The organism is Streptomyces sp. NPDC093544, assembly GCF_040683495.1.
Lineage (GTDB): Bacteria > Actinomycetota > Actinomycetes > Streptomycetales > Streptomycetaceae > Streptomyces.
This window is the reverse complement of record NZ_JBFBEA010000002.1, coordinates 56,335-171,677: the sequence shown is the minus strand read 5'-3', so window position 1 is coordinate 171,677 and position 115,343 is coordinate 56,335. Positions and strand designations below refer to the sequence as shown.

Below are 115,343 nucleotides of genomic sequence, written 5' to 3'. Positions count from 1 at the left end.
ACGGCGGCCCGGACGTGGGTCTGCTCGCCGCCGCCGGACGGATAAGGAAGCTGGTGACCGCGTTCGTGACCCTCGACTCGATCCTGCTCGAACCGCACTACCGCGCGGCGCGCGAGAGCGGGGCCTTCGAGCTGATGGAGGTCGACGAGTCGATGTTCATGTGGGGACTGCACGCCGCCGCGAACCGGCTGCCGTTCCTGCCTGTGCGCGCCGGGCTCGGCTCGGACGTGATGCGGGTCAACCCCGGGCTGCGGACGGTCACTTCGCCGTACGCCGACGACTTCACGGTGGGCGCCAAACCATCAGAGTTGCCGGGCGGGCCCTCGGGCATCCGCGAGGAGTTCGTCGCCATGCCCGCCCTCCGCCTGGACGCGGCGCTGGTCCATATGAACCGCGCGGATCGACTGGGCAACGGCCAGTATCTGGGCCCGGACCCGTATTTCGACGACCTGTTCTGCGAGGCGGCCGACGCGGCGTACGTCTCCTGCGAGCGCGTCGTCGACACGGCGGAGCTGACCAAGGAGGCCGCGCCGCAGACCCTGTTGCTCAAGCGGTCGAGCGTGACGGGCGTCGTCGAGGCGCCGAACGGCGCGCACTTCACGTCCTGCGCCCCGGACTACGGCCGCGACGAAGCCTTCCAGAAGCTGTACGCGACCACGCCGTACGCCGAGTTCGCCGAGCGGTTCCTCGACGGCGACGAGCACGCCTATCAGAGCGCCGTCCAGGCCTGGCAGAAGGAGCGGCACCAGTGAGCCCGACACCGGCCGAGTATTGCGTGATCGCCTGCGCCGAGGCCTGGCGGGACAACGGCGAGGTACTCGCCAGCCCGATGGGCCTGATCCCGTCCATCGGTGCCCGTCTCGCCAAGCGCACCTTCTCCCCCGACCTGCTGCTCACCGACGGCGAGGCGATGCTCGTCGCGCTCGACGGGACACCGGAGGGCTGGCTGCCGTACCGGCACCACCTGGCCATGGTGAGCGGCGGGCGCCGGCACGTGATGATGGGCGCGAGCCAGATCGACCGCTTCGGCAACCAGAACATCTCGTGCGTCGGCGACTGGGACAGGCCCAGGCGCCAACTGCTCGGCGTGCGCGGCGCACCGGTCAACACCCTGAACAATCCGACCAGTTACTGGATCCCGAAGCACTCCCCGCGGGTGTTCGTCGGCAAGGTCGACATGGTGTGCGGTGTGGGGTACGACCGTGCCGCCGCCGCGGGTCCGAGCGCCACCCGCTTTCACCGCATCCCGCGCGTGGTGACCGACCTCGGCGTCTTCGACTTCGCCACCCCCGACCACTCGATGCGCCTCGCCTCCCTGCACCCGGGGGTCACCGTGGAGCGGGTCAGGGAGGCGACGGGCTTCGAGCTGCACATCCCCGCCGAGGTGCCGTACACCCGCGAACCGACGTCGGCGGAGCTGGAGTTGATCCGCGAGGTCATCGACCCGAAGGGCACGCGGGACCGCGAGGTGCCCGGCGCGGCCGGCACCAGGGCCGGGGCCGCCGGGGCCAGGGCCGGGGGGCGCTGATGGACACGGCGCTCACCCGGCTCGTCGGAGTCCGCCACCCGATCGTGCAGACCGGCATGGGCTGGGTGGCGGGCCCCCGGCTGGTCTCCGCGACGGCGAACGCGGGCGCGCTGGGCATCCTGGCCTCCGCGACGATGACCCTCGACCAACTCCGCGACGCCATACGGGAGGTCAGGTCCCGCACGGGCGCAGCGTTCGGTGTGAATCTGCGGGCCGACGCCGGGGACGCGGGCGACCGGGTGCGGATCATCATCGACGAAGGCGTGCGCGTTGCCTCCTTCGCGCTCGCCCCTTCCCGCGAGCTGATCGCGGAGCTGAAGGACGCGGGCGTGGTCGTCATCCCCTCCGTCGGGGCGCGCCGGCACGCCGAGAAGGTGGCCGCCTGGGGCGCCGACGCCGTGATCGTGCAGGGCGGCGAGGGCGGCGGACACACCGGCGAGGTGGCGACGACGGTGCTGCTTCCGCAGGTGGTGGACGCGGTCGCCATCCCGGTCGTGGCGGCGGGCGGATTCCATGACGGGCGGGGGCTGGTGGCCGCACTGGCCTTCGGCGCGGCGGGCATCGCCATGGGCACGCGGTTCCTGCTGACCTCCGACTCGACGGTCCCCGACGCGGTGAAGGCGCGGTACCTGGCGGCGACGGTCAAGGACATCACGGTCACGACGGCCGTCGACGGCCTCCCGCACCGCATGCTGCGTACGGACCTCGTCGACTCCCTGGAGAACTCCGGCCGCACGAGGGCCCTGGCCCACGCCGTCCACCGGGCCGCCGCCTTCCGGAAGATATCCGGCCTCTCCTGGCCCGCCATGATCCGCGACGGCCTCGCGATGAAGCACGGCAGGAACCTGTCCTGGAGCCAGGTCCTGCTCGCGGCCAACACCCCGATGCTGCTCAAGTCCTCCATGGTGGACGGCCGCACGGACCTCGGGGTGATGGCCTCCGGCCAGGTCGCCGGGGTGATAGACGACCTGCCGTCGTGCGCGGAGCTGGTGGACCGGATCATGAGCGAGGCGGAGGAGACGTTGAAGTCCTTGGAGCTGCTCAGAGCCGCTCGATGATCGTCACGTTCGCCTGGCCGCCGCCCTCGCACATGGTCTGGAGTCCGAACCGGCCGCCGGTGCGCTCCAGTTCGTGCAGCAAGGTCGTCATCAGTTTTACGCCGGTGGCGCCCAGTGGGTGGCCGAGGGCGATCGCGCCGCCGTTGACGTTGACCTTCGCCGGGTCGGCGCCGGTCTCCTTGAGCCAGGCGAGGACGACCGGGGCGAAGGCCTCGTTGATCTCGACGAGGTCGATGTCGCCGATGGACATGCCGGCCTTCTTGAGGGCGTGGGCGGTGGCCGGGATGGGGGCCGTCAGCATCCGGATGGGGTCCTCGCCGCGTACGGAGAGGTGATGCACGCGGGCGCGAGGCGTCAGCCCGTGTTCCCGGACGGCCCGCTCGGAGGCGAGGAGCATGGCGGCGGCGCCGTCGGAGACCTGGGAGGAGCAGGCGGCGGTGACGGTACCGCCGTCGATGACGGACTTCAGCGCCGCCATCTTCTCCAGCGAGGTGTCCCGGCGCGGGCCCTCGTCGACCGTGACCTCGCCGTACGCCACGGTCTCGCGGGCGAAGCGGCCCTCGTCGATGGCGCGGACCGCCCGCTGGTGGGATCGGAGCGCGAACTCCTCCTGGTCGCGGCGGCTGATCCCCCACTTGGCGGCGATCAGCTCGGCGCCGTGGAACTGGTTGACGGGCCGGTCGCCGTAGCGCGCCCGCCAGCCCTCGCTGCCCGCGAAGGGGCCCTGGGTCAGGCCGAGCGGTTCAGCGGCCTGGCGGGAGGCGAAGGCGATGGGTATCTGGCTCATGTTCTGGACGCCGCCCGCGACCACCAGGTCCTGGGTGCCGGACAGGACGCCCTGGGCGGCGAAGTGCACGGCCTGCTGGGAGGACCCGCACTGCCGGTCGACGGTGACTCCCGGCACCTCCTCGGGCAGCCCGGCCGCCAGCCAGGCGGTGCGCGCGATGTCCCCGGCCTGCGGCCCGACCGTGTCGAGGCACCCGAAGACGACGTCCTCGACGGCTGCCGGGTCCACGCCCGACCGCTCGACCAAGGCGCCCAGGACATGCGCGCCGAGGTCGGCCGAGTGGACGCCGCTCAGGCCTCCCCTGCGCCGCCCGACAGGCGTACGGACCGCTTCGACGATGTAGGCCTCGGCCATGACAACTCCCTCAGGAACTGACGGACATGGGACTCGCGGACATGGGGCTGCCGGATATGGGGCGGGCGGACATGCGCTATTCGCGTACGGAGATCCCGTCGAGGACCATCGACAGGTACTGCCGGGCGATCTCCTCCGGGCTGTGGTGGCCGCCGGGCCGATACCAGGACGCGGCGACCCACACGGTGTCGCGCACGAACCGGTAGGTGAGCCGGATGTCGAGGTCGGCCCGGAAAACTTCGGCGGCGACACCACGCTCCAGCGTGCTCAGCCACGCCTTCTCGAAGTTGCGCTGCGACTCGGCGAGGAACGCGAACCGCTGCTGCGCGGCGAGGTGCCGGGACTCCTTCTGGTAGATCGCGACGGCGGCGCGGTGCCGGTCGATCTCCCGGAAGGACTCGGTGACCAGGGCCTCCAGGGTTTCCCGGGGGCCGAGTTCGGCGTCCAGGACGGTGTCGTACCCGTCCCAGAGCTCGTCGAGGAAGGTCCGCAGGATCTCCTCCAGCATCGATTCCTTGGAGTCGAAGTGGTAGTAGAGACTGCCCGCGAGCATTCCGGCCTGGTCCGCGATCTTGCGGACGGTGGTGGCGTTGTAGCCCTGCTCGGCGAAGACCTCGGCGGCCGTGTCGAGCAGTTCGCGGCGCCGCTCGGGCGAGGCGGTCACCTGGGGCTTCTTCTTGGTAGGCACGGGCCCATTGTGGTCCTGCCGGTCCTGCCGGTCCTGTGACCCTCGTATCCACGCATGCCTGCCGCCTCGCCCCTACGCGTGCTGGCTGCTGACGGAGACGACTTCCCCGGTCATGTACGAGGAGTAGCCGGACGCCAGGAACACGATCACGTTGGCCACCTCCCAGGGCTCGGCGTACCGCCCGTACGCCTCGCGTGCCGTCAGTTCGTCAAGCAGTTCCGGCGTGGTCACCTTCGCCAGGTGCGGGTGCATGGCGAGGCTCGGGGAGACGGCGTTGACCCGCACGCCGTACGAGGCGGCCTCGATCGCCGCGCACCGGGTGAGCGCCATGACCCCGGCCTTCGCGGCGGCGTAGTGGGCCTGCCCGGCCTGGGCGCGCCAGCCGACGACGGAGGCGTTGTTGACGACGACGCCGCCTCCACCCTGCGTCTTGAGTGACCGCAGGGCCGCGCGGGTGCACCGGAAGGTGCCGCCCAGGGTCACGTCGAGCACCCTCGACCACTGCTCGTCGGTCATGTCCACGAGGTCCGAAGTCCCGCCGAGACCGGCGTTGTTGACCACTATGTCCAGGCCGCCGTGCAGTTCCAGAGCATCGTCGAAGAGGGCTTGGACCTGGTCCTCGTCGGTGACATCGCAGGGCAGCGCGGCGACGCTCGCGGCGCCGAACTCCGCCGCCAGAGACTCGGTGCTCTCCTTGAGCCGCCGCGCGTGCGCGTCGCTGATCAGCACGCGGGCGCCCTCCTCCAGGAACCTGCGCGCCGTGGCCCCACCGATGCCGGCGCCGGCCGCCGCGGTGATGACGGCGGTACGCCCCTTCAGCAGCCCGTGCCCGGGTACGTACGCCGGGCTCTCGACGTCGCTCATAACCTCACGCTAACCTACCAAACACTTGTTAGGGAAGCCTGCCATCGAAGGGCTCCCCCGAAGGCTCCGCAGGCCCCTAAGGCTGCAAAAGCTCCTTCGAACTCCCCCCTCCCCCTCCTGAAGACCCCGAAGGGTGCCGCCCATGGATCTCGCCCACTCCCCCGCCGACGAGGCCTTCCGTGCCGAGGCCCGGGCCTGGCTGGCCGCCCACGTGCCGCCCGTCCCCCTCCCCTCCCTGGAGACCGAGGAGGGCTTCGCCGCCCACCGAGCGTGGGAGGCCGAACTCGCCGCGGACCGCTGGTCGGTGGTGTCGTGGCCGGCGGAGTACGGCGGCCGGGGCGTGGACATCGTGCGGTGGCTGGTCTTCGAGGAGGAGTACTACGCGGCGGGCGCGCCGGGCCGGGTCAGCCAGAACGGCATCAACCTGCTGGCCCCCACCCTCTTCGACCACGGGACGCAGGAGCAACGCGCGCGCGTACTGCCGTCGATGGCCACGGGCGAGACCATCTGGGCGCAGGCGTGGTCCGAGCCCGAGGCGGGTTCCGACCTGGCCTCGCTGACCTCCCGCGCGGTGCGCACGGAGGGGGGCTGGCTGCTGAGCGGGCAGAAGACGTGGTCGTCACGGGCCGCGTTCGCCGACCGCGCGTTCGGCCTCTTCCGCAGCGAGCCGGACGCTTCCCAGCGCTCGGCCTCACTCGCGCGGGCGGTGCCCCCATCGCCCCACCAGGGCCTCACCTACCTGATGTTCGACCTGCGCGCACCGGGCGTGACGGTCCGCCCGATCGGCCGCCTGGACGGCAAGCCAGCCTTCGCCGAGCTCTTCCTGGACTCCGTCTTCGTCCCCGACGCGGACGTGATCGGCGAGGTGGGCCAGGGCTGGCGGGTCGCCATGTCGACAGCGGGCAACGAACGCGGTCTGACGCTCCGCTCACCGGGCCGCTTCCTGGCCGCCGCCGACCGGCTGGCCGACCTGTGGCGCACCCACGGCGACCCCTCGGACACGGCTTTGCGCGACCGGGTGGCCGACGCGGTGATCGGCGCCCGTGCGTACCAGCTCTTCACCTACGCGGGCGCCTGCCGTTTCGCCGCCGGAGAGCCGATCGGCCCGGAGTCCAGCCTGAACAAGGTCTTCTGGTCCGAGTACGACATCACGCTGCACGAGACTGCACTCGATCTACTGGGCCCTGAGGGCGAGTTGGCGGACACCGACTGGTCCGAGGGCTATGTCTTCTCCCTCGCCGGACCCCTTTACGCCGGCACCAACGAGATCCAGCGCGACATCATCGCCGAGCGCCTCCTCGGCCTGCCGAAGGGCCGCCGCTGATGCGCTTCCTCCTCGACCCCGAGCAACGCGCCCTCGCCCACTCCCTGAACAGGCTGCTGACGGCGGCGGACACACCGGCCGTCATCCGTGCGTGGGCCAGGGGTGACCGCGCCCCCGGCCGCGCCCTGTGGTCCCGCCTCGCCGACGCGGGCGTCTGCGCACTGGCGATACCGGAGGAGTACGAGGGGGTGGGCCCCCTTCCCGTGGAACTTGCCGTCGCCTTCGTCGAATTGGGCCGCCACGGGGTACCAGGCCCGCTGGTGGAGACGGTGGCGGCGGCCGCGCTGCTCACCGAGCTCGGCGAGCCGGGGCACGGCAAGTCGGGGCTCGGCGAGTCAGACCCCGCCAAGCGCCTCCTGCCGGCACTCGCCTCGGGCGAGGCACTGGCGACCGTCGCCCTGCCGGGCGGTGGCCCGTTCGTACTGGACGCGGAAGCGGCGGACCTGCACCTTGCGGTACGGGACATCGGCACGCACCCGGAACTCCAGCTGACGACAGGGGCCACCGGCGCGCCCGGACAAGAGCAATCCACCCCGCGTCCCTCTCTGGACCCCGCCCGCCACCTCGCCCTCCCCCGCCCCGGCGGCGAACTCCTCGCCAGCGGTCCCCAGTTGACGCGCGCCGCCACCCAGGCCCTGATCTGGGCCCGGCTCGCCACGGCCGCCCAAGCACTCGGTGTCGGACTCGCCCTCCTCGACAGGACGGTGGCGTACGTCAAGCAGCGCACCCAGTTCGGCGTCCCCATCGGCTCGTTCCAAGCCGTCAAGCACCAGCTCGCGGACGCGAAGATCGCCCTGGAGTTCGCGCGGCCCCTGCTCTTCGGCGCGGCGCTGTCCATGGCACCGGCGGACGTCGCCGCGGCCAAGGTCACGGCCGGTGAGGCGGCGTACGCCACCGCCCGTACGGCGCTCCAGTTGCACGGCGCGATCGGCTACACCGCCGAGTACGACCTGTCCCTCTGGCTCACCAAGGCCCGCGCCCTGCGCACCGCTTGGGGCAGCCCGGCCGAGTGCAGAGCGGAAGTCCTCGGCGCCCTCAGTGGTGGTGATCCTCGCTCGTGAGCTCCCGGTACTCCTCCACCGTCGGCTTGGGGATCTGAGTGCCGGGCCCGTACATGGCCCGGGCGAGCCGCGCGCGCAGCCTGTGGGAGGGGCCGACGCGGCGGGTGACGCCGTTGGCGTCGACGAGCGGACCCACGTCGTACGGCGGCGCCTGCTCGTGCTGGGTGAGCGCGAACCGCTGTTCCTGCGTGAGCGGTTCGTGGACCTCGACGAACTCGCCGTGCGGCAGCCGCTTGACGAGGCCCGACTCGCGCCCGTGCAGCACCTTTTCGCGGTCCCGGCGCTGCAGCCCCAGGCAGATCCGCCGCGTGACGACGAAGGCGAGCACCGGCACGACGAAGAAGCCGATCCGCACGAACCACGTGATCGTGTTGATCGACAGATGCAGATGCATGGCCACGATGTCGTTGCCGCCGCCGATCAGCAGCACCCCGTACAGACTCAGCCAGGCCACGCCAAGACCCGTACGGGTGGGCACGTTGCGCGGCCGGTCCAGGACGTGGTGCTCGCGTTTGTCCCCGGTGATCCAGGTCTCGATGAACGGATAGACGACGATGGCCATCATGATCAGCGGGAAGAGCATGAAGGGGATGAAGACGCCCAACTGGAGTGTGTGGCCCCAGCCGTTGATCTCCCATCCCGGCATCACCCGGATCAGTCCCTCGGAGAAGCCGAGGTACCAGTCGGGCTGTGCGCCGGTCGTCACCAGGTCCGGGCGGTAGGGGCCGAACGCCCACACGGGGTTGATCGTCGCGATCGCGCCCATCATCGACAGCGCCCCGAAGACGAGGAAGAAGAAGCCGCCCGCCTTGGCCGTGTAGACCGGCATGAACGGCATACCGACGACGGACTTCTCGTCCCGTCCGGGCCCGGGGTACTGCGTGTGCTTGTGGTAGAAGACCAGGATCAGATGGACGACCACCAGGCCCAGCATGATCCCGGGCAGCAGGAGTACGTGGATCGGGAAGAACCGCGGAATGATGTCGTGGCCCGGGAACTCCCCTCCGAAGAGGAAGAAGGAAAGGTACGTCCCCAGCACCGGGACCGACAGGATGGCGCCCTGCGCGAAGCGGACGCCGGTGCCGGAGAGCAGGTCGTCGGGGAGCGAGTAGCCGGTCAGTCCGGTGATGAGACCGAGCATCAACAGGGTCCAGCCGAACACCCAGTTGACCTCGCGCGGCTTGCGGAACGCGCCGGTGAAGAACACCCGCATCATGTGCACGAGCATCCCGGCGACGAACACGAGCGCCGCCCAGTGGTGGATCTGCCGGATCAGCAGTCCGCCGCGTACGTCGAAGCTGATGTCGAGCGTGGACTCGTACGCCCGCGTCATGATGACGCCGTTGAGCGGTTCGTACGAGCCGTTGTAGACGACCTCGACGCCGCTCGGCTCGAAGAACAGCGTGAGGTAGACCCCGGTGAGGATCAGGATGAGGAAGCTGTAGAGGCAGATCTCGCCCAGCATGAACGACCAGTGCTCCGGAAAGACCTTGCGCAGATTGGGCTTGGCCTGCGCGTACAGCCCGAGCCGCCCATCGGCCCAGTCCGCGAGGCGCTCTCCCTTGCCGACCTCGGCGGGCCGTCCGGCCGGCGAGCTGCCGGCTGTCCGCCCGTTCTCCGAAGTCCCCGTATTCCGACCGGAGTTGATTTCTCGCGCGTCGCCCATATACCGCTCCTCGGCTCACCCCAGGGTGGCACGACGGCTCGGCGAAGCCAACGGGTCGTCACGAGTCGAAGACCGACTCCCCGGCGCCCGGCGCTACGCCGTAAGTCCGATCACGGCGGTAGGGCCCTCCGCGCGCAGCACCGCGCCTTCGCCGGTCAGCAGCGCGGCGTCGTACCGCCCGAGAGTCAGCCCGGCCACCTCGGTAGGGCCGTCGAGGGCGACGATCAGGGCGGGCGCGGCGGGGAGGGACAGCCGGCCGCGTACGACGGCGACCGTCGGGGGCCTACGGGCGGCGCTCCTGCGCCACATCACGTTGAGGTTCACGACCGGGCCGTCGAGCAGTCGGCAGTCGGTGGGGATGTCGCCGCGGAAGTCCTGCGGTACGTAAAGGGAGTTGACGAGCCGCCGCTCCCCGCCCACGGTCAGGTCCATGCCCGCGCCCTGGACGACGGTCAGGGTGCGGTCGACGTCGGGAAAGGGCGAGAACGGGCCGTCCGCGGCGACCTCGGCCAGGCTCACCCGCCACGCGAAGTCGCCCATGCCCGCGCCCTCCGGCGAGACGGCGATCTCCCGGGTCACCCCGCCCCCGTTCTTCCAGGGCACGGCGACCCGCTCTGCGGCGGGCAGCAGACGTGCGGTCACTGCACGATCCCCATCGCCCGCGCCGCCGCCAGCCACTGCGGGAACTCGCCGACGATCCGGTCGTACAACTCCGCGTCGGACACCTTCCGCGGATCCGAACCTGCGTGAAAGAAGCCAGCGTTGTCCACGGCCCGTTTCTGCGGCACCGCCAACTCGTCCAGCTTGCGCAGGAATTCGAACTGCCTGCTCCCCGGATCACCGAACCCTACGAACTGCCAGAACAGCGGAAGCTTCGCCGCCTTGCACAAGTACCGTTCCGCGGCGAGCTTGTTGATCGGTCCGCCGTCGGTCTGGAAGACGACGAGGGCGGGGTCCTTGGAGCCGCTGTCGAGGTAGTGGTCGATGACCGCGTCCATGGCCAGGTGGTAGCTGGTCCTGCCCATGTGCCCGAGCCCGGACACGATCTGCTCGATGCGCCCCCGGTGGTTGACGAGGGCGATGTCGGTGACCGCATCGACGTCGGTGGAGAAGAAGACGACAGGGACCGTTCCGTCGTCGTCCAGGTGCGCCGAGAGCCCCAGCACCCGGTCGGCGAGCGCCTGCACACTGCCGTCCTGGTAGTACGGCCTCATCGACCCCGAGTAGTCCACGACCATGTACACGGCGGCCCGTTGCCCGTTCAGCCCGTGCTTGGTGAGGGAGACACCGGCGCTCTTGTACAGACTGACCAGCGCGGGCGCGGCCTCCTCCACCCTGGTGAGGCTGATTCCGGCCATGCGGGGCTCCCATCGCGCGAGGGTTGCGGGAGGCCGAGATTACGTGACGGCAGGCACGGCAGCTCACTCCCCGGCACACACGGGCGTTCGCCGCCGGCCTTCTGTCCGCCGGCCTTCTGTCCAGCGGCCTCCTGTCCAGCGGTTCATACCGGACAGAGCCCCGCCGCTCCCTACGCTGGGCCCATGAAACGTGCAGGGTTCGTGCTGCTCGCGCTCTCCCCCTTCGTCGCCGCAGCGCTCTGCTTCTCGGCTCCCGGCCTCTCGGACCCGGGCGACGCCGCTCCCCCGCGGGCCGGCCGGTCGGACACGGACGGCGCCGGCCTCGACTCCCCCGACAAGAAGGAACTGGCCCAGAAGATCGTGGCGAGTGCCGAGAACTCCACACTGGACTGGCGCAGCGCGTACGCCTACGTCGAGGACATCGGCGACGGCCAGGGCTACACCGCGGGCATCATCGGCTTCTGCACCGGCACCCACGATCTGCTCGTCCTCGTCGAGCACTACACGAAGGACCACCCCGGCAACGGGCTCGCCCGCTACCTCCCCGCCCTGCGCGCGGTCGACGGCACGGACTCCCACAAGGGGCTGGACCCCGGCTTCCCGGCGGCCTGGAAGACGGAGTCCCGAGTTCCGGCCTTCCGCACGGCCCAGGACAGCGAACGGGACCGCATCTACTTCGACCCCGCAGTCCGGCTGGCCAAACTCGACGGCCTAGGCACGCTCGGCCAGTTCATCTACTACGACGCCATGGTCATGCACGGCCCCGGCACCGGTCCCACCGGCTTCTACGGCCTGCGCAACCGTGCCATGACCGAGGCCGACACCCCCGCGGAGGGCGGTTCGGAGAAGGCCTACCTCGACCTCTTCCTCGACATCCGCCGCACGGCCATGAAATCCAAGAACGCCCACCGCGACACCACCCGAATCGACACGGCCCAGCGCCGCTTCCTGAACGACGGAAACCTCGACCTGCACACACCGCTGGAGTGGCAGGTGTACGGGGAGACGTACCGAGTGCCCTAGGAGTGCCGCCCCCGGACGCACCACGGCGCCCACCACCGTCCGGTCGGGGACAAGGCAGGCGCCGCGTTCAGTTCCGTACGCCTTTGTACGGGACGTGTGTTGGGGTGGAGCTCAGACCATCAGTTCCGTACGCCTCTGTACGGGGACGTCTGTTGGGAGGGAACTCAGACCATCAGCGAGCGGTCCGTCGGGCGGATCGGGGCCGGGAGTTCGCTGACCCCCGTCAGGAAGCGGTCGACTCCGCGGGCGGCCGAGCGGCCCTCCGCGATCGCCCAGACGATGAGGGACTGGCCACGGCCCGCGTCACCGGCGACGTACACGCCGGGGACGTTCGTCGCGAAGTCGGCGTCGCGGGCGATGTTGCCGCGCGCGTCGAGCTCCAGGCCGAACTGGGAGACCAGGCCGTTCTCGACGTCCGTACCGGTGAAGCCCATCGCAAGGGTCACCAGCTGGGCGGGGATCTTGCGCTCCGTGCCCGGCTTCGGGGTCAGCTTGCCGTCGATGAACTCGACCTCTCCGAGGTGCAGCCACTGGACGTTGCCGTCCTCGTCGCCCTCGAAGTGGGTGGTGGAGACGGCGTAGACGCGCTCGCCGCCCTCCTCGTGCGCGGAGCTGACCTTGTAGAGCATCGGGAAGGTCGGCCAGGGCTGACCGGGGTGCCGCTCGTCGCCGGGCCGCGGCATGATCTCCAGCTGCGTGACCGAGGCCGCGCCCTGGCGGTGGGCGGTGCCCACGCAGTCCGCGCCCGTGTCGCCGCCGCCGATGACCACGACGTGCTTGCCCTCGGCCGTGATCGGGGGCGCCACAAAGTCGCCCTCCTGGACCTTGTTGGCGAGGGGCAGATACTCCATCGCCTGATGGACGCCCTTCAACTCCCGCCCGGGGACGGGGAGATCACGGGCGGTGGTGGCGCCGACGGCGATGACCACCGCGTCGTAGCGCTTGCGCAGCTTCGCCGCGTCGGTATCGCGGCCGATCTCCACACCCGTGCGGAACTTGGTGCCCTCCGCGCGCATCTGCTCGATACGCCGGTTGATGTGCCGCTTCTCCATCTTGAACTCGGGGATGCCGTACCGGAGAAGGCCGCCGACGCGGTCGGCGCGCTCGTACACGGCGACCGTGTGGCCCGCCCGCGTGAGCTGCTGGGCGGCGGCGAGACCGGCGGGGCCCGAGCCGATGACCGCGACCGTCTTGCCGGAGAGGCGCTCCGGGGCCTGGGGCGCGACGTCGCCGCTGTCCCACGCCTTGTCGATGATCGAGACCTCGACGTTCTTGATGGTCACGGCGGGCTGGTTGATGCCGAGCACACACGCCGACTCGCAGGGAGCGGGGCACAGGCGGCCGGTGAACTCCGGGAAGTTGTTCGTGGCGTGCAGGCGCTCGGAGGCGGCGGTCCAGTCCTCGCGGTAGGCGTAGTCGTTCCACTCGGGGATCAGGTTCCCCAGCGGACAGCCGCTGTGGCAGAACGGGATACCGCAGTCCATGCAGCGGCCGGCCTGCGTGGGGATGATCGGGAGCAGCGAGCCCGGGACGTAGACCTCGTTCCAGTCCCTGACGCGCTCGCCGACCGGACGGGTCCTGGCGACCTCGCGGCCGTGGTTCAAAAAGCCCTTGGGATCAGCCATTGGTCGCCGCCTCCATCATCTTCTCGGTGATCTCGGACTCGGGGAGTCCGGCTCGCTCGGCGGCGTCCTTGGCGGCGAGTACTGCCTTGTAAGTGCTGGGGATGATCTTGCTGAAGCGGTCGACCGACGCGGGCCACTCGGCGAGGAGCTTGCCCGCGACCGTCGAAGCCGTCTCCTCCGCGTGCCGGCGCACCACGTCGTGCAGCCATTGGGCGTCGGCGTCGTCGAGGGTCTCGACGGCCCCGGTGCTGCTGACGTTCACGTTGTCGGGGTTCAGGTCGAGGACGTACGCGATACCGCCGGACATGCCGGCCGCGAAGTTCCGTCCGGTCTCACCGAGCACGACCGCGTGCCCGCCGGTCATGTACTCGCAGCCGTGGTCGCCCACGCCCTCGGCCACGACCGTCGCGCCTGAGTTGCGGACGCAGAAGCGCTCGCCGGTGCGACCGCGCAGGAAGAGCTCGCCGCCCGTCGCGCCGTACGCGATGGTGTTGCCCGCGATCGTCGAGTACTCGGCGAGGTGGTCGGCGCCCCGGTCGGGGCGGACGATGACGCGTCCGCCGGAGAGGCCCTTGCCGACGTAGTCGTTGGCGTCGCCCTCCAGGCGCAGCGTGACGCCGCGCGGCAGGAAGGCGCCGAAGGACTGGCCCGCAGATCCGGTGAAGGTGATGTCGATGGTGTCGTCGGGAAGGCCCGCGCCGCCGAACTTCTTCGTCACCTCGTGGCCGAGCATGGTGCCGACCGTGCGATTGATGTTGCGGATGGCGACCTGGGCGCGGACCGGCTGGGCGTCGGTCGCGGAGTCCGCGGCCAGCGCGTCGGCGGCGAGCTTGATCAGCTCGTTGTCGAGCGCCTTCTCCAGGCCGTGGTCCTGCTGGATGACCTGGTGCAGCGGGGTGCCCTCGGGCAGCTCGGGCACGTAGAAGAGGGGGCTCAGGTCCAGGCCCTGCGCCTTCCAGTGGGTGATCGCCCGCTCCACGTCGAGGTTCTCGGCGTGGCCGACGGCCTCCTGGATGGTGCGGAAGCCCAGCTCGGCGAGGATCTCGCGGACCTCCTCGGCGATGAACCGGAAGAAGTTCACGATGTACTCGGCCTTGCCGGCGAAGCGCTCGCGGAGCACCGGGTTCTGCGTGGCGATGCCGACCGGGCAGGTGTCCAGGTGGCAGACGCGCATCATGACGCAGCCGGAGACGACGAGCGGCGCGGTCGCGAAACCGAACTCCTCGGCGCCGAGCAGCGCGGCGATGACGACGTCACGGCCGGTCTTCAGCTGCCCATCCGTCTGTACGACGATGCGGTCGCGCAGGCCGTTGAGCAGCAGGGTCTGCTGGGTCTCGGCGAGGCCCAGCTCCCAGGGACCGCCCGCGTGCTTCAGAGAAGTGAGGGGCGAGGCGCCCGTACCGCCGTCGTGGCCGGAGATGAGGACGACATCCGCGTGTGCCTTGGAGACACCCGCGGCGACCGTGCCGACGCCGACCTCGGAGACCAGCTTCACGTGGATGCGGGCCTGCGGGTTGGCGTTCTTGAGGTCGTGGATGAGCTGGGCCAGGTCCTCGATGGAGTAGATGTCGTGGTGCGGCGGCGGGGAGATGAGGCCCACGCCGGGGGTGCTGTGCCGGGTCTTGGCGACCCACGGGTACACCTTGTGGCCGGGCAGCTGGCCGCCCTCGCCGGGCTTGGCACCCTGCGCCATCTTGATCTGGATGTCGTCCGCGTTGACGAGGTATTCGCTCGTCACACCGAAGCGGCCGGACGCGACCTGCTTGATGCTGGAGCGGCGCGCCGGGTCGTACAGCCGGTCCGCGTCCTCGCCGCCCTCACCCGTGTTGGACTTGCCGCCCAGCTGGTTCATGGCGATGGCGAGGGTCTCGTGCGCCTCCTTGGAGATGGAGCCGTACGACATGGCGCCGGTGGAGAAGCGCTTGACGAGCTCCTCGACCGACTCGACCTCGTCGATGGAGATCGGCTCGCGGTCCGACTTGAAGCCGAAGAGTCCGCGGAGCGTCATCAGCCGCTCGGACTGCTCGTTCACGCGGTCCGTGTACTTCTTGAAGATGTCGTAGCGGGCGGTGCGCGTGGAGTGCTGGAGGCGGAAGACCGTCTCCGGGTCGAACAGGTGGGGCTCGCCCTCGCGGCGCCACTGGTACTCGCCGCCTATGTCGAGGGCGCGGTGCGCGGGCGCGATGCCGGAGGCCGGGTACGCCTTCGCGTGACGCGCCGCGACCTCCTTGGCGATGACGTCGAGACCGGCGCCGCCGATCTTCGTCGCCGTGCCGCTGAAGTATCTCTGGACGAAGGCCTGGTCCAGGCCGACGGCCTCGAAGACCTGGGCGCCGCGGTAGGAGGCGACGGTCGAGATGCCCATCTTGGACATGACCTTGAGGACGCCCTTGCCGAGCGCGTAGATCAGGTTGCGGATGGCCTGCTCGGCCTCGATGCCCCGGAGGAAGGTACCGGCACGGACGAGGTCCTCGACGGACTCCATCGCCAGGTACGGGTTGACGGCCGCGGCGCCGAAGCCGATGAGAAGGGCAACGTGGTGGACCTCGCGGACGTCGCCCGCCTCGACCAGCAGGCCCACCTGGGTGCGCTGCTTGGTGCGGATGAGGTGGTGGTGGACGGCCGCGGTGAGCAGCAGCGACGGGATCGGCGCGTGCTCGGCGTCGGAGTGCCGGTCCGAGAGGACGATCAGGCGGGCGCCGTTCTCGATGGCGGCGTCGGCCTCGACGCAGATCTCGTCGAGGCGGGCGGCGAGCGAGGCACCGCCGCCGCTGACGCGGTAGAGGCCGGACAGGGTCGCGGCCTTCATACCCGGCATGTCGCCGTCGGCGTTGATGTGGATGAGCTTGGCCAGCTCGTCGTTGTCGATCACCGGGAAGGGCAGCGTGACGCTGCGGCAGGACGCGGCGGTCGGCTCAAGGAGGTTGCTCGCGGGGCCGAGGGTGGAGCGCAGGGAGGTGACGAGCTCCTCGCGGATCGCGTCCAGCGGCGGGTTGGTGACCTGCGCGAACAGCTGCGTGAAGTAGTCGAACAGCAGCCGCGGGCGCTCGGACAGGGCGGCGATCGGCGAGTCCGTGCCCATGGAGCCGAGCGGCTCACCACCGGTGTTCGCCATCGGCGCGATGATGATGCGCAGCTCTTCCTCGGTGTAGCCGAAGGTCTGCTGGCGGCGGGTGACCGAGGCGTGGGTGTGCACGATGTGCTCGCGCTCGGGAAGGTCGGAGAGCTCGATCTCGCCGGCTTCCAGCCACTCCGCGTACGGCTTCTCGGCGATGAGACCGGCCTTGATCTCCTCGTCCTCGATGATGCGGTGCTCGGCGGTGTCGACGAGGAACATCTTGCCGGGCTGGAGGCGGCCCTTGCGGACGACCTTCGCGGGGTCGATGTCGAGGACGCCGACCTCGGAGCCGAGGACGACGAGGCCCTCGTCGGTGACCCAGTAGCGGCCGGGGCGCAGACCGTTGCGGTCCAGGACCGCGCCGACCTGGGTGCCGTCGGTGAAGGTGACGCAGGCCGGGCCGTCCCAGGGCTCCATCATCGTGGCGTGGAACTGGTAGAAGGCGCGGCGGGCCGGGTCCATGGAGGCGTGGTTCTCCCAGGCCTCCGGGATCATCATCAGCACGGAGTGCGGGAGGGACCGGCCGCCGAGGTGCAGGAGTTCGAGCACCTCGTCGAAGGAGGCGGAGTCGGACGCCTCGGGCGTACAGATCGGGAAGACGCGGTCGAGCTTGTCCTTGTCGCCGAAGAGGTCGGAGACGAGCTGGGACTCGCGGGCCGCCATCCAGTTGCGGTTGCCCTTGACCGTGTTGATCTCGCCGTTGTGCGCGACGAAGCGGTACGGGTGGGCGAGCGGCCAGCTCGGGAAGGTGTTCGTGGAGAACCGGGAGTGCACGAGCGCGATCGCGGAGGCGAAGCGGCGGTCGGACAGGTCCGGGAAGAAGGGCTCCAGCTGGCCGGTGGTCAGCATGCCCTTGTAGACGATGGTGCGGGCGGAGAGCGACGGGAAGTACACGTCGGCCTCGCGCTCGGCGCGCTTGCGCAGTACGAAGGCCTTGCGGTCGAGGTCAACGCCCGTTGAAGAGGCAGCGGATCCGCCGCCGGTCACGAAGACCTGCCGGAAGACGGGCATGGTCGAACGCGCGGTGGCGCCGAGCAGCTCGGGGGCGATCGGGACCTCGCGCCAGCCGAGGACGGTGAGGCCCTCGTCGGCGGCGATCGTCTCGATCCGTGAGACGGCGTCGGTGATGCCGTCCTCGGGCAGGAAGGCGATACCCACCGCGTACGCGCCGACCGCGGGCAGCTCGAACTCGGCCACCTCACGGAAGAAGGCGTCCGGCACCTGGGAGAGGATGCCCGCGCCGTCACCCGAGTCGGGTTCGGCGCCGGTGGCTCCTCGGTGCTCCAGGTTGCGCAGAACCGTGAGCGCCTGCTCGACCAGCGCGTGGCTCGCCTCACCGGTGAGGGTGGCCACGAAGCCGACGCCACAGGCGTCGTGCTCGTTGCGGGGGTCGTACATACCCTGCGCGGCAGGGCGAGCATCCATGAAGGACCACTTCTGGCCATTCGTGGAGTGCTGGGACGGCTGGCGCGGCGTACGCATCGGCTCTCCCGTCGTCGTCGTGGCATTTGCAGTGCCGAGGGACGACGTTGGCCCTCTGCTTTATGTGCGCAAAATTTCGTGCAGGTTACATGATGGGGCGGTTCTCGGGAACCGGATACTACGTTCCAACATGCGGACACCGGGGAGTCGCGGCGGGGGTACCGCGCGCGGCGGTGGAGTTTAAGGGGGTCTAACCGGACAGATCAGTGTCCGGCGACCCGGAGCGTGGCAGGCAACGTCACCCGCCACGGTGGTGCAGAGCAGGCTTCATTGCCCACAGCGCTTACGGCTCATGCCCAGTGGTTAAGCGTTCGAAACCGCCGGGTAACGACTAGTTATGCAGTCGGCTGCATAGGCGCCCAACTGGTCATCCTACGGCCGCACCGAACAAACCGCCCAGGGCGTACGTCACACCCGCCGCCGCACCACCGAGAGCGAGCTGCCGCAGCCCGCTGTACCACCAGGTTCGCGCGGTCACCCTGGCCACGACCGCGCCGCACCCGAAGAGCCCGATCAGCGCGAGCAGCAGCGCGGGCCACAGAGCGGTCGCACCGAGCAGGAACGGCAGTACGGGGAGCAGGGCACCCAGCGCGAAGGAGCCGAAGCTCGACACCGCGGCGACGGTCGGGGACGGCAGGTCACCCGGATCGATGCCCAGCTCTTCGCGGGCGTGTATCTCCAGGGCCTGCTCGGGGTCGCGGGACAACTGCCGGGCGACCTCGCGCGCCAGTGAGGCCTCGACACCGCGAGTCTCGTACAGCTCGGCGAGCTCCCGCTCCTCGTCCTTCGGGTGCTTCCTCAACTCCCGTCGCTCTACGTCGAGTTCGGCCTCGACCAGTTCGCGCTGCGAGGCGACGGAGGTGTACTCGCCGGCCGCCATGGAGAAGGCGCCGGCCGCGAGACCCGCGAGCCCGGTGATGACGATCGTCTGATGCGACACGGCTCCACCCGCGACGCCGGTCATGAGTGCCAGGTTGGAGACCAGACCGTCCATCGCGCCGAACACCGCGGGGCGCAGCCAGCCACCACTGACGTCCCGGTGGGTGTGGTTGTCGCGGTGCGCCTCGTGCAGCGTCGCTTCGGTGTCGATGATGGCCATGCGGGTCCCCCAGGGGTGCTCTTCTTGGACTGGTTCTACTTTTTGACAACCCCAAAAGTACGCCGATAATTTCGCGCCCGCCAGCAAGGAAAGGCTGCGCTTACCTGCACGTTTACGGTTCTTCGCTCATCCGTGCCAGGTGATGATCAGATGTCGACCGGGTGATGCTGAGGTGCGCGAGGCTCTGGTGAACCGCGGAGGTGGGACAGATCCGCAAAGGGTTCCGCGCAGGTCTCCCAGGCTTCCGCGCGTCGACTCGTCGCGAACGGCGGCGATGGAGCCCTGAGAGGAGAAGCACCGTATGGCTTCCATCGCCTGCATTCCCTCGGCCCCGGCCTCCGGAGACTCCGCCGGACTCCGCGAACGGGCGCGTGGCGCGCTGCTCGGCCTCGCCGTCGGAGACGCGCTCGGCGCACCCGCCGAGAACATGAAACCGTCCGAGATCCGCGCGAAGTGGGGCCGGATCACGGGGTACGTCGCCGAGCACCCGGCCGGGACCGACGACACCGAGTACGCGATCTTCTCCGGCCTGCTGCTGGCCCGGCACGGCTCGGCGCTCACCGTGTCCCACGTCGAGGCGGCCTGGCACCAGTGGATCGCGGACCGGGACGAGGGCCCGTTCCGGGGCGCCGGCTTCAGCGAACGCGGCACCCTGGAGAACCTCCGCCGCGGCCTCGCCGCACCGATCTCCGCCCAGCACCGGCACGCCTGGAGCGACGGGCTCGCGATGCGCGCCGCCCCCTTCGGCGTCTTCGCCGCGGGCCGCCCCGCCGAAGCGGCCCGCCTGGTGGCGATCGACGGATCGGTGAGCCACGAGGGGGAAGGCATCTACGGCGGCCAGGCGGTCGCCGCGGGCGTCGCGGCGGCCATGGCGGGCGCCCCGACCATCGCCGTCGTCGCCTCCGCCCTTGCCGTCATCCCGGACGACTCCTGGACCGCCCGCTCCCTGCGCCGCGCGGTCGCCGTCGCCCACCGCGGCGAACGCGCGGTCCGCTCGGCGGTCGTCATCGGCGGCTACCCGTGGACCGACCTCGCCCCCGAGGCCGTCGCCCTCGCCTTCGGCGCCTACGCGGCCGCCGACGGCGACTTCACCGAGTCCGTCCTCACCGCCGTGAACATGGGCCGCGACGCGGACACCACAGCCGCGGTCGCGGGCGCACTCGCCGGGGCGACCCGCGGCGCCTCATCGATCCCGGCCGCCTGGGCTGCGGCGATCGGCCCCGCCCTGGGCAGCTGCCTCCCCTCCATGGCCGGCCACCACGTGCTGGACGTGGCGGAACTGCTGACGCCGGGGGATGACCGGAAGTGGGGGGTAGGGGGACGCGTACGGGATGCGGGCGGGCTCGTACGGGGCTGGGACGGGCCTGTAGGGCCCGCGCGAGAGGGGTTCGAGCGCGTACGAGAGGGAGGCCGGCCCGTACCAGGGGCTGGGTCCGTACGAGACCGGCGCGAGCTCGCGCGGGACGCGGGCCCGGATGGCACGTGGCCGAGCCCGGACCCGGACGTGTTCGTCCTGGCCGCCGACGAGAACGAGGTGCAGCGGTGAGCCCCGGCCTGGTGGGAGACGAACCGGGCGAGGGCTCGGCCTCGTCGGCGGACTCGGCCCCCTCGGCGAACCCCGCCCTCACGGCGGACACCGCCACCTCCACAGATCCCACCCTCACGACAGATCCCACCCTCGCCGCGGATCCCGCCCACCCGGCAGAGACCATCCTCACCCTGGACAGCGCCCGCCCGGCGGTTTCCGCCTTCTCCACGTACACCGCCGGTCCGACGGGCTCGGCCCTCACGGCAAGTCCCGTCCCCGGCGCTGCGAAAGATGCCGCCCCCTCGGTGCGCCCCCGTCGCATCGAAGGTCTCCTCCTCGGCCTCGCCGCGGGCGACGCCGCGGGCTGGCCCGCCGCCCGGCATCGTGCCGCCCGGATGCCCGAGTGGACGCGGCGCCTGACGCGGGAGCTAGACACGTTCGCGGAGCAGAACGCGACGACGACGCTGCCCGTGCCGATCGCGCTGAACCAGCCACCGGAGCCCCTGCGGCTCGGCCCTTCGGACGACGCGGAGTGGGCGGCGTTCGCGGCGGAGGCCGTACTGCGGGCCGGGGACTCGATCGCGCTCGGAGACCTGAGCCGGGAGCGGCGTATGCGCGCGTCCATCGACCTGTCGTGGAACGCCATCGCCAGCGAGGTCGCCGCGGCGGCCGAACGCGCCCCCGAGGTCGAATCGGCCCTGCTCCCCCTCCGCGCCCGGATCTCGGTGCGGGCCGGACTCGGCAACCTCGCCGCCGGCCTGCGCCCGCCCGCCACCGGCCACGACAACCCCCACTACTTCGACGACGCGGCCTGCGTACGGGCCTGCGTGCTCGCCGTGGCCCACCCGGGCGACCCCCGACTCGCCGCGGAACTCGCCGAGTTCGACGCCCGCTACACCCAGGACGGCGACGGCGTGCACGGCGCCCGCGCGATGGCCGCCGCGATCTCGCTCGCCCTCGTCGGAGCCGACGTCGACGCCTGCGCGGACGCGGCCCTCGCCGAACTCCCCGAGTCGACGGAGATCGGCCGCAACGCCCGGCACGCGCTGCGGCTCGCCCGGGACAGCGAGGGCACGTTCGCCCTGGTCCCTCTACTGGAACATCAGATCGTCGACCACGTGTACAGCTACGGCATCGCGGCGGCGGAAACCGTCCCCGTCGCCCTGGCCCTCGCCACCGCCGCGCGCGGCCGGATCGCCGAGGCGGTGCCCGCCGCCGCGTGCCTGTCCCGTGTCGCCGACTCGGCCCCCGCCCTCGCGGGCGCGCTGACCGGCGCGCTCGCCGGCGGCGCCGCGATCCCGCCCTCCTGGCGCGACGCCTGCCGCACCCTCTCCGGCTGCGCCCTGCCCCGTCTGACCGGCACGGACCTCATCGGACTCGCCGATCTCCTCGAAGCGATGGAACTGGCGACGCCAGAGGGATGATTCGGGCATGACGCCCAAAGGAGCAGCAAGTCTGGAAGAGCGGATCACCGGAAGCCTCGTCGGGGCCGCCGTGGGCGACGCCCTCGGCGGCCCCGTCGAGGGCTACACCCCCGAGCAGATCGTGGAACGCCACGGCGGCCGGGTGCACGGCATCGTCGGCCCCTGGAACGGCGACGCCTGGCGCACCGCCCGCCCCATCGCCCCGTACCACAAGGGCGACGGGCACGTCACCGACGACACCTTGATGACCCACGCGCTGGTACGCGTGTACGCCACCGTCCGCGACCACCTCGACGCGTACGCCATCGCCGAGCACCTGGTCCCCGACCTCATGGGCAACCCGCGCTGGATCCCCGAGCTGGAGGCCGAGGCCCTTCCCCTCCAGCGGATCTTCCTCGCGGAGAAGTGGCTGGTGGCCCGCCTCCACTACGGTCACATCGACCCCCGGGAGGCGGGCACCGGCAACATCGTCAACTGCGGCGCCGCGATGTACATGGCCCCGGTCGGCCTGGTCAACGCCGCCAACCCGGCGGCGGCGTACGCCGAGGCACTCGACATCGCGGGCGCCCATCAGTCGTCGTACGGCCGTGAGGCCGCCGGCGTCTTCGCGGCGGCGGTGGCGGCGGCCTGCGTGCCCGGGGCCACCCCCGCCTCCGTGATCGACACCTGCCTGGCCCTGGCGAAGGACGGCACCCGCGCCGCCATCGAGGCGGTCTGCGAAGTCGCCGCCCGCCACACGAACTTCGAGTCGGCCCTTGGCCCGCTGCGCGAGGCGGTGACCCCGTACGACACGGTGGGCCCCGACTACCGGTCCCCCTCCCTCGGCGCCCGCCGCCCCTCCCGGCTGCACGCGATCGAGGAACTCCCCATCGCCCTCGGCATGTTGGTCATCTCCGGCGGCGACTACAGCCACGCGGTCCTCGGCTCCGTGAACTACGGCCGCGACTGCGACTCCATCGCCACCATGTCCGGCGCCCTCGCCGGCGCCCTCGGCTCGGAGATCCCCCGCGACTGGGCCAAGACGGTCGCGGAGTCGAGCCGCCTCGACCTCGACGCGCCCGCGAAGGCGCTCACGGAGGTCACCCAGGAGATCTTCGAACGGGACGTACAGCGCCGACGCACACACGAGACGGCGTACGCCGCACTGGCCGGCCCACGATGACCGACCTCCGCCTGACCTGGGTCCAGCCCGAAGACCTCCTCGGCCACGAACTCGCCCAGGCAACCCAGGACGGCCGAGACCCGTCGACCATCGCGGCACGCTGGCGAACGGCGGGGGGTGCGGAGACACCGTCTCGCGCGGGCGCGTCCCCAACCCCGGCGCCCCCGCACCTCCGGACACTGGCAGAAGACCTCCTGGACGAACTAGCAGACCTACCAAGCAAGTTGGCACACCAGGAACCCACAGTCCTGGACCAGATCAAGGCCCACTGCCCAAACTGGCCCTCGCGAACTGCGGACCCGCAGGCGCCGGGTGCCGCCCCAGCCAACCTCGCTGTGGGCATGCGTGCCGCCAGGGGCTGCAACCCACCCACGACGGCACCGCAGGAGCCGGATGCCGCCCCAGCCAACCTCGCTGTGGGCATGCGTGCCGCCAGGGGCGGCACGGGTGGGCACAGCGGCACCCTGCAAGCGCAGGCAAGCGCACCCACCCCAACCTCAGCCCCCACCCAGGCCCACCTGGAAGCCGCCTGGCTCGGAAGGGCGGTCGGCTGCCTGCTAGGCAAACCCGTAGAAAAGCTCCCCCTACATGGGATCAGAGATCTCGCCCGAGCCACAGGCAACTGGCCCCTCCACACCTGGTTCACCGCAAAAGGCGTCCCCGCGGAACTCACCCACACCTACCCGTGGAACAAGCGCTCCGCGCCAACCTCCCTCGCCGAGAACATCGACGGCATGCCGGAGGACGACGACCTCAACTACCCCCTCCTGAACACCCTGTTGCTCCAACGCCACGGCAGGGATTTCACCACCACCGACGTCGCCCGGCTCTGGCTGGACGAACTCCCCGCAGGCCGCACGTTCACCGCGGAACGCATCGCCTACCGCAACCTCCTCACCGGCATCGAACCCCCACAGACGGCCCACCACCGCAACCCGTTCCGCGAATGGATCGGCGCCCTGATCCGCGCGGACGTCCACGGCTGGACGAACCCGGGCGACCCGGCGGCCGCCGCGGAACAGGCCCACCGTGACGCCACCCTCACCCACACGGCGAACGGCGTCTACGCGGCGATGTTCACGGCGGCCACCATCGCCGAGGCGGCCACCGCAACCAGCGACATCCACACCTGCCTCCGTACCGGACTCACCGTCGTACCCCCCACCTCCCGCCTGGCGAAGGCGATCCGCCGGGCAATCCAACTCGCCGGAAAACACGACGACTTCGACGTGGTCGTGGACGAACTCCACACCGCCCACCGCGCCTACCACTGGGTCCACGCCATCCCCAACACCGCCTTGATCGCCGCCGCACTCACCCACGCGAACGGCGACTTCTCCGGCTCCATCTGCCGCGCGGTGTCGGGCGGCTGGGACACGGACTCGAACGGCGCGACGGCGGGCAGCATCGCGGGCCTGCTCGCGGGAGACCCCGCCGCCCTCCCCGACCGCTGGACCAGCCCCCTCAAGAACCGCCTGGCCACCTCGATCGCCGACTTCAACGGCACCGGCTTCGACACCCTCGCCCAGCTGACCCACCAGCTCACCCGCCGGGAGGCACCCCGCCCATGACCCATATCGCCGTACTCGGCAGCACGAACATGGACCTCGTCGCGTACGTCGCCAAGGCCCCGCAGCGCGGAGAGACCGTGACGGGCCGGGAGTTCCGTACGATCCCCGGCGGCAAGGGCGCCAACCAGGCGGTGGCCGCGGTGCGCGCGGGTGCCGACGTCTCGTTGATCGGCGCGGTGGGCGTGGACGCCTTCGGCAGCCAACTCCGTTCCACGCTGGAGCACTCGGGCGTGAACACCGATCATCTGCGCACCACCGAGGGCCCGTCCGGCACGGCGCACATCGTCGTCGACGACGAGGGCGGCAACGCGATCGTCGTCATCCCCGGGGCGAACGGCACCGTCACCGACCTCGCCCCCGGCGACGAGGGCCTCCTCGCCACCGCCGACGGGCTGCTGCTCCAGCTCGAAATCCCGCTGTCCGCCGTGCTCGCGGGCGCCGAAGCCGCGCGCAGCCACGGCGTACGGACCATCCTGACCCCGTCCCCCGTCCAGCCGCTGCCACCCGAACTCCTCGCCACCATCGACCTGTTGGTGCCCAACGAGCACGAGGCCGCCGCGCTCACCGGCGTCACCGACCCCCGCCGGGCAGCCGCCGCGCTGCTCGACCAGGTCCCGGAGGTCGTCATCACCCTGGGTTCGGCGGGCAGCCTGTACGCGGCCCGGGGCGCCGAACCGCTGACCGTGCACGCACCCCGGGTGACCGCCGTGGACACGACCGGTGCGGGCGACACCTTCGTCGGCACCCTCGCGGTGGCACTCGCCGAGGGCCGGGAGATGCCGGAGGCTCTGCGCTGGGCGTCGGCGGCCGCCGCGCTGTCGGTGCAGCGGATCGGGGCGACGTCGTCGATGCCCTACCGTGCCGAGATCGACACCCAGGCCTCGCACACCCTGCGGTCCACCTCATGAGCGCGCACCCGGGGCAGGCACCCCTCACCGGCCTGCGCGTCCTCGACCTCGCCACCCTCTTCGCCGGCCCGCTCGCCGCCACGATGCTCGGGGACTTCGGCGCGGAGGTCATCAAGATCGAGCATCCGGTCAAGCCCGACCCGTCCCGGGGCCACGGCCCGTCCAAGGACGGCGTCGGCCTCTGGTGGAAGCTCCTCGGCCGCAACAAACGCACGATCACCCTCGACCTGTCGAAGCCGGGCGGCCGCGAGACCCTCCTCCGCCTCGCCGCCACCGCCGATGTGATCATCGAGAACTTCCGTCCCGGCACGCTGGAGAAGTGGGAGCTCGGCTGGGAGGAACTCTCGGCCGCGAACCCCCGCCTCGTCCTCGCCCGGGTCACCGGCTTCGGCCAGTTCGGCCCGTACGCGCACCGCCCCGGCTTCGGCACCCTCGCGGAGGCGATGAGCGGCTTCGCGGCGATCACCGGCGAGCCGGACGCCCCGCCGACCCTGCCGCCCTTCGGCCTCGCCGACTCGATCGCGGGCCTCGCGACGGCGTACGCCGTGATGACCGCGCTGACGGCCCGCGAACGCACCGGCGAGGGCCAGGTCATCGACATGGCGATCATCGAACCGATCCTGACCGTCCTTGGCCCACAGCCGCTCTGGTACGACCAGTTGGGCCACGTCCAGCCCCGCACCGGCAACCGCTCCGCGAACAACGCGCCCCGCAACACCTACCGCACGGCGGACGGTTCCTGGGTCGCTGTCTCCACCTCCGCGCAGTCGATCGCGGAGCGCCTGATGCGGTTGGTCGGCCGCCCGGAGCTGATCGACGAGCCGTGGTTCGGCAGCGGCGCGGACCGCGCCCGCCACGCGGACGTCCTGGACGAGGCGGTCGGCGCGTGGATCGCCGACCGCACCCGCGCCGAAGTCCTGGAGGCCTTCGAGAAGGCCGAGGCGGCGGTGGCTCCCATCCAGGACGTACGGGACGTGATGACGGACCCCCAGTACCAGGCCCTGGACACCATCACCACCGTCGACGACCCCGAACTGGGCCCCCTCCGCATGCAGAACGTCCTCTTCCGCCTCTCCTCCACCCCCGGCGCGATCCACTGGGCGGGCCGCCCGCACGGCGCGGACACGGACACGGTCCTCACCGAACTCGGCCTGACGGACCGGGAGATCGACGCCCTGCGCTCGGAGGGCGCGCTATGACCGTGCACCCCCTTCCCCTCACTTGGCTGTACGTTCCCGGGGACCGCCCGGAGGTCGTCGCCAAGGCGCTGGTGTCTGGCTCGGACGTCGTGCTCGTCGACCTGGAGGACGCAGTCGCCCCGGACCGCAAGGAGTACGCCCGCGCGGCCACCGCGGAACTCCTCTCCGAGTTCCAGCCGGTCCCGGTCCACGTCCGCGTGAACGCCCTGGACAGCCCCCACGCGCAGGCCGACCTCAAGACCCTCTCCCCGCTGCCCGGCCTGTCAGGACTCCGGCTGCCCAAGGTGACCTCGCCCGCCGAGGTCGTCAGGGTCGCGGAGGACGCACCCTCCTGCGGCGGCGGCGCGATCCCGCTGTACGCCCTCCTGGAAACGGCTCTCGGCGTGGAACAGGCCTTCGCCATCGCCGCCTCCCACCACGCTCTGCGCGGCATCGCGCTCGGCGAGGCCGACCTACGGGCGGACCTGGGCGTACGGGGTGACGCGGGCCTGGACTGGTCCCGCGCCCGCGTGGTCGTGGCCGCCCGCGCCGCCGGCCTGACCCCGCCCGCCCAGTCCGTCTACCCCGACATCCGCGACCTCGAAGGCCTCGCCGCCTCCTGCGCCCACGGCCGCACCCTCGGCTTTCTCGGCCGCACGGCGATCCACCCCCGCCAGCTCCCGGTCATCGAGCGGGCCTACCTCCCGACCCCGGAGGAGATCGAAACCGCCGAGACCATCCTCAAGGCAGCCGCCACCGACCCCGGCGCCCAGGCCCTCCCCGACGGCAGCTTCATCGACCCGGCGGTGGTGGCAGGCGCCCACCGAACCCTCGCCCTGGCACGCCGCCAGGGCTGACGCCGTTCCGGCACCCCAAGATTCCTGCTCCGCCCGGTTCTCTGCTCCGCAGGAGAAGAGGTAGCCGCCGTCCGGGGCGGGTACCTCCTCTCCGCCGCGACGGCGAGCACCCCCACGGCGTGTTCCGGTGGTGCCAAGCCCGGCGGAACCCATCGCCCGCACGCGGAGAGGGCGCCGAATCCGATTCGGCGCCCTCTACGTCGCACAACAAACCGTCAGCTCTTCTTGGCCGACTCGGCCTCGTCAGCCGCGGACTCACGGGACTCCTCGGACTCCGGGGAGCCGTCGGCTTCCGCAACCTCGACGTCAGCCGACTCCCCATCCCCGTCCACAGGCTCGGGCCCGGCCTTCTCCAGGCCGACGGCGTCCCCGTCGGCCGTACCGGCATCGTCACCCTCGACCTCGCCGGGAGCGAGCGGCTCCACGATCTCCTCGCGCCCCGGCCGCAGCCGTGCCGAGAGCACGAGGTAGACCACCGCGAGGAGGAACACCACGATCGCGGTCCAGTTGTTGAGACGCATGCCCAAGATGTGGTGGGCCTCGTCCACCCGCAGGTACTCGATCCAGAAACGGCCGACGCAGTACGCGGCGGCGTACAGCGCGAACGCCCGCCCGTGCCCGAGCTTGAAGCGGCGGTCCGCCCAGATGACGAGGAAGCCGACGCCGACACACCACAGGGACTCGTACAGGAACGTCGGCTGGTACAGACCCGCCACCCGGCCGTCCGCCGAGGACGTGATCTTCAGCGCCCAGGGGAGGTCCGTCTCCTTGCCGTACAGCTCCTGGTTGAACCAGTTGCCCCAGCGGCCGATGGCCTGCGCGAAGGCGAGGCCGGGAGCGAGGGTGTCCGCCCAGGCGGGCAGCGGGATACCGCGTCGGCGACAGCCGATCCACGCACCCACCGCACCGAGTGCGACCGCGCCCCAGATACCGAGCCCGCCCTCCCAGATCTTGAAGGCGTCCACCCAGTCGCGGCCCTCGCTGAAGTACAGCTCGTAGTCCGTGATCACGTGGTAGAGCCGGCCGCCGACCAGGCCGAACGGCACGGCCCAGACCGCGATGTCGGCCACCGTGCCGGGCCGCCCACCGCGGGCGATCCAGCGCTTGTTGCCGAGCCAGACGGCTACGAAGACGCCGATGATGATGCAGAACGCGTAGCCGCGCAGCGGAATGGGGCCGAGATGCAGCACACCCTGCGACGGACTGGGAATGTAGGCAATTTCCATGGCAGGGTCGACGCTACCGTGCCGAACGCGGCCCACGGCAGGCAGCCCGGCAACGGCTCCATAACGGGCGGTGCCCCCGGCCTGCGAGAAACCGGGGGCGCTCGCGCCCGGAAAGGCATCAGCCCTTGTTCGCCGCCTCCACCATCTGCTTCAGCTTCGCCGGGGTCATCGACTGGTCCGCGTAGATGTTCGTGCCGCCCAGCAGCACCGTCGGCGTGCCGGTGAAACCGCTGGTCCCGAAGGCATCGTTCGACTTCACGACCCAGCTGTTGTGCGTGCCGTCGTCGACACACTTCTGGAACGCGGCCGTGTCCAGGCCGTCGACCTTGCCCGCCAGCTCGATGAGCTTGCTGTTGTCGGCGAAGGCGTCGTCGGTCTCCTCGGGCTGGTTCTCGTAGAGCACGTCGTGGTACGCGGTGAACTTTCCGGCGTCCTGGGCGCAGGCCGCGGCGTTGGCGGCCTTGCGGGAGCCGCTGCCTCCCATGTTCCCGTCGATGATGGTGACGAGGTGGTACTCGATCTTCAGCTGGCCGGCGTCGACCAGTTCATGGATGGTCGAGCGGTAGGCGGTCTCGAAGGACTTGCACGCCGGGCAGCGGAAGTCCTCCCACACGGTGAGCGTCGACTTGGCGCTGTCCTTGCCGACGGGGACCGCGAGGCCGTCCTTGCCGGTCGCGCCAGAGGGCGTCACGACCGGGCCGGAGGTGTCGCTCTTCTTGTCCTGGCCGGAGTTGGCGGCCACGACGCCCACCACCGCGGCCAGGCCAAGGACACAGACCACCGAAGCCCCGACGATCAGCGTCCGGCGACGCCTCTCCGCGGTCTTCTGCTTCTCTCGCTCTACCGCCAGCCGCTCGCGGGCATTGCGCTTTCCGTCACGGTTCTTCTCGCTCACATCCGGCAGAACGAACCGGGAAGGCGCAGCGCGCCTCCCCGGCCCCAGGTCCACCCGTTCGAGTGAGCGGATTGTCCGTTACCTACATTTATGCGCCATCTGTCACCGCGCTCCTCGCACACCCTTCGCAAGGTCGGCTGCGAGCGCGCGTACGGCCTCCAGGCCCGCCGCCTCATCCGGCGCGTCCAGCATCCGCTTCACGAACGCGGACCCGACGATCACACCGTCGGCGAAGCCGGCCACCTCGGCGGCCTGCGCGGCGTTGGAGACGCCGAGGCCGACACAGACGGGCAGTTCGGTGGTGGCCTTGGTGCGCCGCACCAGGTCCTGCGCCTGCGCGCCCACCGAAGCGCGGGTGCCCGTGACGCCCATCAGCGAGGCCGCGTACACGAAGCCGGAGCCCGCCGCGGTGATCTGGGCGAGCCGGGCGTCCTTGCTGCTGGGCGCGACGACGAAGACGGTCGCGAGCCCATGCTTCTCGGCGTGCTCCCTCCACAGCGCCGACTCCTGCACGGGCAGGTCCGGCAGGATGCACCCGGCGCCGCCCGCTTCGGCCAGTTCGGCGGTGAAGCGCTCGACGCCGTAGCGGTCGATCGGATTCCAGTACGTCATCACGAGCACCGGCTTTCCGGTGGCCTCCTGCGCCTCCTTGACCGTCCGCATCACATCGGCGATCTTGACTCCGCCGCGCAGGGCGATGTCGTCGGCGGTCTGGATGACGGGGCCGTCGAGGACGGGGTCGCTGTGCGGCAGACCGACCTCGACGATGTCGGCGCCCCCGTCGAAGACGGCCTTGATGGCGTCGATCCCGCCGTCGACGGTCGGGAACCCGGCCGGCAGGTACGCGATGAGAGCGGCCCGCCCTTCCGCCTTCGCGCCGGCGAGGGTGTCGCTCAACAGCTGAATGTTGCCGCTCACTTGGCGTCCCCCTCGATCTCGGCGGTGTCGGCCGCGTTGGCGGCGACCTCGGCGTCGGTGTCGTACAGGCCGAAGTAGCGGGCGGCCGTGTCCATGTCCTTGTCGCCGCGGCCGGACAGGTTGATGAGGATCAGCCCGTCCGGTCCCATCTCCTTGCCGACCTCCAGGGCTCCGGCCAGCGCGTGCGCGCTCTCGATCGCCGGGATGATGCCCTCGCTGCGGGAGAGCAGGCGCAGTGCCTGCATCGCCGCGTCGTCGGTGACCGCGCGGTACTCGCCGCGGCCGCTGTCCTTGAGGTAGGAGTGCTCGGGCCCGATGCCCGGGTAGTCGAGTCCGGCCGAGATGGAGTAGGGCTCGGTGATCTGCCCTTCCTCGTCCTGGAGGACGTAGGACCGCGAGCCGTGCAGGATGCCCGGCTCACCGGCGGTCAACGTGGCCGCGTGCTCCCCGGTCTCCACTCCGTGCCCGGCGGGCTCGCAGCCGATGAGGCGTACGCCGGCGTCGGGGATGAAGGCGTGGAAGAGCCCGATGGCGTTGGAGCCGCCGCCGACGCAGGCGACGGCGGCGTCGGGGAGCCGTCCGGCGCGCTCCAGGATCTGCCGCCGTGCCTCGACCCCGATGACCCGGTGGAAGTCGCGCACCATGGCGGGGAAGGGATGGGGTCCTGCGACGGTCCCGAAGAGGTAGTGGGTGTGATCGACGTTGGCCACCCAGTCGCGGAAGGCCTCGTTGATGGCGTCCTTGAGGGTGCGGCTGCCGGACTTCACGGCGATGACCTCGGCGCCCAGCATGCGCATCCGCGCGACGTTGAGGGCCTGCCGCTGGGTGTCGATCTCACCCATGTAGATGGTGCATTCGAGGCCGAAGAGAGCGCAGGCGGTGGCGGTGGCGACGCCGTGCTGGCCCGCCCCGGTCTCCGCGATGACGCGCGTCTTGCCCATCCTCCTGGTGAGCAGGGCCTGCCCGAGGACGTTGTTGATCTTGTGGGATCCGGTGTGGTTGAGGTCTTCCCGCTTGAGGAACACCCTTGCGCCACCGGCGTGTTCGGCGAACCGCGACACCTCGGTCAGCGCACTGGGGCGCCCGGTGTAGTGGACGAGCAGATCGTCGAGTTCACGCGCGAACTCGGGATCCGTCTTCGCCTTGTCGTACTCGACGGCGACCTCGTCCACGGCGGCGACCAGCGCCTCCGGGATGAACTTGCCGCCGTACGCGCCGAAGTACCCCTCGGCGCTGGGAACTTGACCCTCGGGGTCTGGAATGAAGAACTCACTGGGCATGCGGCTACCTCGCAGGGGCGTCGGCCCCGGTTACAGGTCGGACAGGGGTTCACGTTATCGATCACGTAGGCACGCACGCCTCCGGCAAGGGGCCCCACTGAGGAACGCCTTTCCCGGACCGGCCGATCCCGCCGGTGGCACCGCCTGCTTTCCCACCCACCCGGCCATACCCGGGATGGGTGCCCCAGCAGAAGAAATCACCCCAAGGGGGTTCTCTCCGCCGCGACGGCGAGAAGCCGGATGACGGTGATCGGCGGTGCAGAGCCGGCCCGGAACCACAGATGGGTAACGGCGAAGCCGGAGCCGGAGTGCCTCCCGCCGCAGGGGCAGAAGGCCCACTGGCGTGGACCGGCCGTGCCGGGTCCAGGTCAGCTCAGCTCAGCTCAGCTCAGCCGGAGGGTGGAACCGGGCACCAGGGACGGCGTCAGCGTGCGTGTGCGAGGCGCCATCGCATGCCGTTGACCTGGCCCGGCTCATCGCCGATGACATAGCGAACGCGGCGTCCGTGGACGCGGCGCGCGGGCGCCCGGCAGCCGCGCGGGCGGCAGCCTCGGGCGAGGCGGGCGTAGGCGTCCCGGGCCGCCGTGGCGACCGGGAGCGGCGCGGCGGACCGCACACAGGGGCGTACGGCATACGAGTCGCTGCGGCTCAGGAGCTGCACAGCGGCCCCCTGGCCGGGACGCCCGACGTACGAGTCACCCCGGTCCGGGAGCGGCGCAGCCGACCCCACGCGGGCCGAACCCCCGTCGGGGCGCAAGCCCGGACGGGAGGTGGCGTCGGCGTGGGGCGAGGCGGGCACCGGGGTGTCAGCCCCGTCCGTGGCGCAGGGCGGGGTGGGCGCCCGCCGCGACCAGGTCGGAGACGGCCGTCTTGGGGTCGCGGCCGGTGACGAGGGACTCGCCCACCAGGACCGCGTCGGCGCCGGCGTTGGCGTACGCGATGAGGTCGTGCGGTCCGCGGACGCCGGACTCGGCGATCTTGACGATGCCGGCCGGGATCTCGGGGGCGACGCGCTCGAAGGTGGAGCGGTCCACCTTGAGGTCCTTCAGATTGCGCGCGTTGACGCCGATGACCTTCGCGCCGGCCTCCACGGCCCGCTCGGCCTCGTCCTCGTCGTGCACCTCGACGAGCGGGGTGAGCCCGATGGACTCGGCGCGCTCGATGAGGGACTCCAGGGCGGGCTGGTCGAGGGCGGCCACGATCAGCAGCGCGAGGTCGGCGCCGTACGCGCGGGCCTCCCACAGCTGGTACGACGTGACGATGAAGTCCTTGCGCAGTACGGGGATGTCGACCTTGGCCCGGACGGCCTCCAGGTCGGCCAGCGAACCGCCGAAGCGGCGCTGCTCGGTGAGGACGGAGATGACGGCCGCGCCACCCGCCTCGTAGTCCGCGGCGAGCCCGGCCGGGTCGGCGATCGCGGCGAGCGCGCCCTTGGACGGGCTGGAGCGCTTGACCTCGCAGATGACCTTGACACCGTCACCGCGCAGGGCAGCCACGCCGTCCTTGGCCGCCGGAGCCTTCGCCGCGCGCTCCTTGAGCTCGTCGAGGCTGACGCGCGCCTGCCGCTCCGCGAGGTCGGCACGGACTCCGTCGATGATCTCGTCGAGCACACTCACGCGAGCGGCCCCCTTCCTGCGGTGAAGAGCTGAAGCGGTCGAGCGGCTGACCCGGGTTCACCGCCTCGGACGGTTCGGACCTGTCAGACCCCTCACTGCGATGATATCCGGAGGAGGGCGTAGACCTCGCATCCGGTTGACGCCGGTCCCACTACCTGGACCTTTGCCATTTGATCAAGGGTGCAGCCAGCCACCGAGGGGCAGGTTCCGGACAACCGTGAAGACCAGCAGCAATGTGCCGATGGTCCACAGGTGAAGTCGTCCCAGTTCGATCCGCGCCGGGCGCCCGCGCACCGAGCGAACCACCCAGACGGTCCACACCACCGCGAAGCCCACAAACGCCACGACGGCGAGCGCGTTGTCCGTGAGCGCCGCCGCGAAGTCCCCGTGCACGAACGCGTGCGCGCTGCGCAGACCGCCGCAGCCGGGGCAGTACACGCCCGTGAGCCGCAGCAGTGGGCAGACGGGGTAGTGCCCGGGCTGGTTGGGATCGACGGCCCCCACGTAGGCGAAGGCACCGACGACGGCCGCGAGCACCCCACCGGGTACGGCGAGCCGCCGCAGTACGGCGCCCGCTCCGGGCTCCGCGCCCTGGGTCACCCGCTGGGATTCGGCGTTCACCCCACGCATTCTGCCCCTCGCCCGCCCGGAACGCCCGTACGTGCGAGAGGCGGCCCCGGCAGCTGCGCCGGAACCGCCTCTCACCAGCTCTGCGGGGTGCTCAGCCCTCGGCGCCCACGGACTCACGGGCCGGGTGCGCGGGCTTGCTCTTCGCCTTGCCCAGGCCCGCCGCCTGCATCACCATGCCGACGACACCGCCAAGGGCGACGATGACCAGACCGGCCCAGAAGCCCAGCGGGTCGGCCAGCACCGTGAAGGCACCGGAGACGCAGAAACCGATGAAGACGATGATGGCACCGGTCCAGGCGGCCGGGGTGTGACCGTGGTTGCTGCCCGCCATGACTTGCTCCTCGTTACTGAGTATGTGCTGCGTACGTGTGGTGAGTCGGACGCTCCAGGGCCATTGTCCCGTACTCGCGGGCACGGCGTGAGCGGGGGGTCGGTCCTCGCGCGTCGGTTCCGCCAGGTCATGACGAAAGCCTGGGACGGAAGCCTCCCGAGAACCGGGACTCAGGTCCCTGCCGGGTCCGGCCCCGTCGGGTCCTCACCCCGGTCGAGCGCCTTCCAGATGTCCTCGGGGCGGTCCGGGTCGACCGGCTTGGCCTTGCGCGGCCGGGGTGTCCCGTCCCGCTCGTAGCGGCCCGACATCGCGGGCCACAGCCGCCCGTAGCGCAGCGCGAGGAGACCCGCGAGGAGGATGAGGGCGCCGCCCGCGGCGGCGACGTACGGCCAGGCGGTGTGGCTGAGCGCGGCCGCGGTGGCGGCGGTGTCGCCGGAGGCCGCCGCGGCCTTCTCGTCGAGGGCCGAGCTGTCGCCGGCGCCGAGCAGGGCCGCGGCGACGATGCCCGCACCAGCGAGCGCGAGCAGCGCGGAGACGAGGAAGCGTCCGGAGCGGCGGACCGCGAAGACGGCGACGAGCGCGGCGAGGCCCACTATCGCGAGCGCCGCGGGCACGCCCGTGACGTCGCTGCCCGAGGCGGTCAGCGGAAAGTCGCCGCCGGCCACCGAGGCGGTGCCCGAGGACCAGTTCTGCCGGGTCGACAGCAGTGCCACGGCCGCGCCGAGGGCGCCGCTGAGCAGAGCTACGGCGAGGCTACGGCGGCCGGAGGGGGCGGGTCCGGGGGCTTCGGATCGGGGGTGCGGAACAGCAGTCACGTACTCCACTATCGCCTGAACACCGGCCGAACGGTCACCCGGGGCTCACGTGAGACTCGTCCTATTGCCCCAGCCGGTTCGCCGTGTGCACCGCCCGGAGCACCGCCGCGGCCTTGTTGCGGCACTCGTTGTCCTCGGCCACAGGGTCGGAGTCGGCGACGACTCCGGCACCGGCCTGTACGTATGCGGTGCCGTCGCGCAGCAGCGCCGTACGGATGGCGATGGCGGTGTCGGAGTCGCCGGCGAAGTCGAGATAGCCGACGCAGCCGCCGTACAGCCCCCTTCTGGAGGGCTCCAGCTCGTCGATGATCTGCATCGCGCGCGGCTTGGGCGCGCCGGAGAGGGTGCCCGCGGGGAAGCAAGCGGTCAGGACGTCGAAGGCGGTGCGTCCTGCGGCGACCCGTCCGGTCACCGTGGAGACGATGTGCATCACGTGCGAGTACCGCTCGATGGACATGAAGTCGACGACCTCGACGGAGCCCGGTTCGCAGACCCGTCCCAGGTCGTTGCGCCCCAGGTCGACGAGCATGAGGTGCTCGGCGCGCTCCTTGGGGTCGGCGATCAGCTCGTCGGCGAGGGCCTGGTCCTCCTGGACGGTGGCGCCGCGCGGCCGGGTGCCCGCGATGGGGTGCACCATCGCGTGCCCGTCCTCGACCTTGACGAGGGCCTCGGGGGACGAGCCGACGACATCGAACCCGTCGAAGCGGAAGAGGTACATGTACGGGGAGGGATTGGTCGCGCGCAGGACTCGGTACACGTCCAACGCGCTTGCCGTGCACGGCGTTTCGAAGCGCTGGGAGGGTACGACCTGGAAGGCCTCCCCGGCCCGGATGCGCTCCTTGATGTCCTCGACGGCGTCCTGGTAGTCGGGGCCGCCCCAGAGCGCGGTGTACTCGGGGAGTTCGGAGGGCGGAAGCGCGGCGGGGGGCTGCGAGACCGCGCGGGAGAGGTCCGCCTGCATGGCGTCGAGGCGTGCGACGGCGTCCGCGTACGCCTCGTCGACGCCCGTGTCCAGGTCGTTGTGGTTGATCGCGTTGGCGATCAGCTGGACCGAGCCGTCCCAGTGGTCCAGGACAGCCAGGTCGCTGGTGAGCAGCATGGTCAGCTCGGGGAGCTTCAGGTCGTCGTGCTCGCCGGGGCCGATCTTCTCCAGGCGGCGCACGATGTCGTACCCCAGGTAGCCGACCATGCCGCCGGTGAACGGGGGCAGGCCCTCGCCGTGCGGCGTGTGCAGGGCCTCGATGGTGGCGCGCAGCGCGGCGAGCGGGTCGCCGTCGACGGGGACGCCGACGGGCGGGGTGCCGAGCCAGTGCGCCTGCCCGTCCCGCTCGGTGAGCGTGGCTTGGCTTCGGACGCCCACGAAGGAGTAACGGGACCAGGACCGGCCGTTCTCCGCGGACTCCAGGAGGAAGGTGCCGGGGCGCTCGGCGGCCAGCTTCCGGTAGAGCGCGACCGGTGTGTCACCGTCCGCGAGGAGCTTGCGGCTGACGGGGATCACACGGCGGTCTGTGGCCAGCTTGCGGAACGTCTCGAGGTCCATGGCGGCTGACCTTACTGATCCCGCGCCGGGACGCCGGAATCGGCGTTCCGGAGCAGTTCGTCGTGCGATACGTCGTGCGCTTCGCCGTGCGCTACGTCGTGCAGTACGTCGGCGTCGAAGCAGGTGCGGGCGCCCGTGTGACAGGCCGCGCCCACCTGGTCGACCTGCACGAGAACCGTGTCGGCGTCGCAGTCCAGGGCGACGGACTTCACGTGCTGGAAGTGGCCGGACGTGTCGCCCTTGACCCAGTACTCCTGGCGGCTGCGCGACCAGTACGTGCAGCGGCCCGTGGTGAGCGTGCGATGCAGCGCCTCGTCGTCCATCCAGCCGAGCATCAGCACCTCACCGGTGTCGTACTGCTGGGCGATGGCGGGGACGAGCCCGTCGGCGCCGCGCTTGAGGCGCGCGGCGATCTCGGGGTCCAGGCCGCTGGGCCTGCTGGGCGGAGGCGTGCTGGTCATAGGGACCATTGTGCCGCGCCGGTGGGACGCACCAGGCAGTTGTCCACAGGCCGGACCGGTCACCGCCCGACGGTTGTCCACAGGCCGGAGACCGGGCACGGACCGACAGTCGCCCATAGGGCCGGGCCCGCGGCCTCTACTGGCCGACATCCACTGGGCGGACCGCTGGGACGGTCGTAGGCTTGCCGGCATGTCGACCCATGCAAAGCGTGAACGACTTCTCCTCGCCGACCTGTTGGAAGCCGAGGGCCCGGACGCCCCCACCCTGTGCGAGGGCTGGAACACCCGAGATCTCGCCGCCCACGTGGTGATACGCGAGCGCCGCGCGGACGCCGCGGGCGGAACCTGGATCAAACAGCTCGCGCCACGTCTTGAGCGGGTGATGACGGAGTTCGCCGAGAAGCCGTACGAGGAGCTGATCCAGCTGATTCGCACGGGTCCGCCGCGCTTCTCCCCGTTCTCCCTCAAGCAGATCGACGAGGCCGCGAACACCATCGAGTTCTACGTCCACACCGAGGACGTACGCCGTGCCCAGCCCGACTGGACACCGCGGGCGCTGGACTCGGTCTTCCAGGACGCCCTGTGGTCCCGTCTGGAGCGCACGGCCCGCCTGACGGGCCGCGGGGCCCCGACCGGCCTGGTGCTGCGCCGGCCGGACGGCCAGACGGCGGTCGCGCACAAGGGCACGCCGGTCGTGACGGTGACCGGCGAGCCCTCGGAGCTGCTGATGTTCGTGTTCGGGCGGCAGCAGGTGGCCGATGTCGAGCTGGACGGCGACAAGGACGCGATCACGAAGCTGAACGAGGCGAAGCAACTCGGGCTCTGACCGCCACTGCGGGTCCGACGGCCGCTGCGCTTCCGACCCACCGCTACTTCGGAAGCTCGGCGCGGCGCAGCGGACCCACGCTCAGGGCGAGCACTCCGCCGAGGCCGCACACCACCGCGCTGGTGACGAAGACGGGCCCGGTGCCCCACCAGCCGATCGCGGCGGCGGTCAGCGGCATGCTGAGCGGGGCGAGGCCGAGGCTGACGATGCCGGAGACGGAGCTGACCCGTCCGAGGTAGGCGGGGTCCGCCTGGGTCTGAAGCAGCGCGCCGCACAGGGCGCCGCTGAGCCCCGCCAGCAGTCCGATGAGGAGGGCGATACCGACGGCGGCGGCGAGCGTGGGGACGTATGCGAGCGAACCGATCGCGACCGCACCCGCCAGGATCGCCAGCGCCGACACCCGCCCCGCGTGCGGCAGCCGGCCCCGCACGGTCAGCAGCATGCCGGCGGCCGCCGCGCCGGTCCCGAACCCGGCGAGCACCCAGCCCATCCCGGAGGCACCCCAGCCGCGCTGATCGGCCAGCAGGGTCAGGCCCACGTTGAGCGGGCCGACGAAGCCGAGGTCGCCGAGCGCGATGGCGACGATGAGCGGGGCGAGGACGGGGTGGCGCCGGATGTACCCCAGCCCGTCCCGGAGGTCGCGCCACGGGGTGCGCTGCGCGACCTTGTCGTCGGCGGGCAGGTCCTTCATCCGTACGGAGACCAGCAGCGGCACCGACACGGCGATCAGCATTCCCGCAAGGCCGAAGGCCGCCGCCGCGCCCCCGAGGGCCACGCAGAGGCCGCCGATGGGTGCGCCCACCACGTTGGCGAAGCGGATCGCGAGGCCCCGCATGCCCTGGACGCGGGCGAGCTGCCCGCGGCTGGTGACGCGGGCCGGAAGGGCGCCCACGGCGGGCATGAAGACCGCGTCGACAGCGCCGAAGACGATGGCGAGCAGGGCCAGCAGCCACAGCCCGGGGCTCGCCGCGAACAGCAGCGCGGCCACCGTGAGGACGGCCACGCAGCGCACGGCGTCACTGCCGATGACGACCTTCCGCGGCCCGAAGCGGTCGGCGACCACTCCCCCGCCCAGCATCAGCAGCGCCCGCGGCACGGCACTCACGGCCATCACGAGGCCGGCCTGCGAGGGCGTACCGGCCTGGACGGCCGCCCAGGACAACGCGATGTAGTAGACGTTGTCGCCGATCATCGACGAGGCGTAGGCGCCGAGCCAGCGCAGCACGTTGCCGTCGCGGTGGGCGGGTATTTCGGTGGCGGCCGGGGCCGAGGCCTGGGTCCGGGGTGCGGCGGTCATGGTCACGGAACGCGTCCTCTCAGGGGCGGAACGGGAAGCCGTACACGTGCAGCGCGACGTTCTCGCGCCCTTCGGTGTCACCGGCCGCTTCTTCGGCGCGGCCCTTGTCGTCGTACTTCCTGACGACCGTGAGCAACTCGTCCTTGAGCGCGTCGAGTTCGGCGGCCGTCAGCCGGAGCGTGCCTTCCGAGTCGGCGGCGGCGTCGTTCCACTCCGTGGGCCAGGTGGCGCGCTCGTCGAGGTAGCGCCGGTACTGGTCGCCGCGCTGCTCGTGGAAGAGCCGGGTGAACGCCAGGTGCGCGGCCTGCTTCTCGGGCGCGTCCCGGAAGTCCCCGCCTCGGACGCTCACGCCGTCCGAGGCGGGCTCCCACCAGCGCTCCCGGCCGTCCCCGCTGCGCGGCTCGGCCTCCTCGATGAGCCCGTGCTCGGCGAGCTTGCGCAGGTGGTAGCTGACCAGCGAGGGCGCCTCGTCGACCTGCTCGCCCAACTGGGACGCGGTCGCGGCGCCGGTCACGATCAACGCCCGGTACAGCTTCATCCGCAGCGGATGCCCCAGGGCCTTGAGCGTGCCCACATCCGTGATCCGGCGGTTCTCCTTGCTTGCCATGCCTCGACTCTAGATACGAAAGAAAAATTGCGCAACTAAAATTGCGCAACTTTCACTTCACATCTGCCGGGCGCCCGGACACAACTGAGCCCCGGCCACCAAGTGACCGGGGCTCAAGCAGTTGACCTCAGCGAACGGGATACCCCGCCCCCTTCAACGTCTCCTTCACCTCACCGATGCGCAGATCCCCGAAGTGGAAGACGGACGCGGCGAGCACCGCGTCGGCGCCCGCGGCGATGGCCGGCGGGAAGTGGGCGAGCCGGCCCGCGCCGCCGCTGGCGATCAGCGGAACGGTCACGTGCTTGCGTACGGCCTCGATCATCTCGATGTCGTAGCCGTCCTTCGTGCCGTCCGCGTCCATCGAGTTGAGCAGGATCTCCCCCGCGCCCAGCTCGGCGGCCCGGTGCGCCCACTCGACGGCGTCGATGCCGGTGCCCGTGCGCCCGCCGTGGGTGGTCACCTCGAAGGAGCCGCTCTCCGTGCGACGGGCGTCCACCGACAGCACAAGCACCTGCCGCCCGAACCGCTCCGCGATCTCACGGATGAGATCGGGCCGGGTGATCGCCGCCGTGTTGACCCCGACCTTGTCCGCCCCGGCCCGCAGCAGCTTGTCCACGTCCTCGGCGGTGCGGACACCGCCCCCCACGGTCAGCGGGATGAACACCTGCTCGGCAGTGCGGCGCACCACGTCGTACGTGGTCTCGCGGTTGCCGGAGGACGCCGTGATGTCCAGGAAGGTCAGCTCGTCGGCGCCCTCGGCGTCGTACACCTTGGCCATCTCGACGGGGTCGCCCGCGTCGCGCAGATTCTGGAAGTTGACGCCCTTGACGACCCGGCCGTTGTCGACGTCCAGGCAGGGGATGACTCGAACCGCCAGGGTCATGACGCCGACTCTCCCCGGAACGCCTCCACCTCGACCTCGACCACCAGACTCGGGTCCACGAAACCGGAGACGATGATCATCGAGGCGACGGGGCGTACGGCGTCGAACAGCTCCTTGTGGGCGCGGCCGATGTCCTCCACGTCCCGGGCGTGGGTGATGTACAGGCGCGTACGGACGACATCGTCGCGGCCGAGGCCGAGCTGCTCCAGCGCCGCGAACGCCACGTTGAAGGAGTTGACCGTCTGCTCGTACGGGCCGCCGGCTGCGATCTCCCCGTTGATCACGGAGGTGCACCCGGCGACCAGCACCAGGCCGTTCGGCAGCTCCACCGCGCGGGAGTACCCGAAGGCCTCCTCCCAGGGCGCGCCGGTCGAGATACGTCGTACGCCGCTCACAGGGCAGCCACCGCTTCCAGGGCCTCTTCCAGGGTGAACGCCTTCGCGTACAGGGCCTTCCCGACGATCGAGCCCTCGACCCCGAGGGGCACGAGCTCGGCGATGGCACGCAGGTCGTCCAGGGAGGAGACGCCGCCGGAGGCGACGACCGGGCGGTCGGTCGCCTCGCACACATTGCGCAGCAGTTCCAGGTTCGGGCCCTGCAGGGTGCCGTCCTTGGCGATGTCCGTCACCACATACCGTGCGCAGCCCTCGGAGTTGAGGCGCTCCAGGGTCGTGTAGAGGTCGCCGCCGTCGCGGGTCCAGCCGCGGCCGCGCAGCGTCGTGCCGCGTACGTCGAGACCGACCGCGATCTTGTCGCCGTGCTCGGCGATGACCTTGGCGACCCACTCGGGGGTCTCCAGGGCCGCGGTGCCGAGGTTGACGCGGGTGCAGCCGGTGGCGAGCGCGGCGGCCAGGGTGCCGTCGTCGCGGATGCCGCCGGACAGCTCCACCTTGATGTCCATGGCGCCGGTGACCTCGGCGATCAGCTTGCGGTTGTCGCCGGTGCCGAACGCGGCGTCCAGGTCGACGAGGTGCAGCCACTCGGCGCCCGACCGCTGCCAGGCAAGGGCGGCCTCCAGAGGAGAGCCGTACGAGGTCTCCGTACCGGACTCGCCGTGGACGAGGCGGACGGCCTGTCCGTCGCGGACGTCGACGGCGGGGAGGAGTTCGAGCTTGGCCATTGTCTACAGGGTTCCGATCCAGTTGGTGAGCAGCTGGGCTCCGGCGTCGCCGGACTTCTCGGGGTGGAACTGGGTGGCCCACAGGGCGCCGTTCTCGACGGCCGCCACGAAGGGCTTGCCGTGCGTGGACCAGGTCACCAGCGGCGGCCGTATCAGCGGGTTCCCGACCTCGAGAGACCAGTCGTGGACGGCGTAGGAGTGCACGAAGTAGAAGCGCGCGTCGGCGTCGAGCCCCCCGAAGAGCTGCGAGCCCGCCGGGGCTTCGACGGTGTTCCAGCCCATGTGGGGCACGATCTCGGCCTGGAGCGGTTCGACCGTGCCGGGCCACTCGTCGAGGCCCTCGGTCTCCACGTCGTGCTCGATGCCGCGCGCGAAGAGGATCTGCATGCCGACGCAGATGCCCATCACCGGGCGGCCACCGGCCAGGCGCCGGCCGACGATCCAGTCGCCGCGCGCCTCACGCAGGCCCTTCATGCAGGCGGCGAACGCGCCGACGCCCGGCACCAGCAGCCCGTCCGCGTTCATGGCCTTGTCGTAGTCACGCGTTATCTCGACCTCGGCACCCGCGCGCGCGAGAGCCCGCTCGGCGGACCGCACGTTCCCGAAGCCGTAGTCGAAGACGACGACCTTCTTGGAATTCTTCTTGGGCACGGTCAATTCCACACCGCCAATCGCATGACCCCCGCCACGAGGCACATCGCGGCGCCGATCGAGAGCAGCACGATGAGGCTCATCGGCATCTTCTGCTTGACGAAGGAGTAGACACCGCCGAGGAGGAAGAGCCCGACGACGATGAGGATGGTGTTGAGGCCTGTCATGGCTTTACAGCGCGCCCTTCGTGGACGGGAGGATGCCGGCGGCGCGCGGGTCGCGCTCGGAGGCGTACCGCAGCGCACGGGCCAGCGCCTTGAACTGGCACTCCACGATGTGGTGCGCGTTGCGCCCGTAGGGCACGTGCACGTGCAGCGCGATCTGGGCCTGCGCGACGAAGGACTCGAAGATGTGCCGGGTCATCGTCGTGTCGTACTCGCCGATCATCGGCGCCATCTTCTCGGGCTCGGTGTGCACGAGGTAGGGGCGGCCGGAGAGGTCGACGGTCACCTGGGCGAGCGACTCGTCCAGCGGGACCGTGCAGTTGCCGAAGCGGTAGATCCCCACCTTGTCGCCGAGCGCCTGCTTGAAGGCGGCGCCGAGCGCGAGGGCGCTGTCCTCGATGGTGTGGTGCGAGTCGATGTGCAGATCGCCCTCGGTCTTCACGGTCAGGTCGAACAGACCGTGCCGGCCCAGCTGGTCGAGCATGTGGTCGTAGAAGCCGACACCTGTCGACACATCGACCTTGCCGGACCCGTCGAGATCGATCTCGACGAGGACCGAGGTCTCCTTGGTCACCCGCTCAACTCTTCCGACGCGGCTCATGCGCTCTGCTCCTTCTTCAGTTCACGTACCGCGTCCAGGAACGCGTCGTTTTCGGCGGGAGTTCCGGCGGTGACCCGCAGCCATCCCGGGATGCCGTTGTCCCGGACCAGGACGCCCCGGTCGAGGATCTTCCGCCAGACCTCCTGGGCGTCGGCGAACCGCCCGAACTGCACGAAGTTGGCGTCCGACTCGGTCACGTCGTAGCCGATCGCGCGCAGTTCGGCAACCAGCCGGTCCCGCTCGGCCTTCAGCTGCTCGACGTATCCCAGCAGGGTGTCGGTGTGCTCCAGGGCGGCCAGCGCGGTCGCCTGCGTGACAGCCGACAGGTGGTACGGCAGCCGTACGAGCTGGACGGCGTCGACGACCGCCGGGTGTGCGGCGAGATAGCCGAGCCGCAGCCCGGCCGCACCGAACGCCTTCGACATCGTCCGCGAGACGACGAGATTCGGCCGACCTTCGAGCAGCGGCAGCAGCGAGTCGCCGTGGCTGAACTCGATGTACGCCTCGTCGACCACCACCATCGACGGCTTCGCCGCCTGCGCGGCCTCGTACAGCGCGAGAACCGTCTCGGGCGGCACCGCGTTGCCCGTGGGGTTGTTGGGGGTGGTGATGAAGACGACGTCCGGCCGGTTCTCGGCGACGGCCTGCTCGGCGGCGGCGAGATCGATCGTGAAGTCCTCGCTGCGCGGGCCGGAGATCCAGCCCGTTCCCGTGCCGCGCGCGATGAGCGCGTGCATCGAGTACGAGGGCTCGAAACCGATCGCGGTCCGGCCGGGTCCGCCGAAGGTCTGCAGCAGTTGCTGGATGACCTCGTTGGAACCGTTCGCCGCCCAGACGTTCTCGGTGGCGACCGGGTACTTACCGGTCTTCGTCAGGTACTTGGCCAGCTCGGTACGGAGCTCGACCGCGTCCCGGTCGGGGTAACGGTTGAGGTTCCGGGCCGCCTCGCGGACCCGCTCGGCGATCCGCTCGACGAGCGGTTCGGGCAGCGGGTACGGGTTCTCGTTGGTGTTGAGGCGTACGGGGACGTCGAGCTGGGGCGCGCCGTAGGGGGTCTTGCCGCGCAGCTCGTCGCGTACGGGGAGGTCGTCAATTCCAAAGGTCACTTGCCGGGCACCTTCCAACCACGCGTCCATTGTTCGGCTCCGCCAAAACGAGCCTTGATCGCCGCGCCGTGCGCGGGCAGGTCCTCCGCCTCCGCGAGCGTCACCACGTGATGGGCTACGTCGGCCAGCGCGTCCTTCGTGTAGTCCACGATGTGGATCCCGCGCAGGAAGGACTGGACGCTCAGCCCCGAGGAGTGGCAGGCGCAACCGCCGGTCGGCAGCACGTGGTTGGAGCCCGCGCAGTAGTCGCCCAGCGACACCGGCGCCCAGGGGCCGACGAAGATCGCGCCCGCGTTCTTCACCCGGTCCGCGACCGCGGCCGCGTCCGCCGTCTGGATCTCCAGGTGCTCGGCGCCGTACGCGTCGACGACCCGGAGGCCTTCGTCGATGCCGTCGACGAGGACGATCGCGGACTGCCGGCCGTTCAGGGCCGGGACGATCCGGTCCTCGATGTGCTTGGTGGCCGCGACCTGCGGCTCCAGCTCCTTCTCGACCGCGTCGGCCAGCGCCACGGAGTCCGTGACGAGGACGGCGGCGGCCAGCGGGTCGTGCTCGGCCTGGCTGATCAGGTCGGACGCGACGTGCACCGGGTCGGCGGTGTCGTCCGCGAGGACCGCGATCTCGGTGGGGCCGGCCTCCGAGTCGATGCCGATCTTTCCGGTGAAGAAGCGCTTGGCGGCGACGACCCAGATGTTGCCGGGGCCGGTGACCATGTTGGCGGGCGGGCAGGACTCGGTGCCGTACGCGAACATCGCGACGGCGGTGGCGCCACCGGCCGCGTACACCTCGTCGACGCCGAGCAGGGCGCACGCGGCGAGGATCGTCGGGTGCGGCAGTCCGTCGAACTCGGCCTGCGCCGGGGAGGCGAGCGCGATGGACTCGACGCCGGCCTCCTGCGCGGGCACCACGTTCATGATCACGGAGGAGGGGTAGACCGAGCGGCCGCCCGGCGCGTACAGGCCGACCCGCTCGACCGGCACCCACTTCTCGGTGACCGAGCCGCCAGGCACGACCTGGGTGGTGTGCGTCGTACGGCGCTGTTCGCGGTGGACGAGCCGGGCGCGCCGGATGGACTCCTCCAGGGCCGCGCGCACCGCCGGGTCGAGCTGTTCCAGCGCGTCGCTGAGCGCCTGGGCCGGGACCCGTACCTGCTTCAGGCGTACGCCGTCGAACTTCTCCGCGAAGTCGATCAGCGCCGCGTCTCCCCGATGATGCACGGCCTCGCAGATCGGACGCACCTTCTCCAGGGCGGCCGAGACGTCGAAGTCGGCTCGGGGCAGCAGGTCGCGCAGGGCGGAACCCTCGGGGAGGGCGTCGCCGCGCAGATCGATTCGGGAGATCACAGGCCCAATTCTCTCAGACGGCGATAAGGCGTCGGACGCCCGTATCAATGGCTGATACAAGCCGTGGAAGATCAGCTTCACCGTTAGCGTTCGAGGCGTCACCCAGCGGGCATTGAACGGTTGTCCGAAACCCGCGAGTAGCTGGGGAGGACGCGTGGAGCTGGGGAGGAAGGGAAAACCGTGAGCGAGGGTGCCGGCATCCGTGATGGGGACCTGCCGGACGAACTGACCGCCGCCGAGGCAGGAATGTGGCAGTCCTTCCGCAACGGCACCGTGTACGACCTGCGCGGCGGTGACACGATCGCCGACGACCCGCACGGCGGCCATCCCTGGGGTCCCGAGCGCAGTGTGCGGGCCCGGATCGTGGCCTGGCTGCTGCTCGACGGGCCGCCCGCACTCCAGGGCCGCGTCGCCTCCCTGAAACTGACCGGCGTACAGATCACCGACGTGCTCGATCTCGCGGGCGGCACCGTGGTGCCGTACGTCGAACTGAAGGGGTGCCGGTTCGAGAAGGAGATCCGGTTGCCGGAGGCCCGGTTCCAGACCGTACGGCTGGTGAACTGTTCGGTGCCGCGGCTGGAGGCCGTCCGCCTGCACACCGAGGGGGACCTGCATCTGCCCCGCTGCCGCTTCCACAACGGCGTACGCCTCACCGACGCGCACATCGGCACGGATCTGCTGCTCAACCAGGCCGTGGTCTACCGGGACCGGCGCGGGCGTTCGATCACCGGCGACGGCATGACCGTGGGACAGGACCTCCAGGCCGAGATGCTGGAGTCGCACGGCGAGCTGAGCCTGCGCGGCGCCACCGTCGGCGTCTCCCTCAGCCTGCGCGGCAGCAAGCTGACCAACCCGTACACGCGCCTCGCGCTGAACGCCCCACAGCTGACCGTCAACCGCACGCTCTACCTGACCCCGGCCGCCGTCGGCAATCCCATCCTGACCGGCGGAACCACCCCGGCGCGCGGCACGGTGGTGCAGCGGTTCGAGTGCCGGGGCGGGATCCGCCTGGACGACGGGCGGTTCGGGGACGCGCTGGACCTGGAGGGTGCCCGCTTCACCTTCGACGACGACCAGGAGCTGTCGCTGCGCCGGGTCCAGACACCCGAGCTGCGTTTCCTCGGGGAGAAGCCGGAGCGCGGCAAGGTGGTGCTGTCGGGCGCGAAGGTGGTCAACCTGGTCGACAGAGCGGCCAGTTGGCCGGGGCCCGGCGGCCTCCACATGGGCGGCTTCGGTTACGAGAACCTGGTGCCGCAGGGCGCGTTCCCGCTGACCCGGCGCCTGGAGTGGGTGGCCGCGGCGACCGCCGAGTACAACCCGGAGCCGTACGAGCGCCTGGCCACCGTGCTGCGCAACTCCGGCGAGGACGAGGACGCCCGCGAGGTGCTGCTCGCCAAGCAGCGCCGCCGCCGCGAGACGCTGCCGCTCGCCGCCAAGCTCTGGGGGTACGCGCAGGACTGGACGGTCGCCTACGGGTACCGGCCGGGGCGGGCCGCCCTGTGGATGGCGGTGCTGTGGGCGGCGACGTCGATCGCCTTCCGGCATGCCGACCATCCGCCGATCAAGAGCGGCGAACATCCGCCGTGGGACCCGGCACTGTTCGCCCTGGACCTGCTGCTTCCGGTGATCGACCTGGGCCAGGTGGGCTTTTGGCAGCTGCGCGGTGGCTGGCAGTGGCTGGCCGCGGTGGTGATCCTGCTCGGCTGGATCCTGGCGACGACGGTGGCGGCGGGGGCGACACGGCTGCTGCGGCGCGGCTGAGAGTGCGGCTCGGGTGGGGCTCGGGTGGGGCTCGGGTGGGGCTTGGGTGGGGCTTGGGTGGGGCTGTAGGTGCGGCTCAGGTGCCGCGACGCGCTCACCAGGGCTGACAGCTGACTGACAGTAGAACAACAGTCACCTTTTACTCCTCCTTTACCCTTATCCGTACAACCAATCAGCGGTTACGAAAGCTTCACCGCACCTCCCTGGTACAGCCCCCACCTGCAGCTTTCAATGGTCTCCACCATGGCATTGCTGCGCGCGTTCATCCGTACCGCCCGGATGGCCAGAAACACCTCGCGCCTCGCCGCCGGACTGCCGGCCGACGAGGAGGTACTGCTCGACGCCCCGGACGAGCGGCTCAGCCCCGCCCTCGTCGCGGCGGGCCGTGGCGAGTACGCCCCCGCGGCCAAGCTGCTCACGACCACGCGCGAGGCCGCCGAGTGGGAGAACCGCGACCGGTACGCGATGCGTCTCGCCACCTTCGCGCGCTCCCGCGACGAGTGGCTCCAGGAGTGGCAGGACGCCTCCCCGCACGACCCGGACGCCCTGCTGATCAAGGCCGAGCTGGCGGTGTCCCGGGGCTGGGAGTCCCCGGCCCGCGTCGAGCTGCTGCGCGAGGTCGGCCCGCTGATCGCCGCCGCCGCCGAGGGCGACCCGCGCGATCCGGTGCCCTGGCGGATCGCGCTCGACCAGGCACGCGGCACGAACGCCGGGCACACCGAGTTCGGGAAGCTGTGGGGCGAGGCCGTACGCCGCTCACCGCACCACTACGGCTGCCATGTGGCCGCCCTGCGGTATCTGTCGGCCGCCTGGTACGGCTCGCACCGCGAGTGCTTCGACTTCGCCGAGCGGGCCGCGCAGGACGCGCTGCCCGGCTCCCTGGTGCAGGCGCTGCCGGTGCGCGCCGCCTTCGCGTATCTGACCGAGGGCGGCGGTGCCGTGGTGCCGCGCGAGCGCCTCGACGCGGCGGCCGACCTCGCGATCGCGGTCTCGGCGACGTACACCGCCGGCGACGCCTGGCCCGCGGAGGTCCGCAACCTCCTCACGTACGTCCTGGTCAGGCTGGAGCGCTGGCAGGACGCCCTGGAACAGCTGCGTGCGATCGGCCCGTACGCGACCTCGTTCCCCTGGGACCGGGTCTCGGACGACCCCCTGGGCCAGTTCCTGGAGCTGCGCGACGGCGTCCGTCTGGAGGTCGCCGCGGGCATGCCCCTGCATCCACGGAGTGAGCAGTGCGGACGCGCCCACTCCGGAGACCATTAGGCTCTCCCGTCGTGACCACCGTCCGGCTCCCGCTCTTCCCCCTGAACTCGGTTCTGTTCCCGGGGCTCGTGCTTCCTCTGAACATCTTCGAGGAGCGCTACCGCGCCATGATGCGCAGCCTGCTGAAAACCCCCGAGGACGAACCGCGCCGGTTCGCCGTCATCGCCATCCGCGACGGCCACGAGGCCGCGCCCACCGCACCCGGCATGCCGGACCAGACCTCCCTGCCCCGGCGCGGGCCCGCCGCCGGCTTCGGCGACGACCCTGCCAAGGCCTTCCACGAGGTGGGCTGTGTCGCGGACGCGGCGACCATCCGGGAGCGCGCCGACGGCAGCTTCGAGGTGCTGGCGACGGGGACCACGCGCGTGCGGCTGCTCTCGGTCGACACCTCCGGCGAGTTCCTCACGGCCGAACTGGAGGAGCTGTCCGAGGACCCCGGCGAGGAGGCCGGCGCGCTCGCCGAAGGCGTCCTGCGGGCTTTCCGCCAGTACCAGAAGCGGCTGGCGGGGGCCCGGGAGCGCTCGCTGACCACCGGCGCCGATCTTCCGGACGAGCCGGCGGTCGTCTCCTACCTCGTCGCGGCCGCCGTGATGCTGGACATTCCGGCGAAACAGGAGCTGCTCCAGGCCCCGGACACGGCCGCCCGCCTGCGCGCGGAGCTGAAACTCCTGCGCGCGGAGACCGCGATCATCCGTAATCTGCCGTCGTTGCCGGCGGCGGACCTGACGCGCGGCCCGACGAGTCTCAACTGACGCATCTTTCGTATCCGAGAAGGCCGATGGCGAAGAAGTCGAAGAAGCAGCAGGCCGGGGGCACCCCGGCGACCGTGGCCCTGACGGCGGCAGGCGTCCCGTACACGGTGCACGCCTACGAGCACGACCCCGCGCACCCCTCGTACGGCGAGGAGGCCGCGGAGGCGATGGGCGTCTCGCCGGAGCGGGTCTTCAAGACGCTGGTGGCCGACGTGGACGGCGCGCTGGTCGTCGCGGTGGTCCCGGTCGCGGGCACCCTCGACCTGAAGGCCCTGGCGACGGCGGTGGGCGGCAAGCGCGCGACGATGGCGGACCCGGCGGCGGCCGAGCGCACCACGGGGTACGTCCGCGGTGGCATCTCCCCCCTCGGCCAGCGCAAGAAGCTCCCCACGGTCCTCGATGCCTCGGCCTCCGCCCACCCCACGATCTGCGTCTCGGCCGGCCGCCGCGGACTGGAGGTCGAACTCACCCCCGACGACCTCCTGACCCTCACAGAAGCGGTGTCCGCCCCCATCGGCCGTGCCTGACCCCTCGACGTACGCCCCGTCCTCGGTTAAGCACAAGAGGCATGTCGAAGAAGACCCGAAAACGCAAATGGCGCACCCGAAAGGCAAACCACGGCAGGCGCCCGGCGTGAGAACTTTCAGCCCGTCCGGCGTCTGAGGACGAGGCCGTCCAGGCCGATGCGGGGGCCTGGGGGCAGCAGCCCCCAGATACGGGACGGGAAGGGGCGGAGGAGGCGAAAAATCCCGAGGCCCGCCCCCCAGGACGACTAACCCGCCGGCGGCACAGGCGGCGCAGCCTCGTACGGGCTCAGAAACGGATCAGGATCCCGCGGCCCGAACAGCGCGGTCAGCCCGATATGGCAGACCAGCCCCGCCAGGGACCACGCGAGCAACGCCCCATGCGCCCCGAGCTTCAACGGCGCGGAGAACGTAACCCCCTTGCCCACTTCCTTGGCATGCGCGACCACATCCTGCGTGGGCCCGAGCCAGATCCCGATCCGCCACGCAAGCAGCGACCCGAGCACTCCCCCGACCGCGAGAGCGACCACCAGCGGAACACCCCCACGCCGCCGCACCAGGAACACGACCAGCGCACTCACCGCACCGAACGCGAGCGCCAGCAGAGTGAACGTTCCGTCGACCCCGATGGCCTGCTCCCCCTCGGAGTCCTTGAGGTACACCGTGGTGTCGTCCGCGATCAGCGGCACCGACGGCGCCAGCCACCACCACAGCACCCCGAGCAGCACCCCACCGAGCGCCACGGCCACCGCGATCACCGCGGCCTCACGCAGTTCGGTCTTCATCCCAGGGCCGTCGTCTTCATACCCGACGGCCCCCACCCCACCATTGGCGGGCGGAACCTGCCAGGCGTCGTGCGAGGGCTGATGATGCGGCGGCGGAGGCGGAGTCAGCGGAGCGGTCACACTGACATCGTGCCAGGCCCGTCTGTCAGGCGCGTCACCGGACGGCCGCCCGGCGGTACGCCCAGGTCGCGAGAGCCAGCGAAGCCACCCCGACACCCGCGCAGACGGCCAGGTCGCCGAGGACGAGAGCCCAGTCGGGATGCGCGTCGAAGGTCCGCGCGAGAGCGTCGACCCCGTACGTCGAGGGCAGCAGATCCCGCCCGTACTGCACGACCGTCGGCAACCGGTCCGCCGGCAGCACCCCAAGCAGCAGCGCCGCCGACATCCCCAACTGCCCAAGCAGCGTGGCGAGTTCGGGTCGCGGCGCGAGCAGTCCGAACGCCGCCCCGAGCCCGGCGAGCGCGGCGCCCGCGAGCGGGATCACCAGGACGAGCACCCACAGGTTGGCCATCGGCAGCCCGAAGAGCAGGCAGCCGCCGACGGCGGTGGCGATGGTCCCGGGCACGGTGAAGGAGGCATACGCGCCCGCGACGCCGAGCACGACGGCGGCCGGCGGCACGGGCAGCGTCGCGTAGTGGTCGAGCCCGCCGCTGGCACGCAGCTGCCCGAAGTACTGGGCCAGAAGGTTGAGGGCGACGAAGGCCACGACCAGCACCGCCGACCCGGCCACCACGGCCTGCGCCTCGCCGCCACCGTCCACCACGCCCCGCATCAGGACCATGATCCCGATGGACTGGAAGGTGGCCACGAACAGCAGCGGAATCCGCGCGACGCGCGCCCGGGACAGCTGCGCCCGGTACACGGCGGCCATGGACGGCCACAACCGTGCCCGCGGCCCCAGTGGTTCGGCGGTATCGGCGACGTCACCGGTCACGGACAGCGCACTGCCCGGCAGCACCTCAGCGGGTACGACACTCACGTCGAGCTGCTCCTCTTCACTCCGGCAGCAGTCCTTCTCTCGGGGCCCACGACAGTCCGTACGGATTCCACGCCCCGCACACTCAAGACACCCGCCCTCACGCCTTCACCAGCCCCTGTGTGGCGGCCCCACCCAGCGCAAGATACACATCCTCCAGGCTCGGGGTGGCCAGCGTGAAATCGTCCAGGGCGGCGAAGGCGGCGCCACCGGTGACCGTGGCGACGACCGCGCGGGCCTCCTCCGGGGCGAGCCGCAGGGTCCAGCGCCTCCCGGACTCGACGGCGCGCTCGCGCAGCGCGGCGACCTCGGGGACATGCAGCGGGGCGCGCTCGCGCCAGACGAGCTCGACGCGCACCTCGCCCGCGACCTTCTCCTTCAGCCCGGCCGGGGTGTCGCAGGCGATGACCCGGCCCCGGTCGAGGACGGCGACCCGGTCGAGGACCGTCTCGGCCTCGATGACGTTGTGGGTGACCAGCAGAACCGTCGTCTCGCGCTCGGCCCGGCGCCGGTCGACGGCCGCCCAGACGGCCCGGCGGGCCACGGGGTCCATGGCCGTGGTCGGCTCGTCGAGGACGAGCAGCGGCCGCTCTCCCACCAGGGCGGCGGCGACGCACGCGAGGCGCCGCTGACCGCCGGACAGCTTCTTCAGGGGGCGGGATGCGATCGAGGTGAGACCCAGCTCGTCGAGTACGGCGTCCCGCTCGGCCCGCGCCGCACGGAGTTCGAGCCCGCGCAGCCGGGCGGTCGTCTCGGCGGCGAGCGACACGGTCAGCTCGTCGAGGGCGGTGGACTCCTGACCGAGGTACGCGAGGATCCGCGCCGCCCGCTCGGGGTGGCGCACGATGTCGTGCCCGAGGATCTCCACGCTGCCGCTGTCGGGACGCAGCAGCCCGGTCAGCTGCCGTACGAGGGTCGACTTGCCGGCACCGTTCGGCCCGAGCAGCCCGAAGATCTCACCGCGCCGGATGTCCAGACGTACCCCGTCCGTGGCCCGCACCTCCGGCGTACCGGCGGTACCGCGTCGTCCGCGCGTGGCCGGGTAGGTCTTGGTGAGCCCGCGCACCGCGCACACGACATCACCCCTGTGCCCGTTCCGGACTGCCCCTGCCCTGCGCGTACTCACGAAGGACGAGACTACGGGGTCCGATGCCCCGATATGAGCCCGGGGCCTCGGCTCACCCCGCAGCGGGGCCGCTGCCGGTCCTCCGCCCGCCCCACGAAAGGCCTGTTCCGGGACCTCGGCCCCCCGCCGGCGGGGGCCCTCCCAGCCGTCGGCAAAAGCGGGCCCGCAGCCCTGCGCTCACTCCACCGCAGGCGCGTGTTCCGCCGCCGTACGCACATCGATCTCGCGCCAGAACCCCGCCCGGATCGCGTACCTGTCGTGCTCGTCGATCTGGTCGTCCTTGTGTGTGAGCAGCCCGAAGCGGGCGGCGTAGCGCAGCAGTTCGCCGTCCACCCGGTGCGGAACACGGGGGTACATCACGGACAGCTTCTGCAGATGGCTCTGGTCGGTGAGCCGCTCCATCCAGCGGCGTGCGAAGACCTGCCCCACCTCGTACGGATCGCCGCCGACCGTGGTGATGTCCTCCTCGCGGTCCGCCCAGCGCTGCTCGGCCGAGGTGAGCTGGGCGAGCGTGGGCAGCGAGGCGGACTCCGCGGACTCGGCGGTGCCCCCGGGGCGCTCGACCCAGCCCTTGTCGGAGGACCAGCGCAGGGTGGCGCTCGCGGGATGCTGGGCGGGCTGCGTGCCGGGCCCGCGCAGCGCGGCCAGGTCCTTCGGGGTGGGCACGCCCTTGGCCGCGGGCGCCCGCTCCTCGGTGCCGTTCGGGGACTCGGCCGCCGAGGCGTGCTCCGTCTCCGGCGCCGGTCGCTCGGCCGAGCCGCCGTGCGACTCGGGCAACGGGGCGGAGAGGATCGCGGCGATCTCGGGGCGCGGCACGGGGGGCGGCGCGCAGACCCCGCCGAGTTCCTTGGCGCGTACGGCCTTGGTGATCCAGGCCCGGTCGAGGACGCGGCGCTCGTCGGCCTCGGCCACCAGGTCCTCGGACTGGTTGTAGTCCCCGTCGGCCGCCTGCACGGCCCACAGGTGTACGGCGACACCGTGCTCCTTGGCGGCCATCATGCCCGGCAGCAGATCGCCGTCGCCGGTCACCAGGACCACATCCGAGCAGGCCCGGTTGCGGGCCAGCTCGGTCAGCTCGGCGTGCATGGCGGCGTCGACGCCCTTCTGGGCCCACCGCCCGTCGCTCCGGGTCAGGGCACCGAGCCGCACCGTGACCCGCGGCATCACCCGCAACCTGCGGTGCTCGGGCTGGGGTACACGGTCGGGGGCGCCGTCGAACCAGTAGATGCGCAGCAGCGGCCGCTCCGTGTCGGACTCGGCTCGCTCGCGCAGGCCCTGGATGAGGGCGGCGTGATCGACGGTGATCCGGGAGCGGGACGAGTCCCCGGCGAGAAGGCTGGCAGCAGCCCCGAGCAGATACCCGGCGTCCACCAGGACGATGCAGCGGTCCACGCGGTCCACCCTCTTTCCGGGAGGTTTGCTTTGGGCTTCCTTCGAGTCTGCCCGACCACGCGGAGGTTAACGGCCGGAACTCGATCTTCGGCGTGGCGTATCGGGATATCACGCTCCGACAGGGCTTATTACGCACGGTAATTCTCCGAAATGCGCCGCTTCTCAGCCTATGTGAGTCTGGTCCCGGCCCTGGCCCCTAGAACCCCCGCGGGAGGCAATCACCATGGCCAAGAACAAGAACCGCAAGCAGGGCGGCGAGCAGGACCGCTCCTCGCAGGCCGAGCGTGCGCAGGAGCAGGCCCAGCGGTCCTCGACGGAGGCACAGCAGTCGCCGATGCCGCAGGCCCCGGGCAGCCCCGCTGATGTCGCCCGTAAGCACCAGAAGCGTTTCGGCCACAACTAAGGCCTGGTGCAGGGCTGTTGAAGCCCTGCTGGGCCGTTGACGCCCAGGCACACCGCGAGGGGCGCATCCGGATCCGGATGCGCCCCTCGCGTATGTCGATCACCAGCCGGGTCAGCCGGCCAGGCAGGCCGGTCCGAGCAGCACCTTCAGGTCGCCGAAGAGCGCCGGGTCCGGCTTCACCCGGTGCCGGTCGAGCCGCAGCACCGTGGTCTTCAGCGGCCCCTGGAGCTTGATGCGGACCTCGCTCTCGCCCTTGTGGTGGCTGAGGATCTCACCGAGCCGGCTCACCATCGGCGGGGTGACCTTCACCGACGGGATGGTGAGGATCACCGGCGCGTTGGTGCCCGCGTTCGACAGGTCCGGGACCTGGAGTTCCATCGCGACGAGACGCGGCACGTCCTCGCGCTTGTCGAGGCGCCCCTTGACGAACACCACGGCGTCCTCGACGAGTTGGGTCGACACCAGCTGATAGGTGGCCGGGAAGAACATGCACTCGATGGAGCCCGCGAGGTCCTCCACCGTGGCGATCGCCCAGGCGTTGCCCTGCTTGGTCATCTTGCGCTGGAGGCCCGAGATGATGCCGCCGATGGTCACCACCGCGCCGTCCGAGTGCTCACCTCCGGTGAGCTGGGAGATACCCGCGTCGGCCTTGTCGGACAGCACGTGCTCCAGGCCGAAGAGCGGGTGGTCGGAGACGTAAAGACCGAGCATCTCCCGCTCCTGGGCGAGCAGATAGACCTTGTCCCACTCCTCGGTCGTGAACTCGACGTCCAGTCCGAAGCCGGGCTCGCTGGTGTCCTCGTCGCCGCCCCCGAAGAGGTCGAACTGTCCCTCGGCCTCCTTGCGCTTGACCGCCACCACATTGTCGATCATCGGCTCGAACTGCGCGGTGAGGCCCTTTCGGGTGTGCCCCATCGTGTCGAACGCGCCGGCCTTGATCAGCGATTCGGTGGTGCGCTTGTTGCAGGCGACCGCTTCGACCTTGTCGAGATAGTCCGGGAACGATCCGTACTTCCCCTTGGCCTTGCGGCTCCTGATGATCGACTCGACCACGTTCGTACCGACGTTACGGACGGCGGAGAGGCCGAAGAGGATCACGTCGTCGCCCTGTGCGGCGAAGTTCTGCTCCGACTCGTTCACGTTCGGCGGGAGCACCTTGATACCCATGCGCCGGCACTCGTTCAGATAGACCGCGGACTTGTCCTTGTCGTCCTTGACCGAGGTGAGCAGCCCCGCCATGTACTCGGCGGGGAAGTTCGCCTTCAGGTACGCGGTCCAGTACGAGACCAGGCCGTACGCCGCCGAGTGCGCCTTGTTGAACGCGTATCCGGCGAACGGGACCAGCACGTCCCACAGGCCCTGGATGGCCTCGTCGCTGTAGCCGTTCTTGCGGGCGCCGGCCTGGTAGATGCTGAAGTTCTTGGCCAGCTCGTCGGGCTTCTTCTTGCCCATCACGCGGCGCAGGATGTCGGCCTCGCCGAGCGAGTACCCGGCGATGATCTGGGCGGCCTTCTGCACCTGCTCCTGGTACACGATCAGGCCGTAGGTGACGGCCAGGACCTCTTCGAGGGGCTCTTCGAGCTCCTTGTGGATCGGGGTGATCTCCTGGAGCTTGTTCTTGCGCAGGGCGTAGTTCGTGTGCGAGTCCATACCCATCGGGCCGGGACGGTAGAGCGCCGAGACGGCGGAGATGTCTTCGAAGTTGTCGGGCTTCATCAGGCGCAGCAGCGAGCGCATGGGGCCGCCGTCGAACTGGAAGACGCCGAGGGTGTCGCCGCGCTGGAGCAGTTCGAAGGTCGTCGGATCGTCGAGCGGCAGGGCCAGCAGGTCCAGGTCGATGCCCTTGTTGGCCTTCACCATCTTGACGGCGTCGTCCATGATCGTGAGGTTGCGCAGGCCCAGGAAGTCCATCTTCAGCAGGCCCAGCGACTCGCACTGGGGGTAGTCCCACTGCGTGATGGTCACACCGTCGGTGTGCCGCACCCAGACCGGGGCGTGGTCGACGATGGGCTCACTGGACATGATCACGCCGGCCGCGTGCACGCCCATCTGCCGGACGAGGCCCTCGACGCCCTTGGCGGTGTCGATGACCTTCTTCACGTCCGGCTCGTTCTCGTACATCGCGCGGATCTCGCCGGCCTCGCCGTAGCGCGGGTGCGCGGGGTCGGTGATGCCGCTGAGGTCGATGCCCTTGCCGAGGACGTCGGCGGGCATCGCCTTGGTGAGCCGGTCGCCCATGGCGTACGGGTAACCCAGCACGCGCGCCGAGTCCTTGATGGCGTTCTTCGCCTTGATCTTTCCGTACGTGCCGATCATGGCGACCTTGTCGGCGCCGTACTTCTCGGTCACGTACCGGATCACCTCGACGCGCCTGCGCTCGTCGAAGTCGATGTCGACATCGGGCATGGAGACGCGCTCGGGGTTGAGGAACCGCTCGAAGATCAGACCGTGCGGGATCGGGTCGAGGTCGGTGATGCCCATGGCGTAGGCGACGATCGAACCGGCCGCCGAACCACGGCCCGGGCCCACCGCGATGCCCTGCTTCTTGGCCCACATGATGAAGTCGGCGACGACGAGGAAGTACCCCGGGAACCCCATCTGGATGATGACGTCCATCTCGTACTCGGCCTGCTTCTGCCGGTCGTCGGGGACACCGCCGGGGAAGCGCCGCTCCATGCCGAGGCGGACCTCTTCCTGGAACCAGGTGACCTCGGTGAAGCCCTCGGGGATGTCGAACTTCGGCATGAGGTTCCTGGCCTCGAACATGCCGCTGGTGTCGATCTGTTCGGCCACCAGGAGCGTGTTGGCGCAGCCTTCCTGCCAGGCGTCCGAGGAGTCGATGGCGTACATCTCGTCCGTGGACTTCAGGTGGTAGCCGGTGCCGTCGAAGCGGAAGCGGTCCGGGTCCGAGAGGTTCTTGCCGGTCTGGATGCACAGCAGCGCGTCGTGCGCGGTCGCCTCGTGCGCGTACGTGTAGTGCGAGTCGTTCGTCACCAGGGGCGGGATGCCGAGCTTCTTGCCGATCTCCAGGAGGCCGTCGCGGACCCGGCGCTCGATCTCGATGCCGTGGTCCATCAGCTCCAGGAAGTACCGGTCCTTGCCGAAGATGTCCTGGTACTCGGCGGCCGCCTTCAGTGCCTCGTCGTGCTGGCCCAGCCGCAGCCGGGTCTGCAGCTCACCGGAGGGGCAGCCGGTGGAGGCGATGAGGCCCTCCGACCACTTGGAGATGGTCTCCTTGTCCATGCGCGGCCACTTCTGCAACCAGCCCTCGGCATACGCGTCCGAGGAGAGCTTGAAGAGGTTGTGCAGGCCGGTGCTGTTCGCCGCCCAGATCGTCTTGTGCGTGTAACCACCCGAACCGGACACGTCGTCGCGCTTCTGGTGCGGCTGGCCCCACCGGATCTTGCGCTTGTTGCGCCGCGACTCGGGGGCGACGTACGCCTCGATCCCGATGATCGGTGTGACGCCGGCTTTCTTGGCCGTGTGGAAGAAGTCGTACGCCCCGTGCAGGTTGCCGTGGTCGGACATGGCGATGTGCGTCATGCCCATCTCATTGCAGACGTTGAACATGTCCTTCAGCCGCGCGGCACCGTCCAGCAGCGAGTACTGGGTGTGGACGTGCAGGTGCGTGAACGGCGGCTTTGACACGGCTTCGGCCTCCTGAGGAAACGCTGGGCGACAGGCTGCGGACAGTCTGGGCGGACAGCGTCGAAGTCTATGCCGGGGCACTGACATTTGAGATGAGTACTGCGGCGCGAAGCGCCACGATGAGGGGCGGTGGCCGGGTGACGGGTGGGCGGATCACACGTACCTTCATGCGGGTACTCGCGCACCGAGCGCGTACCTTCGTCGGGGAAATCCGGGCACTCCGGCCTTCCGTCGCACGTTGGAAGTGGACGGGACGCCAGTCCCCGCACCTGTCCCACACGTCATGCACCACCTGCACCAGGAGGCACCCAGCGATGTCGGTCCCGCAGCTCAGCGACGAGCAACGCGGCGAGCAGATCCTCGCCGTATTCGACACCGCCTTCGGCGAGCTCCTGGCCGCCGACCCGGCCGCGTTCCGCGTGAAGTTCCGCAAGATGGCGGCCTCCGCCTTCGCCTTCTACCGGGGCACGGCGGGCCTTTTCTACTACGACCTGGAGCAGGAGAAGCGGGGCGGCCCGTACCTGGACGAGCGCACCTCACGCGTGTGGATCCACGGCGACCTGCACGCCGAGAACTTCGGCACGTACATGGACGCCCAGGGCCGCCTGATCTTCAATGTGAACGACTTCGACGAGGCCTATGTCGGCCCGTTCACCTGGGACCTCAAGCGCTTCGCCGCATCCGTGGCACTGCTCGGCTACGCCAAGGCGCTCAGTGACGGGCAGATCACCGAGCTGGTGCACACCTACGCGTCCGCCTACCGCGAGCGGATCCACGCCCTCGCCACCGGCGCCAAGAGCGACGAGGTGCCGCCGTTCACGCTGGACACCGCCGAGGGCCCGCTCCTGGACGCGCTGCGCGACGCCCGCTCGCTGACCCGCTTCGGACTGCTCGACTCGATGACCGAGATCCGTGACTTCGAGCGCCGCTTCGCGCCCGGGGGCGGCTCCATCGAGCTGGACGCGGCGACCCGCTACAAGGTGCTGGCGGCCTTCGACGGCTACCTGGAGACGCTGCCGGAGTCCTCGCTGACCCGCCCGGACTCCTACCGGGTGAAGGACGTCGTCGGCCGCCGCGGCATCGGTATCGGCTCGGCGGGGCTGCCCTCGTACAACATCCTGCTGGAGGGCAACAGCGACGCCCTGGAGAACGATGTGGTGATCTACATCAAGCAGGCCCAGACCCCCGCCGTCTCCCGGCACATCACGGACTCCTCGATCCGCGAGTACTTCCAGCACGAGGGCCACCGCACCGTCATCTCGCAGCGCGCTCTCCAGGCGCACGCCGACCCGTGGCTGGGCTGGACCGAGCTGGGCGGCGCGGGCCAGCTGGTCGCCGAGGTGTCGCCGTACGCGGTGGACCTGGACTGGGGCGACATCGACGACCCGGAGGAGATCGCCTCGGTCGTCGCCGACCTCGGCCGGGCCACGGCCACGATGCACGCGGCGGCGGACGACGAGAGCGGCCACTCGGAGCTGGTGCCCTTCTCCACGGAGCGGGCCATCGACGCGGCGATCGCGGCCGACGAGCTCGCCTTCCCAGGCATCCTGGTGGACTTCGCCCACAGCTACGGCGCCCGCGCACGCGCCGACCACCAGATCTTCGTGGACCTGTTCCGTAACGGACGGATTCCAGGTCTGTAGCGGGGGACTAGGGGGTGTCGTTTGGATCACCTCGGATCAGGCCGCGGCGCATGGTGCGGTGCATCGCAAGGCGGAGCATGACCTGCGTACTGGACGTACTCGGGTGATGCGACAACGCGGCGAGGTGCCGTGCCAGGCGTCGCGGACCCGGGGTGATCCAAACGACACCCCCTAACTCACAGGGACCCTTTAGGGGTCCCCTACAGGAGCACGTGACACACTCTCCCCGCTATGGACATATCCGGGACCCAGCTCAGAGCCGTACGCGCGGCGCTGTTCACGGCCATGGTCGTGACGCTCAGCACCGCGTCGCACGTGCTGCTGTCCCGGGTCCCGCTGCCGATGGGGACGGTGGCCGCGATCGCCGCCGCCGTCTTCGTCCTCGCCTACGCCCTGGGGGGCCGCGAGCGCGGCTTCGGACGGATCGCGGCCTTGCTGATACCGCTGGAGCTGGCCGCCGACACCGTCTTCACCGCGGGCCAGCACGTCTGTTACGGCAGGGCGGGCGGCCCGGTCGCCGGCCCACTGCGCTCGGTCGGCCTCGACCTGCTGTGCGGCGGGGGCTCCGTCGGCTCCCCGCTGACCCGGGTGACCGGCACCGGCGGCGAGCGCGCCGCGGCCCTGCTCACCCACACCGACCCGACCGCCGCCTGGCTGCTGCTCGGCGCGCACGTCGGCGTCGGCCTCCTCGCCGCCGCCTGGCTGCGCCGCGGCGAGCGAGCCCTTGAGCAACTGCTGCGCGCGGCGGCCGCGTCCACCTTCCGGCCACTGCTGATCGCGGTCGCCGCGGTGACCGTACGACTGCTCGCCCCCGTACGCCGCTTGCCGCGCCCCACGCGCCGGACGGCCACCGCCCGCACGCGCCTGTTCGTGCACTCCCTGGGTCGGCGCGGACCGCCGAGCTCCGTCGCTTTCGCGTGAGCAAGCCCGTCTGAGCGGCAGAACCCGAGCACCAGCAGTCCCCCATACGTATCCCGCATACGGCATACCACGTGTGCGCGTCCCATCTGGAGATCACCGATATGAGCCAGCGGAACAGCAAGGCCGCGAAGACGGCGGCCCGTGAGCGCCTGCGCGTCGAGCGCGAGCGTCAGGCCAAGCGCGACAAGGTGAAGCGCCAGGTCATCGTCGCCTTCTCCATAGTCGCCGTCCTCGCGATAGCCGGCGGCATCAGCTACGCGGTCGTGCAGGGCAACAAGCCCGGCTACTGGGAGGCCGCGAAGGACGACAAGCTCGTCAAGCCGGCCAACACCACGGGCACGGACGGCACGACCGTGGTCGTCGGCAAGAGCACGGCCAAGAAGACCCTTCAGATGTACGAGGACCCGCGCTGCCCGATCTGCGCCCAGTTCGAGCAGACCGTCGGCGCGACCGTCGACAAGGGCATCGAGGACGGCGACTACAAGGTCCAGTACATCGGCGCCACGTTCCTCGACAACAGCCTGAGCGGTGAGGGCTCCAAGAACGCGCTCAGCGCCCTGGGCGCCGCGCTGAACGTCAGCCCCGATGCCTTCCTCCAGTACAAGACCGCGCTGTACTCGACGAAGTACCACCCCGAGGAGACCGACGACAAGTTCAAGAACGACTCGTACTTGATCGAGGTGGCGAACACCGTCTCCGCGCTGAAGAACAACACCAAGTTCCAGACGGCCGTCAAGGACGGCACCTACGACAAGTGGGCGCTGGAGATGTCGGCGAAGTTCGACGACAGCGGGGTGCAGGGCACGCCGACCCTGAAGATGGACGGTAAGACGCTCACCGGTTCCGACGGTCAGAACGCGCCGATGACGGTGGCCGACTTCACCACGGCGATCGACGCGGCGCTCAAGGCCTGACGAGTCCGGCAGGCTCGACACCCGGCAGGCCCAGGACCTGAACAGGTCCGGCCCTCCGATGACTTGACGGGTCCAGCAGTCGAAGAGCGGGCGAACTTTTCGGAGTTCGCCCGCTCTTTCCTGTACTGGTCGGTAACCTGACCGCTCGTGACCAGTCGCTTCAGATCATCCGACTCCTCGGGCGCCGCCGACTCCCGCGCCCCACGCCGCCGTACGGTCGTCAAGGCCGCGGCCGCCACCGCCGTCCTCAGCGGGCCGCTCGCGGCCGCTCTCCCGGCCCGCGCCGCCACCGAGGCCCCGGCCTTCCTGCACGGTGTCGCCTCCGGCGATCCGCTGCCCGACGGCATCCTGCTGTGGACCCGGGTGACGCCCACCGCCGAGGCGGTACCCGGCTCCGGGCTCGGCCCGGACACCGAGGTGAGCTGGACCGTCGCCGCGGACAAGGCGTTCGGCTCGATCGTCGCCAAGGGTTCCACCACTGTGTCGGCCGCCTCCGACCACACCGTGAAGGCGGACATCCGCGGCCTGCGGCCGGCCACCGACTACTGGTTCCGCTTCTCCGCCGGCGGCACCGACTCACCCGCCGCCCGCACCCGCACCGCCCCGGCGGCCGACGCCGCCGTGACCGGCCTGCGCTTCGGCGTGGTCTCCTGTGCCAACTGGGAGGCGGGCTACTTCTCCTCGTACCGCCATCTCGCGGCGCGCGGCGACCTGGACGCCTGGCTGCACCTCGGCGACTACATCTACGAGTACGCGACCGGCGAGTACGGCACCCGCGACACCGTCGTACGCCCGCACGCCCCCGCGGGCGAGATCACCACTCTCGCCGACTACCGCACCCGGCACGGGCGTTACAAGACCGACCCCGACCTCCAGGCCCTGCACGTGGCCGCCCCGGTCGTCGCCATCTGGGACGACCACGAGTTCGCCAACGACGCCTGGTCGGGCGGAGCCGAGAACCACACCGAGGGCGCGGAGGGCGCCTGGACGGCGCGTCAGGCCGCCGCGAAGCAGGCCTACTTCGAGTGGATGCCGGTCCGCCCGGCGATCGCGGGCACCACCTACCGCCGCCTCCGTTTCGGCAAGCTCGCCGACCTCTCCCTGCTGGACCTGCGCTCGTTCCGCTCCCAGCAGGCGGCCACCGGCAGCGGCTCGGTCGACGACCCGGACCGTACGCTCACGGGCCGGGCCCAGCTCGACTGGCTGAAGTCGGGACTCAAGGCCTCGGACACCACCTGGCGCCTGGTGGGCAACTCGGTGATGATCTCGCCGTTCGCCATCGGCTCGCTCGCCGCCGATCTCCTCAGGCCGCTCGCCGAGCTGCTCGGCCTCCCCAAGGAGGGCCTGGCCCTCAACACCGACCAGTGGGACGGCTACACGGACGACCGCCGCGAGATCCTGGCCCATCTGCGGTCCAACGCGATCCGCAACACGGTCTTCCTGACCGGCGACATCCACATGGCCTGGGCGAACGACGTGCCGGTCGACGCCGGTACGTACCCGCTGTCCGCCTCCGCCGCCACCGAGTTCGTCGTCACCTCGGTCACCTCCGACAACCTCGACGACATCGTCAAGGTCCCCGAGGGCTCTGTCTCGGCCATCGCCGCGCCGATCATCCGCGCCGCCAACCGGCACGTCCACTGGGTCGACACCGACCGCCACGGCTACGGCGTCCTGGACATCACCGCCGACCGCGCGCAGATGGACTACTACGTGCTCTCCGACCGCACGAAGGCGAACGCGACCTCGTCCTGGGCCCGTTCGTACCGCACGCGCAGCGGCACACAGAAGGTGGAGCGGACGTACGACCCGGTGTGAGGGTCCTGAAGAGCTGTCACAGACTGTCGAGGAAGCCGAGCGCCACCTTCCAGGTGGCCTCGGCGGCCTCCGCGTCGTAGTCGGGCAGGTCGGGGTCGGTGTACAGGTGCCCGGCACCCGCGTACCGATAGACCTCCACATCGGCCCCGGCTCTGCGCATCTGCAGATACCAGGAGCTCAGCCAGTCGTCCGTCTCGAACGCGTCGGGCTCGGCGACATGCAGCTGGACGGACAGCTCGTCCACCGACGCGCTCTCCGCGATGTCCGACGTGCCGTGCAGAAGCAGCAGTCCGCGCGCCTTCTCGTCGCCGAGCGCGAGGGTCTGCGCGACGGAGGCGCCGAGCGAGAATCCCGCGTACACCACACCGCGATCCGAGTAGGGCGCGGCGGCCAGGACGGCGCGTCTGAGCAGTTCGTCCTTGCCGATCCCGTCGTTGAAGGCCATGCCCTCCTCCACGGTCTCGAAGGTGCGCCCCTCGAAGAGGTCGGGAGTCCACACCTCGTGGCCCGCCGCCCGCAGCCGGTCCGCCGCGGCGTGCACCGCGGGCCGGAGCCCGTAGGTCGAGTGAAAGAGCATGATGTTCATGAGCACCATGGTGCCAGCCTGCACGGACAACGCCCGATCGGGTCAGGACCGACGACGCGGTACCCCGGACCCGGCAAAGAACACATGTTCATGAGCCCCCCGAGCCGGTTACGGTCTCAGGCATGGAGAACGTACTGCGCCCTCTGATCGTCCTCGGCGGCTCGGTCGTGCTCACGCTGCTCATCGGGTGGGCCGTGGACATCATGCTGCGACGGGCTGACGCCCGGCACAGCGAGACCGGGCTGTGGGGCCTGCTTCGCCGCGCCCGTATCCCCTTCCAGCTCGTGCTGTGCGTCGCGCTGCTGAGAGGCTCCTACGCCCAGGCCCAGATCGCCCGCGACAACTCGGCCGGCATCGGCCGGATCCTGTCGCTGATCCTCATCGGGTCCACCGCCTGGCTGATCGTGCGGATCGCCGCGGCGATCGTCGAGACCTCGTACTCGCGCTATGCGAACGCCCACCGCGACCCGGCGCGGGTCCGCCGGGTGCGGACGCAGGTGACCCTGATCCAGCGCGTGGTCTCCGCGATCGTGGGCGTGGTGGCGGTCGCCGCGATGCTGCTCACGTTCCCTGCGATGCGCGCGGCCGGTGCTTCCTTGCTGGCCTCGGCGGGCATCCTGGGCATCGTCGCCGGTGTCGCCGCCCAGTCGACACTCGCCAACATGTTCGCCGGTCTTCAGATCGCCTTCGGCGACATGGTGCGCCTCGGCGACACGGTCGTGGTGGACGGCGAGTGGGGCACGGTCGACGAGATCACCCTGACGTTCCTGACGGTACGGACCTGGGACGAACGCCGGATCACGATGCCGGTCTCGTACTTCGTCTCCAAGCCCTTCGAGAACTGGTCGCGCGGCAGCGCCCAGATGACCGGCATCATCTTCTTCCAGCTCGACCACTCCGCACCCGTGGAGGCGATGCGCGACCAACTGCGGGACATCCTGCGCGAGTGCCCGGCCTGGGACGGCCGCGACTACGGACTGGCCGTCACGGACTCGACGCCCAACACCATGGAGGTACGCGCCCTGGTCACCGCCAAGGACGCGGACGACATCTGGACGGTACGAGTCACGGTCCGCGAACAGATGATCCGCTGGCTGTCCGAGGAACACTCCTACGCGCTCCCCCGCGTCAACACGGCGGACGCGACGCTGCCCCCCGGCCACACCAACGGCGTGGCCCCGCGCCCGAATCGCGACCGAGCCACGGAGCCCCCGCGGACGGGCCCGGGCAGAGGCTGACTCCTGGGGTTCAATGCCCGCGCTCCGCACCCCCGTTGACCTGGACGACCTGCGCGGTGACATGTCCGGCGCCCGGCGACGCCAGCCAGTGCAGCGTCGCGGCGATGTCCCCGGGAGTACCCGCACGCCCCGTCGAGGTCTCCCCGACGATCCGCTCCCGCCGCGCCTGCTCGATCTCCCCGCCGAAGAACCCGGTGTCCTCGACATAGCCGGGCGCCACCACGTTCACGGTGATCCCGCGTGGCCCCGACTCCCGTGCCAGATCGAAGGCGTACGGGTGCAACGCGGCCTTCGACGCCGCGTACGCTCCGCTCCCGGAACCCCGGTAGGCGGCGATGGAACTGAGGAACAGCACCCGTCCGCCGGGCGAGGCCAGCCGCTCCCGCAGGGCCTCGGTGAGCAGCACCGCGGTCAGCGTGTTCAGCCGGAAATTGACGGTCCAGTTGTGCGCGACGGCTTCGAGCGGGTCTTCACTCTCGACCCCGGGTTCCAGACTCCCGTTGCCACCGGCACTGTGGATCAGTACGTCCACGGTGCCGAACTCGGCGGCCACGAACTCGGCGACGCCGCGCACTTCGCGCGGATCACCCAGGTCGGCCGCGAAGCTGAGCGCCCCCGGCACCCCGGCCTTCTCCAGCACCTCCGCCCGTCGCCCGAGCAACAGCACCCGGTCCCCGTCCGAGGCGAACGCCTGCGCGGCCGCGAGCCCAATTCCCGTACCGCCACCACTGATCACCACGTTGCGCGCCATGATCCGATCGTACGAACCGGCAGCCGCGGGCGGCGCGGATCCCCCACAGGAGACACGCACTTGTCATAGAGGCAGAAGCAGGCGGTGCGCGGGTGGGAGAGAACCCGCTCAAGCCCAACGCCGTGTCACCGCAGGCTCCGCACATCCAGATGCCGCAGCACCCGGTCCACGATCTCCGGGTCCGCCCCCGGCTCACTCCGCGCGGACAACACCTCGTGCCGAGCCGCACTCATCATCTCGCCCTGAATCCGGCGGAATCTCTTGACCCGCCGGACCCGCTGCTCATGCCCCTCCCGCCGCTCCCCCTCACTCAGGTCCGGGCTGATCCGCAGCCCGATGTCGAGCGCCCGCCGCCGCAACTGTTCGGACACCTCGTCCGGCAGCTCCTCCACCGCCTCGATCTCCCTCAGCCTCCCCCGCGCGGCCTTCGCCGCCCGCACCGCGAGCTCTCTCTCGAAGGCCTTCTCGGCCTTGGTGTCGGACTGCACGCCGAGCCTCTTGACGATCCAGGGCAGCGTCAGCCCCTGCAGTACGAGCGTCGCCATGATCACCCCGAAGGCGATGAACACGATCTCGTCCCGGTCGGGGAAATCCGACCCGTTGTCCGTCTTCAGCGGAATCGCCAGTGCGAGGGCCACGGAGGCAACCCCTCGCATCCCCGCCCACCACATCACGACGGTCTCCCGCCAAGAGATCGGGATGTCCTCGTCGTAGTCCCGCTTGGCGTGCAGTCTTCGCGTCAGCCAGGTCGCCGGCAACAGCCACGCGAGGCGTACGAACACGACGACGGCGACGATGGCCGCGGCCCACCCGAGCATCTCCCCCCACCGCCCGGACGCCGTCCTGATCGCGTTGTGCAGTTCGAGTCCGATCAGCCCGAACGCGACGCCGGTGACCAGGGTGTCCACCACATCCCAGAACGACTGCCCGGCGAGCCGGATCATGACGTCGTCGGCATCGGTGGCGTACTCCGCGAGGAACAGCGCCGTCACGAGCACCGCGAGCACTCCGGACCCGTGCAGCTCCTCGGCCAGCACGTAGGAGGCGAACGGCACGAGCAGGGTCAGACCGACGTGCAGCGTGGCGTCGTCGAGCAGGCCCATCAGCTTGTTCGTGCCCCAGCCGAGGGCAAACCCCACGGCGAGCGCGATGACGGCGGACAGCACGAAGTCGAGGCCGGCCCGCCAGGGCGAGAAGGTCCCGCTGACAGCCGCGGCGATCGCGACGTGGTACAGCACGATGGCCGTCACGTCGTTGAAGAGACCCTCGCCCTCCAGGGTCGACACCAGTCGTCGCGGCAGCCCGAGTTGTCCCGCGACGGCGGTCGCCGCGACCGGGTCGGGCGGCGCCACGAGGGCGCCGAGCGCGACGGCGGCGGCGATCGGCAGCCCGGGCACGATCGCGCTGGCGACCGTGGCCACCGCCGCGGTGGTGACGAACACCAGCGCCACGGCCAGCAGGAAGATCGGTCGTTTGTTGGCCGCGAACTGTCTCCATGACGTGCGCCGCACGGAGGCGTAGAGCAGTGGGGGCAGCAGCGCGGGCAGGATCAGGTCCGGCGGGATGTCCACATTGGGCACGAAGTCGAGCACGGCGAGGACGATCCCGAGAAGCGTCATCAGCACCGGCGCGGGCAGCCCCAGCCGGTCCCCCAGGGGGACGCTCAGCACGGCCCCGAGCAACAGCGCGAACAACAGGGCCAACTGATCCACGGTCAACGCTCCGGCGGGGTGGTCTGGGCGATCAGGGAAGATCCAGACCCCAAGCGTGCCACGCGCCTACGACAAACCGTCGGCGACAGCCTCTCGGCCTCGCCTCAGAGCGTTTTGCGCATCGCCCGGTGCGCGATCCCGGCGTCCGGGAACTCCGCACCGTACGCCACGTACCCGAGCCGCTCGTAGAAACCGAGGGCATGCGTCTGCGCGTGCAGATCCACCGCGGCCAGTCCACGCGCGCGTGCCGCGTCCTCGATGGCGCGTACGAGCGCGGCGCCGACGCCGAGCCCGCGCTTCTCCTGCGTCACGGCGAGCCGCCCGAGCGATCCGACCGTCAGGTCACCGTCGGTCTTCGCGGCGGCGGCTTCGCCGTACAGGATGCGTCCGGTACCGAGCGGCACCCCGTCCGCGCGAACGGCCAGCACATGCAGCGCCACGTCGTCGTACGCGTCGTACTCGATGTCCTCGGGCACACCCTGCTCGCCGACGAAGACCTCCTTGCGCACCGCGAAACACGCCTCGCGGTCAAGGGCGTCCTCGGCGACCCGCACCTCGTCGTAGGAGGCACTCACGCGTAGCTCTCCTCACGGACCTTGTCGAGCGCTTGCTGCAGGTCCTCGGGGTAGCCGCTCTCGAACTCCACCCACTGGCCGTCACCGGGGTGCTCGAAGCCGAGCCGCACCGCGTGCAGCCACTGCCGGGTGAGTCCGAGCCGCTTGGCGAGCGTCGGGTCCGCGCCGTACGTCAGGTCGCCGACGCAGGGGTGCCGGTGGGCGGCCATGTGGACGCGGATCTGATGCGTGCGCCCCGTCTCCAGCTTGATGTCGAGGAGGCTGGCGGAGCGGAACGCCTCGATGAGGTCGTAGTGCGTGACCGACGGCTTGCCCTCCGCTGTCACAGCCCACTTGTAGTCGTGGTTCGGGTGGCGCCCGATCGGGGCGTCGATCGTGCCGCTCATCGGGTCCGGATGGCCCTGGACCAGCGAGTGGTACCGCTTGTCGACGACGCGCTCCTTGAACTGGCGCTTCAGCGAGGTGTACGCGCGCTCCGACTTGGCCACGGCCATCAGGCCCGAGGTGCCGACGTCGAGCCGGTGCACGATGCCCTGGCGCTCGGCGGCACCGGAGGTCGAGATCCGGTAGCCCGCGGCGGCGAGGCCGCCGATGACGGTGGTCCCGGTCCACCCGGGGCTCGGGTGCGCGGCGACACCGACCGGCTTCATGATCACGACGATGTCGTCGTCGTCATGAATGATCTCCATGCCCTCGACCGGCTCGGCGACGATCTGCACGGGCGCGGGAGCCTGCGGCATCTCCACTTCCAGCCAGGCGCCACCGTGCACCCGCTCGGACTTGCCGACCACCGAGCCGTCGACCGTGACCTTCCCCGCCGCGGCCAGCTCGGCGGCCTTCGTGCGGGAGAAGCCGAACATGCGGGAGATGGCGGCGTCGACGCGCTCGCCCTCCAGGCCGTCGGGCACGGGCAGGTTGCGGATCTCGGGAACGGTGCTCACCCGTCGAGTATGCCGGACGGGTCCGACATCACCCGACCACAGCCCGAACATCAGTGCCCGTGAGCGGCTCCGTACGCCGACCGCGCGCTCAATCCTTGTGGACGGTCCCGTCCGGGTCGAGGCCACGGAAGGACAGCAGCACGATCAGGATGCCGCCGCAGACGATCGCCGAGTCGGCCAGGTTGAAGACCGCGAAGTGCTTGGGCGCGATGAAGTCGACGACCGCTCCCTCGAAGACGCCGGGCGAGCGGAAGATCCGGTCGGTCAGGTTCCCGAGCGCGCCGCCCAGCAGCAGGCCGAGCGCGATCGCCCAGGGCAGGCTGTACAGCTTGCGCGCGAGCCGGGCGATCACCACGATCACGGCCGCCGCGATCACCGTGAAAATGATGGTGAAGGCCTCACCTAGACCGAAGGCCGCGCCCGCGTTACGGATCGCCTCGAACTTCAGCCAGTCCCCGATGATCTCGATCGAGTCGTGGTGCTCCAGCTTCGCGACCACGATCATCTTGCTGACGAGGTCCAGGACGTACGCCAGGGCTGCGACCGTGAACAGGACGGCGATCTTCCGCTTGCCCTTCGGCCGCCCGGCCGGGACCCCGCTCTCGTCCGCATCGGACCCCTCGGCAGGTGCCCTGTTCCCGTCCACGCCGGACCGCTCGGCCGGGACCCCGGTCCCGTCCACGTCGGAGCGCCCGTCCGGGGCCGACTCGTCCGAGCCGGACCGGTCGCCCGACGCCGCGTTCTCGTCGGACTGCTCCGGCCCGGACCCCGCCGCACCTGGGATGTCCGGCGTACCGATGATGCGCTCCGCCTCTGCCACGTGAGTCCCTCAACCTAGGTTCCTGACTGAGGACGAGGGTACGACACACCCTCTGGCGCCCACGTGCTCAGGAGCCCTCCCGCGCCGATCAGTAGCGGCGCTCCTGCTTCTGCTTGCACTCGACACACAGGGTGGCGCGCGGGAAAGCCTGCATCCGTGCCTTGCCGATGGGGTTGCCACAGTTCTCGCAGAGTCCGTACGTACCCGCCTCGAGGCGCTCCAGGGCCCGCTCGGTCTGCTCCAGCATCTCGCGCGCGTTGGCGTTGAGCGCCATCTCGGACTCGCGCGTGATGTTCTTCGTGCCGGTGTCCGCCTGATCGTCGCCCGCGCCGTCCCCGGAGTCCCGCATCAGGCCCGCGAGCGCTTCCTCGGACGACGAGATCTCGGAGCTCAGCCGCAACGCCTCCGACTGGAGCTCCGCGCGTGCCTCCGCGACCTCTTCCGGGGTCCAGGGGTCCTCGCCGGGGCGCACCGCGAGTCCGCCGGGCTCCACCACCGCGGAGACCCGTGCCTTGGGGACCGCGCCGGGCTTCTTCGCCGCCGTGGCCGTTCCAGGAGTCTTCTTCGCAACCACCGTCGTGGCTCCCGTCGTCTTCGCGGCCTGGGCCGCGCCCTGGGCCGCGGACGCGACCGCCTTCTTCGCCGCACTGCTGCTGCTCTTCTTGGCCGCGCGCTTCGCACCGGCCCTCTTCGTCGTACCGCCCTTCGTAGACGTCGTACCGTCCTTCGCCGGCGCCGACTCCTCCGGAACGGCCTCCGCCACCGCGGCCTTCTTCCCGACGACCTTTTTGGCCGCCGTCTTTGTGGCCACCGCCTTCTTGGCGGTGGTCTTCTTGGCCGAAGCCTTCTTGACCGCCGTCCTCGAAGCAGCCGTCTTCGAAGCAGCCGTCTTCGAAACGGACCCCTTCGAAGCAGCCGTCTTCGCCTTCCCTGTTGCCGCTTCGGGCGCTTCGGGCGCTTCGGGCGCCTCGGATGCCCCGGACGCCCTGGCGGTCCTCTTGGAAGCGTTCTTCACCGGCTTGGCGGCGGCGGTCCCGCCCTCCGCCGGTGCTCCCTGCGCGCTCTTCTTCCCACTCACGTCCTTGGCCGCCGGACCCGTGGATCTGCCGGACGCCGACTGCTGTACGGCGGTCTTCTTCGCCACCATGGCCGCGGCCCCTTCACATATTGTGATATTGCTCGCGAATCGTGCTGGGACGATAAATCGACTTCCGGGCCACGGCAACGGGGCACACCAGCGATTCGCCCGCCCCGCGGGTCCCGCACGACAAGCCTGCAAGCGTTGTGCCCAGCTCCCCGCCCGGTAATCCGCCGAGTCCGGCGTCCCAGGATCCGGACGTCGGCACCTCGCCATTCGGGTCACTTCGCAGGCCACCGGGCCACCCCGGAAAACCGGTCGGGCACTGTCCTCGCGGCGCCGTACACTGGGCGGAGCGAGAAGCGTGGATGGGGACGAGTAGCGGCGTAAGCGGCCAGGAGCGACCCGGGGGCGGTGGAAGCCCGGGGGCGAGCGCGACGCGAAGATCACCCCGGAGCCGCCGGAAGAAAGCCTCAGCCCAGCCGCCAAGGCCAGTAGACCCGGTATCGCGACCCCAATGAGGGGGCTCATCGGTGCGCACAGGGCATCGGAGGGCCAAGGAGGGTGGTACCGCGGGAGCGCGCCGCACACGGCGTCCGCAGCGGCTGCTAGGCAGCCGCACAGGCTCTCGTCCCTCCGACGGAAGGCAGCAAGTCCGTTGGAGGAAGCTCGCTGATGACAGCGCCGACGTACCGCCAGGTGCCCGCCCAGGTCGACCTGCCCGCCCTTGAGCACGCCGTGCTCGACTTGTGGCGCGAGCAGAAGATCTTCGCCAAGACCCTGGACCAGTCCGAGGGCCGCCCCGAGTGGGTGTTCTACGAGGGCCCGCCCACGGCCAACGGCATGCCGGGCGCCCACCACATCGAGGCGCGCGTCTTCAAGGACGTCTTCCCGCGCTTCCGCACCATGCGCGGCTACCACGTGGGCCGCAAGGCCGGCTGGGACTGTCATGGGCTCCCGGTGGAGCTGGCGGTCGAGAAGGAGCTCGGCTTCACCGACAAGCAGGACATCGAGGCGTACGGCATCGCCGAGTTCAACGCCAAGTGCCGCGAGTCCGTGACCCGCCATACCGACGCCTTCTCCGAGCTCACGACCCGCATGGGGTACTGGACCGACCTCGACGACGCGTACCGCACGATGGACCCCGAGTACATCGAGTCGGTCTGGTGGTCGCTCAAGGAGATCTTCAACAAGGGCCTGCTGGTCCAGGACTACCGTGTCGCCCCCTGGTGCCCGCGCGACCAGACGGGCCTGTCCGACCACGAGCTGGCGCAGGGCTACGAGACCATCGTCGACCCCTCCGTGTACGTCCGTTTCCCGCTCACCTCCGGTCCGCTGGCCGGCCGCGCCGCGCTCCTGGTCTGGACGACGACCCCCTGGACGCTGGTCTCCAACACCGCGGTCGCCGCACACCCCGAGGTCACCTACGTCGTCGCGACCGACGGCGAGGAGCAGCTCGTCGTCGCCGAGCCGCTGCTCGCCAAGGCGCTCGGCGAGGGCTGGGAGACCACCGGCGAGACCTTCACCGGCGCCGAGATGGAGCGCTGGACGTATCAACGTCCGTTCGAGCTCGTCGAGTTCCCGGAGCCCGCCCACTACGTGGTGAACGCCGAGTACGTGACGACCGAGGACGGTACGGGTCTGGTCCACCAGTCCCCCGCTTTCGGTGAGGACGACCTCAAGGTCTGCCGCGCGTACGGGTTGCCGGTGGTGAACCCGGTCCGTCCGAACGGCACGTTCGCCGAGGATGTGCCGCTGGTAGGCGGTGTCTTCTTCAAGAAGGCGGACGAAAAGCTCACCGAGGACCTCAAGGACCGCGGGCTGCTCTTCAAGCACGTGCCGTACGAGCACAGTTACCCGCACTGCTGGCGCTGCCACACCGCGCTCCTCTACTACGCGCAGCCTTCCTGGTACATCCGCACCACGGCCGTCAAGGACCGCCTCCTCCAGGAGAACGAGAACACCAACTGGTTCCCGGACACCGTCAAGCACGGCCGGTACGGCGACTGGCTGAACAACAACATCGACTGGGCGCTGTCCCGCAGCCGCTACTGGGGCACCCCGCTGCCGATCTGGCGCTGCACGGAGGATCACCTCACGGTCGTGGGCTCCCGCGCGGAGCTGACCGAGCTGACCGGCACCGACCAGTCGGATCTCGACCCGCACCGCCCGTTCATCGACGCGGTCACGTTCCCGTGCCCCCAGTGCGCCGAGACCGCCACGCGCGTGCCGGAGGTCATCGACGCCTGGTACGACTCGGGTTCGATGCCGTTCGCGCAGTGGGGCTACCCGCACAAGAACAAGGAACTGTTCGAGTCCCGCTACCCGGCGCAGTTCATCTCCGAGGCCATCGACCAGACCCGCGGCTGGTTCTACACGCTGATGGCCGTCGGCACCCTGGTCTTCGACAAGTCGTCGTACGAGAACGTGGTCTGCCTGGGCCACATCCTCGCCGAGGACGGCCGCAAGATGTCCAAGCACCTGGGCAACACCCTGGACCCGATCCCGCTGATGGACCGGCACGGCGCGGACGCGGTGCGCTGGTTCATGGCGGCCGGTGGCTCCCCGTGGGCGGCACGCCGCGTGGGCCACGGCACCATCCAGGAGGTCGTCCGCAAGACGCTCCTCACGTACTGGAACACGGTCGCCTTCCAGGCCCTGTACGCACGGACGTCCGGCTGGGCACCCAGCGAGGCGGATCCGGCCCCGGCCGACCGCCCGGTCCTCGACCGCTGGCTCCTCTCCGAACTCCACGCGCTCACCGACCAGGTGACACAGGCCCTGGAGGCGTACGACACCCAGCGCGCCGGAAAGCTCCTGTCGGCGTTCGTCGACGACCTGTCCAACTGGTATGTACGCCGCTCCCGTCGCCGCTTCTGGCAGGGCGACAAGGCGGCGCTGCGCACCCTGCACGAGGTCATCGAGACGGTCACGCGCCTGATGGCCCCGCTGACCCCGTTCATCACCGAGCGGGTCTGGCAGGACCTGATGGTGCCGGTCACGCCGGGCGCCCCCGAGTCCGTACACCTGTCCTCCTGGCCGGAGGCGGACCTGTCCGTCATCGACCCGGAACTGTCCAGGCAGATGATGCTCGTACGCCGTCTCGTGGAGCTGGGCCGCGCCACGCGCGCGGAGTCGGGCGTCAAGACCCGTCAGCCGCTGTCCCGCGCGCTGGTCGCGGCGACGGGCTTCGAGACGCTGGACCACGAGCTGCACGCGCAGATCACCGAAGAGCTGAACGTGAGCTCGCTGGCCTCGCTGAGCGAAGTGGGCGGCTCACTGGTCGACACCACGGCCAAGGCGAACTTCCGCGCCCTGGGCAAGCGTTTCGGCAAGGGCGTCCAGGCGGTGGCGAAGGCCGTCGCGGAAGCCGATGCCGCCGCCCTCTCCCTCGCCCTGCGTGCGGGGACGGCCTCGGTCGAGGTCGACGGTGAGACGGTGACGCTGGCCCCGGATGAGGTGATCATCACAGAGACCCCACGCGAGGGCTGGTCGGTGGCGTCCGACTCCGGCGCGACCGTCGCCCTCGACCTGGAGATCACCGAGGAACTGCGCCAGGCGGGCCTCGCCCGTGACGCGATCCGGCTGATCCAGGAGGCCCGCAAGAACAGCGGCCTCGACGTGGCCGACCGCATCGCGCTCCGCTGGACCTCCACGGACCCGAAGGTCATCGCGGCGCTCGCCGAGCACTCCTCCCTCATCGCCGACGAAGTCCTCGCCACGGACTTCACCCAGGGCGAGGCGGACGACACCTACGGCACCCCGTTCACCGACGAGCCCCTGTCCCTGACGTTCCGCCTCCGCAAGGCGTAACACCGACCGCTGGACGGACTGAACCCCTTCAGCCCGTCCGGCGTCCGAGGCCGAGCCCAGGCCCTCCCAATCCCTCGGCCAGCCAGTTTCAGCCCGTCCGGCGTTTGAGGACGAGGCCGCTCAGGCCGAAAGCGGGGGTCTGGGGGCGGCGGCCCCCAGGAGCAAGGGACGGGTAGGGGCGGAGGGGGCGAACACCCCCCACGCCCACCCCCACAACGCGCACAAACAAGAAGGCCCGGGACCACCAGCATCATGGTGGTCCCGGGCCTTCGACATCACGCCCGCACAAAAGGGCGAGGCCCCCGAAACCGGGGGCCCCGCCCTGAACGCTGCCGACGCCTCCTAAGGCGTACCGCAGGCCGTCAGTTGTCGTCCTCGTCGATGAGGAACCCACGCATCGGCGAGGGAGCCTGCTGCATCGGCGACGGCCCCTGCGGCCGCACCGGCGCCATCGGCTGAGTCATCGCCGGCGTCATCTGCTGCTGCCCACCGTAGGACGGCGGAGCCGGAGCCGGACCGCCCATCTGTCCGTAGGACGGCGCACTCGCACCGGCCGGAGCCATGGAGGGCGCGGAAGGCGACGGCAGCGACGCAGCCGCCGGAGTCCGCGGCGGAGCCAGCGAGTCATCGGCCTGGGTCTCCAGCTGACGCAGCTGGGACTCGAGGTAGGACTTCAGCCGGGTCCGGTACTCACGCTCGAAGCCGCGCAGATCCTCGACCTTGCGCTCCAGCGTGGCACGGGCGGACTCCAGGGAGCCCATCGCGACGCGGTGCTTCTCCTGGGCGTCCCGCTCCAGCGCGTCGGCCTTGGCGCGCGCGTCGCGCTCCAGGCCCTCGGCACGGCTGCGGGCCTCGCCGACGATCTTGTTGGCTTCGGAACGGGCCTCGGCGATCGCCTGGTCGGCGGTCTGCTGGGCCAGCGAGAGCACACGAGCGGCGCTGTCGCCGCCGGGGCCCTGACCGGGCTGCCCCATCTGCGGACCGTGACCGCCCATGGGACCACCCATGGGTCCGCCCATCGGGCCACCCATCTGCTGCTGCATCTGCGGCTGCATCTGGCCGGGGTGCTGCTGCATCTGCTGACCGGGACCCTGACCCATCGGGCCCTGTCCCATCTGGCCTTGTCCCATCGGCCCCTGGCCCATGGGTCCCTGACCCATCGGGCCCTGTCCCATCGGACCCTGACCCTGCGGACCACCCTGGCCACTGGGCCCGGCGGGCAGCTGCGGCGCACCGCTGGGCAGCTGGGGCGGGCCGCCCATGGGGCCACCCATCTGCTGCTGCGGCGGGCCCGATATGCCGGCGGGCACGGGGCCACCCGGACCGCGCATGCCCTGCGGCGGACCCTGCTGCTGGTCCTGCTGTTCGGGCGGCTTACGCATGCCCTGCTGCTGGTTCTGCGCAGCCGCGCGCGTGGCCGCCGCCAACTTGGCGCGCAGGTCCTCGTTCTCGCGGAGCAAGCGGGTCAGTTCGGCTTCGACCTCATCGAGGAAGGCATCGACCTCGTCCTCGTCATAGCCTTCTCGGAGGCGGACGGTCGTGAACTGCTTGTTCCGCACGTCCTCGGGGGTCAACGGCATCTCTTCACCTCAACGTAGTCGTCGGCATTCGGCAAGACCGTATCGTTCACAGCCGGCTCACGACGGAGATCAGGATGTAGACGATGATCATCAGTACGAAGAAGGACAGGTCGAGCGCCACGCCCCCGAGACGCAGCGGCGGAATGAACCGCCGCAGAAGCTTGAGCGGTGGATCAGTGACAGTGTAGGTGGCCTCCAGAACGACCACCATCGCCTTGCCGGGCTGCCATGAGCGGGCGAACTGGAAGACGTAGTCCATGACCAACCGGAAGATCAGCACGATGAGGAAACACATCAGCGCGATGTAGAGAACCTGCCCGACCACGCTCATGATCCGTGCTTCCCTCTCCCCTGTTTCCGTACGTTTCCGTACCTTGACTCCGGTCCTGCGTCTCAGCTCTGGTTGAAGAACCCGCCCTCTGCGATACGGGCCTTGTCCTCCGCCGTGACATCGACGTTAGCAGGCGACAACAGGAACACCTTCTGCGTCACCCGCTCGATGCTGCCGTGGAGACCAAACACCAAACCGGCCGCAAAGTCGACAAGTCGCTTCGCATCTGTGTCATCCATCTCAGTCAGATTCATGATCACCGGGGTGCCCTCACGGAAGTGTTCCCCGATGGTACGGGCCTCGTTGTAGGTCCGGGGGTGCAATGTGGTGATCCGGTAAGGCTCCCGCTCGGACACGACCTTGGGCATGATCACCGGGGCGTTCTTCTCCATGCTTTGACGTTCTTGTGTGATGGATGCCACGGGGGCGATTCGTGCAGGACGCCCGGATTCCGCGGTCAGCGAAGAGGAATGCGGCACCGACTCGCGCTGCGCGGGAGGATGTACCACTCGTACCGATTCGTCCCGTTGGGACTGATGCGCCTGGTGTGACTGGTGCGGCGGCTCATGCCGCCGACGGTCCCGCTCGGGCTCCGGGTCAAGCTCGGGCTCGAAGTCGTCATCGGGGTCGAAGCCCCTGCCGTCGTACCCATCGTCCTCCACGAGGCCGAGGTAGACCGCCATCTTGCGCATCGCGCCGGCCATGCTCTGAGTCCTCCGCTCTGTGGTGGATCGGCTGACGAGTTGCCAAGTGCCCGCGATCCACGAGGTCGTTATGCCCGCCCATCGGCGGTAATGACCATATTTTCTGCTGTGGTCCGACTTCTTGGCGACGTTACCCGAGCCTGGGTCGGACTCCGAGTACCGCAGTACCGACGCGTACATGTGTCGCTCCGGCCGCCACGGCTTGTTCGAGGTCCGTACTCATACCTGCCGAGACCATGTTCGCAGCCGGATGGGTGCGGCGCATAGCAGTCGACAAATCCATCAGCCGCTCGAACGCCGCCTGTTGGCGTCCGGCATAGGGTCCGGTGAGCGGCGCGACGGTCATCAGCCCGTCGAGACGGAGCCCCGGAGCCCCGGCGACCAGGTCGCCCAACTCCCCGATTCCGCCGACCCCCACGCCTCCCCGCTCCCCCCGGCCGCTCTCCTCCGCGTCCAGCGCGACCTGGATGAGACACCCCACCTCGCGCTCCGTCCGCACCGCCTCCTTCGACAGCGCGGTGACGAGTTTGGAGCGATCGACGGACTGCACGAGATCCGCGTAACCGAGCACGGAACGCACCTTGTTGGTCTGCAACTGACCGACAAAATGCCAGGAGAGAGGCAGGTCGGAACATTCCGCCGCCTTGGGTGCCGCGTCCTGATCCCGGTTCTCGGCCACATGACGCACACCGAGTTCGGACAGGATCCGCACATCACTGGCGGGGTAGGTCTTGGTGACCACGATCAGGGTCACTTCTTCACGCTTGCGCCCGGCGACCGCGCACGCCGCCGCGATGCGATTCTCCACTTTCGCCAGATTTCCGGCGAGTTGATCCTTGCGGTCCGTCATGTCCTATCAGTCCAGCCAGACATAACCGGCGAGCCGCCCGGTGGTGCGGTCGCGACGGTAGGAGAAGTGGTCCGCCGACTCGAGCGTGCACACCGGCGACTGCTCCCGGTCACGTACGCCGAGCCGTTCGAGCTGCGCGTGCACCCCCGCGACCACGTCGACCGACGGGGTACCCCAACTCGTCTCGGCGTACGCCGCGGATTCGACGGCGGCGACTTCGGCGCGCATCGCTTCCGGTACTTCATAGCAACGGCCGCAGACGGCGGGCCCGGTGCGCGCGACGATGCGCGCAGGGTCGGCGCCCAGCGACTCCATGGCGTCGATGGCCTCGGGCACGATCCCGGCGACCATGCCGGGCCGCCCCGCGTGCGCCGCGGCGACCACTCCGGCGACTGGGTCGGCCAGCAGGACCGGGACACAGTCGGCGGTGAGCACGGCGAGGGCGAGACCTCGGGTCGCGGTCACCAGACCGTCGACCGGCGGGGTGAGCCGACTGGTCCACGGCCCGTCGACCTCGGCGACGAGGTTGCCGTGCACCTGGTTCATCCAGACCACCCTGGCCGGGTCAAGACCCAGCGATTTGGCGGCCAGTTCACGATTGGTCCCTACGGCGTCGGGGTCGTCGCCGACCGCTCCGCCGAGGTTGAGCTCCTCGTACGGAACGGCGCTCACCCCGCCCCACCTGTCGGTGAAGGCGAAGTGCGCGCCGCTCACTGTGCTCGTTCCGGAGCGCTGTCCTATCACTTCAGGAAGTCCGGCACGTCCAGCTCTTCGGCCGCGCTGTCCGAGTACGAACGGGACGGCGGGACCGGCGGCGAGACCGGGATCTCGTTCACCGGCTCCGGCGCGGGCGCCGACGTCTCCTTCGGCGTGACGCTGCCGAGCGAGCCGAAGGACGGACGGCTGTCGGAGGACCGCACCGGAGTGGGCTCCTCGCGCTTGGCCGAGGACGAGCCGAGGATGTTGTCCCGCTTCGTCGGCGGCTGACCGCCGTCGAAGCCGGCGGCGATGACGGTGACCCGCACCTCGTCGCCGAGCGCGTCGTCGATGACCGCGCCGAAGATGATGTTGGCCTCGGGGTGCGCGGCCTCGCTCACCAGCTGGGCCGCCTCGTTGATCTCGAAGAGACCGAGGTCTGAGCCGCCGGAGATGGAGAGCAGCACGCCGCGGGCGCCGTCGATGGAGGCTTCCAGGAGCGGCGAGGAGATCGCCATCTCGGCAGCCGCCACCGCGCGGTCGTCGCCGCGGGCCGAGCCGATCCCCATGAGGGCCGAACCGGCCTCGGACATCACGGACTTGACGTCGGCGAAGTCGAGGTTGATCAGACCGGGCGTGGTGATGAGATCGGTGATGCCCTGAACACCCGACAACAGGACCTGGTCCGCCGACTTGAAGGCGTCGAGGACGGAGACCTGGCGGTCCGAGATGGACAGCAGCCGGTCGTTCGGGATGACGATGAGGGTGTCGACCTCTTCACGGAGTTCGGCGATGCCGTCCTCCGCCTGGTTGGCCCGGCGCCGACCCTCGAAGGTGAACGGGCGCGTGACCACGCCGATGGTGAGGGCGCCGAGCGAGCGGGCGATGTTGGCGACGACGGGTGCGCCGCCGGTGCCGGTGCCGCCGCCTTCGCCGGCTGTCACGAAGACCATGTCGGCCCCCTTGAGGACCTCCTCGATCTCCTCGCGGTGGTCCTCGGCCGCCTTGCGGCCGACGGCCGGGTTGGCTCCGGCGCCGAGTCCGCGGGTGAGTTCCCGGCCGACGTCGAGCTTGACGTCGGCGTCGCTCATCAACAGAGCTTGCGCGTCGGTGTTGATGGCGATGAACTCGACGCCCTTGAGACCGACCTCGATCATCCGGTTGATGGCATTGACACCACCGCCGCCGACACCGATGACTTTGATGACTGCGAGGTAGTTCTGCGGTGCTGCCACGTCGAAGGCCTCTCGCCTCGAGTTACGTGTCGTCGCCTCGCATGTTCGCGATCCGACGACTGATGCCGAATGGGACGGTCCGAACGCCGACCCGAACCCTAACGTTGAAGTTTAGGGTTACCAGTGTGTCTGTTCCTTGGACTCTTCCGAACAGGACACTAAGTCGACAAGTGGCGCACGTTCAACGAACACGCCGAACCTCCCGTTTTTCTTTTCACCCTATGTGATCAGCCGTAGCAGTGCCCAACCAGGGTGCTGGCCTGCGCAGATGTGCGTCAACTCCCTGATGACGCAGGGGCGGTGGGAACACTTACGTCGAAGTGCCGCGCCTCGGGAGCGGCTTTCATGAGAGCGGTGAGCGTACGGGCCTTCGCCACGCCCTTCTCGCCACTCCCCCACTCGACGGTCCGGCCGCCCTTCAACTCCAGCGAGATGGAGTCGTACGAGCCAACCTTGACGACTTGGGTGTCGCGGGCGACGGCGGCCGGAATGTCACCGGCGACCGTCACCGCCTCGCGCACCAGCCGGTCGGCCCCGAAGCGACGCAGGCCCACCGACTGAGAGACCGTCAATTCCAGTACGGGCACGCTCTTCGGAGCATCCGAAACCGTCGCGAAACGCACACCCTTGGCGTCCACTTCGACGAACTTTCCGCCCTTTTCTTCAATCAGGACCGGAGTGCGCTCGGTCACTTTCAGTCCGATTCCATGCGGCCAGGAACGGACGACATCAACCGAGTCAATTCGGGGCAATTTCCGCCGGAGTCGTTCCTCAATGGCGTCGGTGTCGATGGAAATCAGCGGCGATCCGACCGGAACATCGGCCGCTTCTCGCACCTGCTGATCCGTCAGTACCCGCATCCCGGAGGCCGATACACGCTCCACGCGCAGCCACTTCGAGCCGTAGAGAACCCACACGGAAGCGGCGCCGAGCAACACCGCGGCGAGCAAAAGGATGATGAGCGTACGGGGCCGGGCCGGCCGCCTGATACGGGGCCGCCGGGGCGGGCCGGACTCCACCTTCTGCCGTTCGCCGCGCTCGGCGGTCGTCGGTCCGGCCACGCGCACTCCCTTTCCCTGGCTCGGTCCGCCTCCGGGGCGCCCAAGTCGGTGTCGAGAGCCCGACCGTGCTCAGCCCTTCGGGCCTCCGCGCGCTCGACCTCTCGACACCGACGCGCCCCTTCGGCTCACTCGCCGAGCGTTACTGGCGGCGGTGCGAGGCGATCGCCTCGTACACCATGCCGACGAGCAGGTCGTCGGCGTCCCGACGGCCGAACTCACTGGCGGCGCGGGACATCTCGTACAACCGGTGCGGGTCGCCGAGCACGGGCAGGACGTTGCCCTGGATCCACTCGGGCGTCAGGTCCGCGTCGTCGACAAGCAGGCCGCCGCCGGCCTTGACCACCGGCTGGGCGTTCAGCCGCTGTTCGCCGTTGCCGATGGGCAGCGGGACGTAGGCGGCGGGGAGCCCGACGGCGGAGAGTTCGGCGACGGTCATCGCGCCCGCGCGGCAGAGCATCATGTCGGCCGCGGCGTACGCGAGGTCCATCCGGTCCACGTACGGTACCGGGATGTACGGGGGCATTCCCGGCATCTGGTGGACCTGCGGCAGTTCGTTCTTCGGGCCGACCGCGTGCAGGATCTGGATACCGGCCTGCTGGAGGTAAGGGGCGACCCGCTCGATGACCTCGTTGAGGTGGCGGGCGCCCTGCGAGCCGCCCGAGACCAGCAGGGTCGGCAGCGCGGGGTCGAGGCCGAAGGCGGCGCGGGCCTCGGGGCGTACGGCGGCCCGGTCGAGGGTGGCGATGGCGCGGCGCAGCGGGATGCCGATGTAGCGGGCGCCGCGGAGCTTGCTGTCCGGGGTGGAGACGGCGACCTGGGCGGCGTAGCGCGAACCGATCTTGTTGGCCAGGCCGGGCCGGGCGTTGGCCTCGTGGACGATGATCGGCACGCCGAGGCGCTTGGCGGCGAGATAGCCGGGCAGGGCGACATACCCGCCGAAGCCGACGACCGCGTCCGCCTTGGTGCGCTCCATGATCTGCTCGGCCGCCTTGATGGTGCCGCGCAGCCGCCCGGGGACGGTGATGAGCTCGGGGGTGGGCTTGCGCGGCAGCGGGACTGCGGGGATCAGCGCGAGATCGTAACCCCGCTCGGGTACGAGTCGGGTCTCAAGGCCGCGCTCCGTGCCCAGTGCCGTGATGCCCACGGTCGGGTCCTGCCTGCGCAGGGCGTCCGCGAGGGCCAGCGCGGGCTCGATGTGGCCGGCGGTCCCCCCGCCGGCGAGTACGACATGCACCGAAATTCACCGCTCTCCGGACGAACGCGCCGCCGAGGCACGCCGTCGCATTGTGTTCCATCTCCGAGGCCCCGCGGCCCCCGCGGAGCCTCTCACCGCAGCCCGCCTTCTGCCAAAGCGGGGTTGCCGCATCGCGAGCGCCCCCCGCGCGGCGGGATCGTCGCGCGCGAAGGCGATCAGCAGTCCGATGGCGAACATGGTCGGCAGCAGCGCGGAACCCCCGTAGGAGAACAGCGGGAGCGGGACACCGGCGATCGGCAGCAGACCGAGCACCGCACCGACGTTGATCACGGCCTGGGCCGTGATCCAGGTGGTCACGCCTCCCGCGGCATACCTCACGAAGGGGTCCTCCGTGCGTCCGGCCACGCGGATACCCGCATAGCCTAGAGCCGCGAAGAGGGCGAGCACCGACAGCGTCCCCGCGAGGCCCAGTTCCTCCCCGGTGATCGCGAAGATGAAGTCCGTGTGCGCTTCGGGCAGTTGGCCCCATTTTTCCACACTGGCGCCGAGACCGGACCCGAAGAGGCCGCCGGAGGCGAGCGCGTAGATACCGTGCACCGCCTGCCAGCACTGGTCGTTCGGGCCCGGGTCGGTGGCACCGATGCAGGCGAGGCGGGCCATCCGGTTCGGGCTGGTCTTGATGAGGATGAAGCCGAGCGTCAGGGCGATGGACAGCACACCCCCGAAGAGCCGGGTGGGCGCCCCGGCCAGCCACAACAGCCCGAAGAGGATGGCCGTGAGGATGATCGCCGTCCCCATGTCGCCGCCGAGCATGATCAGCCCGAGCAGCATGAAGGCCACCGGAACCAGCGGCACCAGCATGTGCTTCCACTGCGCCAGCAGCCGCTTGTCCTGTTTACGGGCGAGCAGATCGGCGCCCCACAGCACGAGCGCGAGCTTGCCGAACTCGCTCGGCTGGAGCTGGAAGGGTCCGCCGACGGAGATCCAGTTCTGGTTGCCGTTGACCGCCACTCCTATCCCCGGCACCTGCACCAGGATCATCAGGAAGACGGAGCCGGCCAGTATCGGATACGCCAGCGCCCGGTGCAGCCGCACCGGCATCCGTGAGGCGACGAACATCAGCACGCCCCCGATACAGGCGGCCAGGAACTGCTTGCGGAAGAAGTACGACCCCGGCAGCGACAGCTGCAACGCCGTGATCTGCGAGGCCGAGTAGACCATCACCAGACCGAGCACGGTGATCAGCAGGCTGCCGCCGAGGATCAGGTAGTACGCGGTCAGCGGCCGGTCCCAGGCTTTGCGGACGCGTACGTAGAAGGTGTGCAGGGGGTTGTCGCGCGGGGGGCGGGCGGCGGTGGGCCGCTTCGAGGCCCGCTGGACCGGCGGCCGGCCGGTGCGGCTGCTGGGCATCACCGGCTCCCGTCGTCGCTGTGGGTGGGCGTCCCGCCGGGGATCTCCCCAGGCTTTTGGGACACGAGGGGAGGGAAGGGCTGGAACAGCGCCGTGCCACCGGCGGAAAGCCGCCGACGGAGCACCGACCACGATGGCGTCACGCGTCGCTCCCAAGGGTCCCGGGCGCCCGGGACAGCGGCTTCAGACCCGCCGTCAGGCGCTGGCGGCGCCGAGTTCGCGAACCGCTTCCGCGAAAGCGTCACCGCGCTTGTTGTAGTTGGCGAACATATCCATGGAGGCGCAAGCCGGCGCCAGCAGCACCGTGTCGCCCGCCTGAGCGAGCCCCCGCGCCTCCTGAACCGCCGCGAGCATCGCCCCAGTGTCGGTCCGGTCGAGGTCGACGACCGGTACTTGCGGCGCGTGTCGCGCGAGCGCTTCCCGGATGAGGGCCCGGTCGGCGCCGATCAGCACGGCACCGCGGAGTCGCTTTGCCGACTTGGCCACCAGTTCGTCGAAGGTCGCGCCCTTGGCGAGCCCGCCCGCGATCCACACGATCGACTCGTAGGCGGCCAAGGAGGCTTCCGCCGCATGGGTGTTGGTGGCCTTGGAGTCGTCGATGTACGCGACCCCGTCCACATCGGCGACGTGCGCGATACGGTGGGCGTCCGGCCGGAAGGCCCGCAGACCGTCCCGTACGGCCGCGGCGGGCACCCCGAAGGCGCGGGCCAGGGCCGCCGCCGCGAGCGCGTTGGCGATGTTGTGCGGGGCGGGCGGATTGACGTCCGACACCTCCGCCAGCTCCTGGGCGTTCTTCTGCCGGTTGTCGACAAAGGCACGGTCGACCAGGATGCCGTCCACGACACCGAGTTGGGAGGGCCCGGGCGCGGCGAGAGTGAAGCCGATCGCCCGGCAGCCCTCCTCGACGTCCGCCTCGCGCACCAGTTCCTCGGTGGCCTTGTCGGCCACGTTGTAGACGCAGGCGACCCGATTACCCTCGTAGATACGGCCCTTGTCGGCGGCGTACGCCTCCATGGAGCCGTGCCAGTCGAGGTGGTCGGGCGCCAGGTTCAGTACGGCGGCGGAGTGGGCGCGCAGCGAGGGCGCCCAGTGCAGCTGGTAGCTCGACAGTTCCACGGCCAGGACGTCGTACGTCTCCTCGCCGAGGACCGCGTCGAGGAGCGAGACCCCGATGTTGCCGACGGCCGCCGTACGCAGTCCTGCCGCCGCCAGGATCGAGGCGAGCATCTGGACGGTGGTGGTCTTGCCGTTGGTGCCGGTGACGGCGAGCCAGGGAGCCGCATCGGGGCCCCTGAGCCGCCAGGCAAGCTCCACGTCGCCCCAGACCGGGACGCCGGCCTCGGCGGCCGCGGCGAACAGCGGCTTGTCCGGCTTCCAGCCGGGCGCCGTGACGATGAGGTCGGTGCCCTCCGGCAGGGTGGCGCCGTCACCGAGGCGCACGGTGATGCCGAGCGCCTCCAGGTCCGCGGCCTGGTCCCGGGAGCGGTCGTCGTCGCCGTCGTTGACGACCGTGACGACCGCGCCGAGACCATGGAGCGCCTTGGCCGCCGGGATCCCGGAGACACCGAGGCCGGCGACGGTGACGTTCCTGCCCTGCCAGTTGGTCACTTCTGGGCTGCCCATCCTGCGTAGAAGACGCCGAGACCGACGATCACGCACATGCCCTGGATGATCCAGAAGCGGACCACGACAAGGACTTCGGACCACCCTTTGAGTTCGAAGTGGTGTTGGAGTGGCGCCATTCGGAAGACTCGCTTGCCGGTCATCTTGAAGGAGCCGACCTGGATGACCACCGACATGGTGATGAGGACGAAGAGGCCGCCGAGCAGGGCGACCAGAAGCTCCGTGCGGGAGCAGATCGCGAGACCGGCGAGCGCGCCGCCGAGGGCCAGCGAGCCAGTGTCGCCCATGAAGATCTTGGCCGGCGAGGTGTTCCACCACAGGAAGCCGAAGCAGGAGCCCATGAGGGCCGAGGCGACCACCGCGAGGTCCAGTGGATCTCGTACCACGTAGCAGGCGGCCGGGTTGGTGAGGGTCTGCGCGTTGGCGCAGGACTCCTGGAACTGCCAGACACCGATGAAGGTGTAGGCGCCGAACACCATCGTCGCGGCGCCGGTGGCGAGGCCGTCCAGACCGTCCGTCAGGTTCACGCCGTTCGACATCGCCAGGATCATGAACAGCGCCCAGACCACGAACAGCACCGGGCCGATGGACCAGCCGAAGTCCTGGACGAAGGAGAGCTTCGTGGAGGCCGGGGTGTTGCCGAGGTTGTCGGCGAACTGAAGGGCCAGTACCGCGAAGGCGATACCGACGGTCAGCTGTCCGGCCATCTTCGCCTTGGCCCGAAGACCGAGCGAACGCCGCTTGACGATCTTGATGTAGTCGTCCAGGAAGCCGACCAGACCCATGCCCGACATCAGGCCGAGCACCAGCAGACCCGAGAACGTCGGCGGTTTGCCGGTGATCACCTTGGACAGGAAGTACGCGATGATCGTCGCCAGGATGAAGGCGATACCACCCATGGTCGGCGTACCGCGCTTGGCATGGTGCTCGCGCGGGCCGTCGTCGCGGATGTACTGGCCGTAGCCCTTCCTGGCCAGCAGCTTGATCAGCAGCGGTGTGCCGATCAGCGTCAGGAAGAGACCGATGACGCCCGAGAACAGGATCTGATTCATCATCAGGCGACAACCTCGCCCTCAACGCCGCCGTCGAGCAGCGCGAGCGCCACCCGTTCGAGCCCGACCGACCGGGACGCCTTCACGAGCACGACGTCCCCCGGGCGCAGTTCACTGCGCAACAGGTCGACAGCCGCCTGTGCGTCGGACACGTGCACCGACTCCTCACCCCACGAACCCTCGTTATATGCGCCCAGTTGGAGCCAGGACGCTTCCCTGCCCCCGACCGCGACGAGCTTGCTGACGTTGAGTCGGACGGCGAGCCGCCCGATCGCGTCGTGCTCGGCGAGCGCCTCGTCCCCGAGCTCGGCCATCTGACCGAGCACCGCCCACGTACGACGCCCTCTGCCCATGGCCACGAGCGCGCGCAGGGCGGCTCGCATGGACTCGGGGTTCGCGTTGTAGGCGTCGTTGACGACCGTCACGCCGTCCGGGCGCTCGGTGACCTCCATCCGCCAGCGGGAGAGGGTGCCCGCCTCGGAGAGCGCACCTGCGATCTCGTCTGCGGACAAGCCCAGCTCATGGGCGACGGCGGCCGCGGCGAGCGCGTTCGACACGTGGTGCTCACCGTACAGGCGCATGGTCACGTCACTGCACCCGGAGGGTGTGTGAAGGCTGAAGGAAGGCTGTCCGCTCTCCGTGAGACGGACGTTCTCGGCGCGTACGTCCGCTTCGTCGGACTCTCCGAAGAGGATCACGCGTGCCTTCGTACGCGAAGCCATGGCGCGTACGAGGGGATCGTCGGCGTTGAGGATCGCCGCGCCGTCCTCCGGAAGGCCCTCGACCAACTCGCCCTTCGCCTGCGCGATCTGCTCACGGCCGCCGAACTCGCCGATGTGGGCGGTGCCGACGTTGAGGACGAGGCCGATCTTCGGCGGGGTGAGGTTCGTCAGGTACCGGATGTGGCCGATGCCGCGGGCGCCCATCTCCAGGACCAGGAACCTGGTCTCCTCGGTGGCGCTGAGCGCGGTGAGCGGCAGCCCGATCTCGTTGTTGAACGAGCCCGGCGTGAAGACCGTCGGCGCCTTGCTGCGCAGTACCTGCGCGATGAGGTCCTTGGTGCTGGTCTTGCCGGCCGAACCGGTCAGCGCCACGAGGGTCGCGCCGAGCCGTTCGACGACATGGCGCGCGAGGGCACCAAGGGCCGCCTGTACGTCCGCCACGACGATCGCGGGGACGCCGACGGGCCGGGAGGCCAGCACGGCCACCGCGCCCGCGTCGACGACCGCCTGGGCGAAGTCGTGGCCGTCCACGCGTTCGCCCACGAAGGCGGCGAACAGGCTGCCGTCCTTCACCTGGCGGGAGTCGATGACGACGGGTCCGGTGACCTGTACCGCCGGATCCGGTATGTCGTACGTCTGCCCGCCGACGACTGCTGAGATCTCGGCGAGAGAGAGGGCGATCACAAGTTCATCCCTGGGTCTTCTGGATAGCTTCGCGAAGCACCTGGCGGTCGTCGAAGGGACGCACCACCCCGGCGATGTCCTGGCCCTGCTCGTGGCCCTTGCCCGCGACCAGCACGGTGTCGCCCGGCTGCGCGCGGGCGACAGCGGCTGCGATGGCCGCGGCCCGGTCCTCGAAGACCTGGACCTCGCCGCGCTCGTACGCCGGCACCTCGGCGGCCCCCGCGACCATCGTGGCGAGGATCGCGAGAGGGTCCTCGGAGCGGGGGTTGTCGGAGGTCAGTACGGCGGTGTCGGCGAGCCGGGCGACGGCGGCGCCCATGGGCTTGCGCTTGGTCTTGTCGCGGTCGCCGCCACAGCCGAGCACCACGTGCAGGTGACCGGTCGTCACCTTACGCAGCGCGCGCAGGACCGATTCGACGGCGTCCGTCTTGTGCGCGTAGTCGACCACCGCCAGATAGGGCTGGCCCGCGTCCACCCGCTCCAGGCGGCCCGGGACTCCCGGAACGGCCGCGATGCCGTCGGCGGCGGTCTGCGGGTCGAGCCCGGCCGCGGCGAGGGCGACGAGCGCGGCGAGCGTGTTCGCGACGTTGAAGGTGCCCGCGAGCGGCGACCTGGCGTTGATCCGCTCGCCCTTGGGGCCGACGGCGGTGAACGTCGAGTCCATGGGGCCGATTTCGACGTCCTGGGCGCGCCAGTCGGCATCGGGGTGGCCCTCGGAGGAGAAGGTGACGACCGGGACGGTGGCCTCCTTGGCCAGCCTGCGCCCGTACTCGTCATCGAGATTGACCACGCCCAGCCTGCTGCGTTCCGGTGTGAACAGCTGCGCCTTGGCCTGGAAGTAGTCCTCCATGCCGGAGTGGAACTCCATGTGTTCCCGGCTGAGGTTGTTGAAGACGGCGATGTCGAAGACGCAGGCGTCGACCCGGCCGAGGACCAGCGCGTGGCTGGAAATCTCCATGGCGACCGCCTCTACCCCGCGTTCACGCATCACCGCGAACAGCGCCTGGAGATCGGTCGCTTCGGGCGTCGTGCGCTCCGACTTGATGCGCTCGTCGCCGATCCGCATCTCGACGGTGCCGATCAGACCGGTGGTGTGGACCGTCCGCAGACCGCCTTCGACGAGATACGCCGTGGTGGTCTTGCCGGAGGTGCCGGTGATGCCGATCTGGAGCAGGTCGGGCCCGGGGTGACCGTAGATCGTGGCCGCCAGCTCCCCCATCTGCCCGCGCGGGTCATCGACAACGAGGACGGGCAGGCCGGTGGCCGCGGCCCGTTCGGCGCCCGTCGGGTCGGTCAGCACGGCGACGGCACCGAGGCCGGCCGCCTGCGTCACGAAGTCGGCGCCGTGCAGGCGGGCGCCCGGCAGCGCGGCGTACAGGTCGCCGCGGCGCACGGCGCGGGAGTCGTGGGTGATGCCCGTGACCTCCACGGCAGCGCCCTGTTGCGTCTGGGCACCCAGCTGATCGGCAAGTTCCGCCAGGGGTGTGGCGGGGTTCTGAACCGGTCGTGGCGGCCCCGGATATGTCACAGGAACGCCCTTCTGGGTGGTTTGGGACTGATCAGCGTCTGGCACGGCGGTGAGCGTACCGGGCGCACCCCCGCCGGAGCGAAGTGAGGGCGTGGACGGGCCGCGCGGCGGGGTGTGCGGCACGGCGTGGTTCCCGGGATCGGGGGTGAGCGTTGTCACGAGCGGTTCCTGGCTGTTTCCGTGCTGATCAGGGCGTGAAGGTCACGGGGAGATTCGCGGCCTTGGCCCCGGTGGGCGGTACCTGAAGCGTCTTCAGGGCGAACTCCATGACCTCCTTGTAGATGGGCCCGCAGATCTGGCCGCCGAAGTAGCTGCCCTTGGTGGCGTTCTGGATCGCGCAGTACACAGTGATACGCGGGTTGTCGGCGGGCGCGAACCCGGCGAACGACGAGGTGTACCCGTTGTACTTGCCGGTGGCCGGATCCACGCGGTTGGCCGTACCCGTCTTGCCCGCTACCCGGTAGCCGGGAATGCGCGCCTTGGTGCCGGTGCCCTGCTCGTCGTCCACGACGGACTCCAGCATCTGGGCGAGGGTCTTCGCCGTCTTCTCGCTGACGACCCTGGTCTTCTTGGGCTCGACGGCGGGCGTGAAGCGGCCGTCGGCCCCCTTCGTACCGCGCACGAGCGTCGGTTCGACGCGTACGCCGCCGTTGGCGATCGTCGAGTAGACGGAGGCCGCCTGCAGTGCGCTGAGCGACACGCCCTGGCCGAAAGGAATCGTGTACTGCTGCGAGGTCGACCAGTCCTCGGGGGGCGCGAGGATGCCCTTCGTCTCGCCGGGGAAGCCCAGTCCGGTGGAGCCGCCGATGCCGAACTTGCGCAGATACGAGTAGAGGACCTGGTTGGCCTCCTTCTGCGTCTTGCCGAGCTGGCCGGCCGCCAGGATGGTGCCGATGTTGCTGGACTTGGCGAGCACGCCGTTGAGCGTCAGGTTCCAGGTCGGGTGGTCGATGTCGTCCTGGAAGAGCCGGTCCCCGCGCTGCAGCCGGTTGGGCACGACCACATGCGTCTGGGGCGTGGCCACGTTCTCCTCCAGCACGGCGGCCATCGACATGACCTTGGCGGTGGAACCGGGCTCGTACGCGTCCTGGACGGCCGCGTTGCCCAGCGCCGCCGAGTCGGCCTGGGAGAGGTCGTTCGGGTCGAAGCCCGGCGAGTTGGCCATGGCGAGGATCTCGCCGGTCTGCGTGTCCTGCACTATCACGTACCCGCTGTCCGCCTTGGACTCCTTCACCTGCTCGGTGATGGCGTTCTGCGCGGCCCACTGAATGTCACGGTCGATGGTCAGCTCGAAGTCGGAGCCCGCCACGGCGGGCGTCTCGGTGGAGCCGGCGGTGGGGACTTGGAGGCCGCCGGACTGCGCGTACCGGATCTCGCCGTCCTTGCCCGCCAGTTCCTTGTTCAGCTCCTGTTCGAGCCCGCCGCCGCCCTTGCCGTCTGCGTTGACCCAGCCCAGTATCCCGGCGGCGAGATCTCCGTTCGGGTAAACGCGCTTGCTGGCGGGGACCGCGACGATGCCCCCGAGGACGTTGACCGTGCTCGGGTCGGTCTCGGCCTTGGCCGCGAGCGTGTTCCTCAGGTCCTTGATCTGCGTCCAGACCTGAGGGGTCTGGCGGTTCGCGAGCAGGGTGTAGCGCGTGTTCTTCGTCTTCAGCTTCTTGGTGACCGTCTCCGCGTTCTGGCCGAGGATCGGAGCGAGCAGCGCGGCGGCCTGCTCGGGCGCGTCCGCCGTCTTCGTGGCCTCCTGCGTGAACAACGTGGGGTCGGCCGTGATGTCGTACGCGTCCACGCTGGTCGCCAGCTCGACGCCGTTGCGGTCCGTGATCCCCCCGCGCTCGGCGGCCAGCGTGCGCCCGACGTACCGGTTCTGCTCGGCCTTCGCGACATACGTACTCGCGTCCACGGCCTGCACCTGGAGCAGCCGTACGACAAAGGCGATCATCACCAGCGTCAGCGCGAGGCTGACCATACGGAGCCGGGGGCGTGGGCTGCCGAGCCGGATGACACGGGGGCCCGTGGGCCGCTGCGCGCTCGGGCGGCGCGCGGGGCTGGCGCCGGGTCCCGGACGCCGCTGGCCTCCGGGACGTACGGGCCTGGCGGGGCCGGGCACTCGGCGGCGCGGCGGTTCCCTGTCGGACACTTCCGTCACCTGCCGGGTGTTGTGGGGGGCTGCGCGGACGGGGTGGCAATCGACGGCTGCGCCGAGGCGGCGGCCGTGGGCGGCGTCGGGTTGGGGGGCTCGGTCGGAGTCTCGGGCACGGTCGGAGTCGGCGTCGGACTCGGCGCGGGGGCGAGGACCTCGGGCGGGCGCACCACCGGATTGCGTGCCGAGGACTGCTCGGCCGCTCCGGGGACGCCCTTGACGGTGCCGTCCGGGTCGAGGAACGCCGGGTCGCCGCCGGGGACCATGCCCAGTTCACGGGCTCGGCGCTGGAGGGCGTCGGGGGCGGCGTAGGCGTCCACGTCCCGCTGGAGCGCCTGCTCCTCGTCGGTGAGGCTCTTGGTGTCCTTCTGCAGGTCGTCGAGCTGGAACGAGCCCGCGCTGAGCGCGGAGTTCAGCACGAGGAGGCCGATGAGACCGCCGCCGAGCAGCAGCACGACCAGCAGGACGAAGGGGGTACGGGCGGCTGTCCCGGCACCGGCCGGGAGAAGCCGGGCGAGCCGAGCCGCTCGCCCTCTCAGTTCGGGCTTCCTACTCACACACCCTCCCTGTGGGTTCGGTTCTCCCACTCACAGCCGCTCCGTGAGTTCGAATCTCCAACCCGTGCCACCTCGCGAGTCGGAATCCCCAACTCACTCCGCTCCGTGGGTTCGGACGTCCTGCCCGGACGCCGACCAGGCGTCCGGATCCCCAACCCACTCGGTCCCGTGAGTTTGGATGCCGCACCGAGACGCGGACCGCGAGTTGGGACATTCCACTCCCACGACCCCGCGAGTTCAGGTTTCCGACTCACTCGTTCTCCCTCTCCGAGCGCCTCACTCGGCTTCCTCACGGATGCGCTGCGCCCCCCGCAGCCGGGCGGGAGCAGCTCGCCGGTTCTCGGCGACCTCTTCCTCGGTGGGAAGTTCGGCACCGCGGGTGAGCAGCTTGAGCCGGGGCTGGTAGCGCTCGGGCACGACCGGCAGGCCGGGCGGCGCCGTGTTGGCGGCGCCGGCCGCGAACACCTGCTTGACCAGCCGGTCTTCCAGCGAGTGGTACGACAGGACGGCGATCCGGCCGCCGACCGCGAGTGTCTTCACAGCCGCGGGAATCGCCCTCTCCAGGACGCTGAGTTCGCCGTTGACCTCGATGCGCAGCGCCTGGAAGGTGCGCTTGGCGGGGTTGCCGCCGGTGCGCTTGGCCGCCTGGGGAAGCGAGTCGCGGATCAGTTCGACGAGCCGCGCGCTGTTGCTGAAGGGGTCCTTCGCGCGTTCACGGACGACCGCCGACACGATCCGCTTGGCCTGCTTCTCCTCGCCGTACGCCCGCAGGATCCGCACCAGTTCGCCCGGCGGGTAGGTGTTGAGCACCTCGGCCGCGCTCATGCCGGTCGTCTGGTCCATGCGCATGTCGAGCGGAGCGTCCTGCGCGTACGCGAACCCGCGGTCCGCCTCGTCGAGTTGCATGGAGGAGACGCCGAGGTCGAACAGGATGCCCTGGACGCGCGGGATGCCCAGGCGGTCGAGTACCTCGGGGAGTTCGTCGTAGACGGCGTGCACGAGGGTCGCACGGTCACCGAAGGGGGCGAGCCGCTCCCCGGAGAGGCGCAGCGCCTCCTTGTCGCGGTCCAGGGCCACGAGCCGGGCTTCGGGGAACTGCGTGAGGAGCGCTTCGCTGTGTCCGCCGAGCCCCAGGGTGCAGTCGACGACGACGGCTCCGGGCCCGTTGAGGGCCGGGGCCAGCATGTCCAGGCACCGCTGGAGCATCACCGGGACGTGGCGACTCTGACTCAAGGGGCCCTCTCAGATCCGGCAAGGCCGTACGCACCGCCGGGTCCCCGCCCGCTCGAGAAGGGGAGGCCCGCTGGCGCCGGGAGAGTGGCGTCAGCCGACCGGGAGCGGGAGGAGGCCGAGCCGTACGTACGCACCGCGCACGTGGGGAAACGCCGGAAAATCGCCGGGTCTCCAGGGAAAACAGTCCAGCAGGGAGAGCCTCGCCTCCCGCTTCGCGTCACTTTAGTCCACGGTGTCTCGCGGTCAATCAACCGGCATGCGCGTCGTGAGTCCCGCTCCCGATGAAGCCGTAAATCGGAAAGAACAACCCATACGGGCGAGCCGACACCGCCCGTGTGGGTTACCTCACAACAAGCCACGATGACGTTCTTTGTCCCTCTCACGGCAGGACCGCTTCAAATGTGCCCAGTACCGTCATAGGTATGACGACCTCCGCATCCGTTCCCACCGAGCCCGAAGGCGCCATATCCAGCGACGGCACCACCGTGACCGACCGCCTCGTCGACGCGAACCAGCGGTACGCCGCCGCCTTCGCCGATCCGGGGATGGACGCCCGTCCCGTCCTGCGTGTCGCCGTGGTCGCCTGCATGGACGCCCGGCTCGACCTGCACGCCGCGCTCGGTCTCGAGCTGGGCGACTGCCACACCATCCGTAACGCGGGCGGAGTCGTCACCGACGATGTGATCCGCTCCCTCACGATCAGCCAGCGGGCACTCGGGACGCGCAGCGTCGTCCTCATCCACCACACCGGCTGCGGCCTGGAGTCGCTCACCGAGGACTTCCGGCACGATCTGGAGATGGAGGTCGGCCAGCGCCCCGCCTGGGCGGTGGAGGCCTTCCGGGACGTCGAACAGGACGTGCGGCAGTCGATGCAGCGTGTGCGCACCTCGCCGTTCCTGCTGCACACCGACGACGTGCGCGGCTTCGTCTTCGATGTCACGACGGGTCTGCTGCGCGAGATCGACCCGGCCTGACATCTTCACCGGGCCCCCGCGACGGCGGTCCGAACCCTTGTGGGACTCTCTCTTCACCAAAAAATCATGAGCGCCCGATGCCCAAAAGACCGCAAGACAGACATATAGCGGCCAGTTATCCACAGGCGGATGACACGAACCGGTAACGGCAACAAGAATGCGGGTGTGGCGTCACGCGGAACTGTTCCCGCGTGGTGTCCGTGTTTCGAGGTGGGCCGGTCCGCACAGGGCGTCGGCCCGCGAAAGGGCCGAGGAGGGCCGGGTGACGACCTATGACGATCGAGCGAGCCTTACAGATCTGACCGCCACTGTGGAGCGTGTCCGCAGTTCGGTGGAAGGAGTGATCGAAGGCAAGCCTGAGGTCGTACGGCTTTCGCTGACCGTGCTGCTCGCCGAGGGCCATCTTCTGATCGAGGATGTTCCGGGCGTCGGCAAGACCATGCTCGCCAAGGCGCTGGCGCGGTCCATCGACTGCTCGGTGCGGCGTATCCAGTTCACGCCCGACCTGCTGCCCTCGGACATCACGGGTGTGTCCATCTGGGACCAGCAGCGCAGGGACTTCGAGTTCAAACCGGGCGCGATCTTCGCGCAGATCGTGATCGGCGACGAGATCAACCGCGCCTCGCCCAAGACACAGTCCGCGCTCTTGGAGTCGATGGAGGAGCGCCAGGTCACCATCGACGGGACAACGTACGAACTGCCCGCCCCCTTCATGGTGGTGGCCACGCAGAACCCGGTCGAGATGGAGGGCACCTACCCGCTGCCGGAGGCCCAGCGCGACCGCTTCATGGCCCGTGTCTCCATCGGCTATCCCAGCGCGGAGGCCGAGTTGCAGATGCTGGACACCCACGGCGGCGTGAGCCCGCTGGACGACCTCCAGCCGGTGGCGCACGCGCACGAGATCGTGAAGCTGATCGACGCGGTCCGCACGGTCCACGTCGCCGACGCTGTCCGGCGTTACGCGGTGGAGCTGGTCGGGGCCACGCGCACGCACCCCGACCTCAGACTCGGCGCCTCGCCGCGTGCCACGCTGCATCTGCTGCGCGCGGCGAAGGCGTCCGCCGCACTGAGCGGCCGGGACTACGCGCTGCCGGACGACGTCCAGGCACTCGCCGTGGCGGTCCTGGCCCATCGTCTGCTGCCCACGGCACAGGCACAGTTGAACCGGCGTACGGCCGAGCAGGTCGTCGAGGAGATCCTGCAGCGCATCCCCGTTCCGGCCGCGCCCCAGCAGCAGGCCGGCTTCACGGTGGGCCGCGGTGCGACCGCCTACGGCCAACAGCCGCCGCGGAGGCTTGGATGACGCAAGGAGGGACGGGGTACGCCGCCGAGGAGGACAAGGGCGGGCTGCGCACAGCGCTGGCCGGGCTCACCACGCGGGGGCGCTCCTTCCTGGCCGCCGGAATCGCGGCCGCGATCTGCGCGTACGTCCTGGGGCAGAGCGATCTGCTCCGGGTCGGCCTGCTCCTTGCGGTCCTCCCGCTGGTGTGTGCGACCGTGCTGTACCGCACCCGTTACCGGGTCTCGGGAAGCCGCAGACTCGCCCCCGCGCGCGTGCCCGCCGGTTCCGAGGCCCGGGTCCATCTGCGGATGGACAACGTCTCGCGGCTGCCCACCGGACTGCTGATGCTCCAGGACCGGGTGCCGTACGTGCTCGGTCCGCGGCCCCGGTTCGTCCTGGACCGGGTGGAGGCGGGCGGCCGCCGCGAGGTGTCCTACCGGGTGCGCTCGGACCTGCGCGGCCGCTATCCGCTGGGCCCGCTGCAACTGCGGCTGACCGACCCCTTCGGGATGTGTGAGCTGACGCGTTCCTTCTCGACGTACGACACCCTGACCGTCATCCCGCGCGTGGAGCCGCTGCCGCCGGTGCGGCTGACCGGCGAGGCGAAGGGGTACGGCGACGGGCGGCAGCGCTCGCTGGCACTGGCGGGTGAGGACGACATCATCCCGCGCGGCTACCGCTACGGCGACGACCTGCGCCGGGTGCACTGGCGCCTGACCGCGCGCTACGGCGAGTTGATGGTCCGCCGCGAGGAGCAGCCGCAGCGCTCCCGCTGCACTGTGCTGCTCGACACCCGGGGCATCGCCTACGAAGGCGCGGGCCCTGACTCGGCCTTCGAGTGGGCGGTCTCGGGCTCGGCGTCGTCGCTGGTGCACATGCTCGAACGGGGCTTTTCGGTACGGCTGTTGACCGACACCGGCAGTTCGGTGCCCGGCGAGGGCGCCGACGGTTTCGCGGGCGCCAGCCAGGAGTCGGCGGACGCCGCCGGGATGATGATGGACACACTCGCCGTGGTCGACCACTCGGACGGCACGGGTCTTTCCCGTGCGTACGACGTGCTGCGCGGCGGGAACGAAGGGCTGCTGATCGCCTTCCTCGGCGATCTGGACGAGGAGCAGGCCACGGTGCTCGCCAAGATGCGTCAGCGCAGCGGCGGGGCCGTCGCTTTTCTGCTGGACAGCGAGGCATGGATGCGGGAACCGACCGATGTCCCCGGGCCGTTGGACAAGAGCGAGGATCAACTGCGCATGCTGCGCGAGGCGGGCTGGACGGCTGTGAGGGTGCCGCGGGGGGCGGGGATCGCCGACCTGTGGCGTGAGGCGGACCGGCAGCGCACGGGCGTCGCGTCGACGGGAAGTACGGCAGGGGGTGGTGTTGCGTGAGCGGGCGTGCGCGTCTGGCGCTGTGCGCGGCGGCGGCCACTCTCATGGCCGCGTCTGCCCTGCTGCCGCTGGTCGACCCGGTGACCTGGCTCTTCCAGGCGGCGTTTTTGCTGGCCGTGCAGTCCGGTGCGGGCGCGTTGACCCGGCGGGTTCCGCTGGCCAGGCCGCTGACCGTGGCGGTGCAGGCGCTGGTGACGCTGATGTTGCTGACGCTGGTCTTCGCCCGAGAGCAGGCCTTCCTCGGGATCATCCCGGGACCCGAGGCGTTCAACCAGTTCGGGGTGCTGCTGCAGGCGGGCACGGACGATGTCGGACGGTTCGCGATTCCCGCGCCGCTGTCCGACGGCATCCGGCTGATGCTGGTCGGCGGTGTCCTGGTGATCGGGCTGGCGGTGGACGCGCTCGCGGTCACGTTCCGCAGTGCGGCTCCCGCCGGACTCCCGCTGCTCGCGCTGTACTCGGTCGCCGCGGGGCTGTCCGGCGGCAGTGCCGCGTGGCTGTGGTTCCTGCTCGCGGCCGTCGGCTATCTGATGCTGCTGCTGGCCGAGGGCCGCGACCGGCTCTCGCAGTGGGGCCGCGTCTTCGGCGGGGCGTCCCACGCACCGGGCCCCGAATCCTCGGACGGCGCCGTCGCACCCGTCCGCACCGGGCGGCGCATCGGTGCGGTCGCGCTGGGCGTCGCCCTGGTGGTGCCGCTCGCCCTGCCCTCGCTCGACGGCGGCCTGCTGGACGGTGCTGGGGCGGGCGTCGGCTCGGGCTCCGGTGGCGGCGGCACGATCTCCGCGGTCAACCCGCTGGTCTCGCTCCGCGACAGTCTGAACGTGGACGAGGACCGCGAGGTCATGTCGTACCGCACCAACACCGACGCCACCCAGGACATGTATCTGCGGATCGTCTCCCTGGACGACTTCGACGGGACGGCCTGGAAGCCGTCTCAGCGGCACATCATCGATGTGCCGGACACGTTCCCGGCGCCGATCGGCCTCGCGGGCGACGTCAAGCGGAGCTCGATCCAGACCCGTGTCTCGGCAGCCGACTGGTACGCCCAGGACTGGCTCCCGATGCCCTACCCGGCCAGCCAGGTGGACATCCAGGGCAGTTGGCGGTACGAGCCGGTGGGGCGCACGCTCGTCGGGGACCACGGCCAGAACACGCGAGGCGTGCAGTACGAGGTCACGAGCCTGCTCGTGCAGCCGACGGCGGAGCAGCTCGCGAGCGCGCCTGAGCCGGATCCGGCGCTGAAGCGCGAGTTCACCGAGGTGCCGGATTCGCTGCCCTCGGTGGTGGCGGACACCGCGCGCGAGGTCACCGCGGGCTCGGCCAACCACTACGAGCAGGCGGTCAAGCTCCAGGACTACTTCGCCGTGAGCGGCGGATTCACGTACGACACCGAGGTACAGGTCGGCAGCGGCTCCGCCGCGATCGCGCGCTTCCTGAAGGACAAGGAGGGCTTCTGCGTCCACTTCTCCTTCGCGATGGCCGCGATGGCCCGCACGTTGGGGATACCGGCTCGCGTCGCGGTGGGCTTCACGCCCGGTTCCGCACAGCCCGACGGTTCGATGACGGTGGGGCTGCGGGACGCGCACGCCTGGCCCGAGCTGTACTTCGAAGGGGTGGGCTGGACGCGCTTCGAGCCGACGCCGAACCGGGGCTCGGTACCGGAGTACACCCAGCCGGAGACGTCCGGCACCGATGTGCCGGCCGCGCCGCAGCCGACGACTTCGGCGTCCACGGCACCCGCCGCCTCGGCATCGGCCAGCGACAGCTGCACGACGCAGGAGAGGAAGCTCCAGGCGTGCGCGAGCGAGTCCGCGCTGGCGGCGGTGGGCTCCGATGACGACGGCATGCCGTGGCTCCAGATCCTGGGGCTGGCCCTGGCCGGGCTCCTGGTGCTGGGGGTCCCCTTGCTGCCGATGCTGTGGCGCATGCGGATACGGGCCCTGCGGCTCGGCGGGCACGGACGCACCGAGGCGGATGTGGCGGTGTACACGCTGAGTGCCTGGCTGGAAGTGACCGATACGGCGTGGGACTACGGGATCGAGCCGGACGACTCGCAGACGCCCCGCAAGGCGGCCGCGCGGATTGTTCGTCTCGGGCTCCTCGAACCAACGGCGGCGGACGCGGTGCACCGGCTGGCGGCGGCCGTGGAGCAGGTGCTCTACGCCCCGCATCCCGTTCCGACGGCGGGCCTCGCCGAGGACGCCCGTCAGATCGCGGACGCCTTCCGCACCTCGGCGAGCCGCCCTGCCCGTCTCCGCGCACTTCTCGCCCCTCGCTCGGCCATCCGGGTGGCCTGGGCGGCGTCGGCCCGCTGGGTGGCCCTGTCCGCCCGCCTCGCGGCCCGGCGAGAGACCCTGCTGCGGCGCCCTTCGGGCCAGAACGGCTGACCCGTGCACGGTGTGCGGCCCCTGCCCTGACTCGGGGCGGGGGCCGCACTGCTTTGGGTACGTGCCAGGCCGTGCGACCCACCGCCGAGGAGCTCGGCCCGGTGCCGGGAATCCCGTCGGAACGGCACCAGGTGCTGCCAGAGCCGCATCGGGTTTCAGGGCGTGCGTGAGGGGGTGTCCACCTGACTGGGTGGACACCCCCTCACGGAATGTCTGTAGCTGCCGCGCTCTGAGGGCTAGTGGCCCTGTTCGTCGCGGCGGCGCTGCCAACGTTGTTCGATACGGTCCATCAGGGAGCGGCGCTGTCGGCCTTGCCCGCGTGCGGCCGGCGCGCCGCCTGGCGCGGTCGGCTGTTCACCTGGCTTGGGGGCTTTGCGCCAACCGGTGACGGCGAGCACCGCGCAGCCCAGCATGACGAGAAAACCCACCACGCTCAGCCAGATCTGCACCGTGACCATTCCGGCCATGAGGAGCGCGATACCCACCAGGAAGCCCGCGACCGCCTGGTACACCCGTCGCCGGGTGTACGTACGCAGCCCGCTTCCCTCAAGCGCTGTCGCGAACTTGGGATCTTCGGCGTACAGCGCTCGCTCCATCTGCTCGAGCATTCGCTGCTCGTGCTCCGAGAGCGGCACGGAGTCCTCCTCATCGTGCAGTCGCCGGGGCGACCGGGGGTCCCCTTCAGGATAGGCAGGGAATCGCCCCCGTGAAACCCGCCCCTCTACGCCAATTCGCTGACCGGAAGCCGCCATGACACCCGGATCCACTGAGGCGTACATTCCCCAGCAACCGGCCTGTCATGCCGAACGGTCTCCCTCGATCATACGGCGCCGAGCGCCCGATCGGGGGGCCTGTGGCGTACTCCATCTGCAGTCAAGCCCCTGATCAGCGGTGCGCCACAGCAGTCGACTCAACCCTCACCGGCCGACGGTGTCTCACCGAGCACATGAAGCTGCGTCGCCACCGAGTGGAACGCGGCGAGTTCGGCCGCTGCCGCCTCCAGTTTCAGCAGTGCTTCCAGGGCCCCGGGCTCGGTGTCCACGAGGACGCCGGGGACCAGGTCGGCGAAGACCCGCACGCCGTGTACGGCGGCGACATTCAGGCCCGCGCCCTCGACGAGCCCGGTGAGCTGTTCGGCGGTGAAACGGTGGGGTACGGGATCACCCTCCCCCCAGCGTCCGTCCGGGTCATGGAGCGCCTGCCTGGCCTCCGTGAAGTGCCCGGCGAGGGCGCGTGCCAGCACGGCTCCGCCCAGGCCGGCGGCGAGGAGGCTGAGGACGCCTTCGGGACGCAGCGCGTCCACCACGTTGCGGACGCCCTGGGCCGGGTCGTCCACGTACTCCAGGACCCCGTGGCACAGCACCGCGTCGTAGCCGCCACGCTCGACGACGTCGAAGAGGCCGTGCGCGTCGCCCTGGACGCCGTGCACCCGGTCGGCGACCGAGGCCTCGGCGGCCCGGCGCTCCAGCGCGAACAGCGCGTTCGGGCTGGGGTCGACGACGGTGACGCGGTGGCCGAGGCGGGCCACGGGTACCGCGAAGTTGCCGCTGCCGCCCCCGGTGTCGAGGACGTCCAGGGACTCCCGCCCGTTGGCTTTGACCCGGCGGTCCAGGGCGTCCTTGAGTACCTCCCAGACCACGGCGGTACGGAGGGAGGCGCGGGGGCGCATCGGGTCCGACACGGCAGTTGACTCCTCGGCGCGGCACCGCCTCTTGCACGGCGGAGCGATCGGGGGGCCTTCCGGTGCCCTTTTCGGGCCGGAAGGCTTCAGGCACTTCCACCCTAGTGGGCGGCGAAGCGATCATTGCCGACCGGCTCCGGAGTCACGAACCCCGTTCGGCAGACCGTGCGGCTCGCCGAGGGAAGAGGGGGTCCGCGACCTACGTGCCGGTCAGCCCGCGTCCGGGACTTGGCGGTCTCCGTCCTGCCGGGGCTGGGGCAGCACGGGCTGCAGCACCAGCATCCGCTCGACGAGGCGCAGGAACATCGCCGCGTCGCGTATCAGGTCGTCGGCGTCGCGGCTGCCTGCCGCGCCCTGTATGCCCGCCTCGGCGCGGGCACGGCGGGTCGCTCCGGAGGCGAACAGCGCGCTCCACTCGGCGAGTTCGGGCGCGATTTCGGGGAGCACTTCCCAGGCGCTCCGGATGCGTGCCCTGCGTCGGGGGGTGGGTTCGGGGCGTCCTCGCGCGGCGAGGACGGCGGCGGCGGTGCGCAGGGCGGCCAAGTGCGCCGTCGCGTAGCGCTCGTTGGGTGTTTCGAGGGCGGTCGCCTCGTCGAGTCCGGCGTGGGCCTGTGCGAGCAGTTCGAGGGCGGCGGGTGGGGCCGTGGTCCGGCGGAGCACGGGGTGCACGTCGCTCGCCGGGCCGGTCAGTGAGGGGGCAGGGCCGGGGGCGCGGCGCCAATGGGAGGCGGCTGCGGATGAGTTGGCCATGACGAACCTCCTGTCGTCTGTGTGACGGCTCTGTGGCCGTATGTGTCCATCGTGAGGTATGCCACTGACAATCCGGCCTGACCTGCACTTTTGCTTCGATCGACAGTTCGAGATAGTTTTTGCACTGACCAGTCAGTTCAAAAGTCGGCGTGCCGGTCGACTCGAAGAGGGGGAGCTGTGGGCGAGCACCGCGGAGTCGCCGTCAGTGCCGAGGGGTTCGGGCTCAAGGGGCCGCGAGGCTGGGCGTTCCGGGATGTGGGGATCAGGGCCGAACCCGGTTCGCTGATCGCGGTCGTGGGGCCGTCCGGTTCCGGCCGGACCTGCCTGCTGCTGGCGCTCGCCGGGCGGATGAAACCCAGCGAGGGGCAGGCCACGGTCGGTTCCTTCCGGCTGCCCAAGCAGATGTCCGCGGTACGCCGGATCAGTGCGCCGGCCCATGTCCCGGGCGTCACCGACCTGGACCCGGCGCTGACCGTGGGGGAGCACCTGCTGGAACGGGCGCTGCTGCAGCGGCGGTTCGGAGGCTCGCTGCGGGGGCTGTTGCGACCGCGTGCCGAGCGGGTGAACGAGGCGAAGCTGCGGATCGACACCGCTCTGGCCGCCGCCGGGCTCGACCGGGAGGCGCTGCCCAAGGGTTCCCGGACGTCCGTACGCGATCTGGAGCGTCTGGAGGCGCTGCGGCTGTCCGTCGCGCTGGCCCTCATCGGCCGCCCGCGCCTGCTCGCCGTCGACGACCTCGACCTCAAGCTGTCGGATGCCGAACGGGCCGATGCCTGGGCTCTGTTGAGGTCGCTCGCCGAGTCCGGGACCACGGTCGTCGCGGTGTGCCACGAGGCTCCGGAGAACGCCGTCATCGTGTCCACCAGGCCCAAGGACGGGCCGGAATCGGCGGACGAGCAGCAGCACCGGCACAACCACGAGAACACCGAGACGACCGAGGCCACCGAGGCCACCGAGGCCACCGAGGCCACCGAGGCCACCGAGAACGACAACAAGGAGACGGCCGATGCGCTCGCCGAAACTGGCCTCGCTTGAGCTCAGGCGCTTCGGCAGGGGCAAGCTCCCGCGCGCCGCGCTGGTCGCGCTCCTGCTGCTGCCCCTGCTCTACGGCGCCCTCTACTTGTGGTCGTTCTGGGACCCGTACGGCCGTCTCGACCGCATCCCGGTGGCACTCGTCAACGACGACAAGGGGGCGACCGCCGCGGGCAAGAAACTGACGGCGGGCGACGACATCACCAAGGGGCTGCGCGACAGCGACACCTTCGAGTGGCACGAGGTGAGCGCGGACGAGGCCGGCGCGGGCATCGAGGACGGCACGTACTACCTGTCGCTGACGATGCCGAGCGACTTCAGCGAGCGGATCGCCTCCAGCTCCGGGGAGTCGCCGGAGACGGGCGCGCTCCAGGTGCGTACGAACGACGCGAACAACTACATCGTCGGGCAGATCTCCCGGACGGTGTTCAGCGAGGTGCGCACGGCCGCGTCCACGAAGGCCTCCCGGTCGTTCCTCGACAAGATCTTCATCTCGTTCTCGGACATCCACGGGGAGACCGTTAAGGCCGCCAAGGGGGCCGACAAGCTGGAGAGCGGGATCGGCACGGCGGAGAAGGGGGCCGAGGACCTCGCGGACGGCCTGAAGGACGCCAAGGCGGGCAGCGGGAAGCTCTCCTCGGGCCTGAAGAAGCTCAACACGGGCGCGGGCGACCTGGAAGAGGGCTCGCGGCAGGTCGCGGACGGTACGCAGACCCTGGCCGACAAGGTCAACGGGGTCGCGGACGAGGTGGGCCCCTTCCTGAAGGACAACGAGAAGTCGATCGGTGACACGGCCCAGCTGGTCGCCGACGCCGCCTCGGGGATCCGCTCCGACCTCGGCACCCTGGTGAAGGCGGCCCCGGCCGCCGCCAAGGGCGCCCGCACGGCCTCCACCACCCTGGACACGGTCTACAAGGCCCGCTGCGAGACCCTGCCGGTCCCCGACGCCGCGTGCCCCGACCTGAAGAAGGCCAAGCAGGCGGCCGCGGAGGTGGCCACGGTCGCCGACGACGTCAACACGCTGATCGAGGACCAGGACGGCGATCTAGACACGCTCGACAAGAACCTGGCCACGCTCCAGAAGCAGGCCCAGGCACTCGCCGACCGCTCGCCGAACCTCTCCGAGGACCTCACCGACGCCGTCTCCAAGGTCAACGAGCTGAACAAGGGCGCAGGGAAGGTCGCCGACGGAGCGAAGACGCTGCACTCGGGGCTCGGCACGACCAAGACCGGTGCGGCGGACCTCGACACGGGCGTCGGGAAGCTGAAGACGGGCGCGAGCGACCTCGACGCCGGCCTGTACAAGCTCGCCGACGGCTCCGGGACGCTCGCCGACGGACTGCACGACGGCGCAGGCCAGATCCCCGACTACGACGAACAGGACCGTGACCAGCGGACCGAGGTCATGTCGGACCCGGTGCGACTCGCCTCGCAGGACCTCCACAAGGCGCCCAACTACGGCACCGGCTTCGCCCCGTACTTCATCCCGCTGTCCCTGTGGGTGGGCGCGATGGTGGCGTACATGCTGATCCAGCCGCTCAACCGGCGCGCGCTCGCGGCGGGCGCCTCGGCCTGGCGCATCGCGCTGGCGGGCTGGCTACCGGTGGCCGCCATAGGTGTGCTGCAGACGGCGGCCCTGATGTCCGTGCTGCACTGGGCGATCGGCCTGGAAATGGCGCACGCGGCCGGGACGGTGGGCTTCCTGTTCCTGGTGACGGCATGCTTCGCCGCGATCGTGCAGTGGCTGAACGCACGCTTCGGAGCGGCGGGCCGGATCCTCGTCCTCGCCTTCCTGATGCTCCAGTTGACGTCGGCTGGCGGCACCTACCCCGTCCAGACCAGTCCGGGCTTCTTCAACGCGATCCACCCCTTCTTGCCGATGAGTTACGTGGTCGAGGCCCTCAGGAGGCTCATTACGGGAGGTGGCCTCGGGCCGGTCTGGCAGGCGTGCGCGGTCCTCGCCGCCTTCACCCTGGGCGCCCTGGCTCTCACCGCCCTGTCCGCACACCGTAAGCAGGTCTGGACCCTCGACCGGCTGCACCCGGAGCTGAGCCTGTGACCGCGCGCGTGAGCGTTCCTGTGACAATCAGGACCATGGAAAGCAGCAACACCACGGCAGCCGGTGGCAGCCGCCGCGAGGCGACCCGCCAGAAGCTCTACGAGGCGGCCGTCACCCTCATCGCCGAGCAGGGCTTCTCCGCCACCACGGTGGACGAGATCGCCGAGCGCGCCGGGGTCGCGAAGGGCACGGTCTACTACAACTTCGCGAGCAAGTCCGTCCTCTTCGAAGAGCTGCTCCGGCACGGCGTCGGCCTCCTCACCGCCTCTCTTCGGGAGGCGGCCGAGAAGACCGCCAGGGACGGCGGCAGCAAGGTCGACGCACTGGACGCGATGATCCGGGCAGGGCTCGTCTTCATCGACCGCTATCCGGCCTTCACCCAGCTCTACGTGGCCGAGCTGTGGCGCACCAACCGCGCCTGGCAGTCCACGCTTCTGGTGGTCCGGCAGGAGGCGGTCGCGGTCGTCGAGGGGGTCCTGCGGGACGGCGTGGCGAACGGCGAGCTCAGCGACGAGATCGACATCCCGCTGACGGCCGCCGCGCTGGTCGGCATGGTCCTGGTGGCCGCCCTGGACTGGCAGGCCTTCCAGCCCGAGCGCTCCCTGGACGACGTCCACTCGGCTCTCTCCCGGCTGCTCCAGGGCCGGGTGAGCGGCAACCGCTGACACCCACCGCATACCGGGCACGCACGAAAGCGCCGGTCCGATGTGGCCGCGTCCCCCGCGGGCCACTCGAACCGGCGCTTCGCCGTACTCCCCACTCCCCCGTACTCCCCCGTTGGACCCCGTCCGGTCATCTCCGGGTCCCCCGTTGCCTCACTCCCGCCGACGAATCGGCGGAAGGAGCGGCCAAGGGCGCGAGAACCGTTCCGCCGCCCCGTGTCGGCGGTACCGGAGCCGCGCCCCCTTCCGTGCCTCCACTCTGTCGTTCACGCAGGTCGGGCCCATCCGCGCGCGTACTCATCTCACCCACTAGGTACGAGTACTCAGCTCTCCGCTCTCAAGCCCAGGACGCACCGTCGCCGACTGGTTACGATCGCCTCCGTGTCCGTACTCCCCCTGGTCTTCACCAGCGGCTGGGCCAGCGGCATCAACGCGTACGCGGTGGTGCTGCTCCTCGGCGTCTTCGGCGCGACCGGCCTGAGCGACGACGTCCCGGAGTCACTTCAGCGCCCTGAGATCCTCGTCACAGCCGGCGTTCTTTTCCTCTGTGAGGCGGTCGCCGACAAGATCCCGTACGTGGACTCGGTGTGGGACTCCGTGCACACGGTGATCCGGCCCGTGTCGGGTGCCGTGGTCGGGGCGCTGCTCGCCGGGCAGACCGGTTCGCTTCCCGATCTGGCGGCGGGTGCGATCGGCGGTTCGACCGCACTGGCGAGCCACACCGTCAAGGCCGGGACACGGATGGCGATCAACACCTCGCCGGAGCCGTTCAGCAACTTCCTCATGAGCACCGCCGAGGACCTCGGGGTCGCGGGGATCCTCACCTTCGCGATGTTCCACCCCGAGGCCGCCGCGATCATCGCGGGCGTCCTGCTGCTCGCCGGTCTTGTGGTGCTCTTCTTCCTGGTCTCGCGGATCAGACGGTTCCGGCGCCGTAGGGCCCAGCGCCGGGAGGAGAAACGGCTGGCGGCGCGGGTGGGGCGAGCGCCCGACTGACCGCCGGGCGGGATTGTCGGTGGCGGCCGATAAAGTCCCTCGCATGGCACGAATTGCGGTGATGGGCGCCGGGATGGGCGCGATGGCGGCCGCCGCCCGGCTGGCCGTCGCGGGCCACCGGGTGGTGGTGTACGAGCGCACGGCGACGTACGGCGGTGCGCTGCGCCGTGTCGAGCGCGACGGCTTCGCGTTCGACACGGGCCCGGGCCTGCTGCCACTGCCGGCGGTCTATCGCGACCTGTTCCTCAAGACGGGCAAGGAGCCGCTGGAGGCGTGCGTCAAGCTGGTCCAGGTGGACCCGTCGTCACGCCATGTCTTCGCGGACGGCACGGACGTCTCCTTGCCGAACGCGTCCCGCGCGGGTGTCGTCACCGCACTGACCGAGGCGCTCGGCGCGGGCGCGGGCGACCGGTGGGGCGACTTCCTGGTGCGGGCCCGCGAGGCCTGGGACCGCACGCGCAGGCCGCTCCTGGAGGAGCCCTTGTGGCCCAACTGGCCGGTGCTCGCGGAGCGCGAGCCCTATCCGGCGGTGCCGCACAAGCGGCTGCTGCGCACCCGGCGGGCCGCCACCCTCGCCGAGGTCGGCGCCTGGGAGCTGGGCGACCCGCGCCTGACTGCCCTCCTGGAGAGCCACGCCCTCGCGTACGGGCTGGACCCGCGCGTCGCCCCGGCGAGCGCCGCCGTGCTGCCGTACGTGGAGCACGCCTTCGGTACCTGGTATGTGCGCGGCGGGATAAGGGAGTTGGCGCGCGCCGTGTACGAGCGGTGCCTCGCCCGGAAGGTCGAGTTCGTCTTCGGCGCCGAGGTCACAGGGGTCGTGGAGAAGGACGGCCGGGCCGCGGGGGTCGAGCTGCGGGACGGAACCGTCGTCGAGGCGGACACGGTCGTCGGCAGTGGGCCCTGGCGGCTGAGCGGCCTGAGCCGTACCGAGCTGTACGTGGGGGACGACGTGGTGCCGAAGCCGGAGACCCTCGTCGCCGGCAAGGTCGTGGTCTGTCTCGCGCTGCGCGGTGCGCGAGAGGCGGGCGCCGCGCACCGCACGGTCGTCCACACCACCGACCGGGAGGCGGAGCTCGACCTCTTCGGACCTGGTACACCGCCCGAGCGGCCGACCGTGTGGGTCGAGCGGCCGGACGACCCACGCCTGCGCCCCGATGAGGCGCACGAGTCCGTGGTGCTCACGTCGACGGTGCCGTCCCAGACCCACCACGACTGGACGGCAGACGGGGCCGCGGACGCCTTCGCGGACCGGATGGCCGCCGCCGCAGAGCGGGCCGTTCCGGGGCTGCGTGAGCGGGTGTTGTGGCGCGAGGTGCGCACGCCCGTGCACACCGAGGAGGAGACGGGGGCCCAGGGCGGCGGCATACCCGCGCCCTCGCTGTCGGGCGCGGCAGGAACTCTGCTGCATCCCGCGAACAGCACTCGCCTGCCCGGCCTGTTCGCGGTCGGCGGCTGGGCCCACCCCGGCGGCGGCCTGCCGCACGCGGGCATGTCGGGCGCGCTGGTGGCCGGACTGATCGTGGAAGGGCCGGAGTTCCGGGGCTCGCGGTGATCCTGGTGCGCTGAAGGGGAAGAGGGCCGCACCAAGTCCGGTGCGGGCCGCCCTCAGTAGCGGTACTGCTGCTCGTCGTACCCGGTGCCGTTCCCGTTCCCGTTGCCGTTCCCGTTCCCGTTCTCCTGGTACGGGTACGGCTGCTCCGGCGGGAGTTCGCCGCCGTACTCGTCGGTGCGCTGCTGCGGCACCCAGACGCCACCGGGCGGAGTGCCGTCGCCGTAGGTACCGGCGGCGTACTGGTCCTGGCCGTAACCCTGCTGCGGGTACTGCTGCTGCTCGCCGCCGCCATAGGTGGTGTTGTCGTACGAGGCACCGCTGTAGGTCTGCGTACCGATGTACGGGTCGGAGTAGGCGGCGTACTGCTGCTGGCCGTTGTTGTCGTAGCCGTACTGCTGCTGGTCGTACCCGGAGTAGCCGTCGTATGCATAGGCCTGCTGGTCCTGGCCCTGGGCCGCGGAGTCGTAGGACTGGTCGGCCGCTGCCGCGTATGCGGTGGCGTCGTAGACGCCGTAGGAGCCGGTGTCGTCGGGCAGGGGCTGCGGCTCGTACACGGCGGTGCTCTCGGCGGCGCCGGGTTCACCCGAACCCGGCGGCATGAAGCGGTCGGACTGCGCGGGCGAGAAGACGTTGTCCTCGCCTGCGAACTCGTCGTGCTGCTCAAATGCCGTGGGGTCGGCCGCTTCGAGGCCGGAGACCTCCAGCGACGGGTCCTGGTGCTCCGGCTCGCCGCGGCGACGCTTGCTCTTGCCCTTGGCCTTGTCGGCGCCCTGGCGGTTGCCGACGGCCCAGCCCTCCGCGAACCCGCGGCGGAACGACAGCGTGACGTACGTCTGGCCGACCGCGAACGCCGCCGCGCCCAGGCCGATGACCACCACGGAGGGGATCAGCACACCGAGGACCACGCCGAGGAAGCCCCCGAAGGCGAGCAGCCGGTAGCGCAGCCGCGCTTTGTACTGCAGTAGGACCTCGCCGAGCAGCCAGAGCGCGACGACGCCGAAAGCGATATAGAGGACCGTCCAGCCCATGTACGCCCCTCTCCCAGTGGCCGCTACGCAGTGTGTCGTACGCGGGTGCGACCGGTCTAGGCCTGCTGCGGGTGGTGCAGACCCAGATTGTCGTAAATTTCCAGCGTTGCCGTGGAGTTGTTGAGGGTGATGAAGTGCAGTCCGGGGACTCCCTCGGCCAGCAGTCTCGCGCAGAACTCCGTCGCGAACTCGATGCCAATGGAGCGTACAGCCGCCGCGTCGTCTTTGGCTGTGAGGATCCGCTCTTTCAGAACGTCCGGGAACGAGGCATTGCTGAGCTTCGGAAGCCTCTCCAGCATCTTCACACTCGTCACCGGCATGACCTCAGGAATCACCGGAGTCGCACAGCCAGCCGCGGCGACCCGGTCGCGCAGGGTGAGATACGACTCAGGGTGGAAGAACATCTGGGTGATCGCGTAGTCGGCGCCGGCCCGGCACTTGTCGACGAAGCGCGCGACGTCCTGGTCCCAGGCCTCGGAGCGCGGGTGCATCTCGGGGAAGGCCGCGACACCGACACAGAAGTCGCCGGACTCCTTGATGAGACGGACGAGGTCGGCCGCGTAGGCCAGGCCCTGGGGGTGCGGCACCCAGTCGCCCATGGGGTCGCCGGGCGGGTCTCCGCGCACGGCGAGGATGTTGCGGATCCCGGCGTCCGCGTACTGGCCGATGATGTTGCGCAGCTCAGCGATGGAGTGGTTGACCGCGGTGAGGTGGGCGACCGGGGTGAGCGTCGTGTCGGCGACGATCTGCTGGGTCTCCCTGACCGTGCCCGCGCGGGTGGATCCGCCGGCTCCGTACGTCACGGAGACGAAGTCGGGCGCGACCGCCTCCACCCGGCGCAGCGCGTTCCACAGGTTCCGCTCGCCCTTGGCGGTCTTCGGCGCGGAGAACTCGAACGAGTACGTCTTGTTGCCGGTCGCGAGCATGTCGCGCACGGTTCGCGCGTGGTCAGTCCTGGTGGAAGCAGATCCGAGGGCCATACCCGCAGGTTAGCCAGGGGGATGCGGTCCCCCAACCGCACAGCCGAGAATTGTCCGATTTGTCGACTTCTTGTCCACTCCTCGGACAGCGGCCGGACAACTATTCAGCCAATCGGACAGCTATTCAGACAAGCCGTCGGACGGCTACTCGGACAACTACCCGGACGGCTACTCGGCCGACTCCTCGGGCAGCTGCACTCCGCGCAGCCGCTTCGCGAACTCCGCCGCCGCCGCTCCCGGGTCGTCCGCCTCCGTGATCGCCCGCACCACGACGGCGCGGCGGGCACCCGCCTCCAGCACCTCGTCGAGGTTGCCGAGGTCGATGCCGCCGATGGCGAACCAGGGGCGGTCGGTGCCCAGCGAGGCCGTGTACCGGACCAGGTCAAGGCCGGGTGCGTGGCGGCCGGGCTTGGTGGGGGTCGGCCAGCAGGGGCCGGTGCAGAAGTAGTCCACGCCCTCCTGGACGGCGGCTGCCGCGGCCTCGGACCCGGCGTGCGTGGAGCGGCCTATCAGGACCTCGTCGCCGAGGATGGCGCGGGCGGCGGGAACCGGGAGGTCGCCCTGGCCCAGGTGCAGCACATCGGCACCGGCCGCGTGCGCCACATCCGCCCGGTCGTTGACCGCGAGCAGCTTGCCGTGGCGCGCGCAGGCGTCCGCGAAGACCTGGAGGTGCTCCAGCTCCTCGGCCGCCTCCATGCCCTTGTCGCGCAGCTGCACGATGTCGACACCGCTGTCCAGGACCGCGTCCAGGAAATCGGCGAGGTCGCCCTGGCGCCTGCGGGCGTCCGTGCACAGGTAGACACGGGCGTCGGCGAGCTGGGCGCGTGCGGTTGCGGCGTTGTCGGGCATGCGTGGATCCCCCGTTGTCGGTGCGTGGGGACCACGGCGGCCGGGGTGGTCCATGGCCGCCGTGGTCCGAACATCGGACGGTCTGTCTCGGTCAGACGGCGAGCGCCTGGGCGCGACGCTTCACCTCCGTGCCGCGATTCTCGCTGAGAGCCTGTGCGGGGGTGCCGGGCAGGCTCGGGTCGGGGGTGAAGAGCCACTCGAGCATCTCTTCGTCGGAGAAACCGTCGTCCCGCAGGAGCGTCAGGGTGCCTGTCAGGCCCTTGACGACCTTCTGCTCGGCCCCGTCGATGAAAGCGGCGGGGACGTGCAGCGCGCGGTTCTCACCACGGCGTACGGCGATCAGCTGGCCTTCCCTGACCAGCTGCCGGACGCGGGTCACCTCGACACCGAACTGCTCGGCGATGTCGGGGAGGGTGAGCCAGGCGGGGACGAGAGCATCGATCTTTGCGTCAATCTCGGTCACACGACAAGCCTGCCATCCCGGACTGACACTCGGTAGCCGAGTCCCGTCAGGATCGGGTCACCGCACGGCCGGATCGCCCGTGCGGCATGGGTTCTCGCCCGTCCAGCACCGGTTCCGCCTACGGCGAACCAGTCCCGACTACGGCGTCACCGTCGCCGTCTTCAGTGGCCGCGACGGGTCCGAGAGCAGCTCCGGGTCCATCGGGATGCCCGCCTCGATGAGTTTCCGGCCCTGCGCCAGGTCCCTGGGCCGACCGACCGCGAGGAGGGCGACCAGGCGGCCGTCATGGAGCCAGCAGACCGTCCAGGCAGCGCTGGACGGGTCACCGCGCCAGACGATGGTGTCGGCGGGGGCGTGGTGGCCGACGTACTGGACGAAGCGCCCGAACTGCTCGGACCAGAAGTACGGGACGGGGTCGTACGCCACGGGGAACTCGCCGATGATGTTCGCCGCCACCGTGCGCGGGCCCTGGAGGGCGTTGTCCCAGTGGTGGACCAGAAGGCGGTCCTCGTACCTTCCCGAAGGGAAGGAAGCGCAGTCGCCGACCGCGTAGACGTCCGGCACGGAAGTCCGCAGATGGTCGTCGGCCACGACCTCTCGGTGGGCGCCGAGCTCGATGCCGGAGCCGCTGAGCCAGGCGGTGGCGGGGCGCGCGCCGATACCGACGACCACGGCGCCCGCGGGCACCCGGGAGCCGTCGTCCAGCACCACCGCGCCGGGCTCGACGCGCTCCACGCGCGCGTGGGTGCGCAACGAGGCCCCGCTGTCCGCGTACCAGGCGGTCATCGGTGCGGCCACCTCGGCGGGCAGCGCCCCGGCGAGCGGCCGGTCGGCCGCCTCGATGACGGTCACCGCGCAGCCCGCCTCTCGCGCCGCGGTGGCGAACTCGGCGCCGATCCAGCCCGCCCCGACCACCACGATGTCGTGCTGCTGGGCGAGCACGGGACGCAGCCGCTCGGCGTCGTCCAGGGTGCGCAGCAGATGGACCCCGGGCACGCCCTCCGTGCCCGGCAGCCGGATCGGTTCCGCGCCCGTCGCGATGACCAGGACGTCGTACGGCACCGGGCCCGCGGCCGTGTCCAGCTCATGGTCCCCGGGGCGTACGCCGAGCGCCTCGCGCCCGAGCCGCAGGTCGATGCCGAGTGCCTCGAAGTCGAGGTCGAAGGCGGAGCCCTCGGCCTTGCCGAGCAGTACGGCCTTGGACAGCGGTGGCCGGTCGTACGGCTGGTGCGGCTCCGCCCCGATCAGCGTCACGCCGCCGGGGAACCCCTGTTCCCGCAGGGCGACCGCGGTCTGCACGCCCGCCATGCCCGCGCCCACGACGACGACCTGCCGTACCGTCCGCTCCTGAACCTGCGTCTTCTCGGTCACCGGATCACCATAGACAGCTGACAATTCGTCAGTCAGGTGGCGTGCTCAGTGACCTGCTCCACACCGCCCGTCCTGACCTGCTCCGCGCCGGTCGGGTTGACCGACGGCGCACCGCTCACCCTCGCGGGTACCCAGGAGATGACCGCGGAGGCTCCCTTACTGAGACATACGCAGCGAGCTAGGCTGGCCAACGTAAAGCACTCGCGGGAGTCCGGACGCACCGGGCTGAGAGGGAGGCTGGGACGGCCTCCGACCGTACGAACCTGATCCGGGTCATGCCGGCGAAGGGAGGGGCTGGACGCCCATGTCGCGTACACCATCAGAGGCATCACATACATCCCGTACATCCCTGACATCAGGCACCACAGACGTCCTTGTCATCGGGGGCGGAATCATCGGGCTCGTGACGGCCTGGCGGGCCGCGCAGCGCGGGTTGACGACCGCGCTGGTGGACCCCGAGCCCGGCGGCGGCGCCGCGCAGGTCGCGGCCGGCATGCTCGCCGCCGTCACCGAACTGCACTTCGGCGAGCAGACCCTGCTGGGCCTCAACCTCGCCTCCGCACACCGGTACCCGGACTTCGTCGCCGAGCTCACCGAGGCGACGGGCCAGGATCTCGGCTACCGCCGGTGCGGCACCCTGGCCGTCGCACTCGACGCCGACGACCGAGCCCACCTGCGCGAACTGCACACCCTGCAACGTCAGTCGGGGCTCGACTCGGAGTGGCTCAGCGGCCGCGAGTGCCGCCGCCTCGAACCGATGCTCGCGCCCGGCGTGCGCGGCGGGCTGCGGGTCGACGGCGACCACCAGATCGATCCGCGCCGCCTCGCGAAGGCCCTGGTCACAGCGTGCGAGCGGGCCGGGGTGGTGTTCCGCCGGACGTGGGCCGAGCGCCTGGGCGTGGTACGGAACCGGGCCCAGGGAGTCGTCACCGCGGACGGCAGCAAGCTGTCGGCGGGGCAGGTGGTCCTCGCCGCGGGCAGTCTCAGCGGGCGCCTCGCGGGCGTTCCCGAGGCCGTACTGCCGCCCGTGCGCCCCGTGAAGGGGCAGGTGCTGCGGCTGACGGTGCCGCGGCCGTACGCGCCCTTCCTCAGCCGCACCGTGCGCGCCGTCGTGCGAGGCAGCCATGTCTACCTGGTGCCGCGCGAGAACGGCGAGCTCGTCGTCGGCGCGACCAACGAGGAGCTCGGCTGGGACACGACGGTGACCGCGGGCGGCGTCTACGAATTGCTGCGAGACGCCCATGAGCTGGTCCCGGGGATCACCGAGCTGCCGCTCACCGAGACCCGCGCCGGGCTGCGCCCCGGATCGCCCGACAACGCGCCGCTGCTCGGTCCGACCGAGCTCGACGGGCTCCTCCTGGCGACCGGGCACTACCGCAATGGCGTCCTGCTGACCCCCGTCACCGGCGACGCGATGGCGCACGCCCTGACCACCGGTGAACTGCCCGACGTGGCACGCCCCTTCACCCCCAAGCGCTTCAGCCCGGCCCGCACGGAGCAGCCCGCATGAACATCCTCGTCAGCGTCTTCGTCAACGGGGAGCGGCAGCGCATCGCCGCCGGCACCGCTCTCGACACGCTCGTCGCGGCGCTCACCCCGGCCCCGTCCGGGGTCGCCGCCGCGCTCAACGAAACCGTCGTCCCGCGCGGGCAGTGGTCGTCCACCTCCCTCGCCGAGGGAGACCGCGTCGAAGTCCTCACCGCAGTCCAAGGAGGCTGACCCATGGCCGACGATCCCTTTGTCCTCGGTGGTACGTCCTTCTCGTCCCGTCTGATCATGGGTACGGGGGGTGCGCCCAGCCTCGATGTCCTGGAGCGCTCGCTCGTCGCCTCCGGCACGGAGCTGACGACGGTCGCGATGCGGCGCGTAAACGCTTAC

General features: G+C 70.5%; 103 protein-coding genes and 1 riboswitch (2 of these 104 only partly in view). Of the genes, 37 read left to right on the top strand and 66 right to left on the bottom strand.

Annotated elements, in window-relative coordinates; translation table 11 throughout:
* The 3 genes in view from AB0N66_RS03085 to AB0N66_RS03075 are tightly spaced (each overlapping or abutting the next) and all read left to right on the top strand, a layout consistent with a single transcriptional unit that may run on beyond the window.
* Positions 1–752 carry the 3' portion of a CoA-transferase gene (locus tag AB0N66_RS03085; protein WP_365427752.1) on the top strand. 154 nt of this gene lie to the left of the window's left edge, so the window shows 752 of its 906 coding nt (coding positions 155–906); its start codon lies off the left edge, out of view; its stop codon occupies positions 750–752.
* Positions 749–1,528, top strand: a complete 780-nt coding sequence (locus AB0N66_RS03080) for a CoA-transferase (protein ID WP_365427749.1) — start codon at positions 749–751, stop codon at positions 1,526–1,528. Before AB0N66_RS03085 ends, AB0N66_RS03080 begins: the two co-directional genes overlap by 4 nt.
* Positions 1,528–2,586: a nitronate monooxygenase gene (locus AB0N66_RS03075; protein WP_365427746.1), complete on the top strand. Its 1,059-nt coding sequence runs from the start codon at positions 1,528–1,530 to the stop codon at positions 2,584–2,586. Before AB0N66_RS03080 ends, AB0N66_RS03075 begins: the two co-directional genes overlap by 1 nt.
* Here AB0N66_RS03075 and AB0N66_RS03070 read toward each other — a convergent pair.
* From AB0N66_RS03070 to AB0N66_RS03060, 3 genes are all read right to left on the bottom strand, one after another.
* On the bottom strand, positions 2,570–3,727 hold the full coding sequence (locus AB0N66_RS03070) for an acetyl-CoA C-acetyltransferase (RefSeq protein WP_365427743.1): 1,158 nt from the start codon (positions 3,725–3,727) through the stop codon (positions 2,570–2,572). The two genes, AB0N66_RS03075 and AB0N66_RS03070, sit on opposite strands and share 17 nt — an antisense overlap.
* A 76-nt stretch (positions 3,728–3,803) precedes the next feature.
* Positions 3,804–4,415: a TetR/AcrR family transcriptional regulator gene (locus AB0N66_RS03065; RefSeq protein WP_365427741.1), complete on the bottom strand. Its 612-nt coding sequence runs from the start codon at positions 4,413–4,415 to the stop codon at positions 3,804–3,806.
* A 72-nt stretch (positions 4,416–4,487) separates the two neighbouring features.
* Positions 4,488–5,279: an SDR family oxidoreductase gene (locus AB0N66_RS03060; protein ID WP_365427738.1), complete on the bottom strand. Its 792-nt coding sequence runs from the start codon at positions 5,277–5,279 to the stop codon at positions 4,488–4,490.
* 142 nt (positions 5,280–5,421) lie between these two features.
* Between AB0N66_RS03060 and AB0N66_RS03055 the strand changes: the two genes are divergently transcribed.
* Together AB0N66_RS03055 and AB0N66_RS03050 are read left to right on the top strand one after the other, a co-directional pair.
* Entirely contained in the window at positions 5,422–6,603 is a 1,182-nt protein-coding gene (locus tag AB0N66_RS03055) for an acyl-CoA dehydrogenase family protein (RefSeq protein ID WP_365427735.1), read from the top strand.
* Positions 6,603–7,664: an acyl-CoA dehydrogenase family protein gene (locus tag AB0N66_RS03050; RefSeq protein ID WP_365427732.1), complete on the top strand. Its 1,062-nt coding sequence runs from the start codon at positions 6,603–6,605 to the stop codon at positions 7,662–7,664. Before AB0N66_RS03055 ends, AB0N66_RS03050 begins: the two co-directional genes overlap by 1 nt.
* Here AB0N66_RS03050 and AB0N66_RS03045 read toward each other — a convergent pair.
* The 3 genes from AB0N66_RS03045 to AB0N66_RS03035 all read right to left on the bottom strand — a co-directional run bounded on the left by AB0N66_RS03045 (position 7,639) and on the right by AB0N66_RS03035 (position 10,688).
* The gene (locus AB0N66_RS03045) at positions 7,639–9,330 is read right to left on the bottom strand and encodes a cytochrome bc complex cytochrome b subunit (RefSeq protein WP_365427729.1); all 1,692 of its coding nucleotides are present in this window, start codon (positions 9,328–9,330) and stop codon (positions 7,639–7,641) included. The two genes, AB0N66_RS03050 and AB0N66_RS03045, sit on opposite strands and share 26 nt — an antisense overlap.
* Positions 9,331–9,423: 93 nt before the next feature.
* The gene (locus AB0N66_RS03040) at positions 9,424–9,972 is read right to left on the bottom strand and encodes a HutD family protein (RefSeq protein ID WP_365427726.1); all 549 of its coding nucleotides are present in this window, start codon (positions 9,970–9,972) and stop codon (positions 9,424–9,426) included.
* Positions 9,969–10,688, bottom strand: a complete 720-nt coding sequence (locus AB0N66_RS03035; RefSeq protein WP_365427723.1) for a VWA domain-containing protein — start codon at positions 10,686–10,688, stop codon at positions 9,969–9,971. The genes AB0N66_RS03040 and AB0N66_RS03035 overlap by 4 nt, the downstream gene beginning before the upstream one ends.
* Before the next feature lie 183 nt (positions 10,689–10,871).
* On the opposite strand from AB0N66_RS03035, the gene AB0N66_RS03030 reads away from it, so the two are divergent.
* Entirely contained in the window at positions 10,872–11,711 is an 840-nt protein-coding gene (locus AB0N66_RS03030) for a chitosanase (protein ID WP_365427720.1), read from the top strand.
* 164 nt (positions 11,712–11,875) lie between these two features.
* Here the strand turns inward: AB0N66_RS03030 and AB0N66_RS03025 are convergent, their stop codons facing one another.
* The 3 genes from AB0N66_RS03025 to AB0N66_RS03015 form a co-directional block, all read right to left on the bottom strand.
* Positions 11,876–13,336, bottom strand: coding sequence for a glutamate synthase subunit beta (locus AB0N66_RS03025; protein WP_365427717.1), 1,461 nt, complete (start codon positions 13,334–13,336; stop codon positions 11,876–11,878).
* Positions 13,329–17,936 carry a glutamate synthase large subunit gene (gene gltB / locus AB0N66_RS03020; RefSeq protein ID WP_365427715.1) on the bottom strand — a complete coding sequence of 1,536 codons (4,608 nt, stop codon included), beginning with the start codon at positions 17,934–17,936 and terminating at the stop codon, positions 13,329–13,331. The genes AB0N66_RS03025 and gltB overlap by 8 nt, the downstream gene beginning before the upstream one ends.
* Positions 17,937–18,303: 367 nt before the next feature.
* Positions 18,304–19,035, bottom strand: coding sequence for a VIT1/CCC1 transporter family protein (locus AB0N66_RS03015; RefSeq protein ID WP_365427712.1), 732 nt, complete (start codon positions 19,033–19,035; stop codon positions 18,304–18,306).
* Positions 19,036–19,336: 301 nt separating this feature from the next.
* On the opposite strand from AB0N66_RS03015, the gene AB0N66_RS03010 reads away from it, so the two are divergent.
* Genes AB0N66_RS03010 through AB0N66_RS02980 form a run of 7 tightly spaced genes read left to right on the top strand, consistent with a single transcriptional unit; the run spans position 19,337 to position 27,663 of the window.
* On the top strand, positions 19,337–20,581 hold the full coding sequence (locus tag AB0N66_RS03010; protein ID WP_365427709.1) for an ADP-ribosylglycohydrolase family protein: 1,245 nt from the start codon (positions 19,337–19,339) through the stop codon (positions 20,579–20,581).
* A complete protein-coding gene (locus tag AB0N66_RS03005) occupies positions 20,578–21,987 on the top strand; it encodes an ADP-ribosylglycohydrolase family protein (RefSeq protein ID WP_365427706.1) in 1,410 nt (469 codons plus the stop codon). The genes AB0N66_RS03010 and AB0N66_RS03005 overlap by 4 nt, the downstream gene beginning before the upstream one ends.
* A 7-nt stretch (positions 21,988–21,994) precedes the next feature.
* Positions 21,995–23,149, top strand: a complete 1,155-nt coding sequence (locus AB0N66_RS03000; protein WP_365427703.1) for an ADP-ribosylglycohydrolase family protein — start codon at positions 21,995–21,997, stop codon at positions 23,147–23,149.
* Positions 23,146–24,720, top strand: coding sequence for an ADP-ribosylglycohydrolase family protein (locus AB0N66_RS02995; RefSeq protein ID WP_365427700.1), 1,575 nt, complete (start codon positions 23,146–23,148; stop codon positions 24,718–24,720). The genes AB0N66_RS03000 and AB0N66_RS02995 overlap by 4 nt, the downstream gene beginning before the upstream one ends.
* On the top strand, positions 24,717–25,628 hold the full coding sequence (gene rbsK / locus AB0N66_RS02990; protein WP_365427697.1) for a ribokinase: 912 nt from the start codon (positions 24,717–24,719) through the stop codon (positions 25,626–25,628). The genes AB0N66_RS02995 and rbsK overlap by 4 nt, the downstream gene beginning before the upstream one ends.
* Positions 25,625–26,827 carry a CoA transferase gene (locus AB0N66_RS02985; RefSeq protein WP_365427694.1) on the top strand — a complete coding sequence of 401 codons (1,203 nt, stop codon included), beginning with the start codon at positions 25,625–25,627 and terminating at the stop codon, positions 26,825–26,827. The genes rbsK and AB0N66_RS02985 overlap by 4 nt, the downstream gene beginning before the upstream one ends.
* The gene (locus AB0N66_RS02980; protein ID WP_365427691.1) at positions 26,824–27,663 is read left to right on the top strand and encodes a CoA ester lyase; all 840 of its coding nucleotides are present in this window, start codon (positions 26,824–26,826) and stop codon (positions 27,661–27,663) included. The genes AB0N66_RS02985 and AB0N66_RS02980 overlap by 4 nt, the downstream gene beginning before the upstream one ends.
* Positions 27,664–27,878: 215 nt before the next feature.
* Here AB0N66_RS02980 and lgt read toward each other — a convergent pair whose 3' ends face one another.
* The 11 genes from lgt to hisI form a co-directional block, all read right to left on the bottom strand.
* Positions 27,879–28,889 carry a prolipoprotein diacylglyceryl transferase gene (gene lgt / locus AB0N66_RS02975; protein ID WP_365427688.1) on the bottom strand — a complete coding sequence of 337 codons (1,011 nt, stop codon included), beginning with the start codon at positions 28,887–28,889 and terminating at the stop codon, positions 27,879–27,881.
* A gap of 118 nt (positions 28,890–29,007) precedes the next feature.
* Positions 29,008–29,784, bottom strand: a complete 777-nt coding sequence (locus tag AB0N66_RS02970) for a thioredoxin domain-containing protein (RefSeq protein WP_365427686.1) — start codon at positions 29,782–29,784, stop codon at positions 29,008–29,010.
* A 102-nt stretch (positions 29,785–29,886) separates the two neighbouring features.
* Positions 29,887–30,702 carry a tryptophan synthase subunit alpha gene (gene trpA / locus AB0N66_RS02965; RefSeq protein ID WP_365427683.1) on the bottom strand — a complete coding sequence of 272 codons (816 nt, stop codon included), beginning with the start codon at positions 30,700–30,702 and terminating at the stop codon, positions 29,887–29,889.
* Entirely contained in the window at positions 30,699–31,982 is a 1,284-nt protein-coding gene (gene trpB, locus AB0N66_RS02960; protein WP_365427680.1) for a tryptophan synthase subunit beta, read from the bottom strand. Before trpB ends, trpA begins: the two co-directional genes overlap by 4 nt.
* Positions 31,983–32,406: 424 nt before the next feature.
* Positions 32,407–32,643 carry a tryptophan synthase subunit(beta) gene (locus AB0N66_RS02955; RefSeq protein ID WP_365427677.1) on the bottom strand — a complete coding sequence of 79 codons (237 nt, stop codon included), beginning with the start codon at positions 32,641–32,643 and terminating at the stop codon, positions 32,407–32,409.
* 145 nt (positions 32,644–32,788) lie between these two features.
* Complete coding sequence (gene trpC / locus AB0N66_RS02950; RefSeq protein WP_365427674.1) at positions 32,789–33,598, bottom strand: indole-3-glycerol phosphate synthase TrpC; 810 nt, start codon at positions 33,596–33,598, stop codon at positions 32,789–32,791.
* Between the two features lie 174 nt (positions 33,599–33,772).
* The gene (locus AB0N66_RS02945) at positions 33,773–34,228 is read right to left on the bottom strand and encodes a DUF2752 domain-containing protein (protein ID WP_365427671.1); all 456 of its coding nucleotides are present in this window, start codon (positions 34,226–34,228) and stop codon (positions 33,773–33,775) included.
* A 91-nt stretch (positions 34,229–34,319) separates the two neighbouring features.
* Positions 34,320–34,559 (bottom strand): HGxxPAAW family protein, encoded by a 240-nt coding sequence (locus AB0N66_RS02940; RefSeq protein WP_365427668.1) that lies wholly within the window; start codon positions 34,557–34,559, stop codon positions 34,320–34,322.
* Positions 34,560–34,729: 170 nt separating this feature from the next.
* Positions 34,730–35,383 carry a TIGR02234 family membrane protein gene (locus AB0N66_RS02935; RefSeq protein ID WP_365427665.1) on the bottom strand — a complete coding sequence of 218 codons (654 nt, stop codon included), beginning with the start codon at positions 35,381–35,383 and terminating at the stop codon, positions 34,730–34,732.
* A 52-nt stretch (positions 35,384–35,435) separates the two neighbouring features.
* Positions 35,436–36,914, bottom strand: a complete 1,479-nt coding sequence (locus tag AB0N66_RS02930; RefSeq protein ID WP_365427663.1) for an anthranilate synthase component I — start codon at positions 36,912–36,914, stop codon at positions 35,436–35,438.
* Between the two features lie 11 nt (positions 36,915–36,925).
* Entirely contained in the window at positions 36,926–37,375 is a 450-nt protein-coding gene (hisI, locus tag AB0N66_RS02925; RefSeq protein WP_365427660.1) for a phosphoribosyl-AMP cyclohydrolase, read from the bottom strand.
* Positions 37,376–37,565: 190 nt separating this feature from the next.
* Between hisI and AB0N66_RS02920 the strand changes: the two genes are divergently transcribed.
* Positions 37,566–38,201, top strand: a complete 636-nt coding sequence (locus AB0N66_RS02920) for a TIGR03085 family metal-binding protein (protein ID WP_365427657.1) — start codon at positions 37,566–37,568, stop codon at positions 38,199–38,201.
* Positions 38,202–38,244: 43 nt separating this feature from the next.
* Here the strand turns inward: AB0N66_RS02920 and AB0N66_RS02915 are convergent, their stop codons facing one another.
* The 10 genes from AB0N66_RS02915 to hisD all read right to left on the bottom strand — a co-directional run bounded on the left by AB0N66_RS02915 (position 38,245) and on the right by hisD (position 45,973).
* Positions 38,245–39,498 (bottom strand): MFS transporter, encoded by a 1,254-nt coding sequence (locus tag AB0N66_RS02915; RefSeq protein ID WP_365427654.1) that lies wholly within the window; start codon positions 39,496–39,498, stop codon positions 38,245–38,247.
* Between the two features lie 19 nt (positions 39,499–39,517).
* Complete coding sequence (locus AB0N66_RS02910; RefSeq protein WP_365427651.1) at positions 39,518–40,105, bottom strand: helix-turn-helix domain-containing protein; 588 nt, start codon at positions 40,103–40,105, stop codon at positions 39,518–39,520.
* Positions 40,106–40,232: 127 nt separating this feature from the next.
* Positions 40,233–40,988: an imidazole glycerol phosphate synthase subunit HisF gene (hisF, locus tag AB0N66_RS02905; RefSeq protein WP_365427648.1), complete on the bottom strand. Its 756-nt coding sequence runs from the start codon at positions 40,986–40,988 to the stop codon at positions 40,233–40,235.
* Positions 40,985–41,383: a RidA family protein gene (locus AB0N66_RS02900; protein WP_365427645.1), complete on the bottom strand. Its 399-nt coding sequence runs from the start codon at positions 41,381–41,383 to the stop codon at positions 40,985–40,987. Before AB0N66_RS02900 ends, hisF begins: the two co-directional genes overlap by 4 nt.
* A complete protein-coding gene (gene priA / locus AB0N66_RS02895; protein WP_365427643.1) occupies positions 41,380–42,108 on the bottom strand; it encodes a bifunctional 1-(5-phosphoribosyl)-5-((5-phosphoribosylamino)methylideneamino)imidazole-4-carboxamide isomerase/phosphoribosylanthranilate isomerase PriA in 729 nt (242 codons plus the stop codon). Before priA ends, AB0N66_RS02900 begins: the two co-directional genes overlap by 4 nt.
* A 3-nt stretch (positions 42,109–42,111) precedes the next feature.
* Positions 42,112–42,759 (bottom strand): imidazole glycerol phosphate synthase subunit HisH, encoded by a 648-nt coding sequence (gene hisH / locus AB0N66_RS02890; RefSeq protein ID WP_365427641.1) that lies wholly within the window; start codon positions 42,757–42,759, stop codon positions 42,112–42,114.
* 2 nt (positions 42,760–42,761) lie between these two features.
* Positions 42,762–42,926, bottom strand: coding sequence for a hypothetical protein (locus AB0N66_RS02885; RefSeq protein WP_365427638.1), 165 nt, complete (start codon positions 42,924–42,926; stop codon positions 42,762–42,764).
* Between the two features lie 4 nt (positions 42,927–42,930).
* On the bottom strand, positions 42,931–43,524 hold the full coding sequence (gene hisB, locus AB0N66_RS02880; RefSeq protein WP_266503212.1) for an imidazoleglycerol-phosphate dehydratase HisB: 594 nt from the start codon (positions 43,522–43,524) through the stop codon (positions 42,931–42,933).
* A complete protein-coding gene (locus AB0N66_RS02875) occupies positions 43,521–44,660 on the bottom strand; it encodes a histidinol-phosphate transaminase (protein WP_365427634.1) in 1,140 nt (379 codons plus the stop codon). Before AB0N66_RS02875 ends, hisB begins: the two co-directional genes overlap by 4 nt.
* Positions 44,627–45,973 carry a histidinol dehydrogenase gene (gene hisD / locus AB0N66_RS02870; RefSeq protein WP_365427631.1) on the bottom strand — a complete coding sequence of 449 codons (1,347 nt, stop codon included), beginning with the start codon at positions 45,971–45,973 and terminating at the stop codon, positions 44,627–44,629. Before hisD ends, AB0N66_RS02875 begins: the two co-directional genes overlap by 34 nt.
* 180 nt (positions 45,974–46,153) lie before the next feature.
* Between hisD and AB0N66_RS02865 the strand changes: the two genes are divergently transcribed.
* The 4 genes from AB0N66_RS02865 to ybaK all read left to right on the top strand — a co-directional run bounded on the left by AB0N66_RS02865 (position 46,154) and on the right by ybaK (position 50,276).
* Complete coding sequence (locus AB0N66_RS02865; RefSeq protein WP_365427628.1) at positions 46,154–47,734, top strand: oxidoreductase; 1,581 nt, start codon at positions 46,154–46,156, stop codon at positions 47,732–47,734.
* Between the two features lie 243 nt (positions 47,735–47,977).
* Entirely contained in the window at positions 47,978–48,997 is a 1,020-nt protein-coding gene (locus AB0N66_RS02860) for a hypothetical protein (RefSeq protein WP_365427625.1), read from the top strand.
* 11 nt (positions 48,998–49,008) lie between these two features.
* Positions 49,009–49,749 carry an LON peptidase substrate-binding domain-containing protein gene (locus AB0N66_RS02855; protein WP_365427622.1) on the top strand — a complete coding sequence of 247 codons (741 nt, stop codon included), beginning with the start codon at positions 49,009–49,011 and terminating at the stop codon, positions 49,747–49,749.
* A gap of 26 nt (positions 49,750–49,775) precedes the next feature.
* Positions 49,776–50,276 (top strand): Cys-tRNA(Pro) deacylase, encoded by a 501-nt coding sequence (gene ybaK, locus AB0N66_RS02850; RefSeq protein ID WP_365427619.1) that lies wholly within the window; start codon positions 49,776–49,778, stop codon positions 50,274–50,276.
* A gap of 245 nt (positions 50,277–50,521) precedes the next feature.
* Here the strand turns inward: ybaK and AB0N66_RS02845 are convergent, their stop codons facing one another.
* From AB0N66_RS02845 to AB0N66_RS02830, 4 genes are all read right to left on the bottom strand, one after another.
* On the bottom strand, positions 50,522–51,178 hold the full coding sequence (locus AB0N66_RS02845) for an AAA family ATPase (RefSeq protein WP_365427616.1): 657 nt from the start codon (positions 51,176–51,178) through the stop codon (positions 50,522–50,524).
* Between the two features lie 34 nt (positions 51,179–51,212).
* Complete coding sequence (locus AB0N66_RS02840) at positions 51,213–52,037, bottom strand: ABC transporter permease (protein WP_365427613.1); 825 nt, start codon at positions 52,035–52,037, stop codon at positions 51,213–51,215.
* A gap of 97 nt (positions 52,038–52,134) precedes the next feature.
* Positions 52,135–53,109, bottom strand: coding sequence for an ABC transporter ATP-binding protein (locus AB0N66_RS02835; protein WP_365427610.1), 975 nt, complete (start codon positions 53,107–53,109; stop codon positions 52,135–52,137).
* Positions 53,110–53,337: 228 nt separating this feature from the next.
* Complete coding sequence (locus tag AB0N66_RS02830) at positions 53,338–54,552, bottom strand: NYN domain-containing protein (protein WP_365427607.1); 1,215 nt, start codon at positions 54,550–54,552, stop codon at positions 53,338–53,340.
* Positions 54,553–54,775: 223 nt separating this feature from the next.
* Between AB0N66_RS02830 and AB0N66_RS02825 the strand changes: the two genes are divergently transcribed.
* The gene (locus AB0N66_RS02825) at positions 54,776–54,955 is read left to right on the top strand and encodes a hypothetical protein (RefSeq protein WP_365427604.1); all 180 of its coding nucleotides are present in this window, start codon (positions 54,776–54,778) and stop codon (positions 54,953–54,955) included.
* A gap of 111 nt (positions 54,956–55,066) precedes the next feature.
* Here the strand turns inward: AB0N66_RS02825 and dnaE are convergent, their stop codons facing one another.
* The gene (dnaE, locus tag AB0N66_RS02820; RefSeq protein WP_365427601.1) at positions 55,067–58,603 is read right to left on the bottom strand and encodes a DNA polymerase III subunit alpha; all 3,537 of its coding nucleotides are present in this window, start codon (positions 58,601–58,603) and stop codon (positions 55,067–55,069) included.
* A gap of 314 nt (positions 58,604–58,917) precedes the next feature.
* On the opposite strand from dnaE, the gene AB0N66_RS02815 reads away from it, so the two are divergent.
* From AB0N66_RS02815 to AB0N66_RS02800, 4 genes are all read left to right on the top strand, one after another.
* A complete protein-coding gene (locus AB0N66_RS02815) occupies positions 58,918–60,246 on the top strand; it encodes a DUF2252 domain-containing protein (protein WP_365427598.1) in 1,329 nt (442 codons plus the stop codon).
* A gap of 231 nt (positions 60,247–60,477) precedes the next feature.
* Positions 60,478–61,167 carry a hypothetical protein gene (locus tag AB0N66_RS02810; protein WP_365427595.1) on the top strand — a complete coding sequence of 230 codons (690 nt, stop codon included), beginning with the start codon at positions 60,478–60,480 and terminating at the stop codon, positions 61,165–61,167.
* Between the two features lie 101 nt (positions 61,168–61,268).
* Positions 61,269–62,081 carry a thioredoxin domain-containing protein gene (locus tag AB0N66_RS02805; RefSeq protein WP_365427592.1) on the top strand — a complete coding sequence of 271 codons (813 nt, stop codon included), beginning with the start codon at positions 61,269–61,271 and terminating at the stop codon, positions 62,079–62,081.
* Between the two features lie 147 nt (positions 62,082–62,228).
* Complete coding sequence (locus AB0N66_RS02800; RefSeq protein ID WP_365427589.1) at positions 62,229–63,899, top strand: alkaline phosphatase D family protein; 1,671 nt, start codon at positions 62,229–62,231, stop codon at positions 63,897–63,899.
* 16 nt (positions 63,900–63,915) lie between these two features.
* On the opposite strand, the gene AB0N66_RS02795 is transcribed toward AB0N66_RS02800, so the two are convergent.
* Positions 63,916–64,485, bottom strand: a complete 570-nt coding sequence (locus AB0N66_RS02795; protein ID WP_365427586.1) for a dienelactone hydrolase family protein — start codon at positions 64,483–64,485, stop codon at positions 63,916–63,918.
* Between the two features lie 122 nt (positions 64,486–64,607).
* Here AB0N66_RS02795 and AB0N66_RS02790 point away from each other — a divergent pair, with 122 nt between their 5' ends.
* Positions 64,608–65,723, top strand: a complete 1,116-nt coding sequence (locus AB0N66_RS02790) for a mechanosensitive ion channel domain-containing protein (protein WP_365427583.1) — start codon at positions 64,608–64,610, stop codon at positions 65,721–65,723.
* Positions 65,724–65,733: 10 nt separating this feature from the next.
* Here the strand turns inward: AB0N66_RS02790 and AB0N66_RS02785 are convergent, their stop codons facing one another.
* The 6 genes from AB0N66_RS02785 to AB0N66_RS02760 form a co-directional block, all read right to left on the bottom strand.
* The gene (locus AB0N66_RS02785; protein ID WP_365427580.1) at positions 65,734–66,474 is read right to left on the bottom strand and encodes an SDR family oxidoreductase; all 741 of its coding nucleotides are present in this window, start codon (positions 66,472–66,474) and stop codon (positions 65,734–65,736) included.
* Between the two features lie 125 nt (positions 66,475–66,599).
* Positions 66,600–68,186, bottom strand: a complete 1,587-nt coding sequence (locus AB0N66_RS02780) for a Na+/H+ antiporter (RefSeq protein ID WP_365427577.1) — start codon at positions 68,184–68,186, stop codon at positions 66,600–66,602.
* A gap of 104 nt (positions 68,187–68,290) precedes the next feature.
* Positions 68,291–68,761: a GNAT family N-acetyltransferase gene (locus AB0N66_RS02775; protein ID WP_365427574.1), complete on the bottom strand. Its 471-nt coding sequence runs from the start codon at positions 68,759–68,761 to the stop codon at positions 68,291–68,293.
* A complete protein-coding gene (locus tag AB0N66_RS02770) occupies positions 68,758–69,702 on the bottom strand; it encodes an RluA family pseudouridine synthase (protein ID WP_365427571.1) in 945 nt (314 codons plus the stop codon). The genes AB0N66_RS02775 and AB0N66_RS02770 overlap by 4 nt, the downstream gene beginning before the upstream one ends.
* Before the next feature lie 88 nt (positions 69,703–69,790).
* Entirely contained in the window at positions 69,791–70,522 is a 732-nt protein-coding gene (gene lspA / locus AB0N66_RS02765; protein ID WP_365427568.1) for a signal peptidase II, read from the bottom strand.
* Between the two features lie 88 nt (positions 70,523–70,610).
* Positions 70,611–71,669 carry a TraR/DksA C4-type zinc finger protein gene (locus tag AB0N66_RS02760; RefSeq protein ID WP_365427565.1) on the bottom strand — a complete coding sequence of 353 codons (1,059 nt, stop codon included), beginning with the start codon at positions 71,667–71,669 and terminating at the stop codon, positions 70,611–70,613.
* 606 nt (positions 71,670–72,275) lie between these two features.
* Here AB0N66_RS02760 and ileS point away from each other — a divergent pair.
* Positions 72,276–75,413 (top strand): isoleucine--tRNA ligase, encoded by a 3,138-nt coding sequence (gene ileS / locus AB0N66_RS02755; RefSeq protein WP_365427563.1) that lies wholly within the window; start codon positions 72,276–72,278, stop codon positions 75,411–75,413.
* A 362-nt stretch (positions 75,414–75,775) separates the two neighbouring features.
* On the opposite strand, the gene AB0N66_RS02750 is transcribed toward ileS, so the two are convergent.
* The 16 genes from AB0N66_RS02750 to rsmH all read right to left on the bottom strand — a co-directional run bounded on the left by AB0N66_RS02750 (position 75,776) and on the right by rsmH (position 94,017).
* On the bottom strand, positions 75,776–76,993 hold the full coding sequence (locus tag AB0N66_RS02750) for a DivIVA domain-containing protein (RefSeq protein WP_365427560.1): 1,218 nt from the start codon (positions 76,991–76,993) through the stop codon (positions 75,776–75,778).
* 46 nt (positions 76,994–77,039) lie between these two features.
* Positions 77,040–77,324, bottom strand: a complete 285-nt coding sequence (locus tag AB0N66_RS02745) for a YggT family protein (RefSeq protein ID WP_028803186.1) — start codon at positions 77,322–77,324, stop codon at positions 77,040–77,042.
* Positions 77,325–77,386: 62 nt separating this feature from the next.
* A complete protein-coding gene (gene sepF / locus AB0N66_RS02740; protein ID WP_365427557.1) occupies positions 77,387–78,028 on the bottom strand; it encodes a cell division protein SepF in 642 nt (213 codons plus the stop codon).
* A 130-nt stretch (positions 78,029–78,158) separates the two neighbouring features.
* The gene (locus tag AB0N66_RS02735; RefSeq protein ID WP_365427554.1) at positions 78,159–78,878 is read right to left on the bottom strand and encodes a YggS family pyridoxal phosphate-dependent enzyme; all 720 of its coding nucleotides are present in this window, start codon (positions 78,876–78,878) and stop codon (positions 78,159–78,161) included.
* Positions 78,879–78,884: 6 nt separating this feature from the next.
* Complete coding sequence (gene pgeF / locus AB0N66_RS02730; RefSeq protein WP_365427551.1) at positions 78,885–79,622, bottom strand: peptidoglycan editing factor PgeF; 738 nt, start codon at positions 79,620–79,622, stop codon at positions 78,885–78,887.
* Positions 79,619–80,809, bottom strand: a complete 1,191-nt coding sequence (gene ftsZ, locus AB0N66_RS02725; protein ID WP_365427548.1) for a cell division protein FtsZ — start codon at positions 80,807–80,809, stop codon at positions 79,619–79,621. The genes pgeF and ftsZ overlap by 4 nt, the downstream gene beginning before the upstream one ends.
* A 275-nt stretch (positions 80,810–81,084) precedes the next feature.
* A complete protein-coding gene (locus AB0N66_RS02720) occupies positions 81,085–81,870 on the bottom strand; it encodes an FtsQ-type POTRA domain-containing protein (protein WP_365428455.1) in 786 nt (261 codons plus the stop codon).
* A 139-nt stretch (positions 81,871–82,009) separates the two neighbouring features.
* A complete protein-coding gene (gene murG, locus AB0N66_RS02715; RefSeq protein ID WP_365427545.1) occupies positions 82,010–83,104 on the bottom strand; it encodes an undecaprenyldiphospho-muramoylpentapeptide beta-N-acetylglucosaminyltransferase in 1,095 nt (364 codons plus the stop codon).
* Positions 83,105–83,110: 6 nt separating this feature from the next.
* Positions 83,111–84,475 carry a putative lipid II flippase FtsW gene (gene ftsW / locus AB0N66_RS02710; protein WP_365427542.1) on the bottom strand — a complete coding sequence of 455 codons (1,365 nt, stop codon included), beginning with the start codon at positions 84,473–84,475 and terminating at the stop codon, positions 83,111–83,113.
* 195 nt (positions 84,476–84,670) lie between these two features.
* Positions 84,671–86,098 carry a UDP-N-acetylmuramoyl-L-alanine--D-glutamate ligase gene (murD, locus tag AB0N66_RS02705; RefSeq protein ID WP_365427539.1) on the bottom strand — a complete coding sequence of 476 codons (1,428 nt, stop codon included), beginning with the start codon at positions 86,096–86,098 and terminating at the stop codon, positions 84,671–84,673.
* Positions 86,080–87,153 (bottom strand): phospho-N-acetylmuramoyl-pentapeptide-transferase, encoded by a 1,074-nt coding sequence (gene mraY / locus AB0N66_RS02700; protein ID WP_365427536.1) that lies wholly within the window; start codon positions 87,151–87,153, stop codon positions 86,080–86,082. The genes murD and mraY overlap by 19 nt, the downstream gene beginning before the upstream one ends.
* Positions 87,153–88,556, bottom strand: a complete 1,404-nt coding sequence (murF, locus tag AB0N66_RS02695) for a UDP-N-acetylmuramoyl-tripeptide--D-alanyl-D-alanine ligase (RefSeq protein ID WP_365427532.1) — start codon at positions 88,554–88,556, stop codon at positions 87,153–87,155. The genes mraY and murF overlap by 1 nt, the downstream gene beginning before the upstream one ends.
* 4 nt (positions 88,557–88,560) lie before the next feature.
* Complete coding sequence (locus AB0N66_RS02690) at positions 88,561–90,084, bottom strand: UDP-N-acetylmuramoyl-L-alanyl-D-glutamate--2,6-diaminopimelate ligase (RefSeq protein ID WP_365428451.1); 1,524 nt, start codon at positions 90,082–90,084, stop codon at positions 88,561–88,563.
* A 187-nt stretch (positions 90,085–90,271) separates the two neighbouring features.
* A complete protein-coding gene (locus AB0N66_RS02685; protein ID WP_365427529.1) occupies positions 90,272–92,224 on the bottom strand; it encodes a penicillin-binding protein 2 in 1,953 nt (650 codons plus the stop codon).
* Positions 92,225–92,229: 5 nt separating this feature from the next.
* Positions 92,230–92,784, bottom strand: coding sequence for a hypothetical protein (locus tag AB0N66_RS02680; RefSeq protein ID WP_365427526.1), 555 nt, complete (start codon positions 92,782–92,784; stop codon positions 92,230–92,232).
* 276 nt (positions 92,785–93,060) lie between these two features.
* The gene (rsmH, locus tag AB0N66_RS02675) at positions 93,061–94,017 is read right to left on the bottom strand and encodes a 16S rRNA (cytosine(1402)-N(4))-methyltransferase RsmH (protein ID WP_365427523.1); all 957 of its coding nucleotides are present in this window, start codon (positions 94,015–94,017) and stop codon (positions 93,061–93,063) included.
* Positions 94,018–94,439: 422 nt separating this feature from the next.
* Between rsmH and AB0N66_RS02670 the strand changes: the two genes are divergently transcribed.
* The 4 genes from AB0N66_RS02670 (at position 94,440) to AB0N66_RS02655 (ending at position 100,042) form a co-directional block, all read left to right on the top strand.
* A complete protein-coding gene (locus AB0N66_RS02670) occupies positions 94,440–94,991 on the top strand; it encodes a carbonic anhydrase (protein WP_365427519.1) in 552 nt (183 codons plus the stop codon).
* A gap of 262 nt (positions 94,992–95,253) precedes the next feature.
* On the top strand, positions 95,254–96,294 hold the full coding sequence (locus tag AB0N66_RS02665) for a MoxR family ATPase (protein WP_365427516.1): 1,041 nt from the start codon (positions 95,254–95,256) through the stop codon (positions 96,292–96,294).
* The gene (locus AB0N66_RS02660; protein ID WP_365427513.1) at positions 96,291–97,655 is read left to right on the top strand and encodes a DUF58 domain-containing protein; all 1,365 of its coding nucleotides are present in this window, start codon (positions 96,291–96,293) and stop codon (positions 97,653–97,655) included. The genes AB0N66_RS02665 and AB0N66_RS02660 overlap by 4 nt, the downstream gene beginning before the upstream one ends.
* The gene (locus tag AB0N66_RS02655) at positions 97,652–100,042 is read left to right on the top strand and encodes a DUF3488 and transglutaminase-like domain-containing protein (RefSeq protein ID WP_365427510.1); all 2,391 of its coding nucleotides are present in this window, start codon (positions 97,652–97,654) and stop codon (positions 100,040–100,042) included. Before AB0N66_RS02660 ends, AB0N66_RS02655 begins: the two co-directional genes overlap by 4 nt.
* A gap of 236 nt (positions 100,043–100,278) precedes the next feature.
* On the opposite strand, the gene AB0N66_RS02650 is transcribed toward AB0N66_RS02655, so the two are convergent.
* The 3 genes from AB0N66_RS02650 to AB0N66_RS02640 all read right to left on the bottom strand — a co-directional run bounded on the left by AB0N66_RS02650 (position 100,279) and on the right by AB0N66_RS02640 (position 102,473).
* Positions 100,279–100,677: a DUF3040 domain-containing protein gene (locus AB0N66_RS02650; RefSeq protein WP_365427507.1), complete on the bottom strand. Its 399-nt coding sequence runs from the start codon at positions 100,675–100,677 to the stop codon at positions 100,279–100,281.
* 275 nt (positions 100,678–100,952) lie between these two features.
* The gene (locus AB0N66_RS02645) at positions 100,953–101,723 is read right to left on the bottom strand and encodes a methyltransferase (protein ID WP_365427504.1); all 771 of its coding nucleotides are present in this window, start codon (positions 101,721–101,723) and stop codon (positions 100,953–100,955) included.
* Between the two features lie 210 nt (positions 101,724–101,933).
* Entirely contained in the window at positions 101,934–102,473 is a 540-nt protein-coding gene (locus tag AB0N66_RS02640) for an SAV_6107 family HEPN domain-containing protein (protein WP_365427501.1), read from the bottom strand.
* A gap of 177 nt (positions 102,474–102,650) precedes the next feature.
* On the opposite strand from AB0N66_RS02640, the gene AB0N66_RS02635 reads away from it, so the two are divergent.
* The 5 genes from AB0N66_RS02635 to AB0N66_RS02615 all read left to right on the top strand — a co-directional run bounded on the left by AB0N66_RS02635 (position 102,651) and on the right by AB0N66_RS02615 (position 108,774).
* The gene (locus AB0N66_RS02635; RefSeq protein ID WP_365427498.1) at positions 102,651–103,508 is read left to right on the top strand and encodes an ATP-binding cassette domain-containing protein; all 858 of its coding nucleotides are present in this window, start codon (positions 102,651–102,653) and stop codon (positions 103,506–103,508) included.
* Positions 103,480–105,564, top strand: a complete 2,085-nt coding sequence (locus tag AB0N66_RS02630) for a YhgE/Pip domain-containing protein (protein WP_365427495.1) — start codon at positions 103,480–103,482, stop codon at positions 105,562–105,564. The genes AB0N66_RS02635 and AB0N66_RS02630 overlap by 29 nt, the downstream gene beginning before the upstream one ends.
* Before the next feature lie 35 nt (positions 105,565–105,599).
* Complete coding sequence (locus tag AB0N66_RS02625) at positions 105,600–106,229, top strand: TetR/AcrR family transcriptional regulator (RefSeq protein WP_365427492.1); 630 nt, start codon at positions 105,600–105,602, stop codon at positions 106,227–106,229.
* A 378-nt stretch (positions 106,230–106,607) separates the two neighbouring features.
* Complete coding sequence (locus AB0N66_RS02620) at positions 106,608–107,222, top strand: DUF4126 domain-containing protein (protein ID WP_365427489.1); 615 nt, start codon at positions 106,608–106,610, stop codon at positions 107,220–107,222.
* Positions 107,223–107,265: 43 nt separating this feature from the next.
* Positions 107,266–108,774: an NAD(P)/FAD-dependent oxidoreductase gene (locus AB0N66_RS02615; protein WP_365427486.1), complete on the top strand. Its 1,509-nt coding sequence runs from the start codon at positions 107,266–107,268 to the stop codon at positions 108,772–108,774.
* Between the two features lie 53 nt (positions 108,775–108,827).
* Here the strand turns inward: AB0N66_RS02615 and AB0N66_RS02610 are convergent, their stop codons facing one another.
* The 5 genes from AB0N66_RS02610 to AB0N66_RS02590 form a co-directional block, all read right to left on the bottom strand.
* Complete coding sequence (locus tag AB0N66_RS02610; RefSeq protein WP_365427483.1) at positions 108,828–109,802, bottom strand: hypothetical protein; 975 nt, start codon at positions 109,800–109,802, stop codon at positions 108,828–108,830.
* A 56-nt stretch (positions 109,803–109,858) separates the two neighbouring features.
* Positions 109,859–110,782 carry a methylenetetrahydrofolate reductase [NAD(P)H] gene (gene metF, locus AB0N66_RS02605; protein WP_365427480.1) on the bottom strand — a complete coding sequence of 308 codons (924 nt, stop codon included), beginning with the start codon at positions 110,780–110,782 and terminating at the stop codon, positions 109,859–109,861.
* Between the two features lie 168 nt (positions 110,783–110,950).
* On the bottom strand, positions 110,951–111,631 hold the full coding sequence (gene thiE / locus AB0N66_RS02600; RefSeq protein ID WP_365427477.1) for a thiamine phosphate synthase: 681 nt from the start codon (positions 111,629–111,631) through the stop codon (positions 110,951–110,953).
* 91 nt (positions 111,632–111,722) lie between these two features.
* Positions 111,723–112,094 (bottom strand): Rv2175c family DNA-binding protein, encoded by a 372-nt coding sequence (locus AB0N66_RS02595; protein WP_365427474.1) that lies wholly within the window; start codon positions 112,092–112,094, stop codon positions 111,723–111,725.
* A 138-nt stretch (positions 112,095–112,232) separates the two neighbouring features.
* On the bottom strand, positions 112,233–113,465 hold the full coding sequence (locus tag AB0N66_RS02590; RefSeq protein ID WP_365427471.1) for an FAD-dependent oxidoreductase: 1,233 nt from the start codon (positions 113,463–113,465) through the stop codon (positions 112,233–112,235).
* A 193-nt stretch (positions 113,466–113,658) separates the two neighbouring features.
* A riboswitch (TPP riboswitch) is annotated at positions 113,659–113,772 on the top strand.
* Between the two features lie 42 nt (positions 113,773–113,814).
* Between AB0N66_RS02590 and thiO the strand changes: the two genes are divergently transcribed.
* The 3 genes in view from thiO to AB0N66_RS02575 are tightly spaced (at most 3 nt apart) and all read left to right on the top strand, a layout consistent with a single transcriptional unit that may run on beyond the window.
* Entirely contained in the window at positions 113,815–114,975 is a 1,161-nt protein-coding gene (gene thiO / locus AB0N66_RS02585; RefSeq protein ID WP_365428449.1) for a glycine oxidase ThiO, read from the top strand.
* On the top strand, positions 114,972–115,184 hold the full coding sequence (gene thiS, locus AB0N66_RS02580; RefSeq protein WP_365427468.1) for a sulfur carrier protein ThiS: 213 nt from the start codon (positions 114,972–114,974) through the stop codon (positions 115,182–115,184). The genes thiO and thiS overlap by 4 nt, the downstream gene beginning before the upstream one ends.
* Before the next feature lie 3 nt (positions 115,185–115,187).
* Positions 115,188–115,343, top strand: partial view of a thiazole synthase gene (locus AB0N66_RS02575; protein ID WP_365427465.1) — the 5' portion only. Its footprint extends 639 nt past the window's final position; 156 of the gene's 795 nt are visible here — the first part of the coding sequence; the start codon lies at positions 115,188–115,190; its stop codon lies off the right edge, out of view.

Excerpts from the sequence above, each read along its gene's own strand:
- AB0N66_RS03060 (WP_365427738.1), bottom strand. The coding sequence starts at position 5,279 with ATGAGCGACGTCGAGAGCCCGGCGTACGTACCCGGGCACGGGCTGCTG.
- mraY (WP_365427536.1), bottom strand. The coding sequence starts at position 87,153 with ATGATGAATCAGATCCTGTTCTCGGGCGTCATCGGTCTCTTCCTGACG.
- AB0N66_RS02625 (WP_365427492.1), top strand. The coding sequence starts at position 105,600 with ATGGAAAGCAGCAACACCACGGCAGCCGGTGGCAGCCGCCGCGAGGCG.
- trpB (WP_365427680.1), bottom strand. The coding sequence starts at position 31,982 with ATGCCCAGTGAGTTCTTCATTCCAGACCCCGAGGGTCAAGTTCCCAGC.
- AB0N66_RS02630 (WP_365427495.1), top strand. The coding sequence starts at position 103,480 with ATGCGCTCGCCGAAACTGGCCTCGCTTGAGCTCAGGCGCTTCGGCAGG.
- AB0N66_RS02640 (WP_365427501.1), bottom strand. The coding sequence starts at position 102,473 with ATGGCCAACTCATCCGCAGCCGCCTCCCATTGGCGCCGCGCCCCCGGC.
- AB0N66_RS03075 (WP_365427746.1), top strand. The coding sequence starts at position 1,528 with ATGGACACGGCGCTCACCCGGCTCGTCGGAGTCCGCCACCCGATCGTG.
- AB0N66_RS03055 (WP_365427735.1), top strand. The coding sequence starts at position 5,422 with ATGGATCTCGCCCACTCCCCCGCCGACGAGGCCTTCCGTGCCGAGGCC.
- hisB (WP_266503212.1), bottom strand. The coding sequence starts at position 43,524 with ATGAGCCGCGTCGGAAGAGTTGAGCGGGTGACCAAGGAGACCTCGGTC.
- murD (WP_365427539.1), bottom strand. The coding sequence starts at position 86,098 with ATGGGCAGCCCAGAAGTGACCAACTGGCAGGGCAGGAACGTCACCGTC.
- AB0N66_RS02750 (WP_365427560.1), bottom strand. The coding sequence starts at position 76,993 with ATGCCGTTGACCCCCGAGGACGTGCGGAACAAGCAGTTCACGACCGTC.
- AB0N66_RS02860 (WP_365427625.1), top strand. The coding sequence starts at position 47,978 with ATGGCATTGCTGCGCGCGTTCATCCGTACCGCCCGGATGGCCAGAAAC.
- AB0N66_RS02670 (WP_365427519.1), top strand. The coding sequence starts at position 94,440 with ATGACGACCTCCGCATCCGTTCCCACCGAGCCCGAAGGCGCCATATCC.
- AB0N66_RS02920 (WP_365427657.1), top strand. The coding sequence starts at position 37,566 with ATGTCGACCCATGCAAAGCGTGAACGACTTCTCCTCGCCGACCTGTTG.
- AB0N66_RS02795 (WP_365427586.1), bottom strand. The coding sequence starts at position 64,485 with ATGAACATCATGCTCTTTCACTCGACCTACGGGCTCCGGCCCGCGGTG.
- ileS (WP_365427563.1), top strand. The coding sequence starts at position 72,276 with ATGACAGCGCCGACGTACCGCCAGGTGCCCGCCCAGGTCGACCTGCCC.
- AB0N66_RS02760 (WP_365427565.1), bottom strand. The coding sequence starts at position 71,669 with ATGGTGGCGAAGAAGACCGCCGTACAGCAGTCGGCGTCCGGCAGATCC.
- AB0N66_RS03045 (WP_365427729.1), bottom strand. The coding sequence starts at position 9,330 with ATGGGCGACGCGCGAGAAATCAACTCCGGTCGGAATACGGGGACTTCG.
- ybaK (WP_365427619.1), top strand. The coding sequence starts at position 49,776 with ATGGCGAAGAAGTCGAAGAAGCAGCAGGCCGGGGGCACCCCGGCGACC.
- AB0N66_RS02885 (WP_365427638.1), bottom strand. The coding sequence starts at position 42,926 with ATGACAGGCCTCAACACCATCCTCATCGTCGTCGGGCTCTTCCTCCTC.
- thiS (WP_365427468.1), top strand. The coding sequence starts at position 114,972 with ATGAACATCCTCGTCAGCGTCTTCGTCAACGGGGAGCGGCAGCGCATC.
- AB0N66_RS02610 (WP_365427483.1), bottom strand. The coding sequence starts at position 109,802 with ATGGGCTGGACGGTCCTCTATATCGCTTTCGGCGTCGTCGCGCTCTGG.
- metF (WP_365427480.1), bottom strand. The coding sequence starts at position 110,782 with ATGGCCCTCGGATCTGCTTCCACCAGGACTGACCACGCGCGAACCGTG.
- AB0N66_RS02910 (WP_365427651.1), bottom strand. The coding sequence starts at position 40,105 with ATGGCAAGCAAGGAGAACCGCCGGATCACGGATGTGGGCACGCTCAAG.
- AB0N66_RS02790 (WP_365427583.1), top strand. The coding sequence starts at position 64,608 with ATGGAGAACGTACTGCGCCCTCTGATCGTCCTCGGCGGCTCGGTCGTG.
- thiE (WP_365427477.1), bottom strand. The coding sequence starts at position 111,631 with ATGCCCGACAACGCCGCAACCGCACGCGCCCAGCTCGCCGACGCCCGT.
- AB0N66_RS03025 (WP_365427717.1), bottom strand. The coding sequence starts at position 13,336 with ATGGCTGATCCCAAGGGCTTTTTGAACCACGGCCGCGAGGTCGCCAGG.
- sepF (WP_365427557.1), bottom strand. The coding sequence starts at position 78,028 with ATGGCCGGCGCGATGCGCAAGATGGCGGTCTACCTCGGCCTCGTGGAG.
- hisI (WP_365427660.1), bottom strand. The coding sequence starts at position 37,375 with ATGACCAGCACGCCTCCGCCCAGCAGGCCCAGCGGCCTGGACCCCGAG.
- AB0N66_RS02915 (WP_365427654.1), bottom strand. The coding sequence starts at position 39,498 with ATGACCGCCGCACCCCGGACCCAGGCCTCGGCCCCGGCCGCCACCGAA.
- AB0N66_RS02735 (WP_365427554.1), bottom strand. The coding sequence starts at position 78,878 with ATGACGGACCGCAAGGATCAACTCGCCGGAAATCTGGCGAAAGTGGAG.
- gltB (WP_365427715.1), bottom strand. The coding sequence starts at position 17,936 with ATGCGTACGCCGCGCCAGCCGTCCCAGCACTCCACGAATGGCCAGAAG.
- AB0N66_RS02660 (WP_365427513.1), top strand. The coding sequence starts at position 96,291 with ATGACGCAAGGAGGGACGGGGTACGCCGCCGAGGAGGACAAGGGCGGG.
- AB0N66_RS02825 (WP_365427604.1), top strand. The coding sequence starts at position 54,776 with ATGGCCAAGAACAAGAACCGCAAGCAGGGCGGCGAGCAGGACCGCTCC.
- AB0N66_RS03035 (WP_365427723.1), bottom strand. The coding sequence starts at position 10,688 with ATGGCCGGAATCAGCCTCACCAGGGTGGAGGAGGCCGCGCCCGCGCTG.
- AB0N66_RS02940 (WP_365427668.1), bottom strand. The coding sequence starts at position 34,559 with ATGGCGGGCAGCAACCACGGTCACACCCCGGCCGCCTGGACCGGTGCC.
- AB0N66_RS02810 (WP_365427595.1), top strand. The coding sequence starts at position 60,478 with ATGGACATATCCGGGACCCAGCTCAGAGCCGTACGCGCGGCGCTGTTC.
- rbsK (WP_365427697.1), top strand. The coding sequence starts at position 24,717 with ATGACCCATATCGCCGTACTCGGCAGCACGAACATGGACCTCGTCGCG.
- AB0N66_RS03010 (WP_365427709.1), top strand. The coding sequence starts at position 19,337 with ATGGCTTCCATCGCCTGCATTCCCTCGGCCCCGGCCTCCGGAGACTCC.
- AB0N66_RS02875 (WP_365427634.1), bottom strand. The coding sequence starts at position 44,660 with ATGGACGCGTGGTTGGAAGGTGCCCGGCAAGTGACCTTTGGAATTGAC.
- ftsW (WP_365427542.1), bottom strand. The coding sequence starts at position 84,475 with ATGCCCAGCAGCCGCACCGGCCGGCCGCCGGTCCAGCGGGCCTCGAAG.
- AB0N66_RS02930 (WP_365427663.1), bottom strand. The coding sequence starts at position 36,914 with ATGGACCTCGAGACGTTCCGCAAGCTGGCCACAGACCGCCGTGTGATC.
- AB0N66_RS02785 (WP_365427580.1), bottom strand. The coding sequence starts at position 66,474 with ATGGCGCGCAACGTGGTGATCAGTGGTGGCGGTACGGGAATTGGGCTC.
- AB0N66_RS03070 (WP_365427743.1), bottom strand. The coding sequence starts at position 3,727 with ATGGCCGAGGCCTACATCGTCGAAGCGGTCCGTACGCCTGTCGGGCGG.
- hisF (WP_365427648.1), bottom strand. The coding sequence starts at position 40,988 with ATGACCCTGGCGGTTCGAGTCATCCCCTGCCTGGACGTCGACAACGGC.
- AB0N66_RS02945 (WP_365427671.1), bottom strand. The coding sequence starts at position 34,228 with ATGCGTGGGGTGAACGCCGAATCCCAGCGGGTGACCCAGGGCGCGGAG.
- AB0N66_RS02985 (WP_365427694.1), top strand. The coding sequence starts at position 25,625 with ATGAGCGCGCACCCGGGGCAGGCACCCCTCACCGGCCTGCGCGTCCTC.
- AB0N66_RS02745 (WP_028803186.1), bottom strand. The coding sequence starts at position 77,324 with ATGAGCGTGGTCGGGCAGGTTCTCTACATCGCGCTGATGTGTTTCCTC.
- AB0N66_RS03030 (WP_365427720.1), top strand. The coding sequence starts at position 10,872 with ATGAAACGTGCAGGGTTCGTGCTGCTCGCGCTCTCCCCCTTCGTCGCC.
- AB0N66_RS02995 (WP_365427700.1), top strand. The coding sequence starts at position 23,146 with ATGACCGACCTCCGCCTGACCTGGGTCCAGCCCGAAGACCTCCTCGGC.
- AB0N66_RS03000 (WP_365427703.1), top strand. The coding sequence starts at position 21,995 with ATGACGCCCAAAGGAGCAGCAAGTCTGGAAGAGCGGATCACCGGAAGC.
- priA (WP_365427643.1), bottom strand. The coding sequence starts at position 42,108 with ATGGCCAAGCTCGAACTCCTCCCCGCCGTCGACGTCCGCGACGGACAG.
- AB0N66_RS03015 (WP_365427712.1), bottom strand. The coding sequence starts at position 19,035 with ATGGCCATCATCGACACCGAAGCGACGCTGCACGAGGCGCACCGCGAC.
- AB0N66_RS02615 (WP_365427486.1), top strand. The coding sequence starts at position 107,266 with ATGGCACGAATTGCGGTGATGGGCGCCGGGATGGGCGCGATGGCGGCC.
- AB0N66_RS02980 (WP_365427691.1), top strand. The coding sequence starts at position 26,824 with ATGACCGTGCACCCCCTTCCCCTCACTTGGCTGTACGTTCCCGGGGAC.
- AB0N66_RS02805 (WP_365427592.1), top strand. The coding sequence starts at position 61,269 with ATGAGCCAGCGGAACAGCAAGGCCGCGAAGACGGCGGCCCGTGAGCGC.
- lgt (WP_365427688.1), bottom strand. The coding sequence starts at position 28,889 with ATGGAAATTGCCTACATTCCCAGTCCGTCGCAGGGTGTGCTGCATCTC.
- AB0N66_RS03050 (WP_365427732.1), top strand. The coding sequence starts at position 6,603 with ATGCGCTTCCTCCTCGACCCCGAGCAACGCGCCCTCGCCCACTCCCTG.
- AB0N66_RS02815 (WP_365427598.1), top strand. The coding sequence starts at position 58,918 with ATGTCGGTCCCGCAGCTCAGCGACGAGCAACGCGGCGAGCAGATCCTC.